This is a genomic window from Amycolatopsis sp. NPDC003865 (genome assembly GCF_053605345.1).
The window spans coordinates 633949-744885 of the sequence record NZ_JBSGJA010000001.1 but is presented as its reverse complement, the minus strand read 5'-3'; the positions used below and the strand labels follow the sequence as shown (position 1 = coordinate 744885).

The 110937-nt window shown below is 68.5% G+C and carries 112 protein-coding genes and 4 pseudogenes (2 of these 116 cut by a window edge); 72 read left to right on the top strand and 44 right to left on the bottom strand.

The window, feature by feature from the left end; translation table 11 throughout:
• The 4 genes in view from ACWEVP_RS03250 to ACWEVP_RS03235 are tightly spaced (each overlapping or abutting the next) and all read right to left on the bottom strand, a layout consistent with a single transcriptional unit that may run on beyond the window.
• Nucleotides 1-405, bottom strand: the 5' portion of a protein-coding gene (locus ACWEVP_RS03250; RefSeq protein ID WP_452060999.1) for an SDR family oxidoreductase. It extends 324 nt beyond the left edge of the window; the window shows 405 of its 729 coding nt (coding positions 1-405); it begins with the start codon at nt 403-405; its stop codon lies beyond the left edge, outside the window.
• A complete protein-coding gene (locus ACWEVP_RS03245) occupies nt 402-1172 on the bottom strand; it encodes an enoyl-CoA hydratase/isomerase family protein (protein WP_452060998.1) in 771 nt (256 codons plus the stop codon). Before ACWEVP_RS03245 ends, ACWEVP_RS03250 begins: the two co-directional genes overlap by 4 nt.
• On the bottom strand, nt 1169-2794 hold the full coding sequence (locus ACWEVP_RS03240; protein WP_452060997.1) for an AMP-binding protein: 1626 nt from the start codon (nt 2792-2794) through the stop codon (nt 1169-1171). The genes ACWEVP_RS03245 and ACWEVP_RS03240 overlap by 4 nt, the downstream gene beginning before the upstream one ends.
• A complete protein-coding gene (locus ACWEVP_RS03235; RefSeq protein WP_452060996.1) occupies nt 2791-3189 on the bottom strand; it encodes a hypothetical protein in 399 nt (132 codons plus the stop codon). The genes ACWEVP_RS03240 and ACWEVP_RS03235 overlap by 4 nt, the downstream gene beginning before the upstream one ends.
• A gap of 771 nt (nt 3190-3960) precedes the next feature.
• Between ACWEVP_RS03235 and ACWEVP_RS03230 the strand changes: the two genes are divergently transcribed.
• Nucleotides 3961-4593 carry a TetR/AcrR family transcriptional regulator gene (locus tag ACWEVP_RS03230; protein WP_452060995.1) on the top strand — a complete coding sequence of 211 codons (633 nt, stop codon included), beginning with the start codon at nt 3961-3963 and terminating at the stop codon, nt 4591-4593.
• 817 nt (nt 4594-5410) lie between these two features.
• On the opposite strand, the pseudogene ACWEVP_RS03225 reads toward ACWEVP_RS03230, so the two are convergent.
• The 7 genes and pseudogenes from ACWEVP_RS03225 to ACWEVP_RS03195 form a co-directional block, all read right to left on the bottom strand.
• A pseudogene (locus tag ACWEVP_RS03225) lies at nt 5411-5728 on the bottom strand (CorA family divalent cation transporter); the annotation flags it as partial.
• Between the two features lie 251 nt (nt 5729-5979).
• The gene (locus ACWEVP_RS03220) at nt 5980-6795 is read right to left on the bottom strand and encodes a hypothetical protein (protein ID WP_452060994.1); all 816 of its coding nucleotides are present in this window, start codon (nt 6793-6795) and stop codon (nt 5980-5982) included.
• 23 nt (nt 6796-6818) lie between these two features.
• On the bottom strand, nt 6819-7694 hold the full coding sequence (locus ACWEVP_RS03215; RefSeq protein WP_452060993.1) for a GNAT family N-acetyltransferase: 876 nt from the start codon (nt 7692-7694) through the stop codon (nt 6819-6821).
• 87 nt (nt 7695-7781) lie between these two features.
• Nucleotides 7782-7952: a hypothetical protein gene (locus ACWEVP_RS03210; protein WP_452060992.1), complete on the bottom strand. Its 171-nt coding sequence runs from the start codon at nt 7950-7952 to the stop codon at nt 7782-7784.
• 20 nt (nt 7953-7972) lie between these two features.
• Nucleotides 7973-9073, bottom strand: coding sequence for a radical SAM protein (locus ACWEVP_RS03205; RefSeq protein WP_452060991.1), 1101 nt, complete (start codon nt 9071-9073; stop codon nt 7973-7975).
• The gene (locus tag ACWEVP_RS03200; protein ID WP_452060990.1) at nt 9061-9378 is read right to left on the bottom strand and encodes a hypothetical protein; all 318 of its coding nucleotides are present in this window, start codon (nt 9376-9378) and stop codon (nt 9061-9063) included. The genes ACWEVP_RS03205 and ACWEVP_RS03200 overlap by 13 nt, the downstream gene beginning before the upstream one ends.
• Entirely contained in the window at nt 9375-10136 is a 762-nt protein-coding gene (locus ACWEVP_RS03195; RefSeq protein ID WP_452060989.1) for a TauD/TfdA family dioxygenase, read from the bottom strand. The genes ACWEVP_RS03200 and ACWEVP_RS03195 overlap by 4 nt, the downstream gene beginning before the upstream one ends.
• Nucleotides 10137-10300: 164 nt before the next feature.
• Here ACWEVP_RS03195 and ACWEVP_RS03190 point away from each other — a divergent pair, with 164 nt between their 5' ends.
• Entirely contained in the window at nt 10301-10717 is a 417-nt protein-coding gene (locus ACWEVP_RS03190) for an NUDIX hydrolase (protein WP_452060988.1), read from the top strand.
• 6 nt (nt 10718-10723) lie between these two features.
• A complete protein-coding gene (locus ACWEVP_RS03185; protein ID WP_452060987.1) occupies nt 10724-11974 on the top strand; it encodes a helix-turn-helix domain-containing protein in 1251 nt (416 codons plus the stop codon).
• A 23-nt stretch (nt 11975-11997) separates the two neighbouring features.
• On the opposite strand, the gene ACWEVP_RS03180 is transcribed toward ACWEVP_RS03185, so the two are convergent.
• The 4 genes from ACWEVP_RS03180 to ACWEVP_RS03165 form a co-directional block, all read right to left on the bottom strand.
• Nucleotides 11998-12750 (bottom strand): Scr1 family TA system antitoxin-like transcriptional regulator, encoded by a 753-nt coding sequence (locus tag ACWEVP_RS03180; protein ID WP_452060986.1) that lies wholly within the window; start codon nt 12748-12750, stop codon nt 11998-12000.
• Nucleotides 12747-13112 carry a hypothetical protein gene (locus ACWEVP_RS03175; protein ID WP_452060985.1) on the bottom strand — a complete coding sequence of 122 codons (366 nt, stop codon included), beginning with the start codon at nt 13110-13112 and terminating at the stop codon, nt 12747-12749. The genes ACWEVP_RS03180 and ACWEVP_RS03175 overlap by 4 nt, the downstream gene beginning before the upstream one ends.
• A 24-nt stretch (nt 13113-13136) precedes the next feature.
• The gene (locus tag ACWEVP_RS03170; RefSeq protein WP_452060984.1) at nt 13137-13469 is read right to left on the bottom strand and encodes a hypothetical protein; all 333 of its coding nucleotides are present in this window, start codon (nt 13467-13469) and stop codon (nt 13137-13139) included.
• Nucleotides 13470-13903: 434 nt separating this feature from the next.
• The gene (locus tag ACWEVP_RS03165) at nt 13904-14134 is read right to left on the bottom strand and encodes a hypothetical protein (RefSeq protein ID WP_452060983.1); all 231 of its coding nucleotides are present in this window, start codon (nt 14132-14134) and stop codon (nt 13904-13906) included.
• Between the two features lie 179 nt (nt 14135-14313).
• Between ACWEVP_RS03165 and ACWEVP_RS03160 the strand changes: the two genes are divergently transcribed.
• The 3 genes from ACWEVP_RS03160 to ACWEVP_RS03150 all read left to right on the top strand — a co-directional run bounded on the left by ACWEVP_RS03160 (nt 14314) and on the right by ACWEVP_RS03150 (nt 16331).
• The gene (locus ACWEVP_RS03160; RefSeq protein WP_452060982.1) at nt 14314-15150 is read left to right on the top strand and encodes a helix-turn-helix domain-containing protein; all 837 of its coding nucleotides are present in this window, start codon (nt 14314-14316) and stop codon (nt 15148-15150) included.
• Nucleotides 15147-15323 carry a DUF397 domain-containing protein gene (locus ACWEVP_RS03155; RefSeq protein WP_452060981.1) on the top strand — a complete coding sequence of 59 codons (177 nt, stop codon included), beginning with the start codon at nt 15147-15149 and terminating at the stop codon, nt 15321-15323. Before ACWEVP_RS03160 ends, ACWEVP_RS03155 begins: the two co-directional genes overlap by 4 nt.
• A 369-nt stretch (nt 15324-15692) precedes the next feature.
• A complete protein-coding gene (locus tag ACWEVP_RS03150; protein ID WP_452060980.1) occupies nt 15693-16331 on the top strand; it encodes a prepilin peptidase in 639 nt (212 codons plus the stop codon).
• On the opposite strand, the gene ACWEVP_RS03145 is transcribed toward ACWEVP_RS03150, so the two are convergent.
• Nucleotides 16323-16775, bottom strand: a complete 453-nt coding sequence (locus ACWEVP_RS03145; RefSeq protein ID WP_452060979.1) for a winged helix-turn-helix transcriptional regulator — start codon at nt 16773-16775, stop codon at nt 16323-16325. The genes ACWEVP_RS03150 and ACWEVP_RS03145 overlap by 9 nt on opposite strands.
• Nucleotides 16776-16927: 152 nt before the next feature.
• Between ACWEVP_RS03145 and ACWEVP_RS03140 the strand changes: the two genes are divergently transcribed.
• The 19 genes and pseudogenes from ACWEVP_RS03140 to ACWEVP_RS03050 form a co-directional block, all read left to right on the top strand.
• Nucleotides 16928-17374, top strand: coding sequence for an XRE family transcriptional regulator (locus ACWEVP_RS03140; RefSeq protein ID WP_452060978.1), 447 nt, complete (start codon nt 16928-16930; stop codon nt 17372-17374).
• Nucleotides 17371-17922 carry a hypothetical protein gene (locus ACWEVP_RS03135; protein ID WP_452060977.1) on the top strand — a complete coding sequence of 184 codons (552 nt, stop codon included), beginning with the start codon at nt 17371-17373 and terminating at the stop codon, nt 17920-17922. Before ACWEVP_RS03140 ends, ACWEVP_RS03135 begins: the two co-directional genes overlap by 4 nt.
• Nucleotides 17913-19040 (top strand): MAB_1171c family putative transporter, encoded by a 1128-nt coding sequence (locus tag ACWEVP_RS03130; protein ID WP_452060976.1) that lies wholly within the window; start codon nt 17913-17915, stop codon nt 19038-19040. Before ACWEVP_RS03135 ends, ACWEVP_RS03130 begins: the two co-directional genes overlap by 10 nt.
• Nucleotides 19037-20245, top strand: a complete 1209-nt coding sequence (locus ACWEVP_RS03125; RefSeq protein WP_452060975.1) for an FAD-dependent oxidoreductase — start codon at nt 19037-19039, stop codon at nt 20243-20245. The genes ACWEVP_RS03130 and ACWEVP_RS03125 overlap by 4 nt, the downstream gene beginning before the upstream one ends.
• 160 nt (nt 20246-20405) lie before the next feature.
• On the top strand, nt 20406-20825 hold the full coding sequence (locus ACWEVP_RS03120; RefSeq protein ID WP_452060974.1) for a DUF6355 family natural product biosynthesis protein: 420 nt from the start codon (nt 20406-20408) through the stop codon (nt 20823-20825).
• Nucleotides 20826-20919: 94 nt separating this feature from the next.
• Nucleotides 20920-21498, top strand: coding sequence for a hypothetical protein (locus ACWEVP_RS03115; protein WP_452060973.1), 579 nt, complete (start codon nt 20920-20922; stop codon nt 21496-21498).
• A 290-nt stretch (nt 21499-21788) separates the two neighbouring features.
• On the top strand, nt 21789-22370 hold the full coding sequence (locus tag ACWEVP_RS03110) for a hypothetical protein (RefSeq protein WP_452060972.1): 582 nt from the start codon (nt 21789-21791) through the stop codon (nt 22368-22370).
• The gene (locus ACWEVP_RS03105) at nt 22367-23032 is read left to right on the top strand and encodes an SAF domain-containing protein (protein WP_452060971.1); all 666 of its coding nucleotides are present in this window, start codon (nt 22367-22369) and stop codon (nt 23030-23032) included. Before ACWEVP_RS03110 ends, ACWEVP_RS03105 begins: the two co-directional genes overlap by 4 nt.
• The gene (locus ACWEVP_RS03100; RefSeq protein ID WP_452060970.1) at nt 23029-23835 is read left to right on the top strand and encodes a hypothetical protein; all 807 of its coding nucleotides are present in this window, start codon (nt 23029-23031) and stop codon (nt 23833-23835) included. Before ACWEVP_RS03105 ends, ACWEVP_RS03100 begins: the two co-directional genes overlap by 4 nt.
• On the top strand, nt 23825-25150 hold the full coding sequence (locus ACWEVP_RS03095; RefSeq protein WP_452060969.1) for a CpaF family protein: 1326 nt from the start codon (nt 23825-23827) through the stop codon (nt 25148-25150). Before ACWEVP_RS03100 ends, ACWEVP_RS03095 begins: the two co-directional genes overlap by 11 nt.
• Nucleotides 25147-25995 (top strand): type II secretion system F family protein, encoded by an 849-nt coding sequence (locus ACWEVP_RS03090; protein WP_452060968.1) that lies wholly within the window; start codon nt 25147-25149, stop codon nt 25993-25995. The genes ACWEVP_RS03095 and ACWEVP_RS03090 overlap by 4 nt, the downstream gene beginning before the upstream one ends.
• 14 nt (nt 25996-26009) lie before the next feature.
• Complete coding sequence (locus ACWEVP_RS03085; RefSeq protein WP_452060967.1) at nt 26010-26834, top strand: type II secretion system protein; 825 nt, start codon at nt 26010-26012, stop codon at nt 26832-26834.
• A 12-nt stretch (nt 26835-26846) separates the two neighbouring features.
• Nucleotides 26847-27041, top strand: a complete 195-nt coding sequence (locus ACWEVP_RS03080; RefSeq protein WP_452060966.1) for a hypothetical protein — start codon at nt 26847-26849, stop codon at nt 27039-27041.
• The gene (locus ACWEVP_RS03075; RefSeq protein WP_452060965.1) at nt 27041-27412 is read left to right on the top strand and encodes a hypothetical protein; all 372 of its coding nucleotides are present in this window, start codon (nt 27041-27043) and stop codon (nt 27410-27412) included. The genes ACWEVP_RS03080 and ACWEVP_RS03075 overlap by 1 nt, the downstream gene beginning before the upstream one ends.
• Nucleotides 27409-27828 carry a hypothetical protein gene (locus ACWEVP_RS03070; RefSeq protein ID WP_452060964.1) on the top strand — a complete coding sequence of 140 codons (420 nt, stop codon included), beginning with the start codon at nt 27409-27411 and terminating at the stop codon, nt 27826-27828. Before ACWEVP_RS03075 ends, ACWEVP_RS03070 begins: the two co-directional genes overlap by 4 nt.
• The gene (locus ACWEVP_RS03065) at nt 27825-28229 is read left to right on the top strand and encodes a pilus assembly protein TadG-related protein (protein ID WP_452060963.1); all 405 of its coding nucleotides are present in this window, start codon (nt 27825-27827) and stop codon (nt 28227-28229) included. Before ACWEVP_RS03070 ends, ACWEVP_RS03065 begins: the two co-directional genes overlap by 4 nt.
• Nucleotides 28230-28269: 40 nt before the next feature.
• A complete protein-coding gene (locus ACWEVP_RS03060; protein ID WP_452060962.1) occupies nt 28270-30924 on the top strand; it encodes a hypothetical protein in 2655 nt (884 codons plus the stop codon).
• A 109-nt stretch (nt 30925-31033) separates the two neighbouring features.
• Complete coding sequence (locus ACWEVP_RS03055) at nt 31034-31513, top strand: hypothetical protein (protein ID WP_452060961.1); 480 nt, start codon at nt 31034-31036, stop codon at nt 31511-31513.
• A pseudogene (locus tag ACWEVP_RS03050) lies at nt 31510-32361 on the top strand (tyrosine-type recombinase/integrase); the annotation flags it as partial. The gene ACWEVP_RS03055 and the pseudogene ACWEVP_RS03050, both read left to right, overlap by 4 nt.
• Here ACWEVP_RS03050 and ACWEVP_RS03045 read toward each other — a convergent pair.
• From ACWEVP_RS03045 to ACWEVP_RS03015, 7 genes are read right to left on the bottom strand one after another with little or no spacing between them, the layout of a single operon-like run.
• Nucleotides 32336-34372 carry a recombinase family protein gene (locus ACWEVP_RS03045; RefSeq protein WP_452060960.1) on the bottom strand — a complete coding sequence of 679 codons (2037 nt, stop codon included), beginning with the start codon at nt 34370-34372 and terminating at the stop codon, nt 32336-32338. The pseudogene ACWEVP_RS03050 and the gene ACWEVP_RS03045 sit on opposite strands and share 26 nt — an antisense overlap.
• On the bottom strand, nt 34362-34526 hold the full coding sequence (locus ACWEVP_RS03040) for a hypothetical protein (protein ID WP_452060959.1): 165 nt from the start codon (nt 34524-34526) through the stop codon (nt 34362-34364). Before ACWEVP_RS03040 ends, ACWEVP_RS03045 begins: the two co-directional genes overlap by 11 nt.
• Entirely contained in the window at nt 34523-36658 is a 2136-nt protein-coding gene (locus ACWEVP_RS03035) for a cell division protein FtsK (RefSeq protein WP_452060958.1), read from the bottom strand. The genes ACWEVP_RS03040 and ACWEVP_RS03035 overlap by 4 nt, the downstream gene beginning before the upstream one ends.
• Nucleotides 36651-37343 carry a hypothetical protein gene (locus tag ACWEVP_RS03030; protein WP_452060957.1) on the bottom strand — a complete coding sequence of 231 codons (693 nt, stop codon included), beginning with the start codon at nt 37341-37343 and terminating at the stop codon, nt 36651-36653. Before ACWEVP_RS03030 ends, ACWEVP_RS03035 begins: the two co-directional genes overlap by 8 nt.
• Nucleotides 37340-37669 carry a hypothetical protein gene (locus ACWEVP_RS03025; protein WP_452060956.1) on the bottom strand — a complete coding sequence of 110 codons (330 nt, stop codon included), beginning with the start codon at nt 37667-37669 and terminating at the stop codon, nt 37340-37342. The genes ACWEVP_RS03030 and ACWEVP_RS03025 overlap by 4 nt, the downstream gene beginning before the upstream one ends.
• A complete protein-coding gene (locus ACWEVP_RS03020) occupies nt 37666-37989 on the bottom strand; it encodes a WhiB family transcriptional regulator (protein WP_452060955.1) in 324 nt (107 codons plus the stop codon). The genes ACWEVP_RS03025 and ACWEVP_RS03020 overlap by 4 nt, the downstream gene beginning before the upstream one ends.
• Nucleotides 37965-38165 (bottom strand): helix-turn-helix domain-containing protein, encoded by a 201-nt coding sequence (locus ACWEVP_RS03015; RefSeq protein WP_452060954.1) that lies wholly within the window; start codon nt 38163-38165, stop codon nt 37965-37967. Before ACWEVP_RS03015 ends, ACWEVP_RS03020 begins: the two co-directional genes overlap by 25 nt.
• 155 nt (nt 38166-38320) lie before the next feature.
• On the opposite strand from ACWEVP_RS03015, the gene ACWEVP_RS03010 reads away from it, so the two are divergent.
• The 3 genes from ACWEVP_RS03010 to ACWEVP_RS03000 all read left to right on the top strand — a co-directional run bounded on the left by ACWEVP_RS03010 (nt 38321) and on the right by ACWEVP_RS03000 (nt 40719).
• Complete coding sequence (locus ACWEVP_RS03010) at nt 38321-38701, top strand: helix-turn-helix domain-containing protein (protein ID WP_452060953.1); 381 nt, start codon at nt 38321-38323, stop codon at nt 38699-38701.
• 123 nt (nt 38702-38824) lie between these two features.
• Nucleotides 38825-40372, top strand: coding sequence for a transcriptional regulator (locus ACWEVP_RS03005; RefSeq protein ID WP_452060952.1), 1548 nt, complete (start codon nt 38825-38827; stop codon nt 40370-40372).
• Entirely contained in the window at nt 40369-40719 is a 351-nt protein-coding gene (locus ACWEVP_RS03000) for a signal peptidase I (protein WP_452060951.1), read from the top strand. The genes ACWEVP_RS03005 and ACWEVP_RS03000 overlap by 4 nt, the downstream gene beginning before the upstream one ends.
• Here ACWEVP_RS03000 and ACWEVP_RS02995 read toward each other — a convergent pair.
• A complete protein-coding gene (locus ACWEVP_RS02995; RefSeq protein WP_452061309.1) occupies nt 40708-42090 on the bottom strand; it encodes a transcriptional regulator in 1383 nt (460 codons plus the stop codon). The genes ACWEVP_RS03000 and ACWEVP_RS02995 overlap by 12 nt on opposite strands.
• A gap of 249 nt (nt 42091-42339) precedes the next feature.
• On the opposite strand from ACWEVP_RS02995, the gene ACWEVP_RS02990 reads away from it, so the two are divergent.
• From ACWEVP_RS02990 to ACWEVP_RS02975, 4 genes are all read left to right on the top strand, one after another.
• A complete protein-coding gene (locus tag ACWEVP_RS02990; protein ID WP_452060950.1) occupies nt 42340-42789 on the top strand; it encodes a hypothetical protein in 450 nt (149 codons plus the stop codon).
• Complete coding sequence (locus ACWEVP_RS02985; protein ID WP_452060949.1) at nt 42786-43031, top strand: hypothetical protein; 246 nt, start codon at nt 42786-42788, stop codon at nt 43029-43031. The genes ACWEVP_RS02990 and ACWEVP_RS02985 overlap by 4 nt, the downstream gene beginning before the upstream one ends.
• 20 nt (nt 43032-43051) lie before the next feature.
• Nucleotides 43052-43222 (top strand): hypothetical protein, encoded by a 171-nt coding sequence (locus tag ACWEVP_RS02980; RefSeq protein WP_452060948.1) that lies wholly within the window; start codon nt 43052-43054, stop codon nt 43220-43222.
• 881 nt (nt 43223-44103) lie between these two features.
• On the top strand, nt 44104-44709 hold the full coding sequence (locus ACWEVP_RS02975; protein WP_452060947.1) for a hypothetical protein: 606 nt from the start codon (nt 44104-44106) through the stop codon (nt 44707-44709).
• A 1079-nt stretch (nt 44710-45788) separates the two neighbouring features.
• Here the strand turns inward: ACWEVP_RS02975 and ACWEVP_RS02970 are convergent.
• Entirely contained in the window at nt 45789-47381 is a 1593-nt protein-coding gene (locus ACWEVP_RS02970) for a radical SAM protein (RefSeq protein ID WP_452060946.1), read from the bottom strand.
• A gap of 14 nt (nt 47382-47395) precedes the next feature.
• Nucleotides 47396-47659 (bottom strand): hypothetical protein, encoded by a 264-nt coding sequence (locus tag ACWEVP_RS02965; protein WP_452060945.1) that lies wholly within the window; start codon nt 47657-47659, stop codon nt 47396-47398.
• 990 nt (nt 47660-48649) lie between these two features.
• Here ACWEVP_RS02965 and ACWEVP_RS02960 point away from each other — a divergent pair.
• Entirely contained in the window at nt 48650-49702 is a 1053-nt protein-coding gene (locus tag ACWEVP_RS02960; RefSeq protein ID WP_452060944.1) for a hypothetical protein, read from the top strand.
• A 99-nt stretch (nt 49703-49801) separates the two neighbouring features.
• On the opposite strand, the gene ACWEVP_RS02955 is transcribed toward ACWEVP_RS02960, so the two are convergent.
• The gene (locus ACWEVP_RS02955; protein ID WP_452060943.1) at nt 49802-51523 is read right to left on the bottom strand and encodes a recombinase family protein; all 1722 of its coding nucleotides are present in this window, start codon (nt 51521-51523) and stop codon (nt 49802-49804) included.
• Nucleotides 51524-51851: 328 nt separating this feature from the next.
• On the opposite strand from ACWEVP_RS02955, the gene ACWEVP_RS02950 reads away from it, so the two are divergent.
• The 6 genes from ACWEVP_RS02950 to ACWEVP_RS02925 all read left to right on the top strand — a co-directional run bounded on the left by ACWEVP_RS02950 (nt 51852) and on the right by ACWEVP_RS02925 (nt 63297).
• A complete protein-coding gene (locus tag ACWEVP_RS02950) occupies nt 51852-52532 on the top strand; it encodes a vWA domain-containing protein (protein ID WP_452060942.1) in 681 nt (226 codons plus the stop codon).
• A gap of 64 nt (nt 52533-52596) precedes the next feature.
• The gene (locus ACWEVP_RS02945) at nt 52597-53943 is read left to right on the top strand and encodes a protein kinase domain-containing protein (protein ID WP_452060941.1); all 1347 of its coding nucleotides are present in this window, start codon (nt 52597-52599) and stop codon (nt 53941-53943) included.
• Nucleotides 53943-57359: a DEAD/DEAH box helicase gene (locus ACWEVP_RS02940; protein ID WP_452060940.1), complete on the top strand. Its 3417-nt coding sequence runs from the start codon at nt 53943-53945 to the stop codon at nt 57357-57359. The genes ACWEVP_RS02945 and ACWEVP_RS02940 overlap by 1 nt, the downstream gene beginning before the upstream one ends.
• Nucleotides 57340-58926, top strand: a complete 1587-nt coding sequence (locus ACWEVP_RS02935; RefSeq protein WP_452060939.1) for a hypothetical protein — start codon at nt 57340-57342, stop codon at nt 58924-58926. Before ACWEVP_RS02940 ends, ACWEVP_RS02935 begins: the two co-directional genes overlap by 20 nt.
• Before the next feature lie 76 nt (nt 58927-59002).
• Nucleotides 59003-61273 (top strand): AAA family ATPase, encoded by a 2271-nt coding sequence (locus ACWEVP_RS02930; RefSeq protein ID WP_452060938.1) that lies wholly within the window; start codon nt 59003-59005, stop codon nt 61271-61273.
• On the top strand, nt 61270-63297 hold the full coding sequence (locus tag ACWEVP_RS02925; RefSeq protein WP_452060937.1) for a hypothetical protein: 2028 nt from the start codon (nt 61270-61272) through the stop codon (nt 63295-63297). Before ACWEVP_RS02930 ends, ACWEVP_RS02925 begins: the two co-directional genes overlap by 4 nt.
• 55 nt (nt 63298-63352) lie before the next feature.
• On the opposite strand, the gene ACWEVP_RS02920 is transcribed toward ACWEVP_RS02925, so the two are convergent.
• The 3 genes from ACWEVP_RS02920 to ACWEVP_RS02910 form a co-directional block, all read right to left on the bottom strand.
• Nucleotides 63353-63727, bottom strand: coding sequence for a hypothetical protein (locus ACWEVP_RS02920; RefSeq protein WP_452060936.1), 375 nt, complete (start codon nt 63725-63727; stop codon nt 63353-63355).
• Nucleotides 63728-63960: 233 nt separating this feature from the next.
• Nucleotides 63961-64725 carry a recombinase family protein gene (locus ACWEVP_RS02915; protein ID WP_452060935.1) on the bottom strand — a complete coding sequence of 255 codons (765 nt, stop codon included), beginning with the start codon at nt 64723-64725 and terminating at the stop codon, nt 63961-63963.
• Between the two features lie 277 nt (nt 64726-65002).
• Nucleotides 65003-65332, bottom strand: a complete 330-nt coding sequence (locus tag ACWEVP_RS02910) for a hypothetical protein (protein ID WP_452060934.1) — start codon at nt 65330-65332, stop codon at nt 65003-65005.
• Between ACWEVP_RS02910 and ACWEVP_RS02905 the strand changes: the two genes are divergently transcribed.
• The gene (locus ACWEVP_RS02905) at nt 65325-65810 is read left to right on the top strand and encodes a hypothetical protein (protein ID WP_452060933.1); all 486 of its coding nucleotides are present in this window, start codon (nt 65325-65327) and stop codon (nt 65808-65810) included. The two genes, ACWEVP_RS02910 and ACWEVP_RS02905, sit on opposite strands and share 8 nt — an antisense overlap.
• 141 nt (nt 65811-65951) lie before the next feature.
• Here the strand turns inward: ACWEVP_RS02905 and ACWEVP_RS02900 are convergent, their stop codons facing one another.
• Together ACWEVP_RS02900 and ACWEVP_RS02895 are read right to left on the bottom strand one after the other, a co-directional pair.
• Nucleotides 65952-67370, bottom strand: coding sequence for an MFS transporter (locus tag ACWEVP_RS02900; protein ID WP_452060932.1), 1419 nt, complete (start codon nt 67368-67370; stop codon nt 65952-65954).
• Nucleotides 67367-67852 (bottom strand): MarR family winged helix-turn-helix transcriptional regulator, encoded by a 486-nt coding sequence (locus ACWEVP_RS02895; RefSeq protein ID WP_452060931.1) that lies wholly within the window; start codon nt 67850-67852, stop codon nt 67367-67369. Before ACWEVP_RS02895 ends, ACWEVP_RS02900 begins: the two co-directional genes overlap by 4 nt.
• A gap of 142 nt (nt 67853-67994) precedes the next feature.
• On the opposite strand from ACWEVP_RS02895, the gene ACWEVP_RS02890 reads away from it, so the two are divergent.
• A complete protein-coding gene (locus tag ACWEVP_RS02890; RefSeq protein WP_452060930.1) occupies nt 67995-68795 on the top strand; it encodes an SDR family NAD(P)-dependent oxidoreductase in 801 nt (266 codons plus the stop codon).
• Nucleotides 68796-68805: 10 nt separating this feature from the next.
• On the opposite strand, the gene ACWEVP_RS02885 is transcribed toward ACWEVP_RS02890, so the two are convergent.
• Nucleotides 68806-69555, bottom strand: coding sequence for an enoyl-CoA hydratase/isomerase family protein (locus ACWEVP_RS02885; protein WP_452060929.1), 750 nt, complete (start codon nt 69553-69555; stop codon nt 68806-68808).
• A 74-nt stretch (nt 69556-69629) separates the two neighbouring features.
• Between ACWEVP_RS02885 and ACWEVP_RS02880 the strand changes: the two genes are divergently transcribed.
• The 14 genes from ACWEVP_RS02880 (at nt 69630) to ACWEVP_RS02815 (ending at nt 82607) form a co-directional block, all read left to right on the top strand.
• Complete coding sequence (locus ACWEVP_RS02880) at nt 69630-69839, top strand: hypothetical protein (protein WP_452060928.1); 210 nt, start codon at nt 69630-69632, stop codon at nt 69837-69839.
• A gap of 101 nt (nt 69840-69940) precedes the next feature.
• The gene (locus tag ACWEVP_RS02875; protein WP_452060927.1) at nt 69941-71215 is read left to right on the top strand and encodes a Rieske 2Fe-2S domain-containing protein; all 1275 of its coding nucleotides are present in this window, start codon (nt 69941-69943) and stop codon (nt 71213-71215) included.
• 7 nt (nt 71216-71222) lie between these two features.
• A complete protein-coding gene (locus ACWEVP_RS02870; protein WP_452060926.1) occupies nt 71223-71456 on the top strand; it encodes a hypothetical protein in 234 nt (77 codons plus the stop codon).
• A gap of 49 nt (nt 71457-71505) precedes the next feature.
• Nucleotides 71506-72573, top strand: coding sequence for an amidohydrolase family protein (locus ACWEVP_RS02865; protein ID WP_452060925.1), 1068 nt, complete (start codon nt 71506-71508; stop codon nt 72571-72573).
• A 1-nt stretch (nt 72574) separates the two neighbouring features.
• Complete coding sequence (locus tag ACWEVP_RS02860) at nt 72575-73747, top strand: acyl-CoA dehydrogenase family protein (protein WP_452060924.1); 1173 nt, start codon at nt 72575-72577, stop codon at nt 73745-73747.
• A complete protein-coding gene (locus ACWEVP_RS02855; RefSeq protein WP_452060923.1) occupies nt 73744-75858 on the top strand; it encodes an acetate--CoA ligase family protein in 2115 nt (704 codons plus the stop codon). The genes ACWEVP_RS02860 and ACWEVP_RS02855 overlap by 4 nt, the downstream gene beginning before the upstream one ends.
• Nucleotides 75845-76603, top strand: a complete 759-nt coding sequence (locus ACWEVP_RS02850) for a class II aldolase/adducin family protein (RefSeq protein ID WP_452060922.1) — start codon at nt 75845-75847, stop codon at nt 76601-76603. Before ACWEVP_RS02855 ends, ACWEVP_RS02850 begins: the two co-directional genes overlap by 14 nt.
• A 19-nt stretch (nt 76604-76622) precedes the next feature.
• A complete protein-coding gene (locus tag ACWEVP_RS02845; RefSeq protein ID WP_452060921.1) occupies nt 76623-77591 on the top strand; it encodes a DODA-type extradiol aromatic ring-opening family dioxygenase in 969 nt (322 codons plus the stop codon).
• The gene (locus ACWEVP_RS02840; RefSeq protein ID WP_452060920.1) at nt 77588-78244 is read left to right on the top strand and encodes an RraA family protein; all 657 of its coding nucleotides are present in this window, start codon (nt 77588-77590) and stop codon (nt 78242-78244) included. The genes ACWEVP_RS02845 and ACWEVP_RS02840 overlap by 4 nt, the downstream gene beginning before the upstream one ends.
• The gene (locus ACWEVP_RS02835) at nt 78237-78896 is read left to right on the top strand and encodes an RraA family protein (protein ID WP_452060919.1); all 660 of its coding nucleotides are present in this window, start codon (nt 78237-78239) and stop codon (nt 78894-78896) included. Before ACWEVP_RS02840 ends, ACWEVP_RS02835 begins: the two co-directional genes overlap by 8 nt.
• Complete coding sequence (locus ACWEVP_RS02830) at nt 78893-79492, top strand: RraA family protein (protein WP_452060918.1); 600 nt, start codon at nt 78893-78895, stop codon at nt 79490-79492. Before ACWEVP_RS02835 ends, ACWEVP_RS02830 begins: the two co-directional genes overlap by 4 nt.
• Nucleotides 79492-80601, top strand: a complete 1110-nt coding sequence (locus ACWEVP_RS02825; protein ID WP_452060917.1) for a Gfo/Idh/MocA family protein — start codon at nt 79492-79494, stop codon at nt 80599-80601. The genes ACWEVP_RS02830 and ACWEVP_RS02825 overlap by 1 nt, the downstream gene beginning before the upstream one ends.
• A gap of 10 nt (nt 80602-80611) precedes the next feature.
• Nucleotides 80612-81634 (top strand): amidohydrolase family protein, encoded by a 1023-nt coding sequence (locus tag ACWEVP_RS02820; RefSeq protein ID WP_452060916.1) that lies wholly within the window; start codon nt 80612-80614, stop codon nt 81632-81634.
• A gap of 184 nt (nt 81635-81818) precedes the next feature.
• Nucleotides 81819-82607 (top strand): FadR/GntR family transcriptional regulator, encoded by a 789-nt coding sequence (locus tag ACWEVP_RS02815; RefSeq protein WP_452060915.1) that lies wholly within the window; start codon nt 81819-81821, stop codon nt 82605-82607.
• 13 nt (nt 82608-82620) lie between these two features.
• Here the strand turns inward: ACWEVP_RS02815 and ACWEVP_RS02810 are convergent, their stop codons facing one another.
• The gene (locus ACWEVP_RS02810) at nt 82621-83412 is read right to left on the bottom strand and encodes a FadR/GntR family transcriptional regulator (protein WP_452060914.1); all 792 of its coding nucleotides are present in this window, start codon (nt 83410-83412) and stop codon (nt 82621-82623) included.
• Between the two features lie 122 nt (nt 83413-83534).
• Between ACWEVP_RS02810 and ACWEVP_RS02805 the strand changes: the two genes are divergently transcribed.
• The 8 genes and pseudogenes from ACWEVP_RS02805 to ACWEVP_RS02770 all read left to right on the top strand — a co-directional run bounded on the left by ACWEVP_RS02805 (nt 83535) and on the right by ACWEVP_RS02770 (nt 91924).
• Nucleotides 83535-84728: a cytochrome P450 gene (locus ACWEVP_RS02805; RefSeq protein WP_452060913.1), complete on the top strand. Its 1194-nt coding sequence runs from the start codon at nt 83535-83537 to the stop codon at nt 84726-84728.
• A gap of 25 nt (nt 84729-84753) precedes the next feature.
• On the top strand, nt 84754-85854 hold the full coding sequence (locus ACWEVP_RS02800) for a zinc-dependent alcohol dehydrogenase (protein ID WP_452060912.1): 1101 nt from the start codon (nt 84754-84756) through the stop codon (nt 85852-85854).
• A gap of 178 nt (nt 85855-86032) precedes the next feature.
• Complete coding sequence (locus tag ACWEVP_RS02795) at nt 86033-87250, top strand: ABC transporter substrate-binding protein (protein WP_452060911.1); 1218 nt, start codon at nt 86033-86035, stop codon at nt 87248-87250.
• Nucleotides 87251-87265: 15 nt separating this feature from the next.
• Complete coding sequence (locus ACWEVP_RS02790) at nt 87266-88153, top strand: branched-chain amino acid ABC transporter permease (RefSeq protein WP_452060910.1); 888 nt, start codon at nt 87266-87268, stop codon at nt 88151-88153.
• The gene (locus tag ACWEVP_RS02785; protein WP_452060909.1) at nt 88150-89853 is read left to right on the top strand and encodes a branched-chain amino acid ABC transporter ATP-binding protein/permease; all 1704 of its coding nucleotides are present in this window, start codon (nt 88150-88152) and stop codon (nt 89851-89853) included. Before ACWEVP_RS02790 ends, ACWEVP_RS02785 begins: the two co-directional genes overlap by 4 nt.
• Before the next feature lie 5 nt (nt 89854-89858).
• Nucleotides 89859-90566, top strand: a complete 708-nt coding sequence (locus ACWEVP_RS02780; protein WP_452060908.1) for an ABC transporter ATP-binding protein — start codon at nt 89859-89861, stop codon at nt 90564-90566.
• Nucleotides 90566-91296, top strand: a pseudogene (locus ACWEVP_RS02775) (SDR family NAD(P)-dependent oxidoreductase). The gene ACWEVP_RS02780 and the pseudogene ACWEVP_RS02775 overlap by 1 nt, the downstream one beginning before the upstream one ends.
• Nucleotides 91283-91924 (top strand): cysteine hydrolase family protein, encoded by a 642-nt coding sequence (locus ACWEVP_RS02770; RefSeq protein WP_452060907.1) that lies wholly within the window; start codon nt 91283-91285, stop codon nt 91922-91924. Before ACWEVP_RS02775 ends, ACWEVP_RS02770 begins: the two are co-directional and overlap by 14 nt.
• Before the next feature lie 79 nt (nt 91925-92003).
• Here the strand turns inward: ACWEVP_RS02770 and ACWEVP_RS02765 are convergent, their stop codons facing one another.
• Nucleotides 92004-92927 carry an alpha/beta fold hydrolase gene (locus ACWEVP_RS02765; protein ID WP_452060906.1) on the bottom strand — a complete coding sequence of 308 codons (924 nt, stop codon included), beginning with the start codon at nt 92925-92927 and terminating at the stop codon, nt 92004-92006.
• Entirely contained in the window at nt 92924-93745 is an 822-nt protein-coding gene (locus ACWEVP_RS02760; protein ID WP_452060905.1) for an SDR family oxidoreductase, read from the bottom strand. Before ACWEVP_RS02760 ends, ACWEVP_RS02765 begins: the two co-directional genes overlap by 4 nt.
• A 130-nt stretch (nt 93746-93875) precedes the next feature.
• Between ACWEVP_RS02760 and ACWEVP_RS02755 the strand changes: the two genes are divergently transcribed.
• Both ACWEVP_RS02755 and ACWEVP_RS02750 read left to right on the top strand, forming a co-directional pair.
• Nucleotides 93876-94826 (top strand): TIGR03619 family F420-dependent LLM class oxidoreductase, encoded by a 951-nt coding sequence (locus tag ACWEVP_RS02755; RefSeq protein WP_452060904.1) that lies wholly within the window; start codon nt 93876-93878, stop codon nt 94824-94826.
• Nucleotides 94766-95347 (top strand): annotated as a pseudogene (locus ACWEVP_RS02750) (flavin reductase family protein); the annotation flags it as partial. The gene ACWEVP_RS02755 and the pseudogene ACWEVP_RS02750, both read left to right, overlap by 61 nt.
• 59 nt (nt 95348-95406) lie before the next feature.
• Here the strand turns inward: ACWEVP_RS02750 and ACWEVP_RS02745 are convergent.
• A complete protein-coding gene (locus ACWEVP_RS02745; RefSeq protein WP_452060903.1) occupies nt 95407-96735 on the bottom strand; it encodes an MFS transporter in 1329 nt (442 codons plus the stop codon).
• Nucleotides 96736-96998: 263 nt separating this feature from the next.
• Here ACWEVP_RS02745 and ACWEVP_RS02740 point away from each other — a divergent pair, with 263 nt between their 5' ends.
• On the top strand, nt 96999-97925 hold the full coding sequence (locus tag ACWEVP_RS02740) for an SDR family NAD(P)-dependent oxidoreductase (protein WP_452060902.1): 927 nt from the start codon (nt 96999-97001) through the stop codon (nt 97923-97925).
• Nucleotides 97926-97991: 66 nt separating this feature from the next.
• Here the strand turns inward: ACWEVP_RS02740 and ACWEVP_RS02735 are convergent, their stop codons facing one another.
• On the bottom strand, nt 97992-98714 hold the full coding sequence (locus tag ACWEVP_RS02735; RefSeq protein WP_452060901.1) for an EthD domain-containing protein: 723 nt from the start codon (nt 98712-98714) through the stop codon (nt 97992-97994).
• A 144-nt stretch (nt 98715-98858) separates the two neighbouring features.
• Between ACWEVP_RS02735 and ACWEVP_RS02730 the strand changes: the two genes are divergently transcribed.
• Both ACWEVP_RS02730 and ACWEVP_RS02725 read left to right on the top strand, forming a co-directional pair.
• Complete coding sequence (locus tag ACWEVP_RS02730; protein ID WP_452060900.1) at nt 98859-99845, top strand: PDR/VanB family oxidoreductase; 987 nt, start codon at nt 98859-98861, stop codon at nt 99843-99845.
• Nucleotides 99846-99874: 29 nt separating this feature from the next.
• Nucleotides 99875-100738 (top strand): isocitrate lyase/PEP mutase family protein, encoded by an 864-nt coding sequence (locus ACWEVP_RS02725; RefSeq protein ID WP_452060899.1) that lies wholly within the window; start codon nt 99875-99877, stop codon nt 100736-100738.
• A gap of 6 nt (nt 100739-100744) precedes the next feature.
• On the opposite strand, the gene ACWEVP_RS02720 is transcribed toward ACWEVP_RS02725, so the two are convergent.
• Nucleotides 100745-101305 (bottom strand): TetR family transcriptional regulator, encoded by a 561-nt coding sequence (locus tag ACWEVP_RS02720; protein ID WP_452060898.1) that lies wholly within the window; start codon nt 101303-101305, stop codon nt 100745-100747.
• 58 nt (nt 101306-101363) lie between these two features.
• Here ACWEVP_RS02720 and ACWEVP_RS02715 point away from each other — a divergent pair, with 58 nt between their 5' ends.
• On the top strand, nt 101364-102143 hold the full coding sequence (locus ACWEVP_RS02715; RefSeq protein WP_452060897.1) for an SDR family NAD(P)-dependent oxidoreductase: 780 nt from the start codon (nt 101364-101366) through the stop codon (nt 102141-102143).
• Between the two features lie 39 nt (nt 102144-102182).
• Complete coding sequence (locus ACWEVP_RS02710; RefSeq protein ID WP_452060896.1) at nt 102183-102935, top strand: SDR family NAD(P)-dependent oxidoreductase; 753 nt, start codon at nt 102183-102185, stop codon at nt 102933-102935.
• A gap of 226 nt (nt 102936-103161) precedes the next feature.
• Here the strand turns inward: ACWEVP_RS02710 and ACWEVP_RS02705 are convergent, their stop codons facing one another.
• The 3 genes from ACWEVP_RS02705 to ACWEVP_RS02695 form a co-directional block, all read right to left on the bottom strand.
• The gene (locus ACWEVP_RS02705; RefSeq protein WP_452060895.1) at nt 103162-106818 is read right to left on the bottom strand and encodes a glycoside hydrolase family 3 C-terminal domain-containing protein; all 3657 of its coding nucleotides are present in this window, start codon (nt 106816-106818) and stop codon (nt 103162-103164) included.
• 199 nt (nt 106819-107017) lie between these two features.
• Nucleotides 107018-107890, bottom strand: a complete 873-nt coding sequence (locus tag ACWEVP_RS02700) for a class II glutamine amidotransferase (RefSeq protein WP_452060894.1) — start codon at nt 107888-107890, stop codon at nt 107018-107020.
• Between the two features lie 80 nt (nt 107891-107970).
• A complete protein-coding gene (locus tag ACWEVP_RS02695) occupies nt 107971-109284 on the bottom strand; it encodes an extracellular catalytic domain type 1 short-chain-length polyhydroxyalkanoate depolymerase (protein WP_452060893.1) in 1314 nt (437 codons plus the stop codon).
• Nucleotides 109285-109487: 203 nt separating this feature from the next.
• Between ACWEVP_RS02695 and ACWEVP_RS02690 the strand changes: the two genes are divergently transcribed.
• Both ACWEVP_RS02690 and ACWEVP_RS02685 read left to right on the top strand, forming a co-directional pair.
• Entirely contained in the window at nt 109488-109790 is a 303-nt protein-coding gene (locus ACWEVP_RS02690) for a putative quinol monooxygenase (RefSeq protein ID WP_452060892.1), read from the top strand.
• 93 nt (nt 109791-109883) lie between these two features.
• Entirely contained in the window at nt 109884-110231 is a 348-nt protein-coding gene (locus ACWEVP_RS02685) for a hypothetical protein (RefSeq protein ID WP_452060891.1), read from the top strand.
• Here ACWEVP_RS02685 and ACWEVP_RS02680 read toward each other — a convergent pair.
• Entirely contained in the window at nt 110224-110631 is a 408-nt protein-coding gene (locus tag ACWEVP_RS02680) for an STAS domain-containing protein (protein ID WP_452060890.1), read from the bottom strand. The genes ACWEVP_RS02685 and ACWEVP_RS02680 overlap by 8 nt on opposite strands.
• Before the next feature lie 35 nt (nt 110632-110666).
• On the bottom strand, nt 110667-110937 hold the 3' portion of the coding sequence (locus ACWEVP_RS02675; protein ID WP_452060889.1) for a low affinity iron permease family protein. Its footprint extends 113 nt past the window's final position; the window shows 271 of its 384 coding nt (coding positions 114-384); its start codon lies off the right edge, out of view; it ends in the stop codon at nt 110667-110669.

Here is a 110937-nt window from a genome sequence, read left to right as displayed (position 1 = left end):
CGACATGGACGAGAAGCTGACGATGCGCCCGTAGCCCTGCTGCTTCATGGGTCCGAAGGCGGCGCGTGCGCAGTGGAAGCTGCCGGTGAGGCTCACGTCGAGCACGGCGCGCCAGTCGTCGTCGGTGACGTCCTCGACCCGGTTGTCGCGGATGATGCCGGCGTTGTTGACCAGCACGTCGAGGCGGCCGAACTCCGCGACGACGGCCGCGATCCAGACGTTGACCTGGGCGGAGTCGGTCACGTCGACGACGTCGGCCCGGAGTCCGGTGCCGGCCAGGGCCGCGCCGTTGACGTCGGCCAGCGCGACGGTGGCGCCTTCGGCGGCGAACCGGGTCGCCATGGCGAGGCCGAGGCCCTGGGCGCCGCCGGTGATGGCGACGACGCGGCCGGGGTAGCGGTTCATCGGTGGTCTCCGGTCTCGAGGAAGCCGCGCAGGGCGTCGGCCACCGAGCTGGCCGGCCAGTTGCCGGCGAAGGTGGCGAGCTCCTCGCGCAGGGCGGGTTCGGGCGCGACGCCGTCGATGCGGTGCAGCAGCGTCTTGAGCCGGTGCTGGGCCGGGCTGCTGCGGTCGGCCAGCTGACGGCAGATGCGGTCGGCCGTGGCGGGCAGGTCCGCTTCGGGCACGATCGCGCGGAGCCAGCCGGTGCCGGCGAACGCGGTCGCGGGCAGCAGCTCGCCGGTGAGCAGCAGCCAGCGCGACAGCCCGCGCCCGACCGCGGCGGGCAGCCGGACGCTGGAGCCGCCTGCCGGGACGAGCCGGCGGGCGAGGTGCCCGTCGCCGATGAGCGTCGTGTCGGCGGCGACCACGACGTCACAGGCCAGTGCGAGTTCGAGGCCACCGGCGACGGCGTGGCCGTGCAGCACGGCGACCCAGGGTTTCGCGGCGGCCGCGATCCGGCTGAAGCAGGCCGAGACGTCGGCCAGGAACCCGACCGGGTTCTCCCCCCGGTCGTGCAGCTGGAGGAACTGGTGGAAGTCCCCGCCGGCGCAGAAGCTCGGCCCGGTGCCCGCCACCGCGACGACCGCGGTGGCGGGATCGGCCTCGGTGCTGGTGATCTGCTTGTCCAGGGCTTCGATCAGGGTGACGTCGAGGGCGTTGCGCCGCTCGGGCCGGTTGAGCCGCAGCCACCGGACGGCGCCGCGCTGCTCGACGAGCAGGGGTTCGGTCACGGTGTCCCCGCGGTGAGTTCGGCCCGCCGTCGGCGCAGCAGGTAGCGCTGCGTCTTGCCGCTGGGTGTCTTGGGCAGGGCGTCGATGAAGTGGAGGGTGCGCGGGTAGGCGTGCGCGGCGTAGCGGGTCTTGACGAACTGCTGGAGCTCGGTGGCCAGCGCGGGCGAGGCGTCGTGGCCGTCGCGAAGGACGACGTAGGCCTCGATGACTTCGCCGCGCACGTCGTCGGGGACGCCGATGACGCTGCACTCGGCGACGGCCGGGTGTTGCGCGAGGACGCTCTCGATTTCGAACGGCCCGATGCGGTACCCGGCCATGATGATGACGTCGTCGTCGCGGGACGAGAAGAAAAAGTCGCCGTCGGCATCGAACCGCCCGGCGTCGCCGGTCAGGTACCAACGGCCGTCCGCGGTGAACTTGCCCTCGCTCTGCGCGGGAATCTGGTAGTCGCGAAAGGTCATCAGCGGGCTCGCGGCGACGTCGATCGCGACCCGGCCGAGCACGCCCGGTTCGACGGGCTCGTCCTTGTCGTCGGCCAGGACGGTGAGGCTCCAGCCGGGTATCGGCCGGCCCATCGATCCCGCCTTCAGGGGACGGGCGAGTTCCGGGTGGTGGTGGTTGGCCAGCGGCATGCCGACCTCGGTCTGGCCGAAGTGGTCGTGCACGGCGAGCCCGAGCGCGTTCGCCGCCCAGCCGTTGACTTCCGGGGTCAGCGGCTCCCCCGCGCTGGACGCGCGTTCCAGGCGCAGCCCCGGCGGCACGGGCACCGACGAGGAGCGCAGTCCCCGGTACACCGTCGGCGCGGCGGTGAAGTCGGTTACTCCGTGGTCGAGGAGGGTGCGCCAGGTCGTCTCGACGGAGAACCCGCCGGCCAGCAGCAGGCTCGGGATGCCGGCGGCCAGCGGCGCGACGATCGCCGAGTACAACCCGTAGGCCCAGCCGGGGTCCGCGGCGCACCAGTAGCTGCTCGCCTGGGTGACGCCGAGGGCGTACTCCAGGTAGATCTGCCAGCCGGCGACGTAGGAGACGGGGTGGATCACGCCCTTGGGCTTGCCGGTGGTGCCGGAGGTGAACATGTGTACCAGGGGGCCGTCCCCGCTCGTGGTGACCGCGGGCACGGGCTCCGCCGACGCCGCCGCGACGCGATCCGCGAGCGACCCGACCCCGGTTCCGGTGACGATGACGCGGCGCTCGGGGTCGTGCGGCAGGTCCGGGCCCGGGTCGAGTTTCAGACGCTGGTCGGGGTCGACGACCACGACGCGCGCGCCGGAGCCCTCCAGCCGCAGGGCGATGGCCTGGGGCGCGAACGCGGTGAACAGCGGGACGTAGACCGCGCCGAGCCGCCAGATCGCGAGGATCAGGGTGACCAGGTCGGCGCTCTTGCCCATCAGGGTCGCCACCCGGTCACCGGAGCCGACGCCCAGCTCTTGCAGGGCCCGCGCGTACCGGTGCGACTTCGCGGCCAGTTCGCCGAAGGACACAGTGGACGCCGCACCGGCGGCATCGACGACGGTGAAGGCGACGCGGTCGTCGGGATGCCGGTCGCACAGCATCCACGCCACGTCGAGGACCGGAGCCGTGAATTGGGCCTTCAGCTCGGCGACCCGGTCGGCGGCGCTCACGGCTGGTCCCTGCGGTCGATGATCGGCAGGACGAGCCGGCTGGGGTGCTCCGGCCCGTGGTGGACGTGGTCGATCGCGGGCACCAAGTCCGCTTTGGACTTGCGGGCGATGAGGCCGCCGGTGGTGGTGTTGCGGTCGTAGCGCGGGAAGTTGCTGCTGGAGCCGTCGAGGCGGACGGCGATCGAGGCGAGGGTGCCCTCGCCTTCGGTGCAATCGGCCGTGTGCGGAACGAACTCGTCTTCCGGGCGCTGGTTACCTCGGCAGTCCTGCACCACCAGCGGATATCCAGCCTTCAGGAAGGTGGGCCTGACCGACTGGGTGATGCCCATGACGTCTTTGCCGTGCGGGATGCGCATGAGCAGCGTCGCTCTCTCTATCTTGTGCGCGTGTGGCATGACGGTGCTCCTTGGTGAGCTTGCGAACCGGAGATCTTGGGTACATTAGGCGGAACGAATGTACCCTGTCAATGTACCGACGTGGGTGCACTTAGTCGACGCCTGCAGGCAGAAGTGGACCCGGGTATTCGTTGACTCGTCTGTCGCTTCCCTTGCTAGGGCGCCGTGACGGTCGGCTTTGGTGTCGCCACGTCGCGCAGCAACGGCGCATGATCCGGCTGGTTGGTCGAGTTTGTTTGCGTCGACGACCGTCGGAGGGCGACACCTGCGCCGGCTCGACCTCCGTCGTCGAAAATGCATTGGCCGGACACGGTCTGGTCGTGCGCGTGTCGCGGACGTTGTGCCCGGCCGCGGTCAGCCGGCCGCCTATGGGTCCGGCTTGCGCCCGTTGACCACGCTCGGCGAGCCACTCGCCATGTCGTAGTCGTCCTGGGCGTCGATCGGCTGGAACGAGGACGGGTAGTCGCCCCGGAACTTCGGGGTCCGCGCACTTCAATGGCGGGCGAGGCGGCGGGTCACGCTTCTTATGCCGGGCACCTGCGGAATGGGAAGTCGGGTCGCGGTGTACGGAGTGAAACCATGCGACCTCCTCGTCGCACTGAACGGACACTCTTGGACAGAGCCGAGGACGTCGACACCAGCAAAGTTCGGCCGCCATGCGACCCTGCAGCCCAACCTCAGGATACGATATAAAGTACATATGTACCCGGCATCGTCAAGCCTCCCTGCCGGTATCTTGCTTCGTGCCACTCCGTACTCAAGGGGACACAGATGGTAGCGACGTCCGCGACGAGCTTGGCATCTCGGCGGGCAAGAGCGGATCGGCGCCGTCACGTCGACGATGCGCGTCGTGAGGAACTTGTCGGTTGGCTCGAAAAACTGATCCTCTCGGAGGGGTTCAGGCAGCTCACGATGGACGAATTAGCGTCCAGGCTGCAGTGTTCGAAGTCCACGCTTTACGCGGTTGCCGCCGGCAAGAACCAGGCTGTTCTTATCGCGCTCAAGCACTTCTTCCGGGAAGCCGCGGCGCGTATCGAGCAGCGCGTCGCCACGATCACCGACCCGGCGGAAAGAATCGCTATTTACCTTGCTTCGGTGGGCGAGGAAATGTGCAAAATGTCTCAGCAGTGTCACATCGACATGGTCGCCGATGACGCCACTTTCGAAATCTGGGCACTCAACGCCCGTGCGTCCGCGCAACGCGTCCGCGAGTTCATCCGTGAGGGCGTCGAGTCTGGTCAGTTCCGTGCCGTGCACGCAGCGTTCGTCGGCGAATCGGTGACCCTGCTCGTCGACGGCATCCAGCATGGCGAACTCCTCGAACGGACCGGGCTCACCTCGGGCGAGGCCTACGCCGAACTGAGTGAAGTCGTCCTAGCCGCGCTCACCAACACCACACGATGATGGTCGCGCCGGGAGTTGCGGGATCCGACACTGCGGCAAATGCTGGCGATCAGCTCGTCAATGTTGCTCAGGGCGGCGATCTTGAGCGCCGTAACTACAGATGGGCTGGCTTCGGGTGGTCGGCGTCGTGGCTCCACGATGGGTGAGGATCTCGGAGGCCGCGCTGGATTGGATGAGCTTCTCCGTCGAATATCCCCCGAAGAATGCGCAGGCGTACACATGGGAGCGTCTGGCCGTCATCCTGAGTGGGCTACCTTGGCTTCCGTTCGAAGGGTTTGCCGCGGACACGTCAGGTTTGCTGCAAGAGTTGAGCTCCCTGGACTCGGTGACTGTATAACGACGTATAGCGCTGGCCATGTGGCGCTCGTCGAACGTGTGTTCTAGGTTGGCTGCGTTGACGTCGGGGCCTGTCCGGTGAACCTAGGGGGAGCTGTGGCGCGGTTGTTGTCCGAGCGAGCCATTGGTCGCGCTTGGAGGGTGGGCGACAGCAATCTTGCCTGGGAGATCGGCGGCTATGACCTGGCCCGGTTCGAACTTCATGTCCTGGATGAGCGCGTTGTCGGCACGCCGGATGGGAGACCGAGCCCGGTGTCGGGTGATTGACCGTCGCCGGTTCCGGCGCAAAAGGCACGCGCCGTCGCGCAGGTTCGTGACTCGGGAGCGGCCGTGGGTGCGGCAGCTGGGACCGCCGCACCTACGGGCTTCAGGGTCGCTGCCTTGTCTTGCTGTCTTGGCGTAGCTCGCCGGGCGAGCACCACCGCGACCGCCACGATGCCCCGGCCCGCGCGCGGCGGGCACACGGCGCCTGAGCCGGGTACAACCAGTCGTTGCGGCGGAAGGTCCGGTACACCACCGCGCAGATGAGCAGGACCACGCCCATTACGACCGGGTAGCCGAAGTCCCAGTGCAGCTCGGGCATGTAGTCGAAATTCATGCCGTAGATCCCGACGCCCATGGTCGGTACGGCGATGATCGCCGCCCACGCGATGATCTTGCGCATGTCGTTGTTCTGCTGCAGCGACACCTTCGCCAGCGTCGCGTTCGCCAGCGTGGTGAGCAGCTCGTCGAACCTCGCGACCGGGTCGTTGACGATGGTCAGGTGGTTGAGGACGTCCCGGAAGTAAGAGCGGACCTCGATGTCACGAGTCGACAACCTTCCCAGGAGGCGGTAGGCGAAGGGTTGGTCCTGGTTGTCCGTTCTCCGGCCGCCGGGACTCTGACCGGTCAGGTCGAACTGGACTTGGACGGCAGCCGGTGGCCCAGTCTTTCCGAGCCAGGATCGCGATGAGCCGGACCGCACCACCGTGCGTCCGTCGCGGTGGCGAGGACCTCACGCGGTGAGCGACGGAGCACTCAGGAACCGGCCGTCGAGGACCCTTCGTCTGCTCAAGAGTTCTGAGCGGTGGTCATGGAGCTCCGGTGGGTCAGCCACTGATCGGCGGCGTTGCGAATCTCGAGCTTCCACGGCTGGGGGTCATTGCCGGCGATCTGGGTCCAGAGCCCGGCGCTGACGGCAACGAAGGTGTCCAGGCTGTCCGCCGATGTGTGGCTCCAGGCCGTCAGCGTGCTTGCCCATGCTTCTGCGGCGGCGGGGGTGTGGCCTTCGGCGATGAGCCAGAGTGCGGCGCAGGCGGGGTCGATCCAGGCGGCGCCGAGTGTCGGCCAAGCCCAGTCGACGAGCCAGGCGCGGCCGTCGCTGATGAGGATGTTGTTGGGGTTGAGGTCGGTGTGCAGGAGGTGATCGCCGGCGAGCAGGGCCACGTCGGTGTCGTCGGCCAGGCCGGCCCAGCGTTGCTCGATCCGGGGCAGCGGCAGGTTCGGCGGCTCCAGTTCGCCGAGCTGGGCGAGGGTGCACGCCACGGCGGCGAGATCGTGGGAGCCGGGGGAGAGGTCGGCCGCGCGGCCGGTGAGGTAGCCGAACCCGAGCAGGTCCCAGCCTGCAACGTCAAGGTGCCAGCGCAGCGGCGGCGCGATACCGGCCAGATGCGGAACGATCGCGGCTTCGCGGTGCTGCCCGCCGACACGGGGATGGTCGCTGGACAGTCCCTTCACGAACATCGCTGCGTCAGCGGTATGCACTACGGCCGCGAACGTGGAGTTAAGCCCACTGGAGACCGGCTCGACGCGATGGATCTCGCCGACTTTGGTCTCGATCGCGGCGCGGGCCGCGGGTGGGAGGGTGACGCGGTCGCGGGTGCCCATCGAGGCGGCTGTGCCGGATCGGTTCACGCGGCCACCGCGCAGGTGAAACCGAGGGTGGTCAGCCCTTCGGAACAGAACAGCGATTCCGATGCCCCGCCGGTGGCGGCTTGCAGCAGCTGGTACTGCGCGCCGTGCCGGGCGCCCCAGGCCATGGCGGCGCGCCACAGGGCGCGGCCGTGCCCGCGGCCGCGGTGCTCGGGATCGACCACGAAGTATTGCGGCAGCAGGACTGCTGCCCCGTTGCGATCGGGCAGCACGGCGAGCGGACCGATCGCTCCGCGGATGATGCCGTCGTCGACGGCGGTCAAAATCGGCCCATCGACGCGGCCTGCACGCCAGCGCCGGCAGAGAAACGCGAGCCCTGCTTCCGGTGTCTGCTGGGCCAGCTTGGCGAAGGTGTTCTGGGTGGACGAAGGGCAGTCGTCGAGTTCTTGGATTGGTCCGGCGGCGTCAGGGATGTTCTCCTGCGCGAAGGTTTTGAGCAGGACCCGGGTTCCGATGGTGGTGTCGGTCTGTGGTGGCTCGGGGGTGAACCAGATGACGCGGCCGGTCGCCGCGCCGTAGGCGGTGCACCATCGGCGAGTTGCCGCGCGAAGAGCTGGGGTTTCCAGTTCGATAGCACTGTAGACGTGGGTTTTGATCATGCCGGTTCCGCGGTGGTTGAGCGTGGGGATGATCGTGACGTCGGGGCGGTGGATGATCTCGTCGACCAAGACAGTCTCGGACTTGGTCGACGACCAGCGGCGCTCCTTGTCGAACGGCAGCATCTCGCCGGTACGCGCGGCGGCCACGATCTCGTCGAAGATCTCCGGCCGCAGCGTGTCCGGGTGCACCGGTCCCAGGGTGGGGACGACGGGCACCTCGAGGACGCGGCGCAACCAGCGCGGCCGGAATCGCATGCAGGGCACGCTACCCACCCGGCCGGCGCTGCTCGGTGACCCCCGGCGGTGGACACGCCGGAGGTCACCGAGACAGCTGAGGTACTGCTAGTACGGGTTGTCGTCACCGGCGTTGCAGCTGCACTTCGACGACTCGACCAGAACGTCCAGGTGCTCGACGAACTCGATCTCGGCCGGACCCCGCGGGGTGACGAGCGGCACGGGGACGGTGGTGCCGCTCGGGTCGCGCCGTTCGAGTGGGACGAGGACAGCGGTCATGGTTTCCTCCTCTCGGTTGATCAGTGCTGGCAGTAGGTGCTCAGCGGGGCCTTGGCTTTCCGGTAGAGCGTGACCAGCGGCATGCAGGTGCCGCAGCTGCCCTGCAGCCGGCAGCCCGTGCAGCCGCCCTGGCGCAGCAGCAGTCGGTCCGCGATCCCACCCAGCTGCACCAGCCCGGCCAGGCCCTCTTCGAGGAGAGGGATCTGGGGGTCGCGGCCGACCTTGCAGATGCTGGCCATGCCGTGCGGGTCGACGTGGAAGAAGGTGTGGCCGGCGTTGCAGCCGGTGAACGGCTTCCGCTTGCGCAGGTACTCCTGCGACTGCGCGGGCAGGCTTTCCGCGCCGCCGTAGATGGTGGGGGACATGTTGGAGAACACGTGATGTGGCAGGTCGTAGCGCTCGGCGAGGGCCTTCATCGCGTCCAGCTCGTGAGCGTTGTGCTGGGTCACGATCAGGTTCAGGTTCAGCGGCAGCCTTGCCTCGTGCGCGGCGGCCAGGCCGCGGGAGAACTTGGCGAACGATCCGCGGCGGCGGGTCAGGCCGTCGTAGGACTCGGCGGTCGCACCGTAGACGCTGATCGTGAGCCGGTACGGCCGGTACTGGGTCAGCAGCTCGAGGATGTCCGGCTGGGCCAGACGGGAGCCGTTGGACGAGATGGACAGCATCATCCCCAGCTCGAACGCCCGCTGGTAGACCGTGGTGAACAGGTTGTCGATCAGCGGTTCACCGCCGGTGAGCTGCAGCCATAACACCCCGGCGTCGGCGAGCAGCTGCAGCAGCCGTTCCCGATCGCGCCAGGTCAAGCCTTCGAAGCGTTTCAACCCGAGATAGCAGTGCTCGCAGTCGTAGTTACAGCCCAGGTTCAGCTCGTACGAGGCACGGCCGTAGGCGGGACCAGCAGGTGCGCGCACCAGGACCGCGTCGGCGAGGCGGCGGCCGGAAAGATCCAGGTCCGGCCAGCGGCGGCGCCCCGCATCGACCAACCAGTCCGGACAGGGCTGCTCGTTCGCGGTGGACGCCAGGTCGTCCCAGAGGTGCACCGGCAGCCGGATTCCCGATTCGCTGCCGGGGCGTAGGAGGAGGTAGTCATCGAGGAAGGGGCAGGCGATCAGCTCGAACATGGATGGCTCCTCAGCATGGATTGGCCGATGGATCGGCTGGACTCGACTGCGGCGATCGAGGCATGGATCTGCTCGGCGGCCGGGACGGCCAGGGCGGCATTGATGACGACGGTGAGGCTGCGACGGCGGATGTCGATGAAGAGCAGATCGATGTCGGTGGCCTCGCACAGCTCGTGCAAGGCGCCTTGCCAGTGCGGGAGGTCGTTGTCCGGGCCGAGTCGTTCCCAGGGAACGATGATCCACTTACCGCGCTGCAGGGCCGTGGCGATGTCTTGCGGGGCAGATACCCAGCGCAGGGCGGTCATGGCGCTGCCCGGGAGTCGGTAAATCCGCCGGGGATCAGCCAGCCGGGGTGGGGGTCGAGGTGGACCCGGCAGACCGTCCGGTGTCCGGTGAAGGCAGTGCGGCCGTGCAGCCATCGCCGGTTGTTGACCACGTAGCCACAGCCGGCGGCTGCCGGGATGGGGACCGCGTGACGGTCGATGACCTGCCCGAGGACCGCGAGCCACCGCTGGGTGTGCGGGGCGAAGCGCGCGAGCTCGTCGCGCCGCAGCCGCATCCCGACCAGCTGACCGGGGCCGGGTTCGAAGACGCTGCCGACGATCCCGGCCGCGCCCCCGAAGTAGGCGCCCCGCGCGGCGGAGAGGTCGGCAAGCGCGTCGGGAGCGATGGCGGCCAGCTCGCCGTGGACAGCCTGGCCGTCGACAAGGACGTAGTCGCCGCCGCGCTCGGCCGGGCGCATGCACATCGCCAGCACCAGCCCCGGCGGCCCCGGCCGGTCAGAGCAGTCGGTGTGCGGTGCCAAGGGCTGTCGGCTGAACCCGGCCCGCCCGGGCCGTGGCCGGACATCGCCGCGGGCGGCCAGCACGGTGATCCCGGAGGCGTTGCTGTCCCGGTGCGGCACGATTCGGCCTAGCCGGGCCGCCAGCTGCAGCAGCTGCTGTTCGCTGCGGACGCCGTCGAACAACGCGACGCCGCGCCGTGCCAGCACCGCCGCCAGCTCGCCTGCGCCGCCTACCGCTTCCACGTCGACGTGGCAGTCCGACAGCACGGTAGCGAGCACCTCGGGGTCTCCTCTCGGCGCGTCTTGGTCGGCTTGTTCAGCAGACCGGGCGCCTGTGGGCGCCGTCCACTGACAGATCGTCAACCTCGTGGCTGCACCGACGGCGCCGTTGCGCTGCTACGGTCGGTGACGCGCTGTGTCGGTCGGCAGGGGAGCTGGTGCTGGTGGCGGAGTCCGGATACCCGGTGTCGATCAAGGGTGTGCTCGTCCGGAACGACCGGGTACTGCTGGTCCACAACGAGCGCGACGAGTGGGAGCTGCCGGGTGGACGGATCGAGCCGGGCGAGACGCCTGAGCAGACCGTGGCGCGCGAGATCAGCGAGGAAACCGGGTTGCCCGTCGATGTCGCCGACATCCTCGACGCCTGGGTCTACCACATCGACGTCGCGAACAAGGACGTCTTCATCGTGACCTACGGCTGCAGGTCCACCTCGTCCGCGGCGCCCGTCCTGAGCCACGAGCACAGCCGGATCGCCGAGTTCGCCGAGCACGAAGTGCCCGGGCTGTGGATGCCGGAGGGGTACAAGCGCTCGATCGCGACCTGGTTCGACCGGCTCCGCGCCTCGGTGACGGCGAGGTAGCGGACCATGGCCGGCTGCGAACGCTGCGGTGCCGCGTTGAGCCGCCACGCTCGCCCACCGGTGTGCCCGACCTGCCAAGCCGGCACCACGACGCTCTCGGCGCGCCCACCGCGGCTGGCACCGGCGGTGTGGATGTGGTCCGACCCAGTCGCCGCTACCGCCCTCACCTCGCGCGACCTCGCGACCATCCTGCGCGCTTACCGGACCGTGAACGGCCTCAGCCAAGAAGCGCTGGCCGTGCTGCTCGGCTACGACAAGTCGTACATCGCAATGATCGAGACGCGCAGACGGACGCCCGGCGACGTTGCCGGGCGGCGGCACATCGCCCGCGCGCTCGGCCTGCCCTTCCACGTCCTGGGCGTCACCGATCCCGACGGCGCCGACTTCGCCGCCTTGGCGCAGTTCGGCGACAGCGTCGTCCGGCTGGCCGAGGTCGCGCGCCGATCCGGGCGGGCCGTCGAAGCGGTCAACGAGCTGTGGCCGCTGGTGGCCCGGCTGGAAGCCCGCGCCGCCGACGGACGCCTCGAACGCGACACCCTCCAGTTGCTGGCCTCCGCCCGGCTGGCGCTTGGCGTGTCGCTCGGCACCGTGCTGCCAGAGGAGCGGCTGACCGGCGCCGCGGCCTGGACCGGCAAGGCCCTCGTCCTGGCCCGCCACCTCGGCGACGATCACTTCCTGGCCGAGACCTTGCGGATGCACGGCAACGAGCTCCGCAAGGCCGGACGACTTCCCGCCGCTGTGGCTCGCCTCGAGCACGCCGTCACCCTGTCCCCAGGCCTCCGCGAACGCGGAACCGCGTTCGCTCTGCTCGCCCGCGCGACCGGGGAGGCGGCCATGCCCGACCGGTTCGTCGATGCGATCGACGCCTGCCACAGGCTGCTGGAGTCCGGAACCGATCAGGGAATGCTGCTCAACCCGTTCACACTGCGCGAAATCCATGCCCGCGGGTTGCTTTCGCTCAACCGCCCCGGTGACGCGCTTCGCGCCCTCGAACGCGCCGACCCTGGCGAGCCGGCCGCGCCGCAGTGGCAGGTCATCGAACGCGTCACCACCGGAGAAGTTCTGGCTGCCGGCGGCGAGCGCACCGGTGCCGAAGACGCCCTCACCGTGGCCATCATGACCGCCGAACGACGTCGGCTGCCTCACCAGCTGCAGAGAGCAATCCGCGCCGCCGACCGCAGTGGCATGACCCGCGTCGGAGCAGCGGGCCGAGCCGCATTGCAGCGCCTGCGCGGCCTCCTGGCTCCCGCGGCGTAACACTATCTCGGCGAGCGTGCGCCTCAAGACCGTTCGCATGGCTTGCCCGCCCGAAAGCCGGCGCACGTGAGTGATTCCCGCACGAGCGCATCGAACGTTGCTCGGTAGCGCTGGACTGTGTCGGGATCCCTGACGAAAATGAGGTTGTCGTGGTGTCGCAAAGCGACGGTGAAGACCCCGCCTCCGCCGTCGTAAATCGTGAATGGCTCGATGATTTTCTCGACGCCTAAAGGGAGGATCCTGACCTCCATCCCGGGGAGGTCGGCCACTGCCCGGAGGGCTTGGAGTTGGGGGCCGTTCGCCGGACCCAATGTCGCGGCGCCCAGCAGGACGGTTCGGTGGCCGTTTCGACCTAGTTCCAACCTTCGAACTTCGTGGCTGAAGACTGCCAAATCGATGTCGTCCGGCGCCTGCAGCGGTTCGGGAACCACGTGCGGAGCCCACTCGAAGGTATGGACCGCGAGCTCCTCCAGAGCCCGTCGGCGGCTGGCAGACCTCGCGTCCAGGGTTTCAAGGGAAATCGGGTCATCCAGCTGGCGCCGGAGCTGCATGACCCGGCTGTACTCTTCCGGGCTCACTCGGAGAAAACCGAGAACGTGCGCCAGATCCGCGATCGCTGGTGCCGTCTTTCCCGTCTCCCAGAGGGAGAGGTTCTGGGCGGAGATGCCGAGCTTGGCTGCCAACCTACGCAGGCCGAAATCTGCTGCGGTCCGGGCATCACGCAGCGAAGTGCTCAAGGCGAGCCGAGCTGGAAGGCAGGGAATTGTTTTGGTCATGCGCATTCTCGTTCCGAAGTGCGGGATGCCGGGATGATGCCGGCATCGACGTCATCAGCGTGGGATCGGAGCAGATCGACCAGTTCGTCCGCCACGTCGGCGAGCCTGCGTTGTTCGTACGGCGTGGCGGTTCCGTCCCGGAGCTGTGCGACAAGAAGGAAGATTCGCCATTGCGCAGCTTCGAGAGCGTCGACGAGCTGCTGTGTTTCGCGGGTCATGACGGCTCCGGGCGTGACGGCGGGACAGTCCGGCTCGGACAGTCGGCGGAGGCCGACGAGGACACGGCAGAGACGGATGTAGTCCGGGTGTTCTGCGACCAGCTGGTCGGTTTCGGTCGGCCAGGTAATCTCTGTTGACGCCACCGTGCTTCACCACCCTGGGAGAGTTCATTGCGCCACATCGTCGGACCAGCCCATCACCTGGAGCAGGACGTCTTCCGGTGGGCCTTCGACAGGTCCTCGCACGGGGAGTGATCCCTGCTTTCCCCAGTCGCCCAGGGCGAAACGCGCCCCGATCGCGCGCGCCGGCGTCTTCAGCGTTTCGATGCGCACCACGTCTTGGTGTGCATCAGTCGTCCGGAGGCCGACAAGCGTTTCGGGCTTAAGTGAACCGGCGGGAGCGCCACGCCATTCCCAGCCGCGGCGTCGCGACTCGTTGATGGCTGCGCTTGAGCGCTCCCACGCGCGAACGGCTTCGTCCCATCGATCAGCGTCGGTCATTGTGCCTCCGAGGAATTGCGTCGCCGAAGTCGTCGCCACCATGAGGTGCCACGCGGCGTGCTGCGGCAGGAGGTTCGGTCGACGGCGAGTCGCCCACGGCAGGCCGGGCACGTGCAGCGCGGCGCGTCGATCATCGGCGCAGCTGAAAACTGGGCGCCGCAGATCCCGAGGTAGGAACCGGAGGATCGCATCCCGTCGACGAACGCTGGTTCCGTGACGAGGTGGTTGATGCCGGTCGACGCCTCGGTAACCCACAGCAGGCGTGCGGGCGTCCGGCGTCTCGTAGGTGCGGTAGCCATCGTGAAATCTCCGCGGTCGAGCTGGATCGAAGGGAAATGGGCACCCGGCCGGTGTGCTGAGTCGGGGGCAAGCACACCGGCCGGGCTGATCAGGGGGTGACTGTCATCTCGCCGCTGGAGCGGCCTGGTGGCCGGTCATCTCCGGTCTCCCGGTAGATCGAGCACCTGCATCGCCTGGGCGTGGCTGACCAACTCGGCCATCGCCTGGCGGGGCAGGAACGCAACCGAGCCGTCGGCGCCGACGCGGATCGCGCGCACGGGTCCGTCGGTCGTGTCGACCAGGCCCAATGTGACCTGCGTCGCCGAACCGGTCGGCGTTCGGGCGGGGACGATCAGCGGTGTTCCGCGCCAGCGGTGTCCTCGCATGCCCGCCTCCCCGTTACCCTGTCAGGGCCATGAGCTGGGCGCTGACAATGCTGCCGAACTTTGGTAGCAAGTGTCAGCGGTGGTAGCACGGCTGCGCAATGACCTAATTGGGTGACCTCTGCGGTCGGCTCCACCTGCACTAGCATGTGCTGCATGGCTGGTAGCACCGCGAGGCGCCGATGAACCTCGGCGACGCGCTGAAGGAAGCGCGAGAGTCGCGTGGAGTTTCGCTGCGGAAACTGGCCGTGCTCATCGGCCGCAAGGAGTCGGATTCAGGACTGATCTCCCGCTGGGAAACCGGCGAGCGTAATCCCAAGCCTGAGGACGTGGCGTCGATCGTCGAAGCGCTCGGCATTGGAGACGATGCCGGTGCCGAGTTGATGGCGCTGGCGACCAATGCTGGGCAGAGCGGGCGTTGGCATGCCGTGACGGTGGCTGAACGGCGACAGCAGATGAACGCCCTTCTGGCAGCGGAGCGGACGGCGACGACCGTCACGCACTTGGCTCCTTTGCTGATCCCCGGCGTTCTCCAGACCAGCGCGGTCATCCGCGCCATCATGGTCGATGCGGAAGTGCCCGCCGATGAGATCGACGAGCGCGTGGCCATCCGGATCGGTCGACGCGACCTGATTACCCGCAAGTCGCCGGCAACGCTCGATGTGTTGCTGGGCGAGGCGGCGATCAGGCATGTCATCGGCGGCCGCGACGTCTGGGTTGAGCAGCTGACGTATCTCTCGGAGATGATCGAGCTGCCCAACGTCAAGGTGCAGATCATCCCGTTCGAAGCTGGATGGACACCGCTCCTCGCTGGCTCGTTCATCCTGTTCGACTCGGATCATGCGCCGTCGATGATCAGCCTCGAGCTGCACCGAGGTGGCTTGATGCTTTATGCCGACGAGGACATCGCGGTGAATCGGCAGAAGGCCGAGGCGGCCCGAAGCAAGGCGATGAGTGAGAAGAAGAGTCTCGAGCTCATCGCGAAGGTGAGGAGCGAGCTGATGGAGGCGAAGGCATGACGAACTCGACCGGCTGGTTCAAATCGAGCTGGAGTTCTGAGACGCAGGACTGCGTCGAGGTTCGCCTCGGCGACGAAGTCGGTGTGCGCGACTCGAAGGCGCCGTCCGATGGTCAGCTTTCGGTCGGCCAGGCTGCCTGGGTTGCACTCCTGGCGAGTCTCGCGACGACCTGACCTGCTGACGGCAATCGAACACGTGTTCTAGATGCGTGGTAGGTTGCTGTCGTTCGAGGTCGCGGTGTCAGGAGGTCGAAGTGGCGTGGTTGCTGAGGGAGCGAGCCACCGGCTGTGAGTGGCGCATCGGCGACAGTGACCTCGCCTGGGAGGCCGGGGGTTACGACACTGTCAGGTTCGAGCTCCACGTTCTCGATGAAGAGGTCAGCGGGGCGCCGGACGGCCTCCCCGACTCCCGTCGGACGTCCACAGCCTGCGCCAGCACCGCGTAGACACGTTCGGCGCCCTTGTTGATCACCGTGTGGCGAGCGAGCCGCGCCGTTTCTACGATGATCACCTCGGGCACGGCGATCGCGGGGTGGGTGCCAGATGACGGAGCTGCTTCGTCTGGCCGTCGGACTGATCTTGGGCTTGGCGCTCACGCCGGTGGCCCTGTGCCTGCTACGCAGGTCGATGACCTCCGAGCTGTCGAGCGTGCGGGTCGCTGCTGTGGTTGTTGCCGTCGCGGCCGCGGCGGCGGTCGTGGCGCTCTGGACGCCAGTCGCCATGGCCTTCGGTGCCGCGTTCGTCGGCCTGGGCATCCCGGCGGCGGCTGTCGACGCCGTCGAGCACCGCATCCCGGACCGGCTGAGCCTCCCGCTGTTCGGCACTACCGCTGTCGTCGCAATCGTCGCCGTGATCGTTGGCGGTGACGTCGGAGATGGCCTGCGTGCCGTCGCCAGCGGTGTGGTTTGGGGCGCGGCGTTGCTGCTGTCGTACCTGATCACCGGTCAACCGGGTCCCGGAGACGTCAAGCTCGCCCCGAGCGTCGGCATCCTGCTGGGCTGGTTCGGCTGGCCCTGGGTCCTGGGTGGCTTCCTCGCGACGTACGTCCTTACTGCGGCAGGGGGATTGGTCGGTGTGCTGCTGCGCAGGTACTCGTTCCGGGACGGTCAGGTGCCGATGGGGCCGTCCATGATCGCCGTCGCTTTGGTGTGCGGCACGCTCGCCCAGTTTCCCTCAGGCTGAGCGTCGGGCACTTTCGGAGTCCTGGCTCCGCCGGTGCCGCGCCTGGTCGACGATGTCCGCGTGCTGGCTCACCCAGTCGGCGAGTGGCTGCATGGCTTCGAGCGCTTCCCGAGTCGCCGGCGCCAGCGAGTAGGTGACCGACGGCGGGAACACACCTGCCGCCTGGTCTCGGACGATCAGGCGGTCCGCCGTCATCGTCTTCAACGTACGCGTCAGCACGCTGGCGTGCAGTACTCGTGGTCGCCCGGACCAGCTGTTCGCGGCCGCGGCGTCGTTGAGCGAACCGACCATCTCGAGCAGTTCGGTGTAGTGCTTCGGGCCGCTCTTCAGCGCCAGCAGGATCGCCGTCATCCAGTCGCCGCCGAAGAGCTGCTTCGCGTCGTGCAGCTTGCGCAAGCGTTCGGCGTCCTCGGCGGTGATCGCCTGTGTGCTCGGTCGAGTCATCGTTCCCTCCCCGGTTCGATCACCCCAGGCTGTTGATCTTAAGTTTTCGCAGGTCGCGTCTCAACTATCGCGCGGGCATTCACCTGATCAGGTCTTAATTTCAGTTAAGACCGCTGGTGAGCGGTACCGTCGAGGGGAGCTGAGGAGGGGTGATGGCCGAACGCGGGCGTGACTTCGCGGACAAGCTGAACCACCTGTTCGCCGTCACGAAGTCGCCGGAGGGCGACGAGTACAGCAACGACTTCGCTGCGGACTCGATCACCGCCGCAGGCACGAAGATCTCTGGCACGTACATCTGGCAGCTGCGCAAGCGGAAGCGGGACAACCCTACGATCAAGCACGTCGAGGGGCTGGCCAAGTTCTTCGGGGTGCCGGTCAACTACTTCTTCGATGACGACGTGACCGACCACGTCGACCAGCAGCTTCGTGAGCTGGCAGCGGAACAGGAACGCCTCAAAGCGAGCACCGGCGACCAGGAAGCGCAGCGGATTGCGATGCGGGCCGGCGAGCTGACGCCGGATCGCCGTCAGCTCGTCATGGACCTGCTGGACGTCGTCTACCGCGACCAGCAAGCAGCGCGGGAGCGAGGGGAGGGATGAACGAGCGGGTGCTGCGCCGCCGATGTCGGCGGCTGCTGAAGGAGTTGGACATCCGCCCGCCGCTCGACGTCTTCGAGCTGTGCCGGCGGGTTGGTGAAAGCCGCGGCAAGCCGATCCGCCTGCTTCCCCACTCCATCCCGGTGCCCGGTCCGTTCGGCGTGTGGATCAGCACGCGCCTGGCCGACTACATCTTGTACCAGCAAGAAACCAGCAAGCCGCACCAGAACCACATCATCCTGCACGAACTGGGCCACCTGCTGGCGGGCCACGAGAGCGATCCATGCGATGACGAACTGCTGACGGGGCTCTACCCGGACATGTCGCCGGAGAGCCTGCGTCAGCGATACCCGGACCTCGAGCCGGACGCCGTTCGCAGGGCGCTGCGTCGCACTTCGTACGACACCGACCAGGAGCGCGAAGCCGAAACGACGGCGACGATCATCTTGGAGTGGGCTTCGGTCCTGGATCAGTTCGTCGTCGACGGCGAAGCCAGCCGGACCGCCCAACGCATGGGCGTTGCGCTTGAAGGCCGGTTGGGGTGGATGTGACTCCGCTGGTCCTCGCGTACGGGATCGTTTCAGCCGCCCTGCTGCTGTGGCTGGCCGCACGGTTGGCGCGGAACCCGCGGAACGCCGCTCTTCGCAGCGTGACGGCGCTCGTGGCCTGCCTTGCCGTCGCCTTCCCGTTTGGTGCCATAGCCGACAAGGGCGCCCACGCGTTGGGCCTGTCGCCCATGATCTCGCGACTGATCCAGCACGGCCTTCTGCTGGTCGGCGTCTACAGCCTCGTTTGCTTCTTCCTGTTTTCGGCACGTGAGCGCGAGGTGGCCCGGCGACGTGCCGGCTGGTACGCCGTCTTGCTGCTGGCGGCCGAAATCGTGCTTCTCGTCTCCGCGTTGGTGACGCCGGTGTCCGTCCGGACAAACGACCAGTCGGTGCCCAGCGTGGCGGTGTTCTTCATTGCGGCTGACGTGTTCATGGCGGTCGGCTTCGCCGCGGCGGCGGTGTGGGCATGGCGGTACGCGCGCGAAGCGGGCGGCCGGCTGGCCAGAGGTCTGCGGATCGCAGCCGTCGGCCTGGTCGCGGTCGTCTTGGCGAATTGCGTGTTCGTGCCCTCGATTGTGCTCGGCTTGATCTACCACGTGGGGGTCGCTGATCGCGGCGGTTCCGCCGGGACGGTGGTGGGCGCGCTCGCGGTCACCATTCTGCTGATGCCGGGCGTCCTGCTCTTCCTGTCCGGCGTCAGCTATCCGGCCGCGATGACCAGGGTGGGCGCAGTGCGAATCTGGTGGCGTCACCGCCGTGGATATCGGCAGCTGGCGCCACTGTGGACGGTGCTGCACACGCAGTTTCCCGATGACGCACTGGATCGGGTACCGGCTGCACCGTGGCGTGACGCACTGCGTCTACGTGGGACACACCGCCGGTACTACCGCCGGGTCGTCGAGTGCCGCGACGGCCTGGTCCGGATCAGCCCGTATCTGGCGCGGACCGATGCCATCGATCTCCCGAGCCGCCTGCGACAGGCACTGGCCGCTCACGCAGCCGGTGAGCCGGCTCCGACAAAGGCAGTGCCGGTCGCACTCCCGGAGGGCGACGGGCTGGATTCGGACGTTCGCGAGCTGGTGCAGTTGGCTCGAGGCCTGGAGACGAGGGGAGTGGGATGACCAAGGCGCTGATCATCGGCGGAGGTATCGCGGGGCCGGTCACGGCCATGGCACTGCAGAAGGCGGGAATCGACTCTGTCGTCTACGAGGCCTACCGGACCGGTGCAGACGACGTCGGCGCGTTCATGACGATTATGAACAACGGCTTCGACGCCCTGCATGCCATCGACGCCGACAAGCCCGTATTGCAGGCGTCCTTCCCCGCTGATCGCGCGTTGTTCTGGAGCGGCTCGGGCAAGCAACTCGGCGAAGCACCCATCGGCGGCGGCTCGGGCGGCGGGTACGGGCCGCACACGATCAAGCGGGCCTCGCTGTACCGGGTTCTGCACGAGGAGGCCGGCCGGCGCGGGATCAAGATCCAGCATGGCGAGCGACTCGACGACGTCGACACCGAGCTCGGCCACGGCGTGGCAGCGATCTTCGAAGACGGCACGCGGCAGGAAGGCGACCTGCTGATCGGTGCTGACGGCATCCACTCGGCGACCCGGGTGCTCATCGATCCGAAGGCGCCCGAGCCGCGCTACACCGGAACGGTGGTGTTGTGCGGCTACGCCCGGCAGGCGCCGGTGGACCCGATGCCCGGCGTGTACCGGATGACGTACGGCAAGCGCGTCTTCTTCGCCTACACGACCGCGCCGGACGGCGAGACGTGGTGGTTCGTGAACCTGCCGCGCCCGGAGCTGTCCAAGGCCGAGCTGGCGTCGACGACGCTCGAGGAGTGGAAGCGGCAGGCGACGGCGTTGCTCCGGCGGGACCGGTCGCCGGCGGCCGCGATCGTCGAGGCGTCCGAGCAGATCCGGGCGAGCAACGGCTACGACATCGCGTCGACGCCGCGGTGGCATGCAGGCCGGATGATCGTCATCGGCGACGCCGCGCACGCTGCGGCGCCCAACGCCGGGCACGGCGCGTCGATGGCGATGGAGGACGCCGTCGTGCTGGCAAAGTGCCTGCGCGACCTGCGCGAACCGGCGGCGGCGTTCCGAGCTTACGAAGAGCAGCGTCGAGAACGGGTCGAGCGCTTGGTGGCCACCAGCGCCAGGATGGGCAGTACGGCGACACCTGGCCCGATCAAGCGGATCATGCGGGACATGGCGATCTCCAAGCGGCTCAAGAGCGGCCCGCGGAACACGGCGGCGTGGCTGACGCAGCACCACATCGATTGGGACGCGCCGGTGTCAGGTCCGGCTGTCCAGGTGCACGACTAGGCTCGACTCCGAACCGACTGGTCCTCGGCTCCGGTCGACCAGCCGTCGGCCACGCGCGAGCACGGCCGGACAGGTCGACCGTTGCCTCGCCGTCGAGGTGCTCATCCTGTGAACGGATGAATTTGGAAGAACTATTCATGCGTACTTGAAAGTCCGTGTCATGCACCGTTTGCAGTGCGTGGGACTACGGCCGGTACACCTGATTCATAGACGGAATATGGATCGGTTGGAGGCCGGAATGACGAATTCGAAATCTTTTCGCTTGGTGGCCCGGATTGCGGCCACGGGATCGATCGTGATTGCGATGCTCGGAGCCGCGTGGGCGCCGGCCGCGGACGCTGCTGTCCGCTACACGCTGAGGGACTCCTGTGGGTACCAGAGTTGGGGGAAGTACCGGCATTGCGATGGTGGCACGGGTTCCACTGTCATGCTTGATGTCCAGGACATCTGGGGCAACATCTACCACTACTGCGTCGGCCCGGGCGTGACCGATCTGCAGCCGGTGATCAGGTGGCGGGTGACGGGAGCCTGGTGGAACGGCGGCGTGGGCTGCGATCCCGGCTACTACGGCCCGGCGTAGGTACACATTCGAGTGAACAGAACTGCGACGGCTCTTTTCGTCGTGCTTGCCCGGTTTGATGAACCTGATCAACAGTCGTCAGGGAGGTTGAACAATGGTGCAGAGCTGGTTCTCGGTTGCGACGCTCATTCTCGTATCGGCGGGTTTGGCCAGTTGTGCGGGAGAAACGCAGGTGACGCCGCCGAGCGCGCCGCCGCCCGGGGCGTCGCTGCCAGCGGGTCCGAAGGTTGTGCGGCCCGAGGACGAAGCCACCCAAGCTGCGTTGGCTGCCTACGAGCTCTACTGGCAGATCAGTGAGCAGGCCGGTCACGCGCCTCGCGGGAAGGACTGGCGGCCAGAGCTGGCGAAGGCCATGGCCGATCCGGCTCTGACCGACTACGTGAACGAGGTCGCCAACCTCGCCTCCGTGCCGGCGCACACCGTCGGCCGGTACCGGCGGGCGCCGAAGGTGACCTCGGTGTCGCTCGGCGAACCGCCGCGAGTGGTCGTCACCGACTGCCTCGACGCCACCGACGAGCACCTCGCGAGCGACAAGGTCGGCGAGCCCGGCCGCAATCTCGACAACCCCGATCAGCCGCGGCGCTACGAGTTCGAAGCGCAGCTCGTCCGGTATCCGAATCCCGACCGCTGGCTGGTGCAACAAGTCCAACCACGTCTGGAGAAACCATGCTGAAAGGAAGCTGCCTCCTCACGGCCGGCCTAGTCGCGGTCGCTCTGCCCTCGGTGGCGTACGGCCAGGCGGGCCCGGGCGGATGCACGTCAGCCGGCACGCGCGGAATGTGCTGGGTCCAGGCCACCGATCCGGGACGGCCCGGCGGTGGCCCACAGCCCGGAAACGGTCCGGCTAAGCAGGCCTACGGCCACGCTTCGAGCAGGCCGCAGTTCGCGTGCGTCGACCAGCCGTGGACGCCTCCGCCCGCCGGCGATCTGCTTTGGGCTGGTCATTCGCCGTCGCAAGGTTCGTTGAAGCTGCTGATCTGCCAGGGCGGCGGCGCCCTGCAGGGGTGGCCACGAGTGGTGTTCGCGCCTGACGGCCAGCCGGTCGTCGTGCCTCAGGTGTCCCCGGCCGAGCTGGCCGACCAGGCGATCTCGGCGATGGGCCTGTCCGCTCCGGACATCCGGCTCGCGCCCCCGGCCGACTCTCCGCACGGAGCGACGATCGGTTTCCCCGTCTGGATGTGGACCGCTCGTCGTCAATCCACCATCGGGCCGATCACGCGGACGGCGAGTGCCGGCGCGATCACCGTGACCGCCACGGCGACCTTGGCGAAGATCGACTGGTCGATGGGCGACGGGGCAACCGTCAGCTGCGCCGGGCCTGGTGCGGAGTTCAGTGACGAGCAGGCTGGACAGCCGTCGCCCACCTGCGGCCACGTCTACCGCAGCCTCGTCGCCGGGGGAGTGGCCGGGATCAACGCGACGAGCCGCTGGGAGATTCGCTGGTCCGGCGGCGGCCAGAGTGCGTTCCGGACCATGGCCTTGACGTCATCGGCGCGGCTGCCGGTTCGCGAGGTCCGCACGCTGAACACCGGAGGCATGCGATGACCACGCGAGTTCAGCAGCTGCGTGGAGTGCCGGACGCTCCGCCACCGGCGCCGGTTCCGCTCCGGCCGCCGCGCCGCCGCCGGTCGAAGGTGCTCGTTCTGCTCGGCGTCGTGCTGTCCGCGGTTTCGGCCGTCGGTGTGGTGTGGGTGTTCCGAGCGACCGACGACGCAGTGGCCGCGGTCGGTGTTGCCCGGCCGGTCCGGTACGGCGAAGTCATCACCGCTGAGGTCTTGCGCGAGGTTCGCGTCCGGCCGGATCCCGGCGTACGGCCATTGCCGTGGGAACGGCGGTTCGACGTCGTCGGCCGGACGTCGCCCAACGATCTGCAACCCGGCGAGATTTTGACGCCGGAGACGGTGTCGGACTCGGTCACCGTGCCGGGGGCCGGACAGCAGCTGATCGGCGTTCCGGTGAAGCCCGGTCAGCTGCCCGCGGCGCCGCTGCAACCTCGTCAGCCGATCCTCCTCGTGCCCGCGGGCGCGGCGGGCACTGCGGTGGAGACCTGGCCGCCGGTGCGTGCAGCGGTGATCAGCGTCAGCGAGCGCGACGCGACGTCGACGCAGGTCGTCGACGTCGTCGTGCCGGAAGCGAACGGCGTTCAGCTGGCATCCCGCGCGTCCGCCGGTGGTGTCGCGATCGTCGTGCTCCCGAAGGACCGGTGATCGACGTGCTGATCTCCTTTATCTCGGTGAACGGCAGCCCAGGGGTGTCGACAGCTGCCTTGGCCTTGGGCTGGGTGTGGCCGCGCCACGCAGTGGTCGCCGAGTGTGATCCGGCCGGTGGCCGCGCGCTCAGCGTCTTCGACGCGGACGGCCGGCACGGCCGGACTGGCGTTTTCGAGCTGATGCTGCAGGCGCGGACCATGCCGCTGCACCGGGCGATGTCGAGCCAGCTGCTCGTTCTGCCGGACGGCACCGGTCGCCACCACCTTCTCCCCGGCACGAACGCGCTGCGGGAGGCCGACAGCCTTGACTGGCGACGCCTGACCTCCCTGTTCTTGGACTTGGAGACGGTCGACGTCCTCGCCGACTGCGGCCGGTTCCGCAGCCGGGCCACGCCGGACGCGGTGCTGTCCGAGGCCGACCTGATCGTAGCCGTTGTGCGCAACTGCCGCGGCTCACTGCAGACCTTCGCGAGGGCAGTGGATGTCCTCCGCGAGGAGCACGCCGTCTTCGACAACGAAGGGCTTGTTGTCCTTCTCGCCGATCCCGAGCCGCGGACCCACCAACGCTATCGGGCCGGAGAGATCGGGAAGGAGCTCGGCCTGATCGTCGCCGGCATCCTGCCCTGGGATCCCGCCGGCGCGGCGCAGTTCACCGACCGACACCAGCCCGGCCGGAAGTTCGAGACGTCGCCGCTGCTGACGCACGCGCGCCGTGCCGCGGACGAGATCGGTCGCCGCGCGATGGAGCGGATGAGCTGGCTGCGGAAGCCACCGCCGGTGGTGAACGGCCATGTCGGTTGACGTCGCCGCCTTCGCGGGCATCGACGAGGTCGTCGACCGGGTACAGCAGCGTCTGGCTCCACTGGTGCGGCAGCAGATCGCGGCGGGACAGCAGAACGAGCGCGCCGTCGCGGAAGCACTGCTCGACGACGTCCTGGCGACGGTGATCAAGGAATGGGCGGGCTCCGGACGCCCGTTCCTCGATCTCGGGCAGGAGCAGGCGGTCAGGTCGGCGGTGCTGGCCGAGATGTTCGGCCTCGGCCGGCTCGAGATGCTGCTGGCCGACGGCGGGGTCGAGAACATCGACATCATCGGCAGCGACCCGGTGTGGCTGTCCTACCACGACGGTCGAGTCGGCCGAGGCCCGCGAATCGCGGCTACTGACCAGGCTGTCGTGCACTGGCTGCAGCGGATCGCCGCCCGGATGGGCCGCATTGAGCACACCATCAACGACACCTGCCCGCTGCTCAACATGGAACTCCCCGGCGGGGAACGGCTCGCCGCGGCGATCGGCGTCACCGACCGGCCGCATATCTCGATCCGGCGGCATCGGCTGCCGACCGCGGGCTTGGAAGCACTGCAGCAGCGCGGCATGCTGTCGACCGCTCAGCTGGCGCTCCTGCGTGCGGCCGTTCGGGCGGAGAAGAACATCGTCATCTGCGGCCGCCAGAAGGCCGGGAAGACGACGCTGCTGCGGGCCCTGTGCTGGGAGGTTCCGGCCACCGAGCGGTTCGCGACGTTGGAGACGGAGTTCGAGCTCGGCCTGCATCGCCATCGGGACCGGTTTCCCGCGGTGGTGGCGTTCGAGGAGCGGGAAGGCAACACCGAGCGTTGGGAGAACGGCCGCCCGGTCGGCGGTGTCGAGCTCCCGCGGCTGGTGTGGCAGTCCCTGCGGATGCACATCGCCCGCACGGTCGTCGGCGAGGTGCGCGGTGGCGAGATCGTCCCCATGCTCAACGCACTGGCCGCCGGCGGCGCCGGATCGCTGTCGACCCTGCACGCGCGGAGCGCCGCACAGGCCATCCATCGCATGGTGCTGCTCTGCTTGGAAACGAACGCGGCGTGGACGCCGGAGTTCGCTTATGAGGTCGTCGCGAACACCATCGACCTGATCGTCTACGTCGACCTGGTCCGCGAACCTGGCCGCCTCGACCGCCACATCGCCGAGGTCGTCGCCATCGAGCCGGGGGAGTACGGCCGCCCGGCCCGGACCTACCTCTTCGCCCCGGCGGAAGGCCGCGGTTCCGCACCGACCGGGAACCTGCCGACCGACATCGAAGACTACGAGCGCGGCGGCTTCGACCGCAGCTGGCTCACCGATCGGAGCACGCGATGACCGAGTTCGTCCTGACGCTGGCCGGCGCTGGTATCGGCCTGGGCATCACGCTGGCCGTCCTCGGTATCCACGGCCTCGAGCCGAACGAGCTGCCGGCGTTTCGGCGAAGCCGACGACTCCTGAGCCGGCGCCGCAGCTCCGGGCGGTGGGCGCTGGCCTGCGGTGTGGGAGCGATCGTCTGGTTGGTCAGCGGCTGGCCGGTCGCCGGGATCGCCGTAGCCGCCGCGGGTGCCTTCCTGCCGTGGCTGTTCGGCGCTGGCAAGATCGCGGCCCAGCGAATCGAGCGCCTGGAAGCGCTCGAGGACTGGCTGCGACGCCTCGCCGATGTTCTGCGGGCGGGAAACGCTGGGCTCGTCGGCGCTTTGCAGGGGTCCGCCCACGACGCGCCGCCGGCGATCAGCGCCGAGGTCGTCACACTGGGACAGCGGCTGCGCACCTGGGACGTTGCCGACGCCCTCCTGCAGTTCGCCGACGACCTCGACGACCAGATCAGCGACGCCGCCGCGGCCGGCCTGTGCGTCGCTTATCGGCAGGGGACCGGCACCGCCGAGCTGCTGACCACCCTCGCCCGGCAAATCGCCGCAGATGTCGCGGCGCGCCGGGACGCGGAGACTGAACGTGCTCGGAGGCGGTCCGCTGCCCGAATTCTGCTCGGGCTCTGGGCCGTGATGTTCGCCGGCTTCGCCGCCTTCGGCAGCGACAGCTACACCACGGTGTACAGCTCGGTCGGCGGCCAGCTGGTGCTCGCCCTCGTACTCAGCGTTGTCGGCGTCGCGGTCGTGTGGCTGCGCCGGCTCGGTGTCGAGCCGCCGGTGCTGCGGTTCCTGCAGCGGGAGCGGTCATGAATCCGGAGCCTGTAGTGATCGCACTGGCGATCACGGCGGCGATCGGCGTGACGCTGATCGTGGCGGCTTTCACGCCGACGCGACCACGGCTCGCCGACGTCCTTCACAGGCCGCGGCAAGAGCCGCGTTCTCTGATGGTCGGGTACGCCGATCGGCTGCGGCTGATCGCGAACCCTGCGGACCTCGCGCTGGCCGGCCAGTCCCGGGAGTCCTTTGTGGTCCAGCGCCTCGGCTACTTGGTGGGCGGCGCACTGTGGATTCCGGCCCTCACCGTCGTCCTGGCGCTCGTCGGCGCGGCGCCACCGATCGTGCTGACCGGCGCAGCGTCCCTCGGCTGCGCGCTCCTCGGCTGGCAGCTGCCGGTGATCATGCTCAAGAACAGGGTCAAGCACGCCCGGGCCGCGTTCGCCGGCGCCATGGCGGCTTACTGCCGGCTTGTCGCGCTGGGACGTCTCGGCGACCGTGGGCCGGTGGAGGCGTTGCGCTATCCGGCCACGCTCGGCTCGGGCTGGGCGTTCCGGCGGGTCAAGCTGGCCATCGACGAAGCCACGCTGCGCGGGCGGATGCCCTGGGACGGCTTCGCCGAGTTGGCCGAGGACACCGGCGTCCGCGAGCTGAAGGATATCGGGCAGATCATCGCCAGCGCCGGTCAGGACGGCGCCAGCATCGTCGACACCCTGCGCGCCAAGGCCGCCGCCCTGGACGAGAAGCAGCTGGCCGACCGCAAGACCGGCTCCTCGGTCCGCTCTGACCGCATGGACATGCCCGTCGCCCTGCTCGGCTTGGCGTTCATCGCCTTCCTCGCGTTCCCCGGCCTCTACCTGATGCTCCACACCTGAGAGGAGAAGATCATGCTCGGCAAGATCACGTTCTGGTGGCTTTACATCGAGGCACGCCTGAGCCAGTTCGCCGACGAAGGTGAACGCGGCGACGAGAACATCACCAAGGCCTTCTACGCGGCGCTCGGCATCACCGTCGCCACACTGATCGGCGCTGGCATCACGGCCTTCGTCAACGGCAAGCTCCCGCTGATCGGCGGCCACTGATGCTGGCGGGTGAACGCGGCGACGACAACGTCGCCGCGGCCATCGTCTTCAGCGCCATCATGCTGGTTGCCTGGGCAATCCTGCAGGTCGCCGTTGTGCTGCTCGGCCGCGGCGTCGCGCTCGAAGCCGCGCGTGACGGCGTCCACGCGGCACGGCTCCCGCCCGTGGACACCGCGACCGCCGCTGCTGCCGCGGCCGGCTACGTCACCCGGGCGACCGGCTCGTGGCTGAACCACGTCGCCGCGCACGCCGAGTCCGACGGCCGCAACGTCTCAGTGACGGTCACCGGAGAAGCGGTGTCGCTGGTGCCGTTCGCGCAGTTCCCGATCAGCCAGACTTCGTCCGGTCCGATCGAGGAGCTACGGCCGTGAAGTCGTCCGAGCGGGGTGACATCACCATCGAGGCGGTCGTCGGCGTCGTCGCGCTCTTCCTGGTCTTCGGGCTCGGCCTGGTCGGCCTACGGGTACTCGTGGCTGACGCAGCCATCGACGACGCCGCCCGTTCGGCCGCCCGGGCGGCGTCGATCGCCCACGACGGCCAAGCGGCCGCGGTCACCGCGGAACACCGTGCCCGCGCGGTGCTGGCCGAGCAGCGCCTGACGTGCAGCAGCCTCGACGTCGCCATCGACGCCCGCGACTTCACCAAGTCGCTCGGCGAAACCGGCTACGTCGTCGCGACGGTCACCTGTGTCGTGTCCCTCGCCGACCTCGTTCCCGGGATCGGCGGTTCGAAGACGCTTTCTGCGGTGTTCCGCTCGCCGATCGACCGGTACGGGGCCCGGCGATGAAGTCGCTGCGCGGGGAACGTGGCTCGACGTCGGTCCTGATCCTCGGACTGAGCATCGCGGTGCTTGTCGGCGTCGGGTTCGCCGTTGACGGCACACGCAAGGGTCAGGCGTACTCCCAGGCGACCTCGATTGCGGAAGAAGCCGCGCGCGCTGGGGGACAGGCCCTACGCACCCGCGCCTTGGCCGAGGGGACCGATGCGGACGTCGATCCTCAGCTGGCGGTGGTCGAGGCCCAGCGCTACCTCGCCGCGGCCGGTGTCGACGGAATCGCGCGGTGGGACGGCCGGCTTGTGATCGTCGAGACGACGATCACAAGGTCCACCGTCTTCCTCGGTTCGATCGGCATCCCCGACTTCACCGTCCACGGCACCGGAGCAGCCGTCGTGACGTCGGCGAATTAGGAGGAGTGCGATGCGAACGACTGCGAGGTTGTTTGCCGGTGTGGCCGTACTGGTCGCGGTCGTTGCGATGCCGCCGATGGCGTTGTGGCGGTTCCGGGTCGTGTACCTGCCCGATCGCGTGCCGTCGGCACCTGAAGCCGTCTCCTGGTTGACGAGCCCGGACGACGGTCGGCTCTTTCTGTTGCTGTTGGTCGGTGCGGGCCTTGTCGCGTGGTCGCAGCTCATCGTGGCGATCGGGCTGGAGTTGGCCGCCAGGCTCCGCGGTACTGCCGTCCCACATCTGCCCGGGTTCGGCTGGGCGCAGCGCTTCGCCGCGTCGTTGTTGCTCCTGATGCTGACCGCAACGGCCGCCGAGGCGGCTGACGAGCACGTCGTCGTCCCCGGCGACAGCCTGACGAAGATCGCCGCCACCGATCTAGGGAATTCAGCTCGATACCGGGAGATCTTCGACCTCAATCGCGGCATTCGCCAACCGGACGGCCGATCCCTTCGGGACCCCGGCGTTGTCCGTCCTGGCTGGGTCCTGCAGCTGCCGCACGGTGACCCCCGCGAATGCGAGGAGGTCGTCGTCCGGCCCGGGCAGACCTTATCCCAGGTCGCGCGCGAGAAACTCGGCGACGCGCGACGTTACCGCGAGATCTTCGATCTCAACCGCGGACGGCTCCAGCCCGACGGACATCAAGTGAGCAATCCCGACGAGATCCGTCCCGGCGACGTTCTGCGTATACCTGGTTCGCCGAAGCCCGCCGCCGGTGGCGGTGGTGCGCCGCCGGCCGCCGCATTCGTCCGTGTCCCAGAGTCGTGCCAGCCCCCGACGCCACCAGCACGTCCGCTTCCACCCTCTCCGTCGGCGAAGCCGTCGCCCGACGTTCGACCCCCAGCTTCGGTCGATCGCCCTTCGAGCACGGTCGCGCCATCGACGGACGCGGACGGCGGTTCTTCGATCGTGGCGATGAGCATCGGTGGCGTCCTGGCCGCCGGCTTGCTTGCGCTTCTCGCGGTTCGGCGACGCCGCGCGCACCAAAGCCGAGGCTCTGGTCAGCACAGCAGGAGCAAGGAACCGGGCAAGTTCGAGAAGGCTCTCCACGTCGTTGCACGACCCACTACGGTCGATGATCTCGACCATGCGCTGCGAGCTCTCGCGCGCCATGCCGACGGCGATCTGCCGGACCTGCGCGGAATCAAGGTGGGAGCTGAGGGAATCAGGCTCCAGTTGGCCGCGCAAAGGATGCCGGTCAACCCGTTCGTCAAAAGCGGATCGACCGAGTGGCGACTTGATCCGTCGGCGAAACTCGGTGCAGAAGACGAACCGCCGCCGTACCCGGCGCTGGTTTCGCTCGGCCACACCGGCAACCGCGATCTTCTGCTCGTCGACCTGCAGGGGATCGGCGTTCTCACCCTCGACGGAAAACTGCGATCGATCGAGGCAGTCGTTCTCGCGATGGCCTGGGACCTCGCGGCGGCTCCATGGGCCGCAAGCACACAGGTCACGCTGGTCGGGGTGGGGCAAACCTCGGCTGAACGTCACCCGGATCGACTTCGATACGCCGACGACTGGGATGACGTCCTCGACCTGATCAGGCGGCAATCGGACCGGATCCAGGTAGTCCTCTCGGTGATCCCGTTAGCCGCCGAGACCGCCGGACTACTGTCGGCCAGCGGTCTCGACGCCGTGGTGACGGCTCTAGGTGACGGCGTTGAACTACCAGGTGCATGGCACCTTGACGTAGATGAGCAACCTGCGCATGTGGAGGCGCTGGCCGAAGACGTCGAACTGCAGCAACTCACACCTGAGCAGGCCAGTGAGTTGGGCACGGCGCTCGCCGAGGCTGGCGAACGCCCCCAAAACCCAGCCGACGAGCCTCGAGCGGGGGTTACCGCCGCGCCGGGACTGCGCCAAGTACGCACCCCTGTCGTCTCGGTGGTCCCGCGTCCCGTTCCGACGAAGGCGCCTTTCATCGAGCTGCTGGGTCCGGTCCGGCTTCGCGGAGCTGATCCGGGCGCTGTTGAGGGCAAGAAGCTCAACCGATTGGTCGAGCTCGCCGCGTACCTCGCCCTGCACCCTGGTGTCACGGCCGACGAGATCTCTCGTCAGCTCGGCACGGAAGCGCAACCCTGGTCCGCTGCCACTCGGCAAGGCTACATTTCACGACTTCGGACGTGGCTGGGCCGTGACGAGAACGACGAGCTGTACGTCCCGAACGTCGACGCGCGCCGCGGCGGTTACCGGATGTCCGATTCGTTCACCACCGACTGGCAGGTGTTCCGAGACCTGGCACGCCGTGGTCTCGCCGACCGAGACTGCGCGGTCTCGCATTTGCAGGAGGCTTTGAACCTGGTGCGAGGGACACCGGTCAGCAATGTCCCGCCTGGGCGGTACGCCTGGAGCTCCTGGCTTCAACGGGAGATGGTCGACGCCGTCGTGGAGGTGGCCCACACCCTCGCCGAGGCGTACCAGAAGGCAGATGACCTCCCGGCCGCGCGCCGTGCCGCGATGCGCGGCTTGCTGGCTGAGCCGGTGAGCGAGGTCCTCTATCGAGACTTGCTCCGCATCGAGTACCACGCCGGCAACCTCACCGCGGTTCGCCAGACCGCCGACAAGCTCGTCGCCCTCGCCGCGTCGCTCGAGATGGAGCTCGATCAGGAGACCAGCACCCTGGTCAGCACCTTGGTGACGGGACGTCGTGGAACGTAGCGACCCGCGCGTGCGGTGAATCAGGATCTTCATTTCTCCGCGTGTCTTCGTCAGAGGCAGCTGGCTGCGTTGCTCTACAGCTCCTTGGTTTGCGCGGGAGGACAGCGAAATGAACGCCCAAGAGCTGGTGAGGGCAGTGCCCGAGGTGGTCATCGCAGAGCAAATCGTTGCCGCACTCGAACTCAAGCCGGCCGGCCACGCGGCGGGATCGGAACGGTTGAGCCTGGGCTCGCTGTTGCCGGAGCCGGCCAAACGCTCGACAAACCACATCGTCGGTCGAGTCGACCGATCTGGCCGGATCTCTGCACGGACGTTGCTGACCTCGCTGAGCTGGCGACCAGCTGATCGCATAGCCATCCGCGCCTGCCGTGATTGTGTTGTGCTTGCTCGATCTTCGGCGGGCGTGGAACGGCTCCGCAGTACCCGGTTCGTCACCATCCCAGTGCGTGCTCGAACGATGGCGGGCATCGGTGTAGGCGAAACCGTGCTGATTTCGGCACTTCCGCGACAAGAGCTGATCATCGTCCACTCGCATCGGGCACTCGAGACCATGGTTCTCGAGTACTTGGGTCGGCCGGGTCAGCTGTGAACGAACCCACTCGTGTTGCTGCTGCTCGCTTGGTGATCGCCAGCCTGGGGGTCGCGCCGGCAGCGCTGATCGAGTCGCCGTTCGTGGAGACGGTACCGACCTTCGGTGAGTACATTCCGAAAGTCGCACGGGCCGTGACCTCCGGAGCACGACGTACATACCAGCCGTACTGGGGCGTGCTCGAGCGAGCATGGGGAAGTCGATACCTGACCGAGCCGACTCCGACGGAGATCAAGGAGTTGGCCCACCAAGTACAGGCGGCCGCAGCGGTGCGTCGTGGCTCCCGAGGCGGCAGAAGCGCGGCGGAGCACTTCGTCGCAGCGACGCGCTGTCTGTACCGACACGCCGAGTTGGACCGGATCATCAATCGCGAACAGAATGTGGCGCGCGACGTTACGAAGCCGCCCCGTCTGCCGTCACTGCGAAGGGCCTTCACCCCCGGCGAGCTGGCCGAAGTGACAGCCGCGGCGGCAGGTGGAGGGACAGACCCTTACTTGGACAGCTTGCTGCTGCGACTGCACGTTGAGACGGCGTGTCGACGTGGGGGAGCGCTGGGTATCCGCGGCCAAGATCTGGATCGAGACCGATGCTTGGTCTTCCTCCGTGAGAAGGGCGGGACCAGTCGGTGGCAGCCTGTGTCACCGACCCTGATGCGTGCACTTCACCTACACCAGCAACGGTTTCCGGCAGCTACGCCGACAGACCAGTTGCTGCGGTACCGAGACGGCAGGCCAATCACACGACGACGTTACGACTCATTATGGTCGCGAATCGGTCGCGCCCACCCCTGGGTAGAACGGCAAGGTGTCAGTACACATTGGATCAGGCATACAACTCTGACATGGGTCGAGCGAAACTTCGGGTACGCGATCGCTGAGGCCTACGCGGGCCACGCAACCCGCACCACCGCCCCACGCACAACAAGTACGGCGACGTATGTGAAAGCCACCTTATTGGAGGTCGTGACAGCACTCGCCGCGCTGACCGGAGAAGAACATCCACTCGTCCGGGTGATGACGGCAGACTCTGATGCGTCGGGCGGGCCTGATACACTTGCTCTATGAATTTTCCCGCACAGCAGGGAAAGTTCACCACAAACCGTGATCGAGTCCCCCCTCGGACACACGCACTATCTACACCCGGGCTGGTCGTCGCATAGACGGCCAGCTCTTTTGGTTCGTAGCGTAGCTCCAGGTTCAGCGCGCGGTACAGGCGGCTCAGGCCAGCCGTGGTTCCATCGGCCAGCGTTCCGCAGACGTCGCCGAGCTGATCAATCCTCGCGTTGACCTCAGCTGTCGACACGCTCGTGCCTGCCGGAAGACTCTCGATCTGTGCTTTCGCGGTGGCTCGTTCGGCCTGTGCCTGGTTGATCGGGTCGACGAGTGCTTCGGGCTCGACCCCTGCCGCGATGGCGGCCTGATACCGCTGAAGCCTTGCCTCCGCGTCCGCCAGCCTGTTTCTCACCGCGTCCAACGCACCACCGCCGGCCTGATTGCCATCCGACCCGAGTAGCGCGGCCGCCGTCCGGTCGCGGTTGTCCGGGTGGAACAGCTCATGGAGCCATCCGTTGATCGCCTCGACGACGATGCCTTCGCGCAGGTTGACTGTCTTCGGGTGATCCTCCAGTTTCAGCGAGCCGGGCGCCATGGTCCGCGAGGTGCAGCGGTAGTAGGCACCCTTCCTGATCGTCGCGCCCTGCATCTTCCGGCCGCAGATTCCACATCGGACCAGTCCGCGCAGGAGGTAGGACCGCGCGGTCTTCCGGGCGCCTCGCTCGGCCTTGCGTGCCGTCTTCAATCCGCCCGCTGACTTAGACCGACGCAAAAGCTGTACCTGCGTGAAGGTTTCCACGGACACGATCGCCGGATGCGCCTGCTCGCGCGACCGTACGATCCGGTCCGGCGCTGCGCGCTTGAATCGCACCACGTGGCCTGCGGCGACGTCTTCCGGGTCGAGCAACGTCTCATGTTTCGTCCAACGCCCGAAGATCGCGTAGCCGGTGTATCGCGGGTTGTCCAGGATCGCCCGCACCGAACTGCCTTGCCAGCCGTCCGCGAGCCGGTGCCGGTTCTGGTCCGGCCGATGCGCGGAGGGACAGGGAATGCCGTCCCGGTTGAGCAGGTTGGCGATCGCGCGATCGCCGTTTCCGTCCAGGTACTCGGCGAAGATCCGGCGCACAACATCCACCGTCGTCTCGTCAATAGCCAGCACCCGCAGTTTGAACCCTTCCGCGGCTTTCCGTGGGTTCGGGTGCGGACCGCTGTCGACGACGACGTAGCCGTACGGCGCCCGGCCGCCTTGGTGTCGTCCTTCGTTGATCACCTGCGCGTCCATCGCCGCACGAACGCGAGCCTGAACGTGCTGCCGCTCAGACTCGCTCATCCCACCAAGCACGCTCATCAACATCTTGTGCGACGGGTTCCGCGGGTCGTACTTCCCGCCCAGTTCCGGCACCCACAGATCAACCCCGTAGGCAGCGAACTTCGGCGCGATGAGCGAGAACTGGTTACCGAACCAACACCGCGTGCCCTCCCCGACGACGATCGCGTCCCAGCCGCGGTGCGGATTCTTCAACTCGGCGAGCAACCGCGCGCCCTCCGTCCGCCGTTCCCACGGGACGGACCTCGACTGCCCGACGTCGAAGAACTCCGCCACGATCTGCCCACCGAGCGGCTCGACGAACTTGCGCGCGTTCCCGAACTGCCAGCCGCGCGAGGTCTCCGGGTCCTGGTTGTCCTCGGTCGAGCACCGGCCGTAGCCCGCCAGGTTCCCGATTCCGTCGTCGGTCACGTCGGCGACCTCAAGGCCCAGGATGTCATCCAGTGTTGCCCACGGATCGCTGATGATTTCAGCTGTCATGGTTCACCTCCTCCGCCGGAACGTCGAGCACCGGCACCTCAGTAACCTCGATCAGAACAGCCAGCAGTGCACGCGCGACGGCAGGCGTCAGCTCAGGCAATCCCGCAGGTAGGATAACTCGGATCTGCGGCTCTTCGGAACGGGCGGCGCTCATGGTCGGCCGTCCTCACCGGTCGCGCCGGTGTCAGTAGTTACTCGGCTGATGGCGCTCCTGATTTCAGCCGTCAAGTACCCGCGTACCTGCCGAACCTCGCCGTCTTCGCTGGTCACGCGGTCTCGCGTCGGCCGGCATCCCAGGTCGGTCATCTCTTGCGCGAACGTCTTCCGGTCGATCTCCAGGGCGCCCAGCAGCTCAGCCGTGGGCACGAACTCCCTGCCATCCGGGCCAAGGTCGTCGCCCAGATACTCGACGAGCGATGCGAGGAGTTCAGGCAGCTCGCCCGGCGACGGAACCGCGTCAACGGGATGACTTGCACCGATTGCCTTGACCGCCGCAGCGTGGTCGAGCACCGGCGTGGTGTTCTCCCCGGCCGCGTGCCCGGTCAAGGTCCCGGCCGCCTCGCGCAGGGCCCGCCCCTGCTCGCAGATGGTCCTCCAGTCCTCGTTCGGCATGTAGTAGGTGCGGACCGTCATTGCCAGCATGTCGGCGCCGGCCGCCGTGTCGCCGTCCGGCCGCAGGATGCCGACGCCCTTGTGCGAGGGCAGCAGCCGGGACGAGTCGAACCCACGCGTGTTCATCTGCTCGCCGAGCACGATGTTCGAGTCGCGCCAGTCCATCACCCGAAGCGCGAACCGCGACCCGAGCACGGCCCGCAGCCCGGACGGGATCGTCTTGGAGTCCGGCCGTTGCGTGGCGAGCACGAGCACGATCCCCGCGGCTGGTCCCTTCTTCGCCAGCCATGTCAGCAGCTCGCCGACGTACTCACCTGCGGGAAGCTTCTTTCCTTGAACGTCAACGGGTGTGCGGTCTTCCAAGGGGACTTGGACCTCATCGATGAAGATCGCTGTAATCGGCATGTCCAGCGCCTTGTCGCGGGACATCTCCGGCGTGACCTTCGACTCCGGGCACGTCAGGTCGTCCAGGTCGCGCATCCGCCGGAACCGCGTCTGAACCTCGCCGACCAGCTCAATCAGCCAGTCCACCAGGGCCAGGACATGTTCGGGCTCGTCTCCGGACATGAATCGGTGAGCCACCAGGCTGGCTGCGTCCCAGTCTTTCCCGGCCTTGAAGTCCGCGACGTACAGTCGCACCCACGCATCCAGGATGAGCCCGGCCGCCGCCAGCCGGGCGGCAAAGGTCTTACCCTGCCGTGGAATTGCACCGACCAGCAGCGACGTCCACACCAGCGGAAGGTCGATCCGCCGGTCTCGCGCGTCCCGTCCGAACGGGATCGGCCGCCACGCGTCCCACTGCGTCACGCCGAGCAGCGGCGTCCGCAACGGTGGCGAGCTGTACGGGTCTTCGTCTGCCACCCACATCGACACCCGACCGGCATGGCCGCCGTTGCCCCGGACACGCTCCACGATGAGCTGTACCTCATCGACGGCAAGCGCCGACGCGAGCGCGTCCCGGTTCTTCACCACGTCGGCCGCCTTGCGGGTGGCGGGAAGATCGACGGTGACCGCCCAGCCGTCTCCGACGCGTGTCGCACGCTCGACGAGCCTCAACGTCTCGTCCTTGCCGATCAGCTTCGCGTCGCGGAACGCGTCAACCAGGACCTGCGGGTCCATCGTCCAGGTCAACGTCCGCGGTCCGGCGAGCGCTGGCTTGCGACCGGGACTTCCGTCCTTCCTTCGCCCGAGGATCGCGAGCGCCACTGAGGCAGCGGCGCCGCCGATCCACAAAGGACCGGTTCCGTACACGAGATCGACGATGGCGACAGCCACAGCCGTTACGACCACCACGGCACCGGTGACCTTCCACCGGAACAACGTCAGCGCCCGAATCTCGGTGAACTTGTCGGCAAGCTTCTCGGACTCCTCGGCGGCCGTCCGGTAGTCCCGGACGGTCACCCAACCGCGCCACCACCGCGCGCCGACCACGACGCCACGTACAACCGCACCGAGGAACCGCAACGGCGAGAGGATCAGCCACACCACGGCATCCTTGAGCGCTTGCCTCGCCTGAGGCTTGCTCTTGAGCCACAACGGGACTCGCGGCGAGTGCAGCCACCACGTCACGAAGCGACTCCTCTTCGGTGCGCGCGGGCGCGGCTGCGGCAACGTGTCGTCAATCAGTTCGCCGTCGAGCACGGGATCGGCCTTGACCGGCAGCGAGTCAGTCATGGGCCACCTCCGCCCGCAGCGCCCGCGCCAGCCGGGGCGACAGGCCACGCGAGCAGCCGGTTGCCCGCCGCACCCACGCCGGCGTGATCTCGACGTCCGGCGTCCAGATCTCCCGAGCAATGGCGAGGTAGTCGGCGAACAGCACTCGCCGCCCGCCGGTCTCCTGCTGAACGGGACGCCGTTCAGCAGCTACCAGTGCGGCATCGGTCAGCTTGTCCCGAAGGTCGGTGATCGCCTCGACGGCGACGAACACGACGAGCGGCGGCACCGAATGCAGCACGATCGAGGCGGCTTCCCCGGCCGCGAACGAGGTCCAGGTGTTCATGACGTAGGTGGCAGCGAGCGTGAACCACTTCGCCCGCCGCACCCACGCGCCCGTCTTGACCTGGTACCGCGCGGTGACCTGCTCCGCCCGCAGGATCGCCAGCAGGACGAGCGAGACGGTCGGGTCCAGCACCCACGCAGCCAGCCACGGCAGTGACCCCGGCCGCGTCCCGGCCGACGCGAAGCCCTGCACGTTGGTCATCGTGAAGGCCAGCCCGAGCACGATCCCGGACCAGCACATCCAATCGACTTGCCGCCAGACGCGCTCGATCCGCAGCGCGACGACGTCCGGATCGGTCTGGTAAGCCCGCACCTCTGCGGCTTCGGCCGCGTCCTGTGCGAGCCGTTGCGCCCGGTTCATCGCCGACCACCCCGCTTCGACGTGTCGACGGTGGTCACGGTCATGGCGCGAGTCAGCGCGTAGGACGCGAACAGCGCGGGAAGCCCGAGCACAGCGAGCAGCAGCCACGGGCTACCTGGGTGAGCGATCACCACCCACTGGACAGCAACGATCAGCCCGGCATTGAACAGCACACGCCCGACCAGCGACACGAGCCGGGCGCCGCTCCGAGCAGCTTCGGCGGCGGCCTTCGCCCGGCGAGCACCGGCCCGCCAGACCCAGAACAGCACGAGCAGCACGCCGACCCCGGCGAGAATCTGCGTGGGCGTCACGGTGAGTGCGTTCATCGTGCACCTCGCTCGCCGCGACGCAGCCAGTGCGGGCGTAGCGCTCGCCGATCGTCGTCGGTCATCGCGCCCCAGACGCCGACCGTGTCGGCGCCAGCCGTCCGAAGCTCCAGTTCAAGGCACTCGTCCTGGACCGGGCAGCCGCCGCACAACAGCTTGGCGAACTCGCGGTCATCGCAAGCGTCCGGCGGACCGGCCTCCGACGGCGTCATGCAGGCTCCGTCGCTGGTCACGACGTCGCGCAGGACATCAGTGGGCATCCACCGCAATCGATCGAGCCGCCATGCGATGCCGATCAGCCAGAGGTCGTCGGCTTCCATGCCGCACCTCCGTCCTGAAGTGCCTTGGCCAGCTCGGCGGACGACACGCGCGGCCCGGAGCGGCACAGGGTGGCGCGGAGCATGCCGGTCCGGATCGCCCGGCTGACGGTGTTGCGGGAGACGCCGAGAATCCACGCGGACTCGGGAATGGTGTGAAAGGTCTTTTTGGCGTTCATGAGAGAACCAATCTGATGATTTCAAGACTATGTTGTTGATTTCAGCTCTTCGTCGGACGTGTTTGTCCGACGCGCCGCAGGCAATGCGCTATTCGGCGCGGAGAAAGCTCGATGAACCGCTAATCTCGGCGCTGAGGCGGAGCGCGGAGGAATACGTGACGGAGGACTGGGCGGCAGTCGCCAAGGCGATCAACATGCGCGTGAACGAACTCGGCTGGCGACAACGCGAGCTGGCCGAGCGATCGCACGTGTCGCAGGCGATCGTGCGCGAGCTCCAGCATCACACGGTGGAGCGCCGACGAAGCGCGCGGACGCTCGAAGCCCTGTCCGCGACTCTGGGCTGGCACCCGCGACATCTGCTGGCCGTGCTGCAAAACCGCACGCCGCCGCACCCGGACGAGCCCGCCGACGACGGCCACGAACTGTGGTCCCGGCTGGACGCGCTCGAACAGCGCCTGGCGGAGATCACCGACCGGCTGGAGGACGTCCAAACGAGCCTCGCGACCGTGGTCGAGCACGTGAAGCCGAAGGGTTAGCGACTTGGTGAGTGAGGTGTTTTCCATGCCTCTAATTCAAGGCCGGAACGGCTTCGCAGCCCATGCACAAGCACCGCAGCACCACTGCACAACCACCGCAGATCAGCGACATTCGGGAGCGCAATGAGTCCGGCCGGGGGATGGACGGGGCGAACAGCGGTCGCATTGCAGTCGGCATTACGGCTCAGCCAAGAGCGGTTCGCCGAACACCTCGGAATCAGCGCGCGCACGGTGGCCTCGTGGCACAAGAAGCCGGATCTCCGGCCGCAGTCGGAGATGCAACAGGTCCTGGACACCGCCTATGAACGGGCATCGGAGGCCGAGCGCGCCCGCTTCGCCGAGCTGATCGGTGAGGCGCCGGCCGTCGACACGACGGAGGCTGACCGGCGACTCGCTGCGGACCCCCACATCGGCGCGGCTCTCGAATGGCTCGACCGGCACGCCCACTGGACGCCCGGCACCGCGCGCCGCGCCGTCGTCGAGCGCGTCGCGAGCGTCGACGTTCAAGACCTCCATGACCGCGGGACGCGCCGCGGTTGGTTCAGCCAGCGCGACGTCGCGGAAGCGCTGGCCACCTACTACGGCAACCGGCTCGACGACCACGGCCTGTACACCGCGCAGTATGGCGAGCTGGCCATGAACACCAGCGTCCTGACCTGCGCAGACTGGCTGGACCTGAACTGTGAACTGCGGCCCCCGCACGACCGGTTCCGCGTTCCGAGCGCGCAGCCCGAAGCCGACTTGGACCTGGACGACCACGCCGCCAGCCGCGCTGTTCAGCGACTCGCCGAGACGCTGTCCATGAACACCCGGCTGACGGACAGCCCGATCTACCGGCTGACGAGCACGGACATCCGTGAACACCAGCTCGGCGGAACGTTCGGGATGTCCCAGTTCGTGCACTACGCGCTGACGGTCGACTTGCTCGAAGGCGAGCTGGTGGACGCCGTGGCCGCCGGCTCGAACGCCATGCCGCTCCGAGACCGCTACTTGCCGGATCTCCCGTCGGTGCTCGACGTCGGCGACCGTTTGTGTGCAGGTGGCGTGCTCGCGCTCACCGCGATCGCCCGACCTGCCGACCCGTACCGCGGCGAGGCGGACTACCTGCTCCTGGTCCAGGAGCGGTCCGGCCACGTACTCAACGCCGCGCGCCGGCTCGCGGTGATCCCGAAGGGCTTCCACCAGCCGCTCACCGATGTCCGCCGGGACGCCCAGGTCGGCATGACGCTCCGCCGCGAGATGGAAGAGGAGCTGTTCGGCCGCCCGGACATCGACAACACGCTGGGCGACATGTTGGCGGCCGACCCGCTGCACCCGACCAAGCTCACCGAGCCGATGAGCTGGCTCATGGCGGAGCCCGGCCGCCTGCGGATGGAGTGCACCGGGTTCGGCCTGAACCTCGTCAGCGGGAACTACGAGTTTGCCAGCCTGATCGTCATCGACGACGAAGAATTCTGGGCACGCTACGGCGGAGTGGTGGAAGCAAACTGGGAATCCGCGACTCTTCGTCAGTATTCGACTACCGACGCCGAACTCGTCACCGAGTTACTAGGTGATGTAGCGTGGAGCAACGAAGGATTGTTCGCCATGGCGCAAGGACTCAGACGCCTTGCGCAAATCGGCGGAGAGCGTGTGAAACTGCCCGAGATCGAATGGGAGATCAGCCAGTGAACGACGGTTGGACCGCCGGCAACGCCAACGACGACGCGGCCGACACGCGCGGCTGGCTGGTCGGCCACTTCATCGACCCGTCGCAGGGTGTCCGCGCCTCCAAGGACGTGGAAGTCAAGTGGGCCAACCACCCTGCGGGCGACAAACGTCCTGAGTGGACGTCCGACGACCAACGGACCACACTGGTGATGCTCGTCTCCGGGGAATTCCGCGTCGAGGTCACCGGCGGTGGCAAGACCATGAATCGGCAGGGCGATTACGTGATGTGGGGTCCAGGAGTCGACCATTCCTGGGAAGCATTGGCTGATTCGGTGGTCCTCACCGTCCGCTGGCCGTCAGCAACCTAATTCGACGACGGGAATTCTCACCCGCTCGCCGCCGATCTCGGCGAGCCGACGCAAGCCCTGGAGAAATGCGAACAACCCCTCATTGCTCCAGGTTTCGTCGCCGATCAGCTCGCTGATCAAGTCACCATCGAGCGTCGAGTACTGTCGCAGTCCGGCCGCCTCCCAGTTCGCTTCGACATCGCCACCGAACCGCGGCCAGAACTCCTCATCCTCGATCACGACCAGGCTGGCGAACTCGTAGTTGCCGCTGACCAGGTTGAACCCGAACGCCGTGCACTCCATCCGCAGCCGGCCAGGCTGCTCGCTCAGCCAACGCATCGGAGCAGACAGCCTGCTCGGGTGCATCGGGTCGGCGGCGCGCTGCGTTCCGGTCGTTCGGTCGACGTCGAGCCGTCCGAACAGTTCCTCTTCCAGTTCGCGTCGCAACGTGGCACCGATCCGCGCGTCGGCACGGTGGTTGGCAAGAGGTGCGTGGAAGCTCTTCGGGATCACGGCCAGCCTGCGCGCAGCGTTCAGCACGTGTCCCGACCGCTCCTGGATCAACAGGAGGTAGTCCGCCTCACCGCGGAAGGGGTCGGCTGGTCGGGCGATCGCCGTCAAGGCGAGGACTCCGCCGGCGCAAAGCCGTTCTTGAAGGTCGAGCACGGTAGGAAGATCGGGCAGGTACCGGTCCCGGAGCGGCATCCGGTTGCGACCGGCGGCCAGGCTCTCGTGTAGCTCGCGTTCGAGAAGGTCAACGCCAAGCGCGTACTCGACGAAGGGCACCACGCTGACCTTGCCGCCGACCGTCCCCGGCCGTACCTGCACCTCCGTGAGCCGGTAGAGCGGCACGTCAGCGATACGGACGTCATTGTTTGCGGCTTCAGCCAGCCTGCTAACCGCGGCGGCTGTGTCAACCTGCTCGCGCGACGCCTCGCTGTCGGCCGACAATGCCAGCTGGTCACCCTCAAAGGTCAAGGGGCAAGCCAAGTCCAGCCACTCCGGCCGTGTCAGGACGCTGGTCGCTACCCGAACCGGCCCGCATCGCGCGGCGTACTGCGCGTGACCAGGAACCGAATCGCTGTAGTAGCTCGCCAGGGTCTCAGCCACGAGACTTCGTCGGGCCGCTGCTCCACCATGCGACCTCGTCGGCGCGGCCGCTGCGACTCGCGTGCGCGTAGTCCCTGGGGGCCACCCGACGTGGCGATCGAGCCAGTCGAACGCGGGTTCAAGGCTCGACCGAAGCAACGGTGCTTTCAGGCGCAGGCCGATCAGCTCGCGCAGCTCGTCGGCGGAGCGGCCGAGCACCTTGGCCAGCTTCGGCCACTGGTAGGGCAGGGGCGAGTACTCGCCGGCTTCCCACCGGATGACGGTTGATCGGTCGACGCACATCACTTCGGCGAGCTTCTCCTGAGTCAGCCCGGCCGCCTTGCGAGCTGAAACAAGCTCCTCGCGCCGACGAACGCTGACCATCCGAACACCTCGCCCTGCTGACAGTGATCACAGCCTAGCAGGCATATCACCTGGTAGATCCGGTGCCCGCCACATCTCCGCCACGAAACATCGACGTTTGCGCTCTGGGCGTAGGCGGGTCCTCCGGATTGGATGATTTCAACATATCCGGCGACCAGGGGAGCGAACGTGACCAGCGGCGAAAGCGGCTCGCGGCCTTCGCGCTTGTACGTGACCTGGCACCGCAGCGTGGCCGACAACCTGGACCACGCCGTCACCGACGAAGATCTTGCCGAGGGCATCACACGCCAGACGGGTCGCTACCACTCGCTGTGCGGCTGCGAAGTGCTGTTCGACTCCTGCCTGGTGCCTCCGGGCCGTCGATGCGGCACGTGCAACGTGCTGGTCCGGCTTCGCTCGACCCCGCCAGCGCTCGAACGAACGGGCCACAGGATGCCGTCGCGCTGGCGTCGCCTGTTTGGCCGCCTCCAGACTCCGGCCGCCCTGCCGCCGCGCCCGCCTCAACGCGTGCGGCTCATTCCCGAGCAGGGCGGCCGGACCACTACGTCGGCGGGAACGGGCGGCACCCCGACCGCGCCCGTTCCCGCCGATCACCACGCCCGGCGAGTCGCCCGATGACCGTCCGCCTGATCATCGCGCGCCCGTTGCCCGGCGCGGTTGGCGAGTCTCGCCGCGTCGTTCACGTGTTCCCGGTCTCGGCGGAGGAGACCACGCCAGAGCGGCTGACCGCCTACTGCGGCGCTGCGTTCGGGCCTGGCGAGCTTGAGTTGCTGGAGCGTCCGGTCGGGATGCCCTGCGTGGCCTGTCTCCGCTGTTCCCCCGGCCTGGACAGCGCGCATCTGCCGGTGATCGAGCAATGACGTCAAGCCCGCGACCTATCGTGCCAGCCTTCCAACGCGAGCTGGACTCGCTGCTGCTTCTGCCAGCGCGGCTGTTCATCGCGTGCCTGCTGGCCGACACGCGCTGGTGCGACGATGTGGCTGTCCAGGGTGTATTGCGTCTGAGCGAGCGGAAGTTTGCGCCACACGTCGAGCGGCTGCGCGCCGCTTGATACGTGGAGGCCCGGACCGAAGGACGTCGCGTACAACCCCGCCTCACGACGCTTGGGCTCGACCGGCTGACTGAGCACACAAAGGCGCTCGACAAGGTCGCGAGCATAGCCGCCGAACTCGTCATCGCGCTGCGCACGGCTCTCCGGCTACCCGATAAGTTGTGACGAGCGTTCTGCCGACGACTCGAAGCCCCGCGCGGAGGCCTGTGGTGACGGTTGTGACGGCTTTGAGCAGGGGCGTCACAACCGTCACGAGTGGCGTTTCCGCAGGTCAAGCAGCATTCGTCGCTGTCACAGCACGCGTGACGGCGTGACGGACCGCGACAGGGATAGTGACGGCTGATCCACCAACACCTAACACGAACCAAGTGCCGCCCACGGCCTCACGACACGGAAGGAGAGCGATGAGTACAACCAAGGGCGGCTGCACCGCCAGGTCTGCGGCCGAGCGTCCGCGGCTAGTGACCGGAGAGCGTGTCTGCAATGACCCCGGCCGACGAAGAGCGAGCTGAACGGAACGCTCGGCTATTGGCCGCATGGCGTGCTGGCACGCCGATGGTCAAGCTGGTCGGCGAATTCGACCCCTCGTTGAGCTGGGCTGGCGCATCGCTGCGCCGGCTCGGCGCCGATGTACCGAAGACCCGGACAGGGCGGCAAGCGGCACTTGGACGAGTCGACCGTCGTTGCCCAGTAGGACAGTGGACTGACGGTGCGCGCGGTCGCCGAGCTGAACGGCGCGTCTCCTACGGCAGAATCTACCGCCCACTCCAGGTGTCCGCGTCCAGCTCCGCCCTCGCGGCGGGAAATCCCCAAGGGAAGCCTGAAGCGGTCACGCTGCGGAGCACGGTTAGTGCAGAACCGACCCGCGTGTCGGTCAAAGCGTGCGCTCCAACAAGGCGCAAGATCTACTCATGCCAAGTTGGATCTCATCTCTCGCGGCCGTGGCGGCGGCGGTATTCAGCCTCGTCGCGGTCATCCTGACTGCCCGACTGTCGCGCACAAGCCAGGTCCAGCAGTGGCGACGTGACTCAGCCTTGCGCACTATGTCGCGGGTGCTCGAAGCTACTTCTGCCTGTTCCCTTGCATACTTTGAGCAAGCGAAAAGTCTCGACGCAGAGGACGGTGAACGTGACGTTCTGGGGATAACAGAGGCATTTACCAATGCTGCTCAAAGACGGCAGGAGCTTCTTGACGCACTTGCGAACCTTGACTTAATTGCAAGTCGGCGCTGCGTCGATGCGGCATACCAGATTTGGTATTGGCTAGATCAGCCGATGGCGGTTTCGCTTCGTGCTGGCGGAGGTGAGGGTAAAGTGCGAATGTTTTGGGGACTCGCGGAAGATGTAGTCGACGCGCGTGAGAAGTTTGTCGCGGCATGTCGAGTCGACCTTGGCATTGACCGCAAGTTGAAGATCCTGGACAGCTCTCGGCGAGACATAACAAAATTAGTTAGCGAGCCGCTAACTAACCCAGGTGACCTTTCCTGAGCGGCGGGCGGAGCGGTGAGCCTAGATGGGGCACTGCTACGGACGATATCCTGAGTGAGATGACATCGACCAAAGTGAGTGTGGTCTACTTGCTGTCGCCCGAGGTGCTTACTGTGACGTACTTGCGCTTGTGCCGTATAGGTAGCTCGCGGATTCTCCTGCACCTACAAAGCTAACTTCGAATCCGTTGAAGGCGCTCGTCTCTAGCGCTATTCCGTCACTGTAAAAAAGGTCAAATGAGGCAGAGTATCGAGATTGTCGTGATTCAAGCCAAGGTGACGTCGGAAATTGATATGCTAGCGTCGGATCCGACCTGTCTCGACTCCACGAAAAGGTCAGATGAACCTGCCCTTCGTTCTCCTCAAAATGGCGAGCGAGGCAAAGGACTCGTCTTATTAAGCTAGACCGGCCGGTTGCGAATCGGAGTAGGCTGTCAGTTGAAACTCTGTTGAGTACGACATAACATTTTGTGAGCCTAATGCCGTCTCGGTCGAAGTTTAATCCAACTATGCTTGGTGTAAATGGACCGCATATATCCAGTGTATTGCTGAACATGCTTAGATATCCAGTGGCAGCTTTGGAGTCGTAAAGGAGTTTATGTATGCCATAGACTCCGCTCGATTGGTCGGCCATCCACGGATTTAGATAAATCTTTCCCGTAGCGTTGCCATTGCTGGTGACGTCCGCTCCCAGCCAAATCCGAAAATTGCCTGAGAATTCGACGTCGGCCTCATATTTTTCGGTAATCATTGCGACGTCGTCAACTGCGGTATTACCCCATAATTCCGCGAACTTAACTGCAATTTCTTGGCTTGATTGGAGTCTGGTAATCCAAGCGAACGGATCAATCACAAATCGTAGTGCTGTCCCACGCACTGGATCGACCTTTAATGAAACTTCAAACCCGCGCAGGTCGCGGGTGAGGCCAGACGGGTAGACTTGCCTGTTGTTGTGCTCGCTTGAGGAGAGCGCCTGGTGGGCGAGTTTGGAAATTGTCCGTATCTGACGCCATTGACATCCTGCGAGCGATGCCAATGATCGAACAGAGTTACGTATATCGACTTGTCCTATCAGCTCGCTCATGATCGACGGAATGTAGGCATGTCCAGAAAGACCAGTCCAGGTTTAGTTGTCGGTTTAGTTGCCTGGAAGGATGGGATCATATCGGGCCAGACTTGTTCACCAAAGGTACCGTTGGTCGCTGCTAACCCACCGGGATTTCTTGGATCTGTTGTATATCTGAATACGGTCGATATGCAGGTTGCAACCATTGCTCGCATGTAATCGCAATTTGGCTTTCCGGTTGTAGTTCCGGATTCATGATAGTCTGCACCTTTGCAGCCAAAGCATAGAGGCTGAATGGCACAGGCTTTACAGAGTGGATGAGCGTGTAACTCAAGTTCGTTAAGACGGCGCAGCCTCTGGTATGCGTGATCGTCGAGTATGGCGCCGTCTTTCCAGACTGTTCCCAACGAATATTCGTCCTCGTCGGTAAACATCCAGCATGGAGAAATGTTGCCGCTTGTGGATAGCGCGAGTTGACTGGTGCCTGCTGGACAAAGACTTAGATTTCCACGCCTTGCGGAAAGTGAGACTAGGATCCTTGCCGTATAATCGTGCAGTAGAACCTGCCCTCTCTCTAAGAGGTTCTTGATCCCCCACTCGGTGACTGAACAGTATTGGTGAATCTTTTCCTCGTTGCTTAAGCCAATATCGCTAGAAGGGTCGATGTGTCTATTGGTCGACATTGGAGGTGCGTGCAGGATGGAGATCCCAAATTCTTCGTGGAACCACTGGCAAAGAGTTGAGAGAGACATTCCTTGCTGCAGGTGTAGCCGTGAAAATGTCGGCTCGAATCCAAACTTGATTTGTTTCTGGGCGGCAACTTCGATACTTCGTCGTACCAGAGCGTAGCTGCCAGCGCCGTTCTTTCGGGATCGGGCGGCATCATGAATCTCCTGAGGACCATCAAGACTTATTGTCAATTCAACGTCGTATTTTTTGCAAAACTGGACGAAGGTATTCGAGAATTTCAGTCCATTGGTTACCAGTCGATAAGTTGGATGGTGGGATAAAGTGCCATCATCAATCGCTCTGGAAAATGTTTCGGCAACAGCCAGCATGGCAGGCAAGTTCATGGTTGGTTCGCCGCCCATGAACTGAATCTCATCGATTCTGTCATACTCCTTAATAAAGCGCGCTGTCATGTTGGACGCGTCTTCGGGGCTCAATAGCCCTTTTGCTGAACCGTATAAGCCTTCATTGGCGTAGCAATACGTACAGGATAGATTGCAGTCGTTAGCGACGTTTATCGCCAACTTTGGGAGCGTTGCTAGAGAGGAGGTTGCTTCACTTTCGTCGTCGACATACGGCTCCAGGAATGTAAAGGACGTCGGAAAGGCGCTAGGCCTGTCCAAGATCCCGCTCAGTACAGAGCATAGATTCTCCCAGTCTGGTGCCTCCACTGACAGTTCACGTGCTGCCTGCAGAAGATATGCGAGTATATGACTGGATTCACCATAGGCTGGCCATACAGACACTGAAGCCTTGTCGATCAGATATGCTTCGTCATCGACTTGAATGAGATGTACTTGAGAGACTCGACGGCGGAAGTGTTCTAAGGTTAATGGTGACGACTGTTGAATCCTTCCTTCAACCTCCTCTGAAAGCATTCTTTCTCCTATCCCTAGCTTTCAATTACTGGATTCTGAATTGGCGCGCGAGCGGCAATACCGCCGCCGGATTGCACCTTACAGCCAGCACCGCAGGCTAACCCCCAAGCTGCGACGACGCTGGGATCTGATGCGCGAATAGCCTCGATTCTCTGATTAATCTCAATCAAATGTCTTTGAACTTCCTCGTTTGGCTCTACTCTTTTGATCAGTTCCTCGCGGTTGTTGAGAACAAGATCTCGGACGGCGTCGTCCAGGGCGGCGGGGTAGGAGCGCACACGGCGTTCCTCTTGTTCCCCCTGAGGCGGAGTCATAATCGGACCTCTTTCCGGAGATGCTACTTTTATGTTTGACATAGAACGGCTCTTCGAGGGTCTGCTCGCCACAGGTCTGCGTCAATCCACCGTACGAGGTATCTCTTCTAGAGTTAGGTGAAAGAATAACCGGCCGAACAGGCCACTTGCTCGAAGTGGTCGGCGAAGCTTCGAAGTTCGAACATGGCAAACGATTTCTGATTCGAAATTCGTGGTCGCACCAAGTTGATCTTGGAAGATCGGCTGGCTAGACGTGAACTTCAAGCGTTCGATGCAGAGTGGGGCCGGCATGGCGGCTGACGGCATGGCCGAAATGCCTCGTTCGGTCGGCAGGTGGGAAAATGACTGTCGGTGGTCATTCGGGTCGTCGACATAGGTGTAGCCGAAAACGTCTGCACGGGTCGCGGCGAGACGTTGCGTCGTCCACGGAGACGAGTGCGACCGGCGATGTACCACGGCCCTGCATACCGCCAACGCACGCACGCGCCCGGCTCGGCGCCGATCCTGCCCGCGCTGAACTGCTGGTCATGTTCGACCGGGCTGGACGGGCTGTCGCCGGCGCGCGCCGCGCAATGCATCCGAGGAGGATGCGCGCGCCGCGCCCGCCGTCGCTGAGTTGACAAAAGTCGCTCAGGTGACCGACTGTGTCACCGCATCTCACGCACAGATGGAAGGATCGCCCGCGCACGCTGCGGAACCGATGTCACGAAATTCGCCACGCAATCTGGCGTTCCGGGGGTAGCGTAGTGCCTGCAGATAAGGAACCGCGACGGCTGCATGTACACCGAGGTTCGGGAGGTGTCGCAAAGACGAACTTGGGTGGGCGACTATCGCGAGATTTGTCTGGAGTTGTGTTGTCAATGAGGTGCGGCGATCGTGTGGTTGACCTCTAGGAAAGGTGATGTGCCTGTGGTTCTACGACCAGGACGAAAAATCTCCGCGGGATTGGAAGTTATGGACCTGTTCTCGCGGTTGGATTTGCGACAACCTGATGCAAGCGGCTCGCTTCAGGACGTCGCTCGCCGCGAGGAGTTCCATTCGCTGATTCGCGACGAGCTCGACGCTTCGCTAAACAACCCAAGTAGACTGCATGGCTGGCGTGTCCAGGGACTTTTCGAGGCGATGGTCGTGTGTTTGGGATATGTCCGATTGATCAAAGAAGAGGATGCTGGTCTGTATTTCTTTGACGATGGGGGCGGGGATTTGAGGCCGCCAGATTTTCGAATCGTGACCTGCGGTGGTGAACACGTCCTGGTTGAGGTAAAGGGTGTAAGTTCGGTGGACTCTGGAAAGCCCTGGCAAATGCGCTTGATGGATTTGCAGCCTCTGCTTGACTACTCAAAGCTGACTGGTGCGCGTCTGCTGCTAGCTCACTACTGGTCTGGCTGGAATCGCTGGACGCTTGTTGACCCCGCAGTGCTGGTCGCCAGAGGGGCAAAGACATTGCGGTTGAACTTCGAGACCGCAATGAAGAAGAATGAACTTGGAATCTTGGGTGATGCGGAGATCGGAACTACGCCGCCTCTTGTGCTCTCCCTGATTGCGAGATCCGGTCATCAAGACCACCGCGACTTTGGAGACCGGAACGAGTATCGTTTTGTTGTCGGGGCCACTGAAGTATCTGCTGCTGGAGCTGTGCTGACTGATCCTGAGGAGAGGCGAGTCGCTTGGTTTCTCATGCTCCATGGTGGCTGGCCGGTCGAAGAGCGGCCGGTGATCAAAGATGGTCGGGTGGTTAGGATCGATTATGTGTTCGAGCCGCCGGAATCAAGTGACGAGGAATTATCGCAAGACATTTTCCAGCAAGGCTTCGCCATGGTTGGCTCATTGAGTTCGATGTACTCTCATGCGTACAATGAAGCTACTCTTACTGAAGCCGGGGAGGTCCGCAAGCTGCGCCACGAGCCCGAACCTGGCTCGCTATCCGCGCTCATACCGGCGAACTACTGGGACCGTGGTACCGATCGGAAGTTGCCGATCTGGAAGTTCACCGTTCAGGCTGGTTAGGTTTTGGCGGAATAGCGCGAAGTCAAGACCGGTGCCCCGCGAGGGCGGTGTGCTCTCTCTCGGCCCAGGGAAAGAGGGGGGTGAGATCAGGGTCAGTGCTTAGTCGAGGAGTAGCCGTGTAGATAGTGAGCAAGATCGTCCTCGGACACACGCATTATTCACCCGCGGAGAGGCCGTCACGTCGACGGCCTCTTTTTCGTGGTCGAACCGCAGGTCAAGCCGCAAGTCGCGGTACAGCTGAGCCAGCCGGCCAGGCTGACCGTCGGCCAGCGCCGCTCCGATGTTGCCGAGCGAGTCGATCATTGCGTAGACCTCGGCCTCGCCGAGCCCGGCAGGCTCGTTGGCCGCCATCAGTTCCGCCTGAGCAGCCGCACGATCGGCTTGCGCCCGGTTGATGCCCTCGACAACGGCCGACGGGTCCACGCCCGCGGAGATGGCGTTCTGGAACCGCTGCAGCCTGGCTTCCGCATCCTCCAGTTGCTTCCGTGCGGGCCCGTCGTCCGCTACCCGCGGTGTCGGCTGAGCCTGAACCAGTTGTTCGACGGTCCGCGCGATGTTCTGCCGGTCGAACAGGCTGCCGATCCACTCGTTCAACGCATCCCGCAGCGGCTCTTCCTTGAGGTAGATCGTCGGTGGGTGCGTGAGCAAGGCTGGTGAGCCGGGCGTGAGCGTCCGGGCCGGGCAGCGGTAGTACATGCCGTGCTTTCGTGGGCTGCCTTCCATCTTCCGTCCGCAGGCAGCGCAGCGAATGAGTCCGCGGAACAGGTATGCGTGCTTGACTGTCCGTCCGGCGCGTTCAGTCTTGCGCGCAGTCCGTAGACCGCCGGCCGCCTTGGCTCGCCGCATCAACTGCGTTTGCGTGAAGTCCTGGACAGACACGATCTCGGGATGTGCAGGCTTACGGGAACGAACCACCCGATCCGGCTTGGCGCGACGGAACCGGACGACGTTTCCGGCTGCCACGTCGTCAGGATCAAGCAGCATCTCTTGCCGCGCCCACCGCCCGAAGAACGCGAACCCGGTGTAGCGCGGGTTCTCCAGAATCGAGCGCACGGTGCTGCCCTGCCAGCCGTCGGCGAGGCGGTGTCGGTTCTGGTCCGGCCGCCGCGCCGACGGGCAGGGAATGCCGTCGCGGTTCAGTCCGTTCGCAATCGCCCGGTCTCCGTTGCCGGCGAGGTATTCGGCGAAGATGCGACGCACGACCTCGGCGGCCGAGTCGTCAGGGGCGAGCAGGCGCAACCGGAACCCCTCTGCTGCCTTTCGCGGGTTCGGGTGCGGTCCGCCGTCCACGACGACATACCCGTACGGCGCCCGGCCGCCCTGGTGTCGTCCCTCATTGACCACCTGAGCGTCCATCGCGGCCCGCACGCGAGCCTGAACATGCTGCCGTTCCGACTCGCTCATGCCGCCGAGCACGCTCATCAGCATCTTGTGCGACGGGTTCCGCGGATCGAACTTCCCGCCCAACTCCGGCACCCACAGGTCCACGCCGTAAGCCGCGAACCGTGGAGCAATGAGCGAGAACTGATTGCCGAACCAACACCGGGTGCCTTCACCGACGACCAGAGCATCCCAGCCGCGACGCGGGTTCTTCAGTTGGGCGAGCAACTGCGACGCCTCGGTACGGCGATCCCACGGCACCGAGCGCGATTGGCCGACATCGAAGAACTCCGCCACGATCCGGCCGCCCAGTGGCTCGACGAACTTCCGCGCGTTCCCAAACTGCCAGCCGCGAGAGGTCTCCGGGTCTTGGTTGTCCTCCGTCGAGCACCGCCCGTAGGCGGCCAATGCGCCGATCCCTTCGTCTACGGGCTCGGCCACCTCCAGGCCAAGGATTTCGTCTAATTTCGACCATTGTCGGTGTGGCGATCCCGCATTGCGTCTACCGGAAAGTACAATTGTCATTGTAAGCCATTGTTGAACAATAGTCACAATTCGTCCTGAATGCTCCGCAGTTCGCGTCTCAAAGGCAGCCCCCGCAGCGTCGGGGTCGAGTGTTGCTCCGGTATGGTCCTGTGTCGTCGCGCGTCCAATCCGCAGCGCCGGCCCGAGGGGGATCACCCGATCGGCCGCTTGTCAATCGGCCTCGGGTGCAGGATTCTGGTCTGTTCTGCACTCTGTCCATCGGATCAATTGGGGGTTTTGCACCGTGACCGCGAGCAGCGAGGGGTTCGTGCCGTTCGATGTGGAGGAGCCGCGTCAACTGCCGGTCATCGTCCTGGCGGATGGCAGCGGGAGCATGGCTCAAGAGAACAAGATAGAGACACTGAACACGGCGATTCGGACCATGCTACGGACGCTCGCCACCTCGGACTCGAGCGATACCGAGGTGACCTTCGGCGCGGTCGTGTTCGGCGGAGCCGGAGCCCGGGTGCATTACCCGGTCGGGCCTGCCGCCAGGGCTGAATGGATCGATCTGTCGGCGGTTGGAGGTACTCCCATGGGGGCTGGGTTCGCTGCCGTGGCCGAGCTGCTCATAGACGAGAAATCAGTCCCCCCGACGGCCCACAAGCCCACCTTGGTTTTGGTGTCCGACGGGGAGCCCACCGACGAAGGCTGGCAAGAGTCGTTGCGTGCGCTGCTCGACGGTCCGGGCGGTAGCGCGTTGCGGCTCGCTGTAGCGGTCGGCGCCGAGGCAGGCGCCGCCGCCTACCGGGTTCTGCGGAGATTCGTTGACAACCCCGACATCCCGGTCGCGCGCGCCGACGAGGTCCACCGGCTCTCCGACTTCTTTCTCGGGGTCACCCGCACCGTCACAACCCGGGTACGCAGCACGCGCCCGGACGACTTCTCCGCGCTGGACATCGATTTGGGCGGCTTGGTCGACTGACATGCCACCTCCCGAGACCTCGGCGAAACCCGAAACCGCAACTCCGCTCCGTCCAGGTGAAACGGTGCGCGACGAGCAAAACCGCGAATACAGAGTCGAAGAGCTCATCGGCACGGGTGGACAAGGCGACGTGTGGCGACTGGAGGGTGGCCGGGGCGCCGTCAAGGTGTTGCGCGTCGTGGACGCGGACACCGGGCGCAAGCTGCGTGAGCAACTCCGGTGGATCGCCCGCACGGACTTCTCCGGCATTCCGCTGGCCCCTCCCATCACCTTACTCGCGGAGCGACCCGGTTACGCAATGGACCTCGCGGACGGCATGGCCGGGCTCGGATCGCTCTTCCGCCCGCCGCGCGGCCAGGACCAGCGGCTCTGGTACCGCGACACCGGCGGGCTGCGTCGCAGGCTGCTCATCCTTGGGCGCCTCGCCGAAGCCCTGCACCGGTTGCACAGCCGGGCGATCGTGTACGGCGACCTTTCCCCGGGAAACATCCTGGTGGCCGAGCGCAGCGACCACATCATGCTGATCGACTTGGACAACCTGTCCACCGAGGTCGACCACCGCCGGGCCGCCGTGTTCACCCCGAACTACGGCGCACCGGAGGTCGTGACGGGAGCGGCGCCCAACGACGAACACAGTGACGTCTTTTCCCTGGCATTGCTGGTATTCCGGGTGCTCACCTGGACCCACCCGTTGCACGGCGAACACGCGTTGGCCGACCCCGCAATGCAGGAGCTTGCCGACCTAGGCGAGTTGCCCTGGGTCCACCACCCGACCGACGACCGCAACCGCGCGAAACCGGGGCGGGGGCTGCCGCTCGACGCGGTGCTCACTCCCGGGGTCCGCAAGCTGTGTGCCAGGACGTTCGAAGAAGGGCTGACCGACCCCGCAGCCCGGCCGTCGGCCGACGAGTGGCGGACGGCGTTGCTGCGGGCCGCCGATTTCACCGTCGAGTGCCCGGGCTGCGGGATCACGTCATTGGCCACGACGGACACCTGCATGTGGTGCCAGACGCCGCGTGCGCAGCTGCTTCTCGCGGGTTTCGCGGCTCATCTGCCGTCCGAGGGGGAACCAGTGGATGTCAAGCACGCCCTGGTCCTCAACCAGGGGCGGTCGCACCGCATCGACGCTCGCCGAGCGTTGCTCGTGCTCGATCACGGCCCTGGCCGGCCTGCGACCGACCCGGATGATCCGGTCGTGGAGCTCCGATGGTCCGGGGGCGCTGAAATCGAAGCACTCCGCTGCGGGTCCCAGCCGGTGTACCTCGTCGATCGGTTAAGCAGCCGGAGTATCGAGCTCCGCGTCGGGCGTACCCATCGGGTCCCCTTGGACGAGAACGGGTGGCCGTGGAACGTCCACTTCGACCGGGTGGACGCACCGCACCGGTTGCTGGTGTTCAACGGGGTCCGTTGATGGCCCGTCTCGACGGCAAGCTCGCCGGTTCACCTTCGCGGATGGTGCTGACCGGGCGGGCCAGGGAACTGGACGACCCGCGCCTCAAGGGGTGCGAAGTCCTGGTGACCGAGGATCTCGGGCTCATCAGGGTCGCGGTGCAGGACACCGACGGGAGTACTCGGGTGGAATGGGAACCCGAGCCCGGCGACCGCGCCTCCGACGACCTGCTGCGCGAACTAGCCGCACCGCCGAGAACCTCGATTTCCGTGGTCGACGACGTCCGCCAGGTCAACGGTGTAGCCCGTGTGTTCGTCTCCGCATACCGCTATCAGGACGTCCACCACTGGGGAGAACTCGACGTCGGTGTCGCTGACAAGGTGCTCAACAGGGTGCGGGCGATGATGGCCAACTACGGGGACAAGGGCGACCCGGTGCGCTGGCTCACCGACCAGCTCACGGTGCCCACCGCGGTCGCCACTGGATTGGGTGCCCGGGTGGTGGCGTCGACCGGGCAGAACCTGGGCGCCGACCTGTCGCGGCCGGCCCCCTGCGGTCTGCGCGGTGCCCACATCGAAGCCTCGCTCAACCTGGTGGAAGTGGAGGGGAAGAGGCAGTGGCAGATCACCGGGGTGCGTTCGTTCAACACGGCGAGCACCGCCGGACTCAAGCTCGTCCACGTGGATTTGCGGTTGGTGGATCGGTCGAGTGCCGCGAAGCTGCGCGACCAGCTCAGTGGAGACCTGTCCAGGCTCGCCGTCAGCGGACCGGGTAGTTCGTTCGTCCGGCGCTGGATGACCTACCAACAGCTGGAATCACACCGATCGCTGCGGGCGATGGTCGCCCTGGGGTACCTGCACTATTCCTCGTGGCAGCGCGTGTCAGGGGATCGGGACCTCATCCGGTTCGCCATCTCCCGAGAGCCGGGCGACAGCCGGGACGACACCCTCCTCCACTACCTGGTCAGCAAGCTCGGCGCCACCGAGGATGTCCAGCTGGAGGCCGCCGCCGGCCTACCGGACGTGCTCGGCGGCGACATGCCACTGACCGAAGATTCCGGGATCCTCGACTTCACGCCGGACCGCCAAAGCCCCATGGGGGAAGTCCGCCGCGTGGATGCCGACCAGCGCGTCGTGGAGCTGCGCATGATCCGTCGTGCGGGGAGTGCCGCAGGAGAGGAAGCAGCCGCGTCCGACCCGCCCTCCTCCGGCTATTTGTTCAAGTCCTACCGAGGCGACTACCGCAGGTTGAAACGCCGTCAGGACGCCATGGAACGGATCGTCCGCGGCGCGACGCCGATGCCGCACCTGCTGGCCGTGCTCGAGGGCGACCCGCGACGCGCGTCCGTTCCCAAGCGGGAACGCCCGATCAGTGCGGCGGTGTTGGACGTCTTCGGGGGATCGCCCAACGAAGCTCAGGAGCACGCCCTCGACGTCGCCATCAACACGCCCGACTTCGCGGTCATCCAAGGACCACCGGGCACGGGCAAGACCGAACTGATCGCCGCGTTGCAGGTGCGTCTCGCACAACTGGGGCGAACCAGCGGTGTCCTCAGCAAGAGCATGCTCTTGACCAGCTTCCAGCACGCCGCGGTGGACAACCTCGTCGAGCGCTCGAAGGTGTGGAAGCTGCCGGCGGTGAAGATCGACTCGCGGGGGCGCGGATCCACCGCCCACCTCGAGACGTGGCGCAGGGAGACGGTGGCAGCGCTGCGCGAACAACTCGCTCGGCTGCCGGAAAACGGCCTGGCCGAGGCGGTTCGGCTGGTCACGAGGGAGGCCGCGGCCTATCGCATCCGGCCACTGGACACCGTGGGCACAGCAAACATGCTCGCCCGTGTCCGCGATGCCACCGCCGACTTCCTCGACAGCAACGTGCTCGGTGAGCTCGACACGATGATCGCGTCCTTGGACCGGGCGCGGCGATCGGAGACCTTCGCGTCGACCTCGGCTCGACCCGGTTTGATCTGCGCGGCCCGGGCGCTCAGGTACCTGCCGGAATCCTTCATCGACGACGGGCCGTTCATCGCCGCTCGGCTGCTGGCCATGTGGCCCGATGACCCCGGCACGCCGCTCGGTGGCGAAGCCGCGGCGATGTTGCGGGAAGCGGCGGAGTGGACCGGCACCGAGGCGCCCGGGTTCTTGTCTGCGCTGGCCGATCTCCGTGGTGAGCTCCTCGATCTGCTGCTCGGCGGAGCCGCCCGGCTCGACAGTCCGGCGCGGCGCGCGGATGTCGAAGCCCTGCTCTATGACATCGGCGCCAACCTCGACGACCGAGCCGGCTCGCCCGGGTTCGCAGTCCAGTCGGCGTTGCTCGAGTACGTAGAGGACTTGGTCGGTGACGAAGACGCCGTGCTGGCCACGTTGCGCAGCTACACGACGTCGCTCGGCACCACGTGCCAGCAGTCCGACTCGCGGGGGATTCGAGACGCCAAGGACGGTGCCGCCCAGTTCGACACCGTGATCGTCGATGAGGCCGGGCGGGCCAACCCGCTCGATCTGATCATCCCACTGACCATGGCCACGCGCCGGATCGTCCTGGTCGGCGACCACAAGCAGCTGCCGCACATGCTCGAGCCCGATGTCGAGCACGAGCTCCGCGTCCAGGATCACGACTGGGCGACCCTGTTGCAGGAGAGCTTGTTCGAGCGGCTGTTCCGGCTGTTCGCCAAAGACGAGGGCACGCCACGGTCCAGCACGCTGACCGCCCAGTACCGAATGCACCCGGTGCTGGGCCGATACGTCAGCGACAACTTCTACGACGGACAAGTGGAGTCGCCTCGCCAGGCCGAGGAATTCGCCCACTCGTTACCGGGGTACGAGGGTGCTTGCGCCGCGTGGCTGAACGTTCCGCACGACAGGGGCAACGAGACGTCCACGCGGAGCAAGACCCGGCCGGTGGAGGCACGGGTGGTGGCGGAGGAGGTGGATAGGCTGCTCGACGCCGATCCGGACATCACCATCGGTGTCATCACGTTCTACCGCGACCAGTTCCGGCTGATCCGTGCCGAACTCGGTGCACGCAACGTGCTGAAAAACGACAACGGCAGCTGGGAGCCGGTCGGAAAGGCGCAGGAGAACAGCAGAGGTGAACGTGTGGACCGCATCGAGGTGGGCACCGTGGACGCGTTCCAAGGCAAGCAGTTCGACGTGGTGTTGCTGTCTCTGACGCGCTCGTCCCCGCCACCACCTCCGCAGGCCCCGGATATGCGTTTGCTCACGGCGCGGCGCTACGGCCACGTCCTGATGCCCAACCGCCTGTGCGTCGCGACCAGCCGCCAGAAACGCCTGCTCGTGGTCGTCGGTGACGCGGACATGGCACGGCCGCAAACCGCGCCGCCCGAGGCAGCGCGGCTCACGGCGTTCTGGGAGCTCTGCGCCGGCCACCCCAACGGGGTGGTCCGTCAGGGGCCGGGAGGTGCTCGTGCCCATCCCTGATCGCGGCGTACTGGTCCAACGCAAGATAGCGCCGCCTGGCGAACACGAAGACGCGGTAGCTGTGCTCTGGCCGGTGCTCGTTTACCGGGTGACCGCCCCCGTGCAGCGCGTGCGCAGGACGGACATCTTCGAAAAGCTGCTCCTGGCCCTGTGCGCGGCAGGCGTGCGCACCCTCGAGGAGTTGTCGGCGGTGAGCGGGCTCGACCAGGACCTGTGCCAGCACATCCTCAATTCGATGCGCACCGCCGGGATGCTCGGACCGGATCGCGCGCCGACTCCCCGCGGGGCGCACGTGCAGCGGACCGACCAGTTCGCTATGATTCCCGAACTGGTGGTCACCCACGTGTTCCAGGACGCGTTCACGGGCGAGCTCTGGCCACGATCGGCCGACAACCTGAGGTACCGATCGTTCCAGGGCGGCAACGACGGCATCGTCAAGGTCCGGCTGGGACGAGCCGGAGATCGGGAATTCATCCGCGCGCTCACCATAGACGCTCCGGCCTCCCGACCGACCCCGCCCCGCCCGGAGGCGGTGGTGGCGGCGTTGGCCCAAGAGCGCGCTGTCAAGCGGGAGCGACAGCGAGAACGAGCGGACGAGGAAGCCTTCACCGGCTTCGTCCCCGATGACGCCAGTGTCTCCGAAGAAGAGCGCTGGTCGCTGCTGCCCGATGTCCACAAGATCGTGGGAATCGGACCGCCCCGGGCCGATCACCTGCTCTGCACCGTCGAACCGGCCACGGTCGATGTCGCGGCCGACCCGTTCGGTCTGGGATCCAGCCCCATGTTGTCGCGATTGCTGCGCTTTCGCACCACTGTGGACTCCGAGGTATCCCGGTGGTACTCGGAGTTGCAGGCCGAAGAGTCCGAGCGGTTGCAAGCTGACTTGCGCCAAGCGAGCGAGCGTTGGTCGGCTCACGTGGAGCGCGGCTTGTACTCGGAACTCGGAGAGGCGTTGCATGACCATCCCAAGACGGTCGACCTCCTGCTGGCAGTGCACACGGCTGCCGGCCAGCAGCACGCGGCGACCTCCAGGGAAGACGTGGCACGCAACACCTTCCGCATGTGCGAGTTCGTGCTCCGCAGGATGTTGGAGACCCTGCCACCGCCCGTGGACTGGTGCGGTCGGCCGGTGGGTGGCGGTTGGGGTTCCGACGCGCAATTGACGCGTACGGCGGTCAACCAAGCGTGGGAGGTCGTGGAAGACCTCAGCAAGTCGCTCGGCTTCACCGCCATACCCAAGAGTCGCTTCAAGGCGCAGTTCAGGGACAACCTCACCGGAAGCTTGGTGAAGATCCTCAACGACCACATGGTCTGGCCGTTGTTGCCGTGGTGCGTCATCGCCGCAGAAGATCCGCGGAGCCCCCACCGCGACCAACACCCGCTGAGGGAACTCGCCCGGAAGCGGCCAAGCCTTCTCAGCGATTTGGCGGACTTCTTGGGCGACTTGCGCAACAAGTCGTCGCACAGCGCCGTGTCCGCTGGTGCGATCGGCAGTGTCGAGTGGTGCGCGGAACTGGCCACTGACCTCGCTCGCGCCTCGATAAAACTACCACCCGAAACCCTGTGAAGGAGATCCCGACTCTATGCCAAGTCGAAACCAGAGCCGGACGAATTCCAGGCAGAAGCAGAAACCGCTCCGGGAAGTGTCAATCAGCGAAGCCAGTTTAAAGGTAGAAGCGGAGGAAAACGCTGCGGTGGAAGCCGGAGTGGATGTTCCGTCGCTCCTTGGTGAAGTCGGTGAGAACCCACAACCGGTCGACTCGGCCGGGTTCCGCAAGGCCTACGACGGCCTGGTCCGGGCTCAGGGGCTGGCGGACCGCAGGCAACGCACTCTGGAACAGCGACTCGAAGAACTCCAAAAGCGCGACCAGGATCTGACTGCGCGTATTGACCAGGTGCGCCGCCGCGAAAAAGAAGTAGCAGCGGCCGAACTCGCTGTGAAAGAGCAGCGGGAAAAGTTGTGTGCGGCCGAAGACAAGGTGGCTGAGAAGCTTCGTGAAGCGGAAGCGGGCTTCACGGCTCTGCGCGAAAAGCGAATGTCGGAACTCGAGAAGGAGTACGACGCCTACCGCAAGGACTGGGACCAACGGCGAAGGACACGGCTCGCGGCGTTGGAACAGGAGCTCGCTGAGCAGGAAAAGGTCGCGCAGGCCAGGTGGAGCCGCACGGAGGAGCGCATCGAGGACCGCGAGCGGCAACTCGACGAGCGCTTTGAGCTGCTCCGCCGGCAGGAGGCCGAGCTGCGCCAGGCTCGGGTGCGATCCAGGGCCGAGGCGGAGTCGGTGGAACAGCGCCTGGCCGACGAGCGCCTCATCGTCGAGAACCGCGTTCGCCGCGACCTGGACTCGCTGCGGCTGCAGGGCGAGCAGTGGCAGGCTCGAGCCGAAGTGGCGGAGGAGGCCCTGCAGCAACGGCTGGCCGAGTTGAGGGCTCTTCGGGCAAACCTCACCGAACTCGGCGACGACCCGCAGGCGGTCGTCGAACGCAACCGCCGGCTTCGGCTGGAGAACGAGCAGCTCCGCCGGGCGAACGACGAGCTTTCGCCGGTCGATCGGGTCCGCCTCGACGAGTACGTCCAACGATGTGCCGACCTTGAGGCCGAACGGGCCGAACTCGCCCGCCGCAACGCCGAGCTCGAACGCTCTGCCGCGCTCAACCGGATCAGCGTGGCGGAGCGTGAGACGAGCAGGCTCGTGACGCAGTCGCTCGAGAAGCGCAACGAAGTCCTGACGTCCCAGGTCGAGTCGATGCGGCGCGAGTACGCAGAGCTGGTGCAGCGCCAAGACGGCGCTTCGGCGTTCCCGGAGTGCTCGCGGATGGACCTCGACGAAAAATTGCAGACTGCACCTTCTCTGTCCCAAGGAGCTCCTCGTCTGCGCGATCTCGTGCATTCCGTTCGACATGCAATCGCCACACAAGGTCTGTTCTTCGCCGAGCACGACCTCCGCTGTTTCCTCGGCGGACTGGCTGCGACCAAACTCCATCTGCTCCAAGGGATCAGCGGTATCGGCAAGACCAGCCTGCCTCGGGCTTTCTCGGCCGCCATCGGTGCGAGCTGCGAAGTGGTGTCTGTCGCTGCCGACTGGCGCAGCCCGCAGGACCTCATGGGGTACTACAATCCTTTCGAGCGCAAGTATTACGAGAGTGGTTTCACTCAGGCCCTTTATCGTGCCCAATTGCCGCTATACGCCGACAAGCCTTACCTGATCGTGTTGGACGAGATGAACCTGTCCGTGCCCGAGCAGTACCTGAGTGATGTGTTGTCGGCGATGGAGCTGACCAAGCGTCACAGCGACGATGTGCAGGCCCTCGAGCTGATGACCAGCCGCGTGGACCCGGCACCCCGCAGGCTCCTCGACGGGCGGAAGCTCGCCATTCCGGCCAACGTCTGGTTCATCGGCACCGCAAACCAGGACGAAACGACGTTCGCCCCGGCAGCCAAGACGTACGACCGTGCCCACGTTGTCGAGTTGCCGTCTCGTCCGGAACGATTCGAGCCAACGGATATCCAGGCCCTGCGGCCGTTCAGCGTGCAGGGACTCAACTGGCGCTTCGACGAGGCGCGCCGGCACCACGGCGCCGCGGCGGCAGCCGTCCGCACAATGCTGGGCGAGTTGGTGGGCCTGCACGGTGAGGATCTCGGCGTTCTGGTTGGGTCCCGCACCGACCGGCAGATCGACTCCTTCGTCCCGGTCGTCATCGAGGCGGGCGGCACGGCCGAGGAGGCTGCGGACCACCTGGTCGCCACCAAGGTTCTCCGGCAGCTCCGTGGCCGGATCGAACTGCGGGCTGATCAGCTCAAGGCGCTCCACGAGGACCTTGAAGACCTGTGGACGACGATCCCGGACACGCGATCCGGACCGCGACGTTCACTGGCGCTGGTTGAGCGGGAGATCCGGAACCTGGCCTCGTGAACGCCCTCGTCGATCGGCTCTCCGGCGCATCGGTCGCCGAACCAGCCGAACCCTTCCTCATCGGGCGCTACAGCGACCTTTGGCGAGCACCATCGCCCCTGGTGGGGACGCCCCGAGAGGGGGATCCGCAGCTGCCGGACGACGCGATCGTCAACCACGTCCTGAGGATGCGCGGCGCACTGCACGGCGACCGTCGGGTGCACGGCTGGCTGGAACGGCCGACCCTGATCCTCGGGGAGGACGTCCAGAACGCGCTTGCGACCAGTCCGCTGGAACAAGAGATCAACCGGCGGTTGGGCCACCTCGCCGCGGTGTGTCGTGAACCGCGGAGCAAGCTCCGGTCCGAGCACGTCCTGCTCCCGGTTAGCAAGGTACGGCGGATCTCGGCACGGACCATCACCCATCTCGCCCGGCACAGCGAAGTGTGGGCTGGGCGCACCCGCGACGGGGTGCAGCCCAACGCCCTTTACGGACCGGTCAACGTGTCCGACGTGAACCTCGTAGAGAACCGGATCGTCGCCGAGTTGCTGGACGGCTTGTCGGCCTTCATGGGGCAACGGGTCGGCCAGCTCCGCCGGATCAACACCATGATCCACGATGTGCACCGCTATCTCGATGATGCTCGGCTACGAGTCCACCGGACAGCCTTCGCGGCGTACGAGCAGATATCCAGCCTGCTCGAGGGCACCAGCGTGGGTGATGCGGCCGCCGCCGCGCTCGAGGAGGCAGAGCGCCTCGATCGCGGCCTCAAGACCTTGGCGCACTCACCGCTGCGGAAGGGCATCATGAGGCCGTACAACCCCGGTCGCTCGGTTCCCGCGACGAACCTGTTCGTCAACGATGCGCACTACGCGCAATGTGGTGCGTTGTGGAAGAGTTTGGTCGGCGAGCGAAGCCAGTCGGTGAACGCGGCCGAACGCGTCCATCGGGCCGCTGAGTGGTGTTCGGGCTTCGACAGTTTCGTCGCGTTGCACGTGGTGCACGCGTTGCAGAGACTGAGGTTGACACCGGCGGAGACCGCACCGGCACCGCAGGAGTCGGCGACGTGTTTCACCGGCCCCTTCGTCGGCCAGGTCACGTTGGAGTGGACAGCGGACAATGTGTTTGTGTTGCACACAGGTGAGGGCCGTCGGACCCGCATCGTGCCCTTGCCGCACAGGTTGACCGCGACCATGGATTTGACTGAGGTCAACGATGCTCTGAGGGCGATCGCCGCAAGTGTCGAGGGATCACCGGATCCCGTTGTGGTCGTCTATCCCGGCGAACGAGGTGAGCGCCGCCGGCTGCCGCCTGCCCTGCGCGCGGCCGCGCACCACTACTCGTTACCCAAGGCCGGGTCACTGGCCGCTCTAGTGCCGGTCAGCCCGTACGAGATCGACAGCGTCGACCGGGTGGCGCGAGCTCTGCGCTGGTACGTGGATGCTCGGCTCCACCGGGAGTTGGGCACCATCACCGTCGACGAACCGGTGGCCCACGCGCTGGCTTCCCGTCTGGACTGGTTGCGCCCGGCGCGCGGTGGGCTCGAGGCCAAAAATCCGCCGCCGCCGATCACGCAGGCCGACTTGCAGCGCAACGTCGCCGCGATCGTCAAGTCCGCCCCCGGGAGCCGTCCCGGACCGGCGTTGGACCACCGCAGCGAGCGGACAGCCGCAGCGGTGGCCGAAGCCGCTTCCACGCTGCTCGGGCTAGCGTCCTGCCCGGTGTGTCCCTACGAGCCTGACCGGCCGCAGTACTCCGTGGTGGTTCGTGAGGACCACACCTATCACGCTCACTGCGATCAGTGCGGCAGCACATGGGAGACCAGAAAGTGCAAGAAGTGCGGCGAGCTGTACCCGGTGATCACTACCCCAGAGGCAGCGCAAAGCCTCGGCGGTCCGGAGGACGAGGTCGAACAGGTGCTGACCCACGAGGTCCTAGCGACGCAGTGCTGGTCGCGTGAGCGCACCTACGTGTGCGCCAGGTGCCAGTTCTGCGCGAACTCGTCGGACACCACCGACTGCGCCAGGTGTCATACATCAACCTAAACAGCCGGCGTGCGACCAACGCCGGCCCGTCGCTCATCACCGCGAGGGCCCGTCCTCAAAGCCATATGAGCAGCGCGGCGGGCTCGATCATGCCTCGATAGGAAGTGACGGCCTTGTCGAAGCGGGTGGCGATGGCGCGGAACTGTTTGAGCCGCGCCGGGCCCGCGGCTTCGTTATGCCGGACGAGCGCGTCGGCTAACGCTCTTGGCAGGAGGTCCACCAGCATGGCGTTCGGCACATCAGGCAGTACCAGCACGAGAACGCCGTCGCCGCCGCAATCGACGTGGCACGACGAGAATTCCACACCCGCGGTGCCGAACGCCTCCCTCAGGGCACGGTGCATCCCGTTTCGCACGTCGAGCCGATCGGCATCGGTGCGCTGGCGAGCACCGAATCCTTCGACATCCGCTGCGACAATCGGCCGGTGCACCGCCTCGCCTTAGGACAGCTCCTAAACAAGACCCCTGGCATCCGGCTACGGAGCCGCGCTATGGTCATGTCGCATGAACACGCATCCCGCGCAGGGATGCCACGAACATGTGTTCGAAGCCCCCCTTTGACCACGAAGAAGTGGAAAATCTCCCGCGTGGGAGACGAATCACTCGAGCTGCAGGTCCGCAGCGAACTTCAGTGTGGGGTTATAGATCAACTTGGTTCGGACACTCAATTACCCCATAGAGTCGCGAGTCGCGGCGAGGTCAGAGTAACAGCAGTTGGTCGCCGACAGTCTCGTCCATCGTGGCAAGTACGGATTGTGTGCTGCATGCTTTGACCTCTCGGGTCGGGCCGCCACACTTGATCGTTAGGTCGTTTGATCTCAGGTAGTCGGCGATCGTGGACCCGTCGTCGCCTACGGTTTCGGCGAATCGCGCGCGGAGATCGTCGAGTAGGTGGTCTTCGCGGACGTAGACGTTCTTCTCGAGCTTTGGTGGGCGGTTGCGGGCGCTGGTGTGGCCCGTGCCGGCAGCGGTAGCCGGGGCGGCCGTTCACCCAGTGCGAGTCCAGCCGGCGGCCGCAGAACTGACATTGCACGAGTCCCGCCAGCACGTACGTTCTGGTGCCGCCGTATTTGGTGGGTCGGGCTGCGCGTATGCCTTGGATCGCCAGGAACGTCGCCTCGTCCACGAGAGCTGGATGTGTCACCTTGTCCGACTTGGCCCGACCTCGTGCCGCCGATGGTCGGACTGGATCCCCGTGGTGGGCGGCGCCGGTTGTGCTGGCGCTGTGCCGGTTCCACACCTGACGCCCCGTGTACCGCGGATTCTCGAGGATCCCGAACACTGTGCGGACGATCCATTCGTGCTTCGTCCGGTGTCGGCTGCGGTCCCGGTCGGCGCTTGACGGGCATGGGATGCCGCGGTCGTTCAGCTCCCGCGCGATGCCGGCGACGCTGCGTCCGGTAGCTCGTTGCTGGAAGATCCACCGCACCCATGGTGTGCAGTGGCCGGATCAGGTTCGAGGCGGTGCAGGCGGCGGCCCCAGCTCGCGTGGGCCGGTTGGGGTGGGGACCGGCGTCGGCGAGGCGGTAGCCGTAGGGTGGCCGGCCGCCGAGGAACCTGCCCTGGACGCGGGCCTGGATGTGCATCGCAGCCAGCACTCGATGCCGAGCACGTAATACCTCGCGACGCGACTGGGATCCGAGTAAGAGCATCAACGCTTGGTGCACGGAGTCGTCGAGGTTCACCGGGCCGTCCGCTTCGGGGAGCTACAGCGGAATGCCTTGCGCCTGGAGCGTGGTGAGCACGGCGTCGAACGAGCGGTTCGGGTTCTCGGCGGCCGCGATCAGCTGGGCTGCGGCCGGGCGTTCGCGCCAGGGCAGCCGGCGTGAGCATCCTTCATCGAAGTACTCCGCCACGATCACGCCGCGCCCGCGGATCGTCTCCTCGGCGACCTCGCGTTGCCACCCGAACGACGTCGCCCGGTCCTGGAACTCGACGGTGGACATCCGCCGGTAGAACGCGAACTTCAGCCCGTGACCTCCGCCAGTGTGCGGGCGACGTCGGGCGCCGGAGGCGGGGTCGAGAGCGTTGATCATCGTGGACCTCGATACTCGAAGGTGCGGGTCGAGTGCGGAACGCAACTGCCGCAAGCCGATGACGAACGGGCAGCTGCTCTGCACCGAAATGGCGCATTGCTGCTCGGCCGGTGTGATGGATCTGGGCGAGCGGCTGCTCCAAGAGTTCACTCGCACGCGAGGCGATCAGCCCGATGCCCTGCAGGACGACGAGCGAGCCGAACGGTGTGGCGTTGCTGAAGCTCGGGAGCGGCCGCCGCGAAACCGCCCGTGGAGAGGTGTGCGGTCGGCGCCTCCGGCCGTACCAAATGGCGAGACGCTGGTGATGGATCCCGGCGAGCAGACGGCCGTGGTCTCCGCCCGCAATCTGGCGGAGAATGGCCGGGGCGACATTCTGGTGAACAATGTCTTTCGGCCCCCGGGAAAAGGTGGCAGACGAGATGAGCACGGACATGGGCGTGGAGTTGAGGAGCGCACGATCTCGGCGTGGCCGGGTTGAACTGCTCGCCGCCGCGCGGTTCACCGAAGACGGCTGGGCCGCTTGGACATCCTGGCGCTGGTGAGTTCGACCTCGGCGCTCCGACGGCAGTTTCCTCGGTTGGACCGGCCAGGTGCTGACGATCGCCGGATTCGGGAGGCTTCACGAGCTTTCGGGCTTAGCGCTCGTCGAGTCTCTGGTGTCTTGGCTTCGAGGCAGCCCGCGTAGGGCGAGGACTGTCAGTATGAGGAGGACTGCGCCGAGCGCGGTCAGCACGAGGGCAACCGTGTGCAGGCCCTCGTCGGATGCGCGTTCGCCGTAGGCGACGCCGATCAGGCTGGACGACAGGATCGCGCCGAGGTACGTGAACGTCCGGAGGAGGCCGGCGGCGACGCCGATCGTCTCGGTGGGGGCCTGGTGGTAGAGCGCCGCCTGGTTGCCGATGACTCCGAGGCCTGAGATCACCGCGAACGCCATCGTGACCGCGATCAGCAGCCACACCGGAGTCGTCGCGTGGAACGCGAGCAGGCAGGCCGGTCCGACGATCGCGGCGATGCCCGTGGCCAGCAGGCACACACGGATCCTTCCGCCGCGGGAAAAGGGGATGGCCAGCAGCGCCGCGACCACCGACATCGGCACCATCACGTAACCGGCCGTGGACGCGCTGAGGTGGCGTCCTTGCTCCAGCCACTGAGTGAACCCATAAAGGATGCAGTAGCTCAGCAGGAACATGATCGCCACGCGGACGTAGGTGGCTGACAACGCGCGGTTGCGCACCAGCATCCGGACGTCGATGAACGGGTGCGTGGCCCGCGTTTCCCACCAGAGCAGCAGGGCACCGAGGACCACCCCCGCGCCCGCGAAGACCCAGCGCGGGTGGTGCAGGTCCTGGAAGAACACGATCAGGCTCGCGATGGCCGCGGCGAACAACGCCATGCCGGCCAGGTCGAGAGCTCGAGCCAGGGGTACCGACGACTCGCGCTCGCGGGAGCGGCGGGGTAGCCAGCGCAGGGCCGCGGCCAAGGTCAGCAGCGCCAACGGGACGTTGATCAGGAAGGTCGCGCGCCAGCCGCCGAGCGCGACCAGCAGGCCACCCAGCGGCAGGCCGATCGTGGCGCTCGTCTGACCCGCGATCGCGAGGGCGCCGATCGCGCCCTCGGCGCGGCCGCCGGGGTTCTCGGCCGCCCAGCGGCGGACCAGCATCATCGCCGTCGGGTAACCCGCGGCCGTGCCGATCCCGAGTACCGCCCGTGCGACGAGCAAGATCGTGAAATCGGGAGCCAGCGTGCCGAGGAGCCCGCCGAGGGCGACCAGAACGAGGCCGCAGAGGAACGTCTTCCGCGCCCCGAACCGTTCGGCGAGTTTGCCCATCGCCGGCTGGCCGATCGCGCTGGCGAGGTAGAGCGCCGCAACCAGACCGGCCGCCGTCGCCGCGCTGACGCGGAACGCCTGCCCGATGGCGACCAGCGCGGTGGCGAGCACGGAACTGTTGATCGGGTTGAGCGCCGAGCCGAGGACGAGGGGAGTCAGGTACCGCCACCCGGGAGCGATCCGGCCGGGTGTCCCGGCGACGGTCTTCACCGGTCCTCCGGCGTTGCGGGGCGCGAGCGGACGGTCCGCGCTCCGGAGAGCCGGTCGAGGATCTCGATCAGCTTCGGCACGAGATCGCGTTCTTCCGCGGTCAGCTCCTGGTCCAGGGCGTCGGCGAGCCACGTGTTCCGCAGGGCGGACGCGGTCCGGACCGCCTCCCGGCCCCGGTCGGTCGGCTGGATCAGGCTCCGGCGCGCGTCCGCGGGGTCGGGACGGCGTTCGATCAGGCCGTCGCGCTCCAGCGCGGAGACGATCTGCGCCATCGACTGCGGGCGCATGTGCTCGGCCGCGGCCAGCTCACTCGTCGTGACGGCGGTGCCGCGGACGATGCGATCCAAGGCGACGAGCTGGCTCCTGGTCCAGGGGACCGGAAGCCGGAGCCCTTCGACCCGCAGGCGTCCGCGAAAGCGCTGGACAGCCAGGTCCAGGCCTGCGGCGAGGGCCGCCGACGGGTCTGCTCGGTCTTCGTTCATTCCGCAAGAGTACAGGCAAACTGAACAGGTAGCCTGTCTACCTCGTCACGGTCTACAGTCGTAGACAAGTTACCCAGTGAAGTCTACAGTCGTATACATCGGCGGAGTCGCCGCCGGTCGAAGAACGACATCGAGGCGAACAATGGATCTTCAACTGACAGGCAAGCGCGCGCTCGTGACCGGGTCGAGCTCGGGTCTCGGCGAAGCCATCGCCGGCCGCCTCGCCGCGGAAGGCGCCGAGGTCGTGGTGCACGGCCGCGACATCGCCCGCACCGAAAAGGTGGCCACGGCGATCCGGGACCAGGGCGGGCGAACCGCCGTGGCCATCGGCGATCTGGCCACGGACGAGGGGGCGGCCGCCGTCGCGGCTGCCGCGCTGGCCGGCGGCCCGATCGACATCCTGGTCAACAACGCGGGCGCGTACGAGCACCTTTCCTGGACGGACGCGACTCCCGAGGATTGGCGGAACACCTACGAGGGCAACGTGATCTCCGGGGTCCGGATGATCCGGCACCTCGTCCCGCGGATGCGGGACCGGCGGTGGGGCCGGGTGATCACCATCGGCGGCGGCCTGGCGACCCAGCCGATGCAGTCGCACCCCCAGTACAACGCCACGCTGGCGGCCCGGCACAACCTCGCCGTGTCGCTCGCGCGTGAACTAAAGGACACCGGTGTGACATCCAACGTCGTCGCGCCCGGTGCGATTCTGGTGGAGTCGGTGAAGGAACTCCTCACCGGGATCGCCCCCGCCCGCGGCTGGGGCGAGACGTGGGAGGAGATCGAGCGCGGCGCGGTGCGGGACCTCATCCCGAACGACACCGGCCGGTTCGGCAAGCCGGAAGAGATCGCCGCGGCGGTCGCCTATCTCTGCAGCCCGCTGGCCGACTACGTGAGTGGCGCCAATCTGCGGGTGGACGGCGGCCTGATCCGCAACGTCACCTGACGCCGCGGCGTCAGCGCCGGGCGAACGCCGAGATCGCCTGCCGCGCGGAGCCGGTAGCGGCCAGCGCCGTGATGGCTCGGGCTTCCTCGTCGAGTTGCTCGTCCCGGCTCCTGTTCGCCGCGGAGAGGATGAGGCGCTTGGTCGCCGCCAAGGCGTCGGGCGCCATCCCGGCGAGGCGGCCGGCCAGCTCCCGCGCTTCGTCGAGGAGGGCGGAGTCGTCGATGACGGCCGTCGCGAGGCCCCAGTCGCGGGCCTCGTCGGCGGTGAGCGTCCGATTGGTGAGTGCCAGTTCGAGGGCGCGGCGCGGGCCGACGAGCCGGGGGAGCAGTGCACTGGCTCCGTTGTCCGGCGACAGCCCGATCGCCGTGTAGGCGAGCCGGACCTTCGCCGAGCGGCCGAGCAGCACGAGGTCGGCGCCGAAGGCCAAGCCCACCCCGGCGCCGGCGATGGCGCCCTGTGCCGCGCAGACCACCGGAACGGTCAGGGCCGCGAGGTGGCGGTGTGCGGCGTGCACGACGTCCGCGACCTGGCCGACGTAGGAGGCGAGATCGCCCTCGTGTGCGGCGAAGGCGCGGACGTCGCCGCCGACGCAGAAATGCGGTCCCTCGGCGCGGACGAGAACGACTCGCGCGTCCGTCCTGGTGAGCCGCTCGGTCGCCGCGGCGAGCTGCCGGCCGACGTCGAGGTCGATCGCGTTCGCGGCCAGGACCAGTTCGGCCACGTCGCCGCGCAGGTCGAGCCGCACTTCACTGTCGGTCATCTCTTCTCCGGAGGCTGAGTAGGTCTTATGCTCTAATCATAATCCTAATTAGCCGCCGAAGGGATGGGGTGCCGATGTTCGAGGTGTATCTGCGGGGCCTGCCCTGCGCGTGGTGCGGGCATCCGGCGATCGCGTTCGTGCCCGCGGTGGGCACGAGGCACCAGTACCGGGTGTGCCGGCTCGGCGAGCGCCCGGAAGGGGTGGCCACCGACCGGCTGGTGCCGCGTCGGAGTCCTGGCCCGGCCGATGCCGAAGGCCCGGCGGACGTCGCGGCCGTGGCTTGACTGACTAATGCTCCTATGATTAACCTACAAGAGCGACCGGACGAAGGAGTCCGTCGCTTGCCGGACCGCGATCGCCTGGTCCGGGGCAAGGGAGGACGCTGATGCTGCACCCAGACGTCAACGAGCGCTACAGCCGCGTCGGCCGTGACACGCCCGCCGGGGCGCTCTACCGGCGTTACTGGCTTCCGGTGGCCACCGAGACGGACCTCGCCGCCAACCCGGTCAAGCGGGTCCGGCTGCTCGGGGAAGACCTCGTGCTGTTCCGCGCCGAGACGGGCGACCTGGGCCTGGTGGCCGAGCGGTGCCCGCATCGCGGCGCTTCCCTGGGCTACGGGTTCCCGGACGGTGCCGGGTTGCGCTGCCCGTACCACGGGTGGAAGTTCTCCCCGCAGGGCGAATGCCTGGAACAACCGAACCAGATGCCGCCGTCGGCCCAGCTGCAGGCGCGGGCACGCACCACGAGCTACCCCGTTCGCGCACTCGGCGGGCTGATCTTCGCCTACCTCGGGGAGGCGCCGGCGCCGGCGCTGCCGCGCCTGGACCTCTTCGCCCTCGAAGAGAGCCCCACGCGCTTCCGCGACATCGGCTACGCCGTGATCCCGTGCAACTGGCTGCAGATCATGGAGAACTCGTTCGATCCGACCCACGTCGAGTGGCTGCACGGGCGGCTGTTCAACTATCACCTCGAGCGGGCGGGCGAAGAACCGACCGTCCTCGGTGGACACCACATCAAGATCGGCTTCGACCTCGTCGACTACGGCATCATCAAACGCCGGCTGCGCGAGGGCCAGACCGAGGACGACGAGGACTGGAAGGTCGGCCACCCGGTCTACTTCCCGAACATCCTCAAGGTGGGCGGCTACGGCCTGAGCTCGTTCCAGATCCGCGTGCCGATGGACGACCACCACACGCTGCACTTCTGGTACTGCTACTACGACGTGCCCGACGAGTACGCGAACCTCGTCGAGGAGGTCCGCGCCCTGCCCGACACCTACGAGGTGAAGCTCCAGGACGCGGAGGGCAACTTCCTCATGGACACCATCGACTCGCAGGACGCGATGGTGTGGGTGACCCAAGGCGCGCTGACCACCCGCGACGACGAGCACCTCAGCTCGTCGGACCAGGGCATCGCCCTCTACCGCAACCTGCTGCGCAGCCAGCTGCAGGCGAACGAGACCGGCGGCGCCGTGATGAACGTGCACGACGCGGCGACCGAGGGCGAGCTGATCCAGCTGCCGCAGGAGAAGAAGGAGCTCGGCATCGGCGGTGGCGGCGCCAACCCGATGGCTTCGTTCCTGCGGACCCAGGGCGTCTACAGCCCGCGGCTGAGCACGCTCACGCAGCGGATCGACGCCGTGGTGCGGAAGGCCGGCTGAGCGAGCCGTGGCCAGCCCAGCAGACTCCGCCGCCCCGAACTCCGCACCCGACGGGGGCTGCCACGACGGCCGCCACCGGACCGGGACCGGGATCTGCCCGGCCTGCGGTGAGTGGTTGCCCACCGCCTGGTGCCGGGCCGCCGGGTGCGGCTGGCGGGAGGCGATCGGCGAGCCGACGATCGCGGCTGCCGTCGCCCACCACGCCGAGACCGGTCACCCCATCCGCGTGCTGATCGACTGACGCGCGGGGAACAGTCCCGCAGCGAACCACCGAAAGAGGAGCGCATTCCATGCCCCGAAAGATCGTCGACGTGCACGGCCACCTCGTCGCCCCCGCCGAGCTGTACGCCTACCGCGAGTTCCTGATCGGCAGCCGCGGGCACTACGGCCGCCGGCTCAAGGGCTTCTCCGAGTCCCGGGAGGGCCTCGGGCACGGCCGCACCGGCGTGATCCCGCCCGAGGAGCTCAAGCACTTCGCCGAGGAGCACATCGCCTGGCTGGACAAGGTCGGCACCGACGTCCAGCTGGTCTCCGCGCGGCCGTACAGCCTGATGCACTCGGAGAAGCCGGCGCGGATCGTGCACTGGTGGGCCCAGGCCGTCAACGACGCCATCGCGACCCAGGTGCAGTTCTACCCGCAGCGGCTGCAGGGCATCTGCAACCTGCCGCTGGTCTGGAACGAGCCGGTGTCCGTCGTCTTCGAAGAGCTCGAACGCTGCGTCAACGAGCTGGGCTTCGTCGGCGTGCTCGTCAACCCGGACCCGAGCGAGGGCCGCGCGCCGATGGAGGTGCCCGGGCTCGGCGACGAGTACTGGTATCCGCTGTACGAGAAGCTGGTGGAGTACCAGCTGCCGATGCTGGTGCACTCCTGCGGCTGCGTGTCCCTGCGCGAGAACCAGAGCCTGCACTTCATCTCCGAGGAGAGCACCGCGGTGATGTCGCTGGTGCAGTCGGACGTGTTCGACGTCTTCCCGGACCTCAAGGTCGTGGTGCCGCACGGCGGCGGCGCGATCCCGTACCAGGTGGGCCGGTTCCGCGGCACGTACTGGCAGGGCACCGAGCGCGGCGGGACGTTCGACGAGGCGATCCGGAAGCTCTACTACGACACCTGCCTCTACAGCGAGGAAGCGCTTGCTCTGCTGGTCAAGGTGATCGGCAGCGACCGCGTGGTGTTCGGCACCGAGCGGCCCGGCGACGGCTCGCACAAGAAGACGCCGACGGCGGGCTGGGCCGACGACATCGCCGGCGTCCTGCGCGGCATCCCGGCGCACTCGGAACAGGACCTGGACCTGATGCTCGGCGACACCGCGCTGGACATCTACCCGCGCCTGCGCAAGAACCTGGAAGCGGCGGGCTGAAATGACCTCCGAACTGCTCGAACCGACGCAGACCGCGGCCGAACGGGACGCCATCGTCGGCCTGGTCCGCGAGTTCGTCCAGGACCGGGTGGCGCCCCGGGTCGCCGAGTACGACGCGGCCGAGGAACTGCCCGCCGACCTGCTCCACGAGATGGCGCAGCTGGGCTTCTTCGGCGGCGTCGTGCCTGCAGAATGGGGTGGTCTCGGCCTCGACCACGTCACGTTCACCCGGATCATCGAAGAGGTCTCGCGCGTCGACCACTGCCTCGGCGTGCTGATGAGCATGCCCTCGGCGCTCGTCGGCTCCGGCCTGCTGGAGTTCGGCACGACCGAGCAGAAGCAGCAGTGGCTCGTGCCGCTGGCCGAGGGCAAGCTGTTCGGCGGTGCCGGGGTCACCGAACCCCGGTCCGGCAGCGACGTCGCCGGCACGCAGACCCGCTACACCCGCGAGGGCGGCGGATACGTGCTCAACGGCGCGAAGGCCTGGATCACCAACCTGGACCGGGCGTCGTTCTTCGTCACCTTCGCCACGCGGGACCCGGCGCTGGGCCGCCGCGGCCTGTCGGCGTTCATCGTGCCCGCCGACACCCCGGGCGTGCTCAAGAACCCCGTGCACAACAAGCTGGGCTTCCGGCCGCTCTGCAGTGGCGACCTCGTCTTCGACAACGTGCGCCTGGGGCCCGACGCGATGCTCGGGGCCGAGGGCGACGGGTTCGCGGTCGCGATGAACGCCGTGGAGCGCGGCCGCCTTTCGGTCGCGTCACGCGCGGTGGGGCTGGCACAGTCCTGTTTGGACGCTTCGGTGCGCTACGCGCGGGACCGGGTCGTGTTCGGCCAGCCGATCACCGACTTCCAGATGGTGCAGCAGAAGATCGCGAACATGGCGGTCTCGGTGCAGGCCGCGCGCCTGCTCACCGAGCGGTGCGCCGAGGCCATGCAGCGGGGCGAGCGCGCCCGGGTCGAGGCCAGCATGGCGAAGATGTACGCCAGCGACGTCGCGCAGGCCGTGGCCACGGACGCGGTCCAGATCCACGGCGCCTACGGCGTGTCCGAGGAGTACCCCGTGGCCCGGGCCTACCGCGACGCGAAGGTGTTCCAGATCGTCGAGGGCGCGAACGACATCCACCGCGTGCTGATCGCCAAGGACGCCATCCGCGGGGAGTCACGCCGATGACCAGCGACGTCCGCGCCGCGGCCCGGCGGCTGGGGCCGGGCGGACTCGGCGAGGCCTCGGCGCGAGACCTGCTCGCGCCCCTGGACCTGCCGTTCGTCCCGGCCACGCCGGCGAGTTCGGCCGCCGACGCCGTGGCCGTCGCGCGGGACTTCGGCTTCCCGGTGGTGCTGAAAGCGCTCACCGACGAGGTGCTGCACAAGTCCGACGCGGGCCTGGTCGAACTCGGCCTCGCGACGGCGGACGCGGTGGCGGCGGCCCACGACCGGCTCGTCGAACGGGCCGCGGCGCTCGGCGCGGCCGACGCCCGCGTCGTCGTGCAACCGATGGCGCCGCCGGGCACCGACCTCATCCTCGGCTGGGTGCGAGACCCGACGTTCGGTCCGGTGATCGTCGCCGGGCTCGGCGGGGTGACCGTCGAGCTGTTCCGCGACGTCGCCCGCCGCGTCGCCCCCGTGAACGTCGACGACGCCGACGAGATGCTGCGGTCGTTGCGGTGCGCGCCGTTGCTGACCGGGTTCCGGGGCGCGGCGCCCGTCGACACGAAGCAGTTCCGCGAGCTGGTGGCGCGGGTTTCCGAACTGGCCGTCGCCGTCCCGGAACTGTCCGAACTGGACCTGAACCCGGTGCGGGTGCTCGCCGACGGCACCTGCGTCGTGCTCGACGCCCGCGTGGTGGTCGAGCCCGTCGCTGCCGAAGAGCCGCGGAGGAGCGGCTACGACCTGACGGCCCTGGTCCGGCCGCGGAGGATCGCCGTCGTGGGCGCCTCCCGGGACGCCACCCGGCCCGGCGGCCGCATCCTGGCCTCCCTGCGCGAGCACGGGTTCGCGGGCGGGCTGCACCCGGTCAACCCGGCCGGTGGCGAAGTCGGCGGGCTGCCCGCCGTGACGTCGCTGAGCAAGCTGTCCGCGGTGCCGGACCTGGTCTGCGTTGCCCTGCCCGCCAAGGCCGCAGTCGAGTCGGTCCGCGACTGCGTCCGGCTCGGGGTGCCCGCAGTGATCGTGTTCGCCTCCGGGTTCGGCGAGGCCGGCGCGGAGGGCCAGGCGCTCGACGCTGAGCTGCGCGCTGCCGTGGCAGGTTCCGCCACGACCCTGTGCGGGCCCAACACGATCGGCGTCGTGAGCGCGCACCACCGGATGGCCGCGACGTTCAGCCAGGCGGTCAACGGCTTCCCGCTGCGCGAATCGGGCACCTGCCTGATCGCGCAGAGCGGTGCCGTCGCGGGCAGCCTGGTGTCGCGGGAACTGGCCGACGGCTACGGCATCGGCGACTGGGTGACGGTCGGCAACCAGTCCCAAGTGGACGTCGCCGACTACCTAGACCACTTCACGACACTAAACACGACCCGGTCGATCGCGGTGTTCCTCGAAGGCGTGTCCGACGGTGACCGCTTCCGCCGCGCCTTGGCGTCGGCGCGGAACCGCGGTGTGCCGGTGGTGGTGTTCAAGACCGGCGTGACCGAAGCGGGCCGCCGGGCGGTGTCCTCGCACTCGGGCGCGCTCGCCGGGAGCGGCGCCGCCTACCGCGCGGTACTGGCGCAGGAGGGCGCGGTGCAGGTCACCGAGCTGACCGGCCTGCTCGAAATCGCCTGGACGCTCGGCAACACCCCGCGCCCGGCCGGACGCCGCGTCGCGGTCGTCACCACCTCGGGCGGCGCGGGCAGCGCCACCGCGGACCTGATCGACCAGCACGGACTCGCGCTGGCGGCGTTCGAGGAGCGGACCACGGCCGACCTGGCCGCGGCGCTGCCCGCGTTCGCCCACGTCGACGATCCGCTCGACATCACAGCGGAAGGGACCTTCGCCGAGGGCACGGTGCGCCGCGTCGTCGAGCTGGTGAGCGCGGACTCCGGCGTCGACCTCGTCTGTGTGGTGCTCACCAGCATCGCGGGCGACGACGCCGTCCGGGTCGCGCGGCAGATCGCCGACGCGGCCGACGGCAGCGTGAAACCCGTGCTCGTGTCCTGGCTCGTCACGCGCTCGCTGGCCGCCGACGGCATGGCCCTGCTGGCCGGACGCGGCATCCGGGTCTTCACCGAGCCGGCCCGCATGGTCGCCGCGGCCGCCGCCCTCGTTTCCCCGTCGCACCTCAGGAGTGCCCGTGTCCGACACTGAAGACCTGCGAGCGCTGGTCGCGCTGTCGTGCCGCATCCTCGCGGCCACGGGGTGCGTCCGCGAGATCACCGGCCACGTCAGCGCCCGGGTGCCCGGCACCGACCGGATCCTCGTCCGGTGCCGTCCGCCGCAGGACCCGGGGGTGCGGTTCACCATCACCGGCGACATCCACCTGGTCGGCCTGGACGCGACCAACGACGACCTCCCGGACGGCTACGCGCTGCCGGGGGAGTGGCCGATCCACACCGAGCTCTACCGGCAGCGGCCGGACGTCGGCTCCGTGGTGCACGGGCACCCGGAGGCGTCACTGAAGTGCGGCATCCTCGGGCTCCCCATGGAGCCGGTGATCGGCGCCTACGACCCGGGCGCGATGGAGCTGGCCGTGCGCGGCGTGCCGACGTACCCGCGGGCCGTGCTCATCAGCGACCGGCAGCTCGGCGGCGAGGTCGCCGAGACGATGGACACCGCCGACGCCTGCCTGCTGCGCGGGCACGGCGTGGTCGCGGTCGGGGCCGACCTGCAGCAGGCGACGGTGCGGGCGATCAAGCTCGAGACGCTCGCCGAACTGACGCTGAGCCTGCACTCGGTGCCGGGCGCCAAGCCGCAGGCACTGTCCGAAGAGGACATCACCGAGGTGTCCGGGTTCGTGAACAGCCGCAACGCCGCGAAGACCTACGCGCACTGGACGTGGGACTACTACCGCCACACGCTCGGCGACGCCGCCGACGTGACCCGGCGCGGCTGACTCGTCGAAGGAGGAACACATGGCACACGTAGTGGGCGGCGCCGCGGTGTCGCACAGTCCGCAGCTCTCCATGGAATCGGGCGGCTGGCGCGCGCACGGGGACCTCGAACTGCCCCGGCTCGGCGCGCTGGGTCTGACGCCGACCGAGCGTACCGAGGAGGAGCTCGAGGACGAGCTGGACCCGGCCCTGCTGGCCGAGCGGTACGAGGCCTGCCAGCGCGCGCTGGAAAAGACCCGGGACGAGCTGCTCGCGCAGCGACCGGACGTGCTGGTCGTGATCGGCGATGACCAGCGGGAGCTGTTCCTCGACGACATCATGCCCGCGGTCTCGATCTTCTGGGGCGAGTCCCTGGAGGACCGCCCCCCGGGCGCCGAAGCCTATCCGTCCACTATGGAAACGGCGTACAAGTACTACCACGCCGACGAAGTGGACGTGTACGAAACGCACGCCGGGCTGGGCCTGCACCTGGTCGAGCAGCTCGTCGAGGGCGGCTTCGACGTCGCGCAGTTCACCGAGCAGCCGAAGGACCGCTCGCTGGGGCACGCCTTCACCTTCGTCTACCGCCGCCTGCTGGAGGGCCTGCCCCGCATCCCGCTGGTGCCGATCTTCCTCAACACCTACTACCCGCCGAACCAGCCGACGCCGGGCCGTTGCGTCGCGTTCGGCGAGGCCCTGCGCGAAGCGATCGACAGCTGGCCGTCGGACCTGCGGGTGGCACTGATCGCCTCCGGCGGCCTGACTCACCCGATCATCGACGAGAAGCTGGACCGCGGCCTGCTCGAAGCCCTGGAAGCGCACGACCACGAGGCCCTGTCCCGGATCCCCGTCGACGGCCTGCGCGAAGGCAGCTCGGAGATCCGCAACTGGATCGCCGTCGGCGCGGCCCTGCACGACGCCCCCGGCAAGGTCATCGACTACATCCCGGCGTACCGCTCGAAGGCGGGCTCGGGGTGCGGCATGGGGTTCTTCACCTGGACCCGGGCGTGACGTCCCGCCGCGACCGGCTGCTCGCCCTCGACTCGTGCGTGCTGTCGGACGCACTCGACGCGCTCGGCCGGCCCGGCGCGGTCGCCGGCGTCCTGCCGGTCTGGGAAGGCGCCCGGGTGGCGGGCCGGGTCGTGACGATGCGGACGGTGCCCGCGGACGGCCGAGTCAGCCGCAGCCACCTCGGCACCGCGGCGATCGAACGGGCCGCCGAAGGCGAGGTGGTCGTCGTGCAGCAGGACACCGGCCGGCCCTACCGGTCGGCGACCTGGGGCGGCCTGCTGGCCCGCGCGGCCTCCCTGAAGGGACTGGGCGGAGTCGTCATCGACGGCGCGTGCCGGGACGTCGACGAGATCCGCGAACTCGGCCTGCCGGTGTCCGCGCGGGAAGCCATCCCCTTCACCGCGCGGGGCCGGATCGTCGAAGACGCGGTCGGCGTGCCGGTGCGGATCGGCGGTGTCGAGGTGCACGAGGGCGACTACGTGCTCGCGGACGGCAGCGGCGCGGTGTTCGTCCGCGCGGCCGAGGCCGAGGACGTGCTCGCGGCCGCCGAGCGGCTGGTGGCCCGCGAGCGGTTGATGGCCGAGGACCTGCGGGCGGGACGGCTCCCGTCCGCAGTCCTCGGCACGGACTACGAGGAGATGCTCAATGGCTGACCAGACGGTCGACCGCGCGCGGGTGATCGGCACCGCCGGGCTGTCCGACGCGCTGGACAAGCTCGGCCTGCCGGGCGCCGTGCCCGGGATCGTGCCCTTCGACGCGCGGTTCTCGATCTGCGGGCGGGCGTTCACCGGCCAGTACGAACCGGTGGACGCGCTCGGCGGAACCGTCGGCGACTACATCGACGACGTCGAGCCCGGGCAGATCGTGGTGCTGAGCAACGACGGGCGGCTCGACTGCACGGTCTGGGGCGACATCCTCACCGCCGTCGCGAACGCGCGCGGCATCGGCGGCACCGTGATCGAAGGGGTCTGCCGGGACGTCGCCGACAGCCTGGCCATCGGTTACCCGGTGTTCGCCCGCGGCCGCAGCATGCAGACCGGCAAGGACCGGGTGCGCCTCGCGCACACCGGCCGCCCGGTGCGGCTGGGCTCGGTGCTGGTGCACCCCGGCGACGTGATCCGCGGGGACGCCGACGGCGTCGTGGTCCTCGCCGCCGACCGGGCCGATGAGGCGCTCGACGTCGCGGAAGGCATCGAGCGCGCCGAAGACAGCATCCGGACTGCGGTCGCGGGTGGGCAGCGGCTTGACGAAGCGCGGGCCGAGATGGGTTACCACTCGCTGCAGACGAAAGCCGGTGCGCGATGACCGCGCAGGCGACCCGGTTCGGCGAGTTCGGCACGGCGACGCTGCACGAGTCCGGGGCGACTCCGCTGCCGTCGCAGCTGCGGCCGCTCGACCCGGCGTGGCGGATCTGCGGGTACGCGTTCACCGTCCGGCTGACGCCCGGCAACAACATCTGGCTGCACCGCGCGCTCTATGCGGCCGCACCGGGCGACGTGCTCGTCGCCTCGACCGGTGGCGCCTTCGAGTTCGGTTACTGGGGCGACATCCTGACCAGCGCGGCGATCGCCCGCCGGCTCGGCGGCCTGGTGCTCGACGGCTGCGTGCGCGACTCGGCGGAGCTGCTGCAGCTGGGGTTCCCGGTGTTCTCGCGAGGGTTGTGCGTTCGCGGCACCGGCAAGGACACCACCGGCGGTGACCTCGACACCGACATCACCATCGGCTCGGTGGTCGTGCGGCCCGGCGACCTCGTCGTGGGGGACGCCGACGGGGTCGTCGTCTCACCGCGCGAAGACGTCGCCGTGGTCGGCGAGCGCGCCGCGCGGCGGGAGGACAAGGAAGCCTCCGTGCGCCGGCGGATCGCCGCCGGCGAGTCCACTCTCGACATCTACGGGTTCTGATGGACGCGCACGGGGTGGGCATCGCCGGCTGGGGTGCGGCCGGGCGGCTGATGGCCGCCGCGCTCGGCCACTCGGAGCGGTTCCGGCTCGCGGGGGTCGCGGACCTCGACCCCGCGGCCCGCGACCGCGCCGCCGCCGAGACCGGCTGCCGGGTGCACCCGGACGTCGCTTCGCTGGCCGCGTCCGGAGACGTCGACGTCGTGTACGTCGCCACCCCGACCGCCACGCACCTGGCCGCGGTCCAGGCCGTGGCCGCCCGAGGCAAGCACGTCATCTCGGAGAAACCCCTGGCCACCACGCTGGCGGACGCACGGCTCGCCGTCGACGCGGCCGACCGCGCCGGGGTCGTCCTGCTCGTCGGGGCGACCCACAGCTACAACGCGCCGGTCCGCGTCCTGCGGCGGCTCGTCGAAGACGGGACACTCGGCCCGCTGCTGTCGGTGTGCGCCACCTGCCACACCGACTGGCACCGCCGCCCGCGCTCCGCGGCGGATCTCGACGCCGCGCAGGGCAACGGGCTGGTGCTGCGCCAAGGCGCCCACCAGATCGACATCCTGCGGTACGTGTGCGGCGGGCTGACCGAGTCCGTCACCGGCACGACGTTCGGCGGCGCGGACGGGACCGAACTCGGGTTCTCCGCCCAGCTCGCGTTCCCGGGCGGCGTCCACGCGAGCGCGTACTACGTGGGCACGGGCGGGTTCGACAGCCGTCTGCAGACCTGGGGCGTCGGCGAGCTCGGCACCTTCGACGTCACCGCCACCCCGGAAACGAGCCGGTTCTTCGTCTTGCCGGGCGAAGGAGCGGTGTCGCCGGTCTTCGGGACCCTGGCGGCGACCTTCGCGGGCGGCGGCGCCTGGGTGACCCCCACCGGTGCGCTCGTGTTCGCGGGCGACGACGTCACCGAAGTCGGCGTCGAGGACGAGGCGTCCGGCTGGCAGGCCCTGCTGGCCGAACTGGCCGCCGCGCTCGACGGCCACCCGACCGTCCACACGGGACGCTGGGGGCTGGCGACGCTCGAAGTGGCGCTCGCCCTGCACGAGTCCGCCCGCACCGGCCGGCGCGTCGGCCTGCACCACCAGGTCCTCACCCAGCCCGACCTTCAGGCGTAAGGAGAAGAAGATGATCATCGACGCGCACGCGCACGTCAACGCCCCGCCGGAGCTGTACGCCTACCAGGCGGCCCTCATGTCGTCGCGCGGCGCCCACGGACAGGGCAGCGCGGGAGTCTCCGACGCCGCGCTCAAGGAGTGGGGCGAGCGCACCCTGGCCACCATGGACGGCGTCGGCACCGACCTGCAGCTGATCTCGCCGCGGCCGTTCCACTGCGGGCACTCCATGCGCCCGGCGAAGACCGTGCACTGGTGGACCAGCGCGGTCAACGACGTCATCGCCCGCCAGGCCGCGTTGTTCCCCGGCCGGCTCGCCGGGGTCGCCGGGCTGCCGCAGGCGTACGGCGAGAGCTCGGCGGACTGGGTCGGCGCCCTCGAGGAGGCCGTCACCCAGCTGGGAATGGTGGGCTGCGTGCTCAACCCCGACCCGTCCGAGGGCACCGGCCACGTGCCGCCGCTGGGCGACCCGTTCTGGTACCCGCTGTACGAGAAGCTCGTGGAGCTCGACGTGCCGGCGCTGATCCACTCGGGCAGCTGCCTCAACGACCGGGAGACCTACAGCGAACACTTCGTCACCGAGGAAAGCATCGCGATCCTCACGCTGCTGAACTCCGAGGTGTTCCTGCGCTACCCGACACTGAAGATCATCGTCGCCCACGGCGGCGGCTCGGTGCCCTACCAGATCGGCCGCTGGCGGGCGGCCCGCGCGCACCCGAAGCTGCGGGTGGGGCACGTGCTCAAGGACGAGTCGTTCGACGACAGCCTGCGGCGGCTGTGGTTCGACACGGTCCTGCACAACCCCGGTTCGCTCGAGCTGCTGATCAAGACGGTCGGCGCGGACCGGTGCCTGTTCGGCACCGAGCGGCCGGGCAGCGGCACCGCGCCCGATCCGGTGACAGGCCACGACTTCGACGACATCCGCCCGGTCGTCGAAGGCTTCGATTTCCTCAGCGAGGCCGAGAAGGCCGCGATCCTCGCCGGCAACGCGCAGTCGCTGTTCCGGCTGAGCGAGGCGGTCCCGGCAGCGGGGTGACGTGAGGCGAAGGAGCCCTCCGGCGCGGCAGTTCGTCGCGCGCCGGAGGGCTCTGCGCGTTGCGGCACCTTCACCAGTCCGACGCGATAGGCTGATGCCGTTCAGCGTTCATAACTCACAGTAGTGTACTATCATTAACCTTGAGCCTGGGTCGTGGGTCGACCGGCGGGGAGTGGGTGCCATCGTGGTTGACGAACCTGCAGACGGCGAAGGCGCGCGCGTCGCCCGCCGCCGCCCCGATGCCCGCCGTCCCCAGAAGGTGTCGCTGGCGATCGCCCAGCGGATCGTCGACGACATCACCGACGACAACCTCGGGCCGGGCACCAAACTGGCGAGCGAACGCGACATGATGGCGCGCTTCGAAACCGGGCGCGGAACCCTGCGCGAGGCGCTGCGGTTCCTCGAGATGAACGGCGTCATCCGCGTCAAGGCGGGCCCGCACGGCGGCCCGATCGTCTCCGAGCCGGACGCCCACGACCTCGCCGGCGTGCTGGGGTTGTTCCTGCAGCTCAAGAGAATGCCGTTCAAGGCGCTGGTCGCGGCGCGCGAGGTGCTCGAACCGGAACTGGCGGCGCAGGCCGCCGAAGCCGCGGACGAGGCGCTGATTGCGGAGATCTCGGACTCGATCGAGGGCATGCGGGAGTTCCTCGACGACGAGCAGAACTTCCTGGCCGAGAACGACCGCTTCCACGCGGCGGTGGCCGCGGCCGCGGGCAACGAGCTGTTCGCGCTGCTGATTTCCTCGCTGCACCTGATCACGGACGGCATGCCGCTGGGCGTGAGCTACGCGCCGCCTCGCCGGAAGGCGGTCCTGCAGGCGCACGAAGCGGTGTGCGACGCGATCAAGAACGGCGACGCGGAGGGTGCCCGCTGGGCCATGCGCCGCCACATGCGCGAGTTCCGCCGGTACATCGTCGAGAAGTTCCCGATGGTCTACGAACGCCCGGTGCGCTGGCGCGACGTGGCGCCCTGAGCCGTCTCCGCCGTCAGGGGACGATGTCGCGCCAGCGCAGCGGCCGGTCGAGCACCGCCGGGAAGTCGGACTCCACCCGGGTGCGGAACCGGCGCAGGTGCTTGCGCATCGCCCAGCGGGCGCCCTCCGCGTCACCCGCCTCGATGGCCTCGAGGATCTCCGTGTGGGACTTCACCACGTTCTCCCGCCGCGGCCGCGCATAGTCGAGGCCCAGCGGCACGCCGTCGGTGATGGTGTGCAGGGACGAGATCACCAGTGCGAAGAGGTCGTTGCCCGCCGCGGCGGCCACCGCCGCATGGAAGCGGTCGTTCTCGGCCAGGAAGTTCTGCTCGTCGTCGAGGAACGCGCTCATGCCGTCGATGGTGTCCTTGATGCGCGCGTGGTCTTCCGCGGTCGCACGCTCGGCGGCGAGCCCGGCCAGTTCGGGCTCGAGGGTCTCGCGCGCGGTGACAACGGCCCCGAACGGGACGCCGCGCAGCTGCATGAACAGCCCGAGCACCCAGGCGAGGTCCTGACCGTCCTGTTCGGCCACGACCGGGCCGCCGCGTGGGCCGGGCTTCAACGTGATCGCGCCGGTCATCTCCAGAAACCGCAGGGACTCCCGCAGCGTGCCCCGGCCCGCGCCGAACCGCTCGAGCATCTCCCGCTCGCCGGGCAGTTTCGCGCCCGGCCCGAGGTCGTCCCGCGTGATGTCGTCGACGATGTCCTGCGCGATCCCGAGCGCGGCCTTGTGTGAACGACGAGGGTCCGGCCGGCGTCGTGGCCGGCGGGCCCCCTCGGCTGCGTGCGCTTCCCTGCTCGCCACCCCACGAGCCTACCATTGCCCTGATTCCCGAACGGCCTGCTTGACGGACTGCGCGCAGCTACCTAGCCTGCTATTGCTCCTATAATTAACCTAATGTGTTGGGGCGCATCCCAGGAGGTTCAGTGTCGAACATCCCTCTTCCCCTCGACCCGACGCTCCCGCGCACGGAGAACTACGAGGACGGCACCTCGGTGCTGCGCTCGACGTCGTTCAGCGTCGACGTCTACCACGAGAACGCGGTGCTGCTGGCCGGCACGCTGCTCGGCTCCGACGGCGACCGCCACCGGCACCTCAAACGCCTCGAAGGCGGCCTGTTCAACCCGGCCCACCTGGCGCACTACGAGAAATCGGTGCTCGCGAAGGTGGTCGACGAGGAACTGGCGGCGATCGCGGCGGACCGGCCCGGCGACGGCGTCCCCCGCGGCGATCTCATCCCGCTGGTGCGCCGGATGGCGCTGCGGATCTCGGCGGAGGTGGTCGGGCTCGACGACATCGACGACGCGCGGCTGTCGCAGCTGACCACGCTCGTCGCCCGGCTCGGCGACGGCATCCTGATCCAGTGGGCGACCCGCGACCACGCCGAGGTCATGCGGGACGCGCTGGCCTGCAAGGACGAGTTCTGGGTGGACTTCGTGCGCCCGGCGCTGGAGAAGCGCCGCCGGCAGGCGACGGCGGGCAAGGACCTGATCTCGGTGATCCTCGCCGACACGACGATGACCTGGTCGGACGACGACATCCTGAAGGAAGCACTGCTGTTCATGGCTGCCGCGGCCTTCACCACGGCGACGGCGGTGACGCACGCCGTCGCCGAGCTGACGAACTGGCTGCCGGACCATCCCGAAGCGCGCGAGAAGCTCTCCGACCCCGAATTCCTGCGGATCGCGGGCATGGAGTCGCTGCGCATGCACCCCGGGCGGCACGTGCTGTTCCGGGCGGCCGCCGAGCGCACGACCATGCCGGACGGGACGCCGGTGGAGCCGGGGCAGATCGTGCTCGTCGACAAGTTCCACGCGAACATGGACGAAGAGGCCTACGGCGGCGCGGTCGACGAGTTCGACCCGTACCGCACGATCGCCGAAGGCACCGCGCCGTACGGCTTGAGCTTCGGCGCCGGTCCCCACCAGTGCCTGGGCAAGCCGCTGGTGCTCGGCACCGCGGCCGGGCGCCGCGCCGAGCCGCGCGACGGGACGCTCGCCCTCCTGCTCGGCGCCCTGTTCCGGGCCGGCGTGGAGCGCGACCCGGACCACCCGCCGGTGCGCCCGGACAGCGTCCACGACCGCTACGAATCCTTCCCCGTCCGGTTCACCGCGCTCTGAATCCTCGGCGTGAAAAGGAGGTCCGATGCGTGCACGGGCGATGGTCCAGCTGGGACCGGGTGTGCTGGCGGAGCAGGAGTTCGAGGTCCCCGTCATCGGGGACGGCGAGGCGCTGCTGAAGATCGAGGCCACCGGGATCTGCGGGAGCGACAAGACGCAGCTCGACGGCGGCCTGGCGAAGAGCGGCTGGTCCGCCTACCCGGTGATCCCCGGGCACGAGCCGGTCGGCCGCGTCATCGAGATCGGCGCCGAAGCCCGGCGGCTCTGGGGTGTCGAGGAGGGACAGCTCGTCGCGGTCGAATCCGTGGTGCCGTGCCAGGTGTGCGACCGCTGCACCGGCGGGCTGGTGAAGTTCTGCCGCAACCGCTTCTCCTACGGCTTCACGCCGACGACGTTCGGCAGCGGGCTGTGGGGCGGCTTCGCCGAATACCTCGTGCTGCGGCCGAACACCCGGGTACACCCGGTGCCCGAAGGCATCCCGGCCGAGGTGGCGACGCTGTTCAACCCGCTCGGTGCCGGGTTCGACTGGACGGTGCGGCGCGGCGGCACCGTCGCCGGCGACGCCGTGGTCGTCCTCGGCTGCGGGCAGCGCGGGCTGGCCTGCGCGGTCGCCGCGCGGGCCGCGGGCGCGGATCGCGTCGTCGTCACCGGTCTCGCCCGGGACCGGCACAAGCTCGAGATCGCGGCCAAGCTCGGCGTCGACGCGACTGTCGAAGTGGACAACCTCCCCGACGGCTGCCCCGACGTCGTCACCGCGGTGCGCGCGGCGCTCGGCGGGGACGCCGACCGCGTGGTGGACACGACGCCGCACGCGGTGTCGGCGATCGGCGACGCGATCGCGCTCGTGCGGCCCGGGGGAGTGGTGGTGGTCGCCGGGCTGAAGGGCGGCGCCGATCTGTCCGGAGTGGACGCCGACGCGATGGTGCTCAAGGCGATCGACATCCGGGGCGTGGTGAGCGTGGAGCCGTGGGGTTACCGCCAGGCGCTGCGGCTGCTCGGCTCGGGCCGGTTGCCGGTCGAGCTGCTGCACTCCCACACCGTGCCGCTGGCGCAGGTGCGCGAGGGGATCGACCTGCTCAGCAGGTCCGACGCCGTGCACGTATCGGTGGTCCCCGAAGCGAGCTAGACGGGCACACTCCGCTGGAGCGGCGGGCGTGGTTCCACGTCCGCCGCTTCCGCATGCCCTTTTTCCCTCCAGGAAACGCAAGTACTGATCAACAACTGTCCATTGTGCACATCTCTTGTGTGCCGAAGCTATTGCTCCTATAGTTATCAGGAATGTCATCCGGCCCAAAGGAGGGACCGTGCAACTCGGCTACGGAAGCGGGGGACGCAAGGGGCGGATGGCCGCCGTGCTGTCGCTCTCGCTCGGCATCGTTCTCGGCGCCACGGCGTGCAGCGGGGGAGTCGGCGGGGACGCCGGCGGCGACTCGATCAAGGTGGGCGCCGTCTTCGCCCTCAGCGGCGTGTACGGCGCGATCGGCGGCGAAATGCTCGACGGCGTCCGGTTCGCCGTCGACGAAACGAACGCCGCGGGCGGGATCGGCGGCAAGAAGCTCGACCTGGAGGTCAAGGACTACCGGTCCGACCAGAGCCTGCTCCCCGGGCTCGCCAACGAGCTGCTGCAGGACGGCGTCGTGGCTGTGCTCGGGCCGGAGACGAGTACCTCCTCGGTCGTGCTGGACCCGACGATGGCCTCGGCCAAGGTCCCGATGGTCACCGCGGCCGGGCTCAACCCCAAGGGCGCCTACAGCTTCAGCGTGCAGCCGCTCAGCGGCTACTTCGACCTCGCGGCCGAGTTCGCGAAGAGCCGTGGTGCCAAGGCGTTGTGCGACCTCGGCGTCAGCGGGGCCTCCTTCGAATCGCTGCAGAACGTCCTGGAACCCGCGGCCGCGAAGGCCGGGCTGCCGATGGGCACGCGCATCCCGTTCGACGCGGCCGCGAGCTCGCTCACCCCGCAGGTGACGCAGCTGAAGAGCGACGGCTGCACGGCGGTCTTCGCCGGCGGCACCGGCCCGTCGGTGCTGGTGGTCGCCCGTGCGATGGTCGACCTCGGGATGACCGACGCGATCCTGATGTCCCAGCCCACCAACGCCACCGCCGCGACGCTGAACCAGCTCGGCGCGGCGGCGCCGTTCACCAGCTTCGGCCTCCCCAAGGTGATGGTGGCCGACCTGCTCCCGGCGGGCGACCCGGCCGAACCGGCGATCCGGCCGTTCGCCGACGCCTGGAAGAAGGCCGGGAAGCCGCCGCTGACGACGAACAACGCGATCGGTTACTCGAGCGTCCGGGTCGTCTCACAGGCCATCAAGGACGGTGGTCCGACTTCCGAGGCGATCTACGCGGACCTCAAGTCCGGCAAGGACTTCCCGACGCCGATGCTGACCTACAACTTCAGTGCGGCGCGCAACGGCACCCTGCCCGACCGCGGGGACGGCTGGTTCACCTTCGCGCGGTGGAAGCCCGACGCCAAGGCGTGGGAGCTCACCTTCACCGGCGCCGCACCGGCCACCGGCCGCTGAGCGGGGAGAACGCCGGTGCGGGAACTCCAATCGCTCTTCAACGGAATCGGGCTGGGGGCGTTGTACGCCCTGGTCGGCCTCGCGGCCGCGTTCGTCCTGCGGGTCACGAAGATCATGAACTTCGCGGTCGGCGGGATCGTGGTCCTGGCCGGGCTGACCGCGGCTTCGCTGGCGGGGGTGCCCCCGCTGCCGCGGCTGCTCCTGCTCCTCGTGGCCGGAGCGCCGGCCGGCGCGCTCGTGCACCTCGTCTCGACGCGGTGGCTCGCGAGCCGTCCCGGCCACGGGCAGGAACACGACCTCGGCGGGGTGCTCGTGACGGTCGCGCTGGCGACCGCCCTGCAGGGGCTGGGTTACCTGCTGTTCGGGTCGGACCTGCGGTTCGCCACCCCGGTGGTGCCGGCACGCACGCTGGCCCTCGGCGGCGGGATCACGGTCACGACCGGCACCCTGCTGCTGGTCGCGGCGGTCGTGCTCGGCGGGCTCGGCAGCTGGGTGGTGCTGGAACGCTCGCGGCTGGGCCGGGCGCTGCGTGCGGTGTCCGACGACCCGGTCACCGCCCGGCTGTCGGGCGTGCGCGTCCCGACGATGGCGTTCCTCGCCTACGCGCTGCTGGGCGTGTTGTGCTTCTTCGTCGGCGACATCTCCGCCGAGGTCGTGGGGGTCACGCCCGACAACGTCTTCCACATCATCGTCGGCGCCCTGTTCGGGCTGGTGATCGGCGGCGGCGAGCGCATCGCCGGGCCGATCGTCGGCGGCCTGGTCATCGGGATCGCCGAAGCGGTCGTGAACGCGCGAGGCGGGCAGTTCACCGCCACCGTCGTCCAATTGGGACTGGTGCTGGTGGTCCTCCTGGCGAAACCCCGGGGCCTGTTCCCGGACCGGACGAGCAGGGTGGTCGGATGAACGAGCGGTTCCTGCGGCGGGCGATCCAGTCGGTCGACGTCGCGCTCTACCTCTACGGCCTGTTCGGCGGCAGCTACGCGTTCCAGGCGACGCTGACCACCGTGTCGTTCACCGCGGCACTGGCGGTGGCCTACTCCCTGGTGCTCGGCTACCTCGACGTCTTCAACTTTTCCCAGCACGCCGTGATCGGGATATCGGCGTACGGCTTCGCGATCACGGCCGCGGCCACCGGCTCGGTGTGGTGGGCGGTGCTGGTCTCGGCGGCCTGCGCGGTCGCGCTGCTCGTCGCGGTGGCGGGCCTGAGCGCGCGGTTGACCGGATTCCAGCTCGGCCTGGTCACCATCTCGGCGGGCGCGGTGTTCCTGACCGCGCTCACCACGTTCACCGACCTCACCGGCGGCTCGTCCGGAATCACGGACTTCCCGCGCTGGGTGGACTTCTCGGCCCGCGAGACGGGACCCGTGCTCGCGCTCGGCGTCGCCGTGCTGGTCGGCGTCGGGCTCGTCGTGCGGCTGTTCATGTCCGGGCGGGTCGGCCGCCTCGGCGTGGCGATCGGCGACGACGTGTTCCTGGCCCGGGTGGTCGGGACCAACGTCGTCGGCGTCCGGATCGGCGTCGCCGTGGTGAGCGGGCTGCTCACCGCCGTCGCCACGGTCTTGTGGGCGCAGGAGCAGAAGGTCGTGGTGCCGACGACCTACGGGCTGCCGCTGCTGATCCAGATCTTCCTCGTGCTGATGGTCGGCGGACGGCGCAGCATCTGGGGCCCGGTCGCGGCGAGCGTCGTCGTGGTCGGCGTGCCGGGCTGGATCGGCGGCCTGGACGGCAATGTCCTGACGATCGTGTTCGCGTTGCTGGTGATCCTCGTGGTCGTGCGCCGCCCGACGGGACTGTTCCCGGAGGCGCTGCGCGACCGCCGCAGGCGGTGGCTCGTGCGCCGCTCGCCGGCGGGTGCTCTCCAGGAGCGGCCGGAGATCGTCGCCCTCGCCGCGGACGGCGTCCGGAAGTCGTTCGGCTCGGTGGTGGCGCTCGACGGCGTCTCGATCGGCTTCGAGCCGGGGCAGATCACCGCGATCATCGGCTCCAACGGGTCCGGCAAGACGACGTTGCTCAACTGCCTCAACGGGATCTGGCCGCCGGAGGCCGGGCGGATCGGCCTGCGCTGGTCCGACGGCGCCGAGCGGGACGTCCGCTGGGGCCGGGTGCACCGGCTCGCCCGGCACGGTCTCGGCCGCAGCTTCCAGGTGCCGCGGCTGGCGGCGGGCCTGAGCGTGCGCGACAACGTCGGGCTGGCCTGTGACGGCTGGGGCCGGCGCGCCGACCCCGAACGGCTGGAAGCGGTGCTGGAGCGGTGGGCGCTGACGGCGTGGCTCGACCGCCCGGTCGCGGTGCTGCCGCACGGGGTGCGCCGGTGGGTGGAGCTGGCGCGGCTGGAGCTCGGCGGCTGCCGCGTGCTGCTGCTCGACGAACCGGCCGCCGGGCTCACCGACGAGGAAGTCGAATTCCTGGTCGAGGCCCTGCGGCGCTGGCGGGCGGACGGGTGCGCCGTCGTGCTCGTCGAGCACGACCACGACCTGGTGGAGCGGATCGCCGACCGCACCGTGGTGATGGTGGGCGGCCGGATCGTCGGGGTCGGCGACCTCGCCGAGCTGCGCGCCCGCGGCGACCTGCACGACGTCATCGGATCCGGGACGAGGAGCTGACCGCGATGCTGCGACGAAGGTTCACGAGTGCTCCGGTGCGCTCCCTCGTCCTCGAGGACGCGGACATCGGGTACGGGCAGATGGTCGTGCTGCGCGGGGCCGGCTTCACGGTCGGGGCCGGCGAGTGCGCCGGCGTGCTCGGGCCCAACGGCGCGGGCAAGACGACCCTGCTGAGCTGCCTGGCCGGGGTGCTGGGCCCGGGCCGGGGTTCGGTCACCGGGCTGACCGGCGACGGCGAGCGCGTCGACCTGACGCGGTCGGGACCCGAAGCCCGCCGGTTCGCGGGGATCTCGTTCGTTCCCGAAGGCCGCCGCGTCTTCCCCCGGCTGACCGTGGCGGAAACGCTGAGGTTCGCCCACGAAGCCCTGCGCCGGCCCCGGGCGGCCGCCGACGAGGCGATCGAGGAGGTCTACACCCGGTTTCCCGGCCTCGCCGCGCGACGGCACGTCGCCGCGGGCATGCTCAGCGGCGGCGAGCAGCAGATGCTGTCGCTGGCGCGGGCGATGGCGGGGGATCCCACGGTGCTCCTGGTGGACGAGCCGTTCATGGGGCTGGCGCCCAAGGTGGTCGACGAGCTGATCGGCTGCTTCCGCGAGCTGCGCGCCACCGGCGTGACGCTCGTCGTCGCCGACGAAAGCGCCACCACGATCGACCAGCTCGACCCGGAACGCACCCTGGACGTGCGCGACCTGCCCGTCCCGGTGGGTGGCTGATGCCGGGGGCCGGCGGCGGCCCGGTCGTCGTCACCGGGGCCGCGGGCGGGATCGGCCTGGCCTACGCCCGGGCGTTCGCGGCCCAGGGCCGTCCGGTGGCGGTGTTCGACCGCGCCGAGCGGGTCCTCGACGTCGCTTCCGAGGGGATGCTCGGCGTGGTCGCCGACGTCGCCGACGAGGACTCGGTCGACGCGGCGTTCACCCGCGTCGAGCGCGAGTTCGGCGCGCCCACAGTGCTGGTCAACAACGCGGCGCTGTTCGCGGAGCTGCCCTTCACCGGGTGGCGGGACATCGACGTGACGACCTGGGACCGGGTGCTGGCGGTGAACCTGCGCGGACCTTTCTTGTGCGCGCGCCGGCCCTGCCCGGGATGACGGGCTTCGGCCGGATCATCTCCATCAGCTCGACGACAGCGCACGTCGGCGGCCACCAGCGGCTCCACTACGCCGCGTCGAAGGCGGGCGTCATCGGGTTCACCCGCGCGCTCGCCCGCGAGGTCGGGGCGGACGGGGTGACGGTGAACGCGGTCGCCCCCGGCAGTACCCAGTCCGAAGGGGTGCTCGAGCGCTATCCGCGTGAGGTGCTCGACAGTGCGATCGCGGCGCGGGCGATTCCCCGCGCGGCGGTGCCCGCCGACCTCGTCGGAGCCGTGTTGTTCCTGGCGTCCGAGGCGGCGTCGTTCATCACCGGGCAGACGATCGTCGTGGACGGCGGCCATGTCTTCCTCTGAAAGCGTCGAAGCGGCGACGGCCCGCTTGCTCGCGGGCTTGGGCTCCGGCCGCCGGCACGGACCGGGCCGCCGACCGGCAGTGGTCGTCGTCGACCTGCAGCGCCATTTCATCGACGCGGACCCGGGGATTTCCGGCGCCGTGGCGGCCACCGCCGGGCTGCTCGACCACGCGCGCCGGGCGGCGGTCCCGGTCTACCTCGTGCGCATCGGCTTCGACGACCTCGCGGACGCCGACCCGGCCTGGGCGGCGCGGTTCGACCTGAGCCCGTTGCTGCGCGGGGCGCCGGGGACCGCGTTCGACCTCAGGATCGGGCCGCGCGACGGAGACGTCGTGGTGGACAAGCGTCACGCTTCCGCTTTCGCCGGAACGGATCTGGCGGCGCGACTGTCCGAAAAGGACGTCGATACGGTGCTGCTGTGCGGTCTCACCACGAGCGGATGCGTGCGCGCGACCGCGGTCGACGCGGCGTCGCTGGGACTGCGGGTGGAGATCGTGCTGCCCTGCGTGGCGGATCCGCGGCCGCTGTCGGGCCCGGTGGCATTGGCGGACCTGGCGGACCGGTACGCGGACGTGATCAGCCTCGACGAAGCCGTGCGGCTGCTGGCCGGCGGATCCGAAGGTCGATGACGACCTTGCTCCGCACCCGGTGCGGCAGGAGCTGAGTGGTCATCTTGCGTTGCCGGCTGCCCGTCAGTGCCGCTTCCTGCTACGCCGTCGAGGCCTTCTCCAGCCAGTCCATCATGATTCCGGCTATCTCCGTGCTGTTGTCCTCCAGCATCATCATGTGGCCGTTGCCGGTGATGCCCCGGTCGCCCAGCCAGCAGTGCTCTGCTCTCGCGCCCGCCTTGTTCAGCCACTCCACCACCGCGCCGTCCAGTTCCCGGGGGTGGTCGATGTCTTCCGTGCCCGTCAGCACCAGGATGCGTCTGCCCTCCAGCGCGGACTCGTCCTCGATGTGGAGCTGGGCGCCGCCGATGTTCGTGCGCTCGAACACTATCCGGCCGCTGATGCCCTGCAGGGAGCGGAAATACGCGTCCAGCGTCTCCCTGGGGAAGCGGGTGCTCGACCCCACCAGTTTCGCGCGGTGGAACGCCGGGGGGAACGTCAACGTCCGGTCGAGGTCCAGCACCGTCTCGCCGGACGGCATCGCGACCACCTTGCGGCTGCCCTCGTCGCGCAGCAGGTGGCCCAGTTCGGCTCCCAGGTTGCCGGGTGGCGCCGGTGCCACCCCGATCACCGCCGCCACCGCGTCCGGATGCCGCTCGGCCAGTTTCCAGCCGAAGGCGCCGCCGATCGAATGCGTCAGCACGACCGCCCGGCCGCCTACCTCCTCGATGACCGCCGCCAGGCCGTCCACGATGGTCTGTCCGCTCAGGTCGCCCGGTGGGACGTGGCCGCTGCGGCCGACGCCCGGCCAGTCCGCCAGGACCACCGTGTGGCCGCGGCCGAGGAAGTCGTCGGCCCATCCCGGGCGGCCGTCCGGGGTCACGTGGTAGCACGCGCCCGAATGCACGCCGCCCGTCACCATCAGGACCGGCGGGTGGCCGTTCGGCTCCAGGGGTTCGAACACCTCGTAGTAGGTCGACGGGGCGTCGGTGAAGCCGCACCGGTGGCGGCACGGAGTGGTCATCGGGCACCCGCCGTGCGCGCTTCCTGCGCCCGCACCGCCGTCACGCCGCCGTCGACGAGGAGGTCGGTGCCGGTCACGAAACCGGCTTCGGAGCCCAGCAGGAAGGCCGCCGCCGCGGCGACGTCGGCGGGCGTGCCGATCCGCCGGGCCGCCGAGGCCGCCACCGCCGCGCGCATGCGGTCGCCGCCCGGTCCGCTGAACTCCTGGTGCCCCATGGGGGTCGCGACCATGCCCGGGCTGATCGAGTTGAGCCGGGCGCCCCGCTCGCCCCACCGCGGCGCGGCGGCCTGCACCCGCAGGTGGTTGCCGCGCTTGGCCAGCCAGTAGGCGGTGCGCGGCGACCCCGCGGCTTCCCGGACGCACGGCAGGTCCAGCAGGTGTTCGACCGGCGTCACGGCCAGCTGCAGTTCCTGTTCGGGCGGAAGGGCGGCCAGGCGGTGCCCGGCCATGCTCGCGATGACGACGCCGGCACCGCCGGGGGCGACGACCGCGCCGAACTCCTCGATGGCGTACGCGACGCCCAGCAGGTCGACCCGCAGGATCCGGTCGGCGGGCGCCTGGGCGGGGGACACCCCGGCCGTGTGGGCGATGCGGGTGACCGCGCCGAGGCCGGCGGCGGTGCTTGCCAGCGCGGCGACCGACGCACGGCCGGCGACGTCCACGGCCTGCGTCACCACCCGGTGGCCTTCGTCGCGCAGCTCCGCAGCCGCCTGGTCCAGCCGTGCTTCGTCGTGGTCGCCGAGGACCAGCGTGGTCCCGGCGCCGAGCCGCCGGGCGATCGCCAGGCCCATGCCGCCGACCCCGACCACCACCGTCACGCTCGAGTCCACACTCGTCCCCCGTTCCGCCGGGCCGCGCCACTGGACAGTGACCGAGCAAAAGGTTAATCATAGGAGCAACCAGTGGTCAACCGGTGCTGCCGCGGTACACCGGGGAAGAGGAGCGAAGATGCCCGCGTTCGGTCTTTTCCCGCCGATCCTGTACCCGATCAGCCTGCGGGACTGGGAAGCGGACGCCACACCGGACGACCTCCTCGGCATCGCGCGGCGGGCCGACGAGCTCGGCTACGCCTTCATCGCGTGCGGGGACCACGGCGCGCTGGCCGTCGACGAGCTGCGCAGCTACGGGCGCGCCCGGTTCTACGACCCCGTCGCCACCCTCGGGTTCCTCGCCGCGGCGACCCGGCGGATCGGCCTGGTCACCCTCGTCTACCAGGCCCACCTGCGCAGCCCGCTGATCGCCGCCAAGGAGCTCGCGACGCTCGACCACCTCTCCGGCGGCCGGCTCATCGCCGGGTTCGGCGTCGGCAGCCGCCGGCACGAAGCCGACGCCGCGGGGGTCGAGTTCGAGCGCCGGGGCGCCATCGTCGACGACCACATCAAGGCGATGGAAGCCCTGTGGGGCAACGAGGTCGCCAGCTACGACGGCGAGTTCGCCCGGTTCGACGACCTGATCTGCGAACCGCGGCCGAAGCAGCTCCCGCGCCCGCCGATCTGGATCGGCGGGAACCGGCTGGTCGGCCTGCGCCGCGCGCTCCGGCTCGGTGACGGCTGGGCGCCGTTCGGCGCCGACCGGGACGCGATCGCGAACGTGCTCGGCCGGGTCCGGGGCACGCCCGAGTGGGAATCGCGGCCCGGGGACTTCCGGATCGTCGCGCCGTTGGCGCCCCTGGGCGGGCGGGCGCCGCGTGGAGAACCGGCGCCGCCCTTCGAAACGCCGTCCGACGCCGCCGCCGAGCGCACGGCCGCGCTTGTCGGGGACTGGCTCGAGCTCGGCGCGACGGACTTCATCGTCGACCTGCCCGCGCCGTCCGCGGCGGAGTTCCACGAGGCGCTGGCGTGGTTCGCCGAAGTCGCGGCGCCCCGGGCGAAGCTGTCGGTCACCATGGACGTCACCTGAATCCAGGCTCAACGACGATCCGAGTATCCCTCCCCGAGGCGCCCGCGGTGGCGCCCTCACCAAGTCGAGTCCGGGCGGATCGTCCCGACGTGGCCGCAGCAGCTCGCCATCGCCAAGGCGGCCGACGCCGCCGGGTGGGAGTTCCTGCTCCCGCTGGCGCGGTGGCAGGGCGTCGGGGGCGACAGCGACCCGAGCCGCTCGTCGCGGCGAAGCAGGCCGCGACGAGCGTTGGCCGAGTTGGGCGGCGCACCCGCCGGCGAAGGCGACGGCGCTCGGTGTCCCTCGACCCGCTGCTGGTCGGCTTCTGCCCGGCGCGCACCAGCACGACGTTCCCGAAGATCCGCAGCGCGCCCGCGTTCGCCGTGAACCTGCTTTCCCACGACCAGGCGTGGATCTGCCGGCGGCTGGCGGCCCGCGCCGTCCGGGCCCCGGTGATCGAGGGGGCGCTCGCGTGGCTCGACTGCACCTTCGCCGACGTCCACGAGGCGGGTGACCACTACGTCGTGCTCGGCGCGGTGGCCGCGCTTCGGGGGACTGAAGGACCCGGCTGGGGTGGACGCCACCCCAGCCGGGTCCGTCGTCACCGGGCCGGGATTTCCCCCGCCACCGGGGCCGGGACGGCAGCCGGTGCCGCGGCGTCGGCGAGCGACTTCCCGACCGACTCGCGGCCGAGCAGCACGGCCGGTGCCGCGATCACGCACAGCCCGGCGATGACCACGACCACCCAGGCCAGGCCGCCGCCGGTGGTCAGGAGCGTCGCGCTCACCACCGGGGTCAGCCCGCCGACGATCGCGGCGAGCTGGTAGGAGAGCGAGACGCCCGTCGAGCGCAGCTTCGTCGGGAACAGCTCGCTCAGCAACGACGCGATGGTGCCCTGCGCGGCCGGGGTGATGAAGCTGAACAGCACGATGAACGCGACGAACAGCAACGCCGTCGAATGGCTGCGCATCGCCAGCAGGAACGGGTAGGTGGCGACCGCGACGCCCAGCACCGAGGCGACATAGACCGGTCGGCGGCCGAGCCGGTCGGAAACCGCGCCGTACCACGGGATCGTGAACGTCGACAGGATCCAGCTGGCGCTGAGCGCGAGGAGCACGGTCGTGCGGGAAAGCCCGGCCGCCACGGCGAAGCTCACCGCGAAGCTGCCGAAGAAGGCCGCGGACATCGTCGGCGGGATGCTCGCGAGGATCCCGCGGACCAGCGGGCCGAGGTGGCGCGCCAGGCCGAGCTTCTGCCCGCGCGTCCGCTTGGCTTCGACGAACAGGGGGCTTTCGCTGATCCGCAGCCGCAGGTAGATCCCGAGCGCGATGAGGAGGAAGCTGAGCAGGAACGGGATCCGCCACGCCCAGCCGAACAGGACGGGCTCCGGCAGGCCGGCGACGACCGCCATCACGAGCGTGGCGATGACCGCGCCGAGCGAGAGGCCGCCCTGTCCGATGCCCGTGTACAGCCCTCGGCGGCGCGGCTCGACGTGCTCGGCGATCATCAGCACGCCGCCACCCCATTCGCCGCCGTGCGCGAGGCCCTGCACCATGCGCAGGAGCACCAGCAGGACGGGCGCGAGCGGACCGATCTGCGCCTGCGTCGGCAGCAGCCCGATGACGCCGGTGCCGCCGCCGGCCAGGCACACCGTGGTGACCAGCACCCACCGGCGTCCGAAGCGGTCTCCCAGGTAGCCGAAGACGAATCCGCCGAGCGGCCGGACCAGGTACCCCGTGGCGAAGGTCGCGAACGACGCGATGGTGGCCACCGCGGGACTGAGCTGGGCGAAGAACAGCGGGCCGAAGATCAGTGCCGCGGCGGAGCTGTAGAGGACGAAGTCGTAGGTCTCGATGGCGGTGCCGAGGCAGCTCGAGGCGACGACGCGGCGGACTTCACGCCGTACGGTGCGCGGGTCGGCGGCGCTCACCGGGCTTGCCTCGCCGCCGCGGAAGTCGTTGGCCGGACGGAAGTTGACCGGACACAGTCGAGCATCGTTGCTCCTTTGTGGATGGTGAGAGGCGAAGAACCGGACCAATTGCTCCTACTATTAGCCTCGATTTGGAGCGGGTCAAGCATCTCTTCGGGTCGCCCCATCCGGGCTGCCCGGAAAGGCGGCACGCCGGTCTCGGCTTGACACCCGCACCAATGCTCCTATCATTAACCTGATAGTGGCTTCTTGGAGGAGGAATGATGGCTGGACAGGGCCCGCTCGAGGGCCGGGTGGCGATCGTGACCGGCGCCGGCCGGGGGATCGGCCGGGGCGAGGCCCTCGCGCTCGCGGCGGCCGGCGCCAGGGTCGTGGTCAACGACCTCGGCGTGGACCCGGACGGAGCGGGCGCTGCCGCCGGGCCGGCCGACGAGGTGGTGGAAACCATCCGGGCGAACGGCGGTGAAGCCGTGGCCAGCTACGAGTCGGTCGCCGACTGGGACGGCGCGGCCCGCGTCGTGGCCACGGCGGTCGAGGTGTTCGGCCGGCTCGACGTGCTGGTCAACAACGCGGCCGTGGTGCGCCAGCACAAGATCGAGGACGCCACCGAGGAGGACTTCGACGTGATGGTCGACGTCAACCTCAAGGGCACCTTCGCGATGTGCCGGCACGCGATCCCGGTGCTCCGGCGTCAGGGTGGCGGGCGGATCGTCAACACCACGTCGAACCAGTGGGCCGCGCCGCTGGGCAACGCGGAGTACGCGTTGTCCAAGGGCGGGGTGACCAGCCTGACCTACGCGCTGGCCTGGGAGCTGCAGAAGGACGGCATCACGGTGAACGCCGTCGCCCCGTTCGCGCTGACGCGGATGACGGCCGACCAGGCGCAGCGGGACGCGGCGCGGATCGCCGAAGGCGTGATGAGCGAGCGCCGCGCCCGGGCCAAGGAACCGCGGGCCGACGCGGCGCTGGTCGCCCCGATCGTCGTCTACCTCGCGAGCGACCGGGCCGCGGACGTCACCGGCCGGGTGTTCCGGGCCGGCGGCGGCAAGATCGGGATGTACAGCCACCCCGTCGAGACGCGCACGATCTTCCGGGACGAGCACGCCGGGCCGTGGCCGCAGGAGGAGCTCGCCGAGCTGCTGCCGCGCACCGTCCTGGCCACGGACACCAAAGCGCCGCACATCGTCTGAGCCGCCCCCTGGACACACGCGCGGGACCCTTGTCGAACCGGGGTCCCGCGCGTGCCCCATTTCACGTCACAACGGCCGGTCGACGGCGGTCGCCTCGTCGATCGCGGGCCGTGCGTGGCTCAGCCGGGTCGCCATCGCGATGGTGCGCATCTCGTCGCACAGCTCGGCGCGCCGCTTCAGGTAGGTGTCCTGGAACGACGGTGCCCGCGTGAACGCCCGCAGCTCCTCGGCCGTGTCGAACCACAGTTCGGTGACGGCGTCGAAGTTGTAGCCCGGCGGCCGGTCGACCACCGCGTCCACCACGCCGCGACGCGTCCCCGCCGCCACCTCGCCGTGGGCTTCGGTCAACGCCGCCACGAACTCCTCGTTCGTCAGCGCGCGGTCGCGCTTGAGGAAGAAGGCGAGGCAGTACGGCCGCAGGCCGCCGGGGCTCGCGACGTGCTCGTGCGTCGTCAGCGTGAAGTGGCGGGCGTAGGTGGAGAAGGTCGCGAGCTCGTCCGGCTGCAGCAGGTCCATCATCTCGTCGTGCTGCCACATCGTCGTCGCGACTTCGTGGCCCGTCAGGGTGAGGAAGTTGACGCCGTCGTAGTCGAGCGCGGCGCGTGCGAACACCGTGCGGTCGAACAGGTTCAGGCAGTGGGCGGTCTGCACGATGCCGGGCCGGATCAGCGGCATGCTGCCGGCGAGCAGCGAGTGCTGGCGCCAGCGGACCACGAACTCGGCCGCTGAGAGCGCGGGGTTGCGCCGGGCCAGGTACACCAGCTTGGTTGTCGGCTCCGGTGTCGTCATGAGCTCCTCCTCGATCGCGCGCGGTCGCCCTTGTGCTCTCCCGCCAAGATTTCTATGCTAATTATAGGAGCAACCACGACGACGTGAAGGTGGCGCCATGAGCACAGGGCAGGACCGCGGGACCCGAGCCGGGCGGGTGTGGTCGTGAGCGCGGCCGAGCCGGAGGTCGAGGTCCGCGTGCTCGCGGCCCGCTGGGAGGCCGAGGGAGTGATCTCCCTGCGGCTCGCCCGGGCCGACGGCGGACAGCTGCCGCCGTGGGACCCCGGCGCCCACGTCGAAGTCGTCCTCCCGTCCGGCCGGATCCGCCACTACTCGCTCTGCGGGGACCGCGAAGACCGGTACACATACACCATCGCCGTGCTGCGCGAGACCGCCGGCCGCGGTGGGTCGGCGGAGATCCACGACACCGCGCTCGTCGGCAAGCAGCTGGTGATCCGCGGGCCCCGCAACCACTTCACCCTGCGCCCGGCCGGGTCGTACGTGCTCGTCGCGGGCGGGATCGGCGTCACGCCGATCCTGAGCATGGCGCGCGAGCTCACGGCCCGCGGCGCCGGCTGGCGGCTGCACTACGGGGGACGCTCGCTGGAGTCGATGGCGTTCCTGCCCGAGCTGGACAAGCTGGCGTGCGAGGCGGACGCGCCCGTCGACGTCCGGCCGCAGAACGAGTCCGGGCTGTTGCCGCTGGAGGAGATCGTCCGGGAGGCGCCCGGCGGCGCCGCGGTCTACGGCTGCGGTCCCGCGGCGATGCTGGATGCGTTGCGCGCGGCGGTGAGCCGCCTCCGGCCCGAACTCGAAGTCCACTTCGAACTCTTCACGGCCGGAACCGCCGAGCCGGGGGAGGACGGCGCGCCGGACAGCCACGCGCGGCCGTTCACCGTGGTGCTGGCGCAGACGGGGGAGACCGTCGAGGTGGCCGACGGCACGACGATCCTCGAAGCGGTGCGCGAGCTCGCGCCCGAGGTGCCGTACTCGTGCGAAGAGGGGTTCTGCGGCACGTGCTGCACGAAGGTGCTCGACGGCACGCCGGTGCACCGGGACACCGTGCTCGGCGACGACGAGCGCGCGGCCGGGGACACGATGATGATCTGCGTCGGGAGCTGCTCCTCCGCGGAGCTGGTCCTCGACCTGTGACGACCGGGGTGGGTTCGATGGGAGTGAACATGGTGGGTCTCGATCGCGCGGCGTTCCGCGCACGGGTGTCGAGTGGCGAGCCGCTCATGGTGCAGTGGTGCCCCGACGCGCTCACCGCGCGGCTCTGCGAACGGCTGGGGTACGACGGCGGGTACCTCGGAGGTGGCGGCCTCGGCTACGCGATGGCGATTTCCGAGGCGCTGCTGAGCGTGTCGGACCTCGCGGCGGCGAGCTGGCAGATCCGGCGGCGGTCCGGGCTGCCGCTGATCGTCGACGGCGGGGTGGGCTTCGGCGACGCGATCCACGTGGCACGCACGGTGTGGGAGCTGGAGGCGGCCGGCGTGCACGCCATCGAGCTCGAGGACCAGGTCGCGCCGAAGCGCGCCAGCCACCACCGGCACGTCGAGCACCTGATCCCGCTCGAGGAGATGGTGGGCAAGATCCGGTGCGCGGCCGAGGCGCGGCGCGACCCCGACCTGCTGCTGATCGCGCGTACCGGCGCGGTGCAGAACGAGGACTTCGAGCGGGCCGTCGAACGCCTCACCGCCTACCACGAGGCCGGGGCCGACGTCGTGATGCTGCTGCCCGCGAACGACGAGCAGCTGGCGGCGGCGCCGGCCCGCCTCTCCGCGCCCGTCGCCACGCTCACGTCGTTCGACCTCCACACCGCCGAGGAGTGGCGGAGCCTGGGGTACGCGATCCTGATCGACGCGGTGACCGGCCAGACGGCGGCCTTCGCCGCGCTGCGCGAGGCGTATGAGCTGCAGCGCGCGGGAAAACCCAGCGCGCGCCCGGCCGGGGAGTCGTTCGCGATCTACGAGAGTTTCCAGGAACTCGCCGGCTTCGAAGAGCTGTACGACATCGAGCGCGCCACGACCGAGCCGGGCACGTGACCGCGGTCAGTCGAGCAGCACGCGGAACAGCTTCTCGAGCGTGTTCCGGAGCGTTTCTTCGTCCGCTTCGTTGAGTGCGGTGCTGCCGATCACCTTGCGCATGAGCCAGAACCCATTGATCAGCGCCAGTGCCATCGCCGCCCGCTCGGTGCCCCGGGTGTCCGGGACGACGTCGTACAGGTGCTGCTCGACGTGCCTTTCGATCCCGGCGCGCAGGATCTCCGCGGCCCGGGGGTTGGGAGCGGAGCGCAGGACGAGCAGGAAGGGGTCCAGATCGCCGGCCTCGGGCGCGGTGCGGCGTACGAGCGCCGCCGCGGCGTCGCGGGCCAGCGTCGCCGGGTCCGCGCCCAGCACGGTCCGCTCGGTCAGCGACACCTCGACCACCTCCGTGAACAGACCTTCCTTGGAGCCGAAATAGCGGTTCACGAGCATCGCGGTGACCCCGGCCGCCTGGGCGATCTCCCGGACGCCGACGCCGTCGTACCCCGCGCGGGTGAAAGCCTCGATGCCCGCGCGCAGGATCGCCTCTCGGGTGGCGGCGGCGTCGCGGCGACGTGGCTCAGTCATGTATACGAGTGTAGACTACGATTAAGTCTACAGTCGTATACATCTGGAGAACGAGAACATGGATCTGCAACTGACCGGTCGGCGTGCGCTCGTCACGGGCTCGAGCTCGGGGCTCGGCGAAGCGATCGCTCTCCTGCTCGCGCAGGAAGGTGCGGATGTCGTTGTGCACGGGCGCGACGAAGCCCGGACTCGTGCGGTCGCGGAGAAGGTCGGGGCCAAGGCAGTGGCCGTGGGCGACCTTGCCACCGACGAGGGTGCCGACGCGGTGGCCGACGCCGCCGGCGACGTCGATGTCCTGGTCAACAACGCCGGGGCGTACGACCACCTCGGCTGGGACGACTCGGCTCCCGACGTGTGGCTGCGCACGTACGACGTGAATGTCGTGTCCGGCGTGCGCATGATCCGCCGGTTCGTGCCGGGCATGCGGGCCCGTGGCTGGGGCCGGGTCATCCAGATCGGCGGCGGCCTAAGCGGCCAGCCGATGGCGATGCAGCCCCACTACAACGCGACGCTGGCCGCACGCCACAACCTCGCGGTGTCGCTGGCCCGCGACCTGAAGGGCACCGGCGTGACGTCGAACGTCGTCGCGCCGGGTGCGATCCTCGTCGACTCGGTGCGGCGTCTGCTGACCGAGATGGCGCCGGAGCGCGGCTGGGGTGCGGACTGGGCCGAGATCGAGCGCAACTCGGCTGAGGACTTCGTGCCCAACGACATCGGCCGGTTCGGCCGGCCCGAGGAGATCGCGGGCGCGGTCGCGTACCTGGCCAGCCCGTACGCCGACTACATCAGCGGCGCGACGATGCGGGTGGACGGCGGGACGATTCGCTCGGTGCAGTGAATCCTGGACAGCGCACGCTTCGGGGATAATGATAGGAGCATGTTGGATGAACTGTTCTCCGTCCGCGACAAGGTCGTGGTGGTCACCGGCGGCGGCCGGGGCCTGGGCGAGATGATCGCCCGGGGGTTCGTCGAGCGGCAGGCGAAGGTCCACATCGTCGGCCGCTCGGCGGAAACCCTGGCGGCCACGGCGAACCGGCTGGGGGAGCGGGGGACGTGCGTGCCCGTCCCGGCAGATTTGTCGACGACGGCGGGGCTGGACGCGGTGGCCGAAGCGCTGGCCGGCGAACCGGCGGTGCACGTCCTGGTGAACAACGCCGGTGCCAACTTCCGCGGCGAAGTGGACACCTACCCGGAGTCCGCCTTCGACGAGCTGTTCGCGATCAACGTGAAGCCGGTGTTCGGCTTGGTGCAGCGGCTGCTCCCGAAGCTGCGGGAGGCCGCGTCCCCGGGCGACCCGGCGCGGATCGTCAACATCGGTTCGGTGGTCGGGTTGAAGCCGTCGGGCCGCGGGTTCGCGTACTCGACCACCAAGGCGGCGGTGCACACCCTGACCCGGCACCTCGCGCTGGCGCTGGGCCCGGAGTCGATCACCGTCAACGCGATCGCGCCGGGACCCTTCGAGACGGAAATGACGTCCGGCCGGATGGCCGAGATGCTCGGCAGGCTGTCGCTCAAGCGGCCCGGCGTGGATCTCGACCTCATCGGTGCCGCGGTTTTCCTGGCGTCCCGTGCCGGAGCATTCGTCCACGGCAGTGTGCTGCCGGTGGACGGGGGACTCGCGATCACGTGACCGGCGATCATCGGCCTTTTGAGCCGCTGATCACGCCTTGATCCTCCAAGGCGCTCGGTCGGCCGCAGGTCGCGCCCAAGCCGCTCACACAGCCGTTCCCGAAGTTCGAAACCTTCACCGTGCCGAGGGAGCCACCGGACCGGCATCGGCAACCCGCCGGTCACCGACGGCCGAACCCGGCGCTCCCGTACGGCCGGGGCCGAGCACCTGAGCCCCCCGCTCGTCTTCAGCCGATGGCGATGGTGAAGATGTGCATCGCCGCCGTCCCGGCGTTCGCGCCGTCGCTGATGTCCGGCAGGGTCACCGACTGCACCGTCTTGCCCGCCTGCAGCGGGATCGGGGCGTAGTACAGGCTCACCTGCTGGTTCAGCCGGCCACTGCTGTTGTTGAGGTACGGCACCGTGGTGAGGACGTCGCCACCGGTCGCCGCGTTGGCCCACCAGTCGGCGAAGCTGACGCTGTGGGACTCGGTGGTGCCGTCGGTGTAGGTCACCGTCGCGGTGCCGGTGGGGCTGCCGTAGTCGCCGGCGCCGATCAGGCCGAGGGTGTGGCCGGTGCCGGAGACCATGATGGTCTGCCCGCCGGCCACCCCGCCCGCGACGACGTTGTCCGGGCTGCCCGGCGTCACGTCGGGCCAGGTGAACGTCAGGCCGTCGTGGGTGAAGGTGGTGCCCGGGGTCAGGCTGGGCGTCGCGGCGGCCAGCGCCTGCGCGGAGAAGCTGGCGTTGCCGCCGTCGAAGTTGCCCGCGCCGGGGGTGGCGTCGTCGCTGACGCCCACGTTGTTGTAAGCCGCGGACAGCGACGGGTACGGCGGGTGCGGGAGGATCACGGTGGTCGCGTCCACCGAGGTGCCGGGCCCGTTGGCGGAGGTGAACGCGGCCTGCGCCGACACGTCGAACTTCCCGGGCTGCGCCGAGGCCGGCACGGTGACCTGCCACGTGGTGCTGACGGTCTGCCCGGCGGCGACGGTGGCGAAGGTGGCCGGCGAAGTGGCCTGCGCGGTCCAGCCGACGGGCACGCTGAGCGTCAGGGTCACGTCCCGCAGCGGCCGGGCTCCCGCCGGGTTGGGCAGGGTGGTCGTGACGGTGTACGTCGTGCCCGCTTGCACCCGGTCGGGTGCGCTGAGCGTGAACGGCTGCTTGACCACGACGGGCGTCGAGCCGGTGACACCGTCGACCGTGACGCTGATGGTCGCGACCCCGGGCGCGATCAGGGTCACCTTGCCGGTCCGGCTCACCTGGGCCACGCGCGGATCGCTGCTGCGGTAAACGACCCGCTTGTGCGCCAGGTCGACGAACGACTCGTCGTTGTTCACCGCCTCCACGACGTGGTCGGCCGGCACGTGCTGAGCGGCCTGGGCGGTGTCGTCGGCGATCCACGGGTTCTTGCCGGTCAGGTCGATGCTTTGGCCGGGCGCGAAGACCACCTGGCCGGGCTGCACCGTCACGTACCGCGTCCGCGGGGTGATGGCGCCGGTGACGGCCACCGTGGCGGTGCCGGTGAGGTGTTCCGCGTCGGCGCCGACGTCGAACCGGTAGGAACCGTCGTACACCACCTGGCGGTGCTTGGCCTCGTCCCAGAACGACAGGTCGCTCAGCCGCACCGGGATGGTCAGGTGCTGGGTCTGACCGGGCGCCAGTACGTCCGTCTTCTCGAAGCCGGCCAGCCGCCGGCGGGGCAGTTCCACGCCGGGCACGGTGAACGCCGTGGCGGCGTACAGCTGCGCGACGGTGGCGCCGGGGGTGCGGCCGGTGTTGGTGACGTCCAGCCCGATGGTGACCTTGCCGTCCGCGCGGGCGGTCCGGGCGTCGGCGTGCACGTGCGAGTAGGCGAAGCCGGTGTAGGAAAGGCCGTACCCGAACGGGTAAGCCGGAGCGCCGGTGAAGTACTGGTAGGTGCGCCCGAGACCGCCGGTCTGGGAGGGCGTCAGCCCGTAGTTCTTCATGCCGGGCAGCTGCGTGTCGTCGGCGTACCAGGTGAAGTTCAGGTGCCCGCTGGGATTCTGCTTGCCGAACAGCACATCGGCCAGCGCGGTGCCCTGGCTTTCCCCGTTGTACGCGCTGAAGACGATGGCCGGGTAGCCGCTCTTGGCGTGGTCGAGGGAGACGGCGCCGCCCGCCTGCACGGCCAGCGCGGTACGGGGGTTGCCGGCCGCCGCGACCTGGTCGAGCAGCGAGTCGTAGTTGCCCGGCATGGCGATGCTCGTGCGGTCCCTGCCCTCGGTGGCCACGTTCGTGTCGGTGCCGGCGAACACCACGACCAGGTCGGCGGTCTTGATCGCGGCCATGGTCGCCGCCGAGCAGCTCGCCGCCGTGGTCGCGCCACTGGACGTCCCGCACGCGTCGAAGGTGACCGTGGCGGCCGGGTTGGCCGCCTCGAGCGCGGACGTGATGCCCTGCACGGCGTTCACCTGCAGCGCGGGCTCGCCGGAGTAGTCGCCGAGGGTGACCTTGCCGGCGAGGTCGCCGACGACGACCACGTTCGTGAGCTTCGCCGGGTCGGCGGGCAGCACCGGCGTGCCGGAAACCTTCTCGTTCTTCAGCAGCACCAGCGAGTTGTCCGCGACCTTCGTGGCCAGCGCCTGGTGCGCGGCGCTCTGGATCTCGTCCTTGGTGATCTTCGTGTAGGCCACGCGGTCCGGCGGGTCGAACTCGCCGGTCTGCATGCGCATGGTGAACAGGTGCACCAGCGCGTCGTCGACGACGCCCTCGGAGAGGATGCCGGCCTTGATGGCCTCCTGGATGTTGGCCAGGGTGTCTTCGGAGCCGGTGCAGTTGAGCTGGGTGCCCGCGCGCAGCGCGTACGCCTGGCCGCCCGCCGCGCCGGAAACCTGCTGTCCGGTCGCGGTGTTCGTCCACTGCGTCGCCGCGTTGGCGGTTTTCGTGGTCCAGCCCGGCGGCGCCCAGTTGTGGCTGCCGGGCGCGTAGACGTCGCCGACCGCGCCGCAGTCGGACGTCGTGTAGCGGTCGAAGCCGTAGGTGCGCTGGGCCAGTTCGTTCGCCGTGTACGTGTTCGCGGGCGCCGGCGTGCCGTTGATCGCGTTGTACGACGTCATCAGGCCGGAGACGTGCGCGTCCTGGATCAGGTCCCGGAACTGGCGGGTGTAGTAGTCGCGGATGTTGGCGTCGGTGGTGTCGGAGGAGTCCGCGTGGCGGTCGTTCTCCACGTCGTTGAGCGCGTAGTGCTTGGCCGTGGCCGCGACCTTGAGGTAGGGCGTCGTCGGCCGGCCCTCTCGCGTCTGGCCCTGGTAGCCGTTCACGAACGCGCCGGCCATTTTCGCGACCAGGTACGGGTCTTCGCCGAACCCTTCGTCGGTGCGGCCCCAGCGCGGGTCGCGGTCCAGGTTCACCGTCGGCGCCCAGTACGTCAGGGAGCCGTAACCGTTCTTGTCCGGGCCGATGTTGTTCTGCGCGACGCCCCACAGCGACTTGTCCAGCATGCCGCGCGCTTCGTCCGAGATCGCGGTGGTCTCCTGGTAGATCAGCTCCGGGTCCCAGGACATGGTGCTCGCCAGGTTCGTCGGGAAGCTGGTGGCGTGCACGCCACCGGTCGCGGTGCCGGGGTCGGTGTTCGCGCCGAGCGTGTTGAGCCCGTGCTGGCCTTCGCTCCAGTACGTGTACTGCTGCACGCCGAGCCGCGGAATGGCCGGCGCGCTGTTGGTGTGCAGCTGCAGCACCTTCTCGGGCAGCGTCATCCGGGAGACGAGGTCGGCGGCCCGCTCGGCGAAGCTGTGATGGGTGTCGCGGTAGACCGGCGGCGCGGCCGCGGCCGGCTGCGGGCCGGCCCACGCGGACGGGACGAACGTGGCCGCGGTCATGGTGGCGGTGAGCAGGGAAACGGCGGTGAACCGTGCCCTTCGCCGGCCGGAGGGGAGCAAGGACATCGGATCTCCGTCACAGAGTGTCGGTGGGAATCACCTGGGTGCTTGCTGGGTTCCGGTGGAATCCCCGGCCTGGTCGACCCTCATCGTTAGCAGCCGATCCCGTTTCGGGGCAAGGGTTTCGGCTCCGGCCGCCCGCCGGGCTGTGCATTCCGATGTAACTTTCAGCGGCCGCGAAACTTTCGCGGATCCGGCGGAGCCGCTACCGCCCGCGCTGGGAGGCGGCGGCGTGGCCGCCGAGGTCGTCGAGGGTGAGCCGGTGCCGCGGCGGCTGCTCCAGGACGGTGCGCCGGGTGACGACCTGGTCGGCGCCGACGTGCAGGAGCTGCCCCGGTTCGAGGTTCCGCCAGCCGGGGTCTTCGTCCATCCGTTCGCTGGCCACGACGACGGCGCGGTGGTGGGCCAGCGCCCCGGACCGCGCGCGGACGCGGCCGGCGGCGCTGGCGTGCTCGAGGTGGCGGTCGCCGTGCGGGCCACCGGGCGAGCGCTGCAGCACGTAGAGGTCGTGCGTGTCCGGGTAGCGCAGCGCCCACAGCTCGGTGGCGGTGGTCAGGACGACGTTGAGCGCGTAGACGGGCAGGTTTTCGGCGACCCAGCGGGCGGCGGCGGTGAGGCCGGCCCCGACGTCACCGCCGCGGGCGCCGGTTTCCTGGGTGATCAGGGCGAAGAATCGTTCGGAGTCGGTGTCGCCGCCGACGAGCTCACGGTGTTCGCGGTCGAGCCGCGCCTCCAGTGCGGGGAGGTCGCCGAGCACGCCGTTGTGGGCGAAGAGCCGGCCGTGCTGGACGAACGGGTGGGTGTTGGCCGGCTCGACGCCCCCGGTCGAGGCGTAGCGGATGTGCGCGACGAACGTCGTCGACTCGCACTGCTTGGCCTCGTACGCGTACTTTTCGTCCGCGTACGCGGCCAGCGGCTGTTTCCACACCAGCGGCTCACCCCGGCCGTCGAAGACGCCGAGGCCGGTGCCGTCCGGCTCCCGGCGGCTCTGCGCGGCGAGGCTGTCGGGCGCCTCCAGCAACCAGAACGTCGCGTGCACGCGCTGTGGCGCGGCGGACAAACCGAACAGACGGCACATCCTCCGGGTCCCTTCCTGACGGCGTCAGGGGTGAATACCCGGCCGGGGCGCGGCGAACCGTTCGATTGCCCGCCCGCCGGTCAGGTGCGGGAACAGCTCGTGCCGTTGAGGGTGAACGACGTGGGCGTGGCCGTGGTTCCGGTGTGGGTGGCCTGGAAGCCGATGGTGACCGAGGCGTTCGGCGCGATCGTGCCGTTGTAGGCCGCGGCGCGCGCGGTCACCTCGCCCGACGACGGGGAGTACGTGGCGTTCCAGCCGGAGGTGATGGTCTGGCCGGCCGGCAACGGGAAGACCAGCGACCAGCCGACGACCGGGGTGGTGCCGGTGTTCGTGATGGTGAGGTTTTCGGTCAGCCCGCTGTTCCACGCGTTCACCGCGGCCGCGACCGCGCACGAAGCCGACGGTGGCGGGGTGGTGGTGGTCGTCGTGGTCGGTGGGGTGGTGGTGGTCGGTGGGGTGGTGCCGGTCAGCCCGAAGAAGGCGATGGCGTACGCGGCCATGCCGGTAGCGGGCAGGCTGTGGCCGGCACCCTGGATGCTGTACGCCTCGACCTGGACGGTGCCGGAGGCGTCGGCGTAGCGGCGGCGGTTCCAGCCGGACTGCGGGGTGTCGGTGGACGTCGGGGTCTGGCTCAGCCCGAACACATTCGTCCACTGCTCGATTTCCTCCTGCAGCAGGGAATAGGGCACCAGCGTGTCGGCGGTGCCGTGCCAGAGCTGCATCCGCGGGCGCGGACCCTGGTAGCCGGGGTAGGCCTGCCGGACGGCGTCGCCCCACTGCTGCGGGGTGCGGTTCATGCTGCCGCCGGTGCACTTGCTGCTGCCGGGCGGGTAGTCGGCGGCGCCGGCGAAGCAGTCGAAGGGCACGCCCATGAACGCCGCGCCGGCCTGGAAGACGTCGGGGTAGAGGGCGAGCATTTCGTTGGTCATCATGCCGCCGGAGGACGATCCGGTGGCGAAGACCCGGCCGGGGTCGGCGCCGTAGTGCTGTTCGGCGTAGGTGACCATTGAGACGATCGAGACCGGGTCGCTGCCGCCGCCGCGCCGCTTGGCCGCGTCGGACCAGGTGTCGAAGCAGTTCCCGAAGCCGGCTTGCTGCTGGGCGCTGGGGTAGATGACGAGGAATCCGTACCGGTCGGCGAGGGAGGCGAATTCGCTGCCCGAGTAGAAGCCGGGTCCCGAGCCGCCGCAGCCGTGCATGGCGACCACGATCGCGGGGTGGGCCGGGTGCGAGTCGGGCACGTAGACGTGCATCCGCATGCCACCGGGGTTGTCGCCGAAACCGGTCACCTCCACCAGCGAGGCGGCGGCCGCCGGTGCTGGCGCCGACAGTGCGGCGCCGGCGAGCAGCGTGGCGCCGGCGAGCATTCCGAGCAGTGTCCTGAGTCTGGTCATCGTCGACCTCCGGTCGGGAATTCCCCGCCACGACGTTAGGCAGTTCCGCAACGGCCGTCAATGATTTGCCGAGCATCGAAAGTTTCGGTCAAAGGCAGACGGATATTTGACCGGACGGCCTCGTGATCTCTTGTTCGGAGTTTGTTTCGCACCAGTCCGGGTAGGCCGTCCAGTTGAAGGTGTTTCCGGCAAAAGGAGGAATCATGGTGCGAGTCGGTCTGCTGGTCCGGGTGCAGGCGAAGCCGGGCAAGGAGTCGGAAGTGGCGAAGTTCCTGACAGACGCGCAGGCGATCGTCGAGCAGGAGCCGGACACCCGGGCCTGGTTCGCCGTCCGGTTCGACGAGTCCACGTTCGGTATCTTCGACGTGTTCCCCGATGACGCCGGCCGGCAAGCTCACCTGGCCGGTGGCGTGGGCACCGCACTCGGGCAGCGCGCCGAGGAACTGTTCACCGTCTCACCTGCGATGGAGAACGTCGACATCCTCGCGTCGAAGCTGCCGACCTGATCCCGGACGCATGAGCGAGCGCCGCGCAGTGAGCCTGTCGTGGAGGCACGACGGCGACTCGTCGCGAGCGAGGGCCGGAAGGAGAGTACCGGAATGGCGACGCGCATCGTGACCAGCAGCCGGGCGATGGCGGCCGAGGAAGATATCGTGCTCAACACCGCATCCGACGCCACCCGCGCGAAAGCGTGGCTGCCGGGTGGCGGCTCCCGCGCGTACGACATCGACTTGCGTGCGGCGGAGGGCCGGGTGGAGTGGCGTCCGGCCGGTCACGACGGGTGGGCCGGCCGGCTGCGGGTCATCGGCAGCGGGTCCGGGGCCAGCCAGGCCGAGCTGCAGGTGGAAGTCGATGAGGCGGCCGACACCGATGAGGTGCGTGCCACCCTCGACGGCGCGCTTCGCGCACTGGCGGCCGAGGTGGACCAGAACTTCAACGTCAGCTGACCTGCCTGAGCCAGGCGCGGGCCTCGGCGACGGTGGGCTTGATGGTCATGACTCGGTCCAAGGCGGTCAGCTGCAGGTGCCGGAGCATCGCGCGCTGGGTGCTGACGAGGCAGAACGCGACGCCTGCGGACTTCGCTGCCTGGGCGAAGATCTGGAGTGCCGCGAGCCCTGAAGAGGAGAGGAAGGTGACTCTGCCGAGGTCGGCGATCACCGCGCTCGGCGGGCCCGCGAGGGTCGATTCGAGGTGCTGGGTGAAGGCGCGTGCCGTGGCGAGGTCGATCTCGCCGGACACAGTCGCCAGTACCACACCGGTGTCGCGGGTGGAGGACAAAGCGAGTTCGCCTCGCCAGTAGTCCCCGCTGAACCGGCTCACCAAGGCTTCGTGGAAGCAATCCTGCATCACCGTGCTCCTTGCTGTCGTCGAAGGGGTGCGTTTCAGGCCGCGCTCTCGTGGTCTTCGAGTCCCACTGCTTTGCGCAGCTGGCCGCAGTCGTGGTGCAGCTGCGGGTGGTCGTCGGCGAGGTGGGCCATCAGGTCGCACAGGCCCGAGGCGATGGCGTTGAGCTTGTGCTGGGTGGCGTCGTCGGAGCGTTTCTGGGTGTTCTGCAGCAGGGCGACGAGCAGGAACGTCACGATCGTGGTCGCGGTGTTGATGATCAGCTGCCACGTGTCGATACCCGGCAGGATCAGGAACGACGGTGCCCAC

Excerpts from the sequence above, each read along its gene's own strand:
- ACWEVP_RS02860 (WP_452060924.1), top strand. The coding sequence starts at position 72,575 with ATGACCTCCGAACTGCTCGAACCGACGCAGACCGCGGCCGAACGGGAC.
- ACWEVP_RS03120 (WP_452060974.1), top strand. The coding sequence starts at position 20,406 with ATGCACCGTTTGCAGTGCGTGGGACTACGGCCGGTACACCTGATTCAT.
- ACWEVP_RS02765 (WP_452060906.1), bottom strand. The coding sequence starts at position 92,927 with ATGACCACTCCGTGCCGCCACCGGTGCGGCTTCACCGACGCCCCGTCG.
- ACWEVP_RS02780 (WP_452060908.1), top strand. The coding sequence starts at position 89,859 with ATGCTGCGACGAAGGTTCACGAGTGCTCCGGTGCGCTCCCTCGTCCTC.
- ACWEVP_RS03075 (WP_452060965.1), top strand. The coding sequence starts at position 27,041 with ATGCTGGCGGGTGAACGCGGCGACGACAACGTCGCCGCGGCCATCGTC.
- ACWEVP_RS02885 (WP_452060929.1), bottom strand. The coding sequence starts at position 69,555 with ATGACCGACAGTGAAGTGCGGCTCGACCTGCGCGGCGACGTGGCCGAA.
- ACWEVP_RS02855 (WP_452060923.1), top strand. The coding sequence starts at position 73,744 with ATGACCAGCGACGTCCGCGCCGCGGCCCGGCGGCTGGGGCCGGGCGGA.
- ACWEVP_RS03015 (WP_452060954.1), bottom strand. The coding sequence starts at position 38,165 with ATGAACGCCAAAAAGACCTTTCACACCATTCCCGAGTCCGCGTGGATT.
- ACWEVP_RS03035 (WP_452060958.1), bottom strand. The coding sequence starts at position 36,658 with ATGACTGACTCGCTGCCGGTCAAGGCCGATCCCGTGCTCGACGGCGAA.
- ACWEVP_RS03200 (WP_452060990.1), bottom strand. The coding sequence starts at position 9,378 with ATGACCGCCCTGCGCTGGGTATCTGCCCCGCAAGACATCGCCACGGCC.
- ACWEVP_RS03080 (WP_452060966.1), top strand. The coding sequence starts at position 26,847 with ATGCTCGGCAAGATCACGTTCTGGTGGCTTTACATCGAGGCACGCCTG.
- ACWEVP_RS03140 (WP_452060978.1), top strand. The coding sequence starts at position 16,928 with ATGGCCGAACGCGGGCGTGACTTCGCGGACAAGCTGAACCACCTGTTC.
- ACWEVP_RS03230 (WP_452060995.1), top strand. The coding sequence starts at position 3,961 with ATGGTAGCGACGTCCGCGACGAGCTTGGCATCTCGGCGGGCAAGAGCG.
- ACWEVP_RS02995 (WP_452061309.1), bottom strand. The coding sequence starts at position 42,090 with ATGTGCGTCGACCGATCAACCGTCATCCGGTGGGAAGCCGGCGAGTAC.
- ACWEVP_RS03150 (WP_452060980.1), top strand. The coding sequence starts at position 15,693 with ATGACGGAGCTGCTTCGTCTGGCCGTCGGACTGATCTTGGGCTTGGCG.
- ACWEVP_RS02770 (WP_452060907.1), top strand. The coding sequence starts at position 91,283 with ATGTCTTCCTCTGAAAGCGTCGAAGCGGCGACGGCCCGCTTGCTCGCG.
- ACWEVP_RS03185 (WP_452060987.1), top strand. The coding sequence starts at position 10,724 with ATGGCCGGCTGCGAACGCTGCGGTGCCGCGTTGAGCCGCCACGCTCGC.
- ACWEVP_RS03005 (WP_452060952.1), top strand. The coding sequence starts at position 38,825 with ATGAGTCCGGCCGGGGGATGGACGGGGCGAACAGCGGTCGCATTGCAG.
- ACWEVP_RS02720 (WP_452060898.1), bottom strand. The coding sequence starts at position 101,305 with ATGACTGAGCCACGTCGCCGCGACGCCGCCGCCACCCGAGAGGCGATC.
- ACWEVP_RS03170 (WP_452060984.1), bottom strand. The coding sequence starts at position 13,469 with ATGACCGACGCTGATCGATGGGACGAAGCCGTTCGCGCGTGGGAGCGC.
- ACWEVP_RS03025 (WP_452060956.1), bottom strand. The coding sequence starts at position 37,669 with ATGAACGCACTCACCGTGACGCCCACGCAGATTCTCGCCGGGGTCGGC.
- ACWEVP_RS02970 (WP_452060946.1), bottom strand. The coding sequence starts at position 47,381 with ATGCTTTCAGAGGAGGTTGAAGGAAGGATTCAACAGTCGTCACCATTA.
- ACWEVP_RS03095 (WP_452060969.1), top strand. The coding sequence starts at position 23,825 with ATGTCGGTTGACGTCGCCGCCTTCGCGGGCATCGACGAGGTCGTCGAC.
- ACWEVP_RS03210 (WP_452060992.1), bottom strand. The coding sequence starts at position 7,952 with ATGACCGCTGTCCTCGTCCCACTCGAACGGCGCGACCCGAGCGGCACC.
- ACWEVP_RS03155 (WP_452060981.1), top strand. The coding sequence starts at position 15,147 with ATGACGAACTCGACCGGCTGGTTCAAATCGAGCTGGAGTTCTGAGACG.
- ACWEVP_RS02800 (WP_452060912.1), top strand. The coding sequence starts at position 84,754 with ATGCGTGCACGGGCGATGGTCCAGCTGGGACCGGGTGTGCTGGCGGAG.
- ACWEVP_RS02755 (WP_452060904.1), top strand. The coding sequence starts at position 93,876 with ATGCCCGCGTTCGGTCTTTTCCCGCCGATCCTGTACCCGATCAGCCTG.
- ACWEVP_RS02880 (WP_452060928.1), top strand. The coding sequence starts at position 69,630 with ATGTTCGAGGTGTATCTGCGGGGCCTGCCCTGCGCGTGGTGCGGGCAT.
- ACWEVP_RS02735 (WP_452060901.1), bottom strand. The coding sequence starts at position 98,714 with ATGACGACACCGGAGCCGACAACCAAGCTGGTGTACCTGGCCCGGCGC.
- ACWEVP_RS03040 (WP_452060959.1), bottom strand. The coding sequence starts at position 34,526 with ATGAGCGCCGCCCGTTCCGAAGAGCCGCAGATCCGAGTTATCCTACCT.
- ACWEVP_RS02705 (WP_452060895.1), bottom strand. The coding sequence starts at position 106,818 with ATGTCCTTGCTCCCCTCCGGCCGGCGAAGGGCACGGTTCACCGCCGTT.
- ACWEVP_RS03115 (WP_452060973.1), top strand. The coding sequence starts at position 20,920 with ATGGTGCAGAGCTGGTTCTCGGTTGCGACGCTCATTCTCGTATCGGCG.
- ACWEVP_RS03135 (WP_452060977.1), top strand. The coding sequence starts at position 17,371 with ATGAACGAGCGGGTGCTGCGCCGCCGATGTCGGCGGCTGCTGAAGGAG.
- ACWEVP_RS03235 (WP_452060996.1), bottom strand. The coding sequence starts at position 3,189 with ATGCCACACGCGCACAAGATAGAGAGAGCGACGCTGCTCATGCGCATC.
- ACWEVP_RS02835 (WP_452060919.1), top strand. The coding sequence starts at position 78,237 with ATGGCTGACCAGACGGTCGACCGCGCGCGGGTGATCGGCACCGCCGGG.
- ACWEVP_RS03220 (WP_452060994.1), bottom strand. The coding sequence starts at position 6,795 with ATGGGCACCCGCGACCGCGTCACCCTCCCACCCGCGGCCCGCGCCGCG.
- ACWEVP_RS02715 (WP_452060897.1), top strand. The coding sequence starts at position 101,364 with ATGGATCTGCAACTGACCGGTCGGCGTGCGCTCGTCACGGGCTCGAGC.
- ACWEVP_RS03145 (WP_452060979.1), bottom strand. The coding sequence starts at position 16,775 with ATGACTCGACCGAGCACACAGGCGATCACCGCCGAGGACGCCGAACGC.
- ACWEVP_RS02685 (WP_452060891.1), top strand. The coding sequence starts at position 109,884 with ATGGCGACGCGCATCGTGACCAGCAGCCGGGCGATGGCGGCCGAGGAA.
- ACWEVP_RS02910 (WP_452060934.1), bottom strand. The coding sequence starts at position 65,332 with ATGATCAACGCTCTCGACCCCGCCTCCGGCGCCCGACGTCGCCCGCAC.
- ACWEVP_RS02960 (WP_452060944.1), top strand. The coding sequence starts at position 48,650 with ATGGACCTGTTCTCGCGGTTGGATTTGCGACAACCTGATGCAAGCGGC.
- ACWEVP_RS03105 (WP_452060971.1), top strand. The coding sequence starts at position 22,367 with ATGACCACGCGAGTTCAGCAGCTGCGTGGAGTGCCGGACGCTCCGCCA.
- ACWEVP_RS02820 (WP_452060916.1), top strand. The coding sequence starts at position 80,612 with ATGATCATCGACGCGCACGCGCACGTCAACGCCCCGCCGGAGCTGTAC.
- ACWEVP_RS03045 (WP_452060960.1), bottom strand. The coding sequence starts at position 34,372 with ATGACAGCTGAAATCATCAGCGATCCGTGGGCAACACTGGATGACATC.
- ACWEVP_RS02890 (WP_452060930.1), top strand. The coding sequence starts at position 67,995 with ATGGATCTTCAACTGACAGGCAAGCGCGCGCTCGTGACCGGGTCGAGC.
- ACWEVP_RS02680 (WP_452060890.1), bottom strand. The coding sequence starts at position 110,631 with ATGCAGGATTGCTTCCACGAAGCCTTGGTGAGCCGGTTCAGCGGGGAC.
- ACWEVP_RS02695 (WP_452060893.1), bottom strand. The coding sequence starts at position 109,284 with ATGACCAGACTCAGGACACTGCTCGGAATGCTCGCCGGCGCCACGCTG.
- ACWEVP_RS02940 (WP_452060940.1), top strand. The coding sequence starts at position 53,943 with ATGGCCCGTCTCGACGGCAAGCTCGCCGGTTCACCTTCGCGGATGGTG.
- ACWEVP_RS03055 (WP_452060961.1), top strand. The coding sequence starts at position 31,034 with ATGAACGCCCAAGAGCTGGTGAGGGCAGTGCCCGAGGTGGTCATCGCA.
- ACWEVP_RS02830 (WP_452060918.1), top strand. The coding sequence starts at position 78,893 with ATGACCGCGCAGGCGACCCGGTTCGGCGAGTTCGGCACGGCGACGCTG.
- ACWEVP_RS02895 (WP_452060931.1), bottom strand. The coding sequence starts at position 67,852 with ATGAACGAAGACCGAGCAGACCCGTCGGCGGCCCTCGCCGCAGGCCTG.
- ACWEVP_RS02865 (WP_452060925.1), top strand. The coding sequence starts at position 71,506 with ATGCCCCGAAAGATCGTCGACGTGCACGGCCACCTCGTCGCCCCCGCC.
- ACWEVP_RS02700 (WP_452060894.1), bottom strand. The coding sequence starts at position 107,890 with ATGTGCCGTCTGTTCGGTTTGTCCGCCGCGCCACAGCGCGTGCACGCG.
- ACWEVP_RS02710 (WP_452060896.1), top strand. The coding sequence starts at position 102,183 with ATGTTGGATGAACTGTTCTCCGTCCGCGACAAGGTCGTGGTGGTCACC.
- ACWEVP_RS03020 (WP_452060955.1), bottom strand. The coding sequence starts at position 37,989 with ATGGAAGCCGACGACCTCTGGCTGATCGGCATCGCATGGCGGCTCGAT.
- ACWEVP_RS02825 (WP_452060917.1), top strand. The coding sequence starts at position 79,492 with ATGGACGCGCACGGGGTGGGCATCGCCGGCTGGGGTGCGGCCGGGCGG.
- ACWEVP_RS03205 (WP_452060991.1), bottom strand. The coding sequence starts at position 9,073 with ATGTTCGAGCTGATCGCCTGCCCCTTCCTCGATGACTACCTCCTCCTA.
- ACWEVP_RS03090 (WP_452060968.1), top strand. The coding sequence starts at position 25,147 with ATGACCGAGTTCGTCCTGACGCTGGCCGGCGCTGGTATCGGCCTGGGC.
- ACWEVP_RS03065 (WP_452060963.1), top strand. The coding sequence starts at position 27,825 with ATGAAGTCGCTGCGCGGGGAACGTGGCTCGACGTCGGTCCTGATCCTC.
- ACWEVP_RS02725 (WP_452060899.1), top strand. The coding sequence starts at position 99,875 with ATGGTGGGTCTCGATCGCGCGGCGTTCCGCGCACGGGTGTCGAGTGGC.
- ACWEVP_RS02875 (WP_452060927.1), top strand. The coding sequence starts at position 69,941 with ATGCTGCACCCAGACGTCAACGAGCGCTACAGCCGCGTCGGCCGTGAC.
- ACWEVP_RS03030 (WP_452060957.1), bottom strand. The coding sequence starts at position 37,343 with ATGAACCGGGCGCAACGGCTCGCACAGGACGCGGCCGAAGCCGCAGAG.
- ACWEVP_RS03215 (WP_452060993.1), bottom strand. The coding sequence starts at position 7,694 with ATGCGATTCCGGCCGCGCTGGTTGCGCCGCGTCCTCGAGGTGCCCGTC.
- ACWEVP_RS02740 (WP_452060902.1), top strand. The coding sequence starts at position 96,999 with ATGGCTGGACAGGGCCCGCTCGAGGGCCGGGTGGCGATCGTGACCGGC.
- ACWEVP_RS03165 (WP_452060983.1), bottom strand. The coding sequence starts at position 14,134 with ATGCGAGGACACCGCTGGCGCGGAACACCGCTGATCGTCCCCGCCCGA.
- ACWEVP_RS02785 (WP_452060909.1), top strand. The coding sequence starts at position 88,150 with ATGAACGAGCGGTTCCTGCGGCGGGCGATCCAGTCGGTCGACGTCGCG.
- ACWEVP_RS03180 (WP_452060986.1), bottom strand. The coding sequence starts at position 12,750 with ATGACCAAAACAATTCCCTGCCTTCCAGCTCGGCTCGCCTTGAGCACT.
- ACWEVP_RS03125 (WP_452060975.1), top strand. The coding sequence starts at position 19,037 with ATGACCAAGGCGCTGATCATCGGCGGAGGTATCGCGGGGCCGGTCACG.
- ACWEVP_RS03160 (WP_452060982.1), top strand. The coding sequence starts at position 14,314 with ATGAACCTCGGCGACGCGCTGAAGGAAGCGCGAGAGTCGCGTGGAGTT.
- ACWEVP_RS02985 (WP_452060949.1), top strand. The coding sequence starts at position 42,786 with ATGACCGTCCGCCTGATCATCGCGCGCCCGTTGCCCGGCGCGGTTGGC.
- ACWEVP_RS02690 (WP_452060892.1), top strand. The coding sequence starts at position 109,488 with ATGGTGCGAGTCGGTCTGCTGGTCCGGGTGCAGGCGAAGCCGGGCAAG.
- ACWEVP_RS02845 (WP_452060921.1), top strand. The coding sequence starts at position 76,623 with ATGGCACACGTAGTGGGCGGCGCCGCGGTGTCGCACAGTCCGCAGCTC.